Raw genomic sequence first — 112,298 nt, 5'->3', positions numbered from 1 at the left:
CGATCACTCGTACGCGGCGCTGCCCGGCGCTGCGGCCACGCTGTTCCGCCTGCTCAGCCTGGTACCCGGTCCCGATTTCAGCCTTCAGGCCGCCGCCGCGCTGCTCGGTGGCCAGCCGGCCGAGGCGGAGCCGGTGCTCGGGCACCTGCTCGCCGCGCATCTGGTCGAGCCGGTGGCCGATGGCCGGTACGCCATGCACGACCTGCTCCGGATCTACGCGGAGGAACGCGCACAGCCCGAGGAAACCGAGCCTGCGACCGCGCGGCTGCTGGACTGGTATCTCACGAACGCCGACGCCGCCTCGAGGTTCCTGAATCCGGTGGTCCCCAGACTTCTTTCCGGCTCGGAGTGCACGATCCCGGTCGGGTTCGGCTCCACCGCCGGCGCACTGTCCTGGCTGGACGCCGAGCGATCGAGCCTGGTCGCCGCCGTCCGCGACGCCGCGTCCCTGGGACACGGCCGGTGGGCCTGGCTGATCTGCGACCTGCTGCGCGGCTACTTCCACGCCCGCCGGAACCGCGTGGACTGGCTGGAGGTGTCGGCCGCGGCGCTGGCTGCCGCCGAAGCCGCCGGGGACGAGGCCGGCCAGGCCGTCGCCCTGCTCAACCTCGGCATGGCCCAGGCCAGCGTCAACCAGCCGGACCTGGCGATCGAACTGCTCGGCAAGGCGGTCGGCCTCGCGCGGTCCGGCTGGCCCGACGGCCTGACCACCATGCTCAACTCGCTGGGCATCGTCCACCGGAGCGCCGGCCAGCCCGTACTGGCCGCCGAGTGCTACACGGAGGCACTGGCCATCGCCCGTGCCCAGGGCAAACCCGGGCTGAACAGCCTCGCCAACCTGGCCACCATCTCGCTCGGCCTCGGCCGGCTGGAGCAGGCCAGGGAGCAGTACGTCGAGGTGATCGAGGGCTTCGCCGACCGGCCACAGGGCGCGCCGGCCCTGAACAACCTCGGCATCACGCTGCATCTGCTCGGCGAGTACGACGAATCCTTGTTCTATCTCTCGAAGGCCTTGGTCCTGTTCGGGCAGATCGGAAACCAGCACGACGAAACCGAGGCACGCGTCAACCTCGCCGCCCTGCACCGCGACGCCGGCCGGCTGGTGGAGGCGGCAGAACAGATCGGCCTGGCCCTGAAGGTCACCGAAGCGAGCGGCGACCGGATCCCGCTGGTCAACGCACTGAACGTGCTCGGCACGATCAGCCTCGCCCAGGGCAGCCCCGGCAAGGCGCAGGCCCAGCACGGGCGGGCGCTGGAACATGCCGAGGCCGCCGCGTACCCGTTCGGCGCCATGCTGGCCAGGATCGGCCTCGCCGACGCCGGAGCACCGGATGCGATCGAGCACGCCGGACGTGCCCTGGCCATCGCCCGGGACAGCAGCTACCGGCTGAACGAAGGCATGGCCCTCACGGCCCTGGCCGCCGCACAGCAACGCCAGGGCCAGGACCCGTCCGAGGCCGCCCAGCAGGCATTGGCCATCCATATGGAGACCGGCTACCAACTGTGGGCGGCCCGGACAAGGGCCATACTCTCGTCTTCTGTCAGCCGGCACTAATCGTCGGCGGGTACCTTCCGCCAGCTGCCTGGGACAGGCAGCTGGCCCGGTTCGTGGCAGGGTCGCACGGCTGCCAGGCCTCACACCGGCCGGACATGGCGAAGAGCACCTGTGTGGACAGGCTCATCGTGTTCCCATGCGGGTCCACGACGCGGCGGAAAGGAAGGCGGGTGCCCGTCATGTCGACGGGCACCCGCTCGGAGGGGCTATTCGCGGCCGGTGTTCCTGAGGTTCAGAACCGCCGTCGCGTCCAGTGCCGCGTGGTAGATCCGGACGTCGTCGATCTGGCCGGTGAACCCGGCCGTCGGGCTGCCCTGCCACTTGCCCTTGCCGATCACGATCGGCCCCTGGACCGGCCACGGCGCCGTGAACGTGTTGCTCCCGGCCAGCACGCCGTTGATGTAGAGCTTCTGCGTTCCGGTGGCCGCGTCGTACGTGCCTACCAGGTGGGTCCATGTGTTCAGCTGCGGGGCCGTTCCGGTGACGGAGTGCCAGGAGGCTGGGCTGTCCGCGTCGCTGCCGGCCCGCTCGAACTGCCAGGCGTTACAGCCCTTGCAGTAGCTCAGGTTGAAGCCCATGAGCCGGCTGCCTTCCTGGCCGGCCACGACCGCCGAGTAGCTGGTGTGGTTCAGGTACGCCCACGCGGACACCGTGAACGACTTGGTGGCGTTGACCACCGGGCCGGTTGTCGTCGCCGCGCCGCTGGCTCCGGTGAAGGTGGCCGTGCCGCCAGCCGTCGTGACGCTGCCGGTGATTTTCGCGTTCGCGCCACCGGTCGTGTCGAAGAGCGCCTCGCCGCCCTCGTCGTTCATCTGCCAGGTGGCCACCGCGTCCGAGCCCGCCGGGTACACCGTCCGGAGCAGGAACTGGGTCTCCTTCTTGCCGGAGCACGGCCACTGGGAGACGCCTGCTCCGCTGTCCGGGCTGCCACCGGCCACCGCCATGCACTTGCCGGTCGTCAGCGGCCGGATCTCGTAGACCGGCTCCGTTCCGGGGTCCGGCACCCGGACGATCGTGAACATCGTCGCCGTGCTGCCACTGCAGTGCCAGTGGCCGAAGATGGTGCCGTCGGCCGTGCCCCAGTTCTGGAGGTCGAGGCAGCCGGCGGCGTGCACACCCGAGATGCTGAACTCGGTCGCGCCGATCCTGACCAGCTTGTACTGGCCGTTCTGGAGCGCCGTCCCGCACGCCTGCTGCTGGACCTGCGGCCCGATCGGGCCGGGCGGGGTCGTGACACACAGCTCGGAGTGCTGGGCGACGAGCTGCTGCGGGAGAGCCGTGTCGAACGGCGCGCCCCACGCCTGGAGCTCGTCCCCGGTCAGCACCCGGTTGTACGCCTCGACACCGTCGATGCTGCCGGCCCAGTAGGCGCTGGCCACACCGGTCCACCTGCCCCGGCCGATCACGAGGCTGCCCCTGGGCGTCCAGGTACCGGCGAAGGGGATCTCGTTCTGGAAAACGCCGTTCACGTACAGCTTGATCTTCCCGGCTGGCGCGTCGTAGACGCCGGCCAGGTGGGTCCACGTGTTGAGCTGCGCTGGCTCCGCCGAGTACACCGTCGTCATGGCGGCGCTGTCGTTGTCGGCGGCCGACCGGCTGAACACCCACTTGCCGGTGTCCTTGTCGAACTGGAGGTTCAGGCCGGCCCGGCGGCTGCCGTCCTGGGACACGGCGACGCGCCACCAGTCCTTGTTCGTGAGCTTGACCCAGGCCCCGACGGTGAAGCTGCTGTTCAGGTCGATGACCGGGCCGGGAGCGTGTGCCGCGTCGTTGCTGCCGTCGAAGACAGCCGTGCCGTTACTCAGGGTCGTGCCGTCCGTGAGGGTCAGGTTCTCGGCCCGGCCGGAGCTGTCGGCGGCGCTGTTCATCTGCCAGCTGCCGGCCAGCCCGCCGACCGGAGCAGGGATCCGCCGGATGTCGAAGCGGGTGTCGGTCTGGCCAGCACAGGTGTACTGGATGAGCGGTGTGCCGTCCGTCTGGCCGGCCCAGCTGACCGAGATGCACTTCTTGGAGTGCATCACCTTGATCTCGACCTGCGGCTGGCTGAACCCCGCCACGTAGCCGAACGTGAAGACCTGCGGCACGTTGATCTGGGACCCGCACGGGTACTGCGAGATCTTCGCCGAGTCGGCCATCTGGCCGAACTCCTGGTCCATGCACAGCGTCCCGACAGCGTGCCCGGGCTTGATCGCGTACGTGCCGCCGCCCACCGGCAGGATCTGCACCGTGTGCTCCGGGATCGAAGCCGAGCAGGACTGCTGCGTGAACTGGGTCGCGGTGGCCGTCGTGCCGCCGCCGATACCGACACACTTCCCCGAGTGCGCGGCGACCAGCTGGTACCGCGCCGCCGGGTCGGTGAAGCTCAGCGACGGCGTGGACCGGTTACCCAGCGCACCATCCCACTTCATCGCCGGAGCGGAGAACCCGCTGCCGGTGGAGCCGAGCACCCAGAGCTGGTGGTGGTACCCGGTGGCGCTGCCGGCCACCGCGGACACGTCGACAAGCAGGCCGACGTCGGCCTTGCCGTCGCCGTCGAAGTCACCGGCCTGCGCGGTCGAAGCCCCGCACCAGTTCTGGGCCGCCGACTTCCACGGCTCCACCGGGCTGGCGAACCCGGTGCCGTCAACCTTGGCGTAGGACACCCTGAGCGCGGTCTGGCAGTTCGGGTGGTTGTACGCGACGGCGAAGTCGATCTTCTTGTCGGCGTTGAAGTCGCCGAAGGCCGCCTTGGTGTTGCCCCAGCACCAGGTTCGGGCCTGGGCGGGGATCGAGCCGCTGTGCCAGCTGATCGCCGGCGCCTGGAACGCCACGCCGGTGGAGGTCCAGACGTGCAGCGCCGAGTTGCAGTTACCGGCGTCCGACAGTCCGATCAGGTCGGCCTTGCGGTCCCCGTCCACGTCGCCAGCCCCGGTCTGGAGGCCTGCGAAGTTGAGCGTCGCGCTGGTGCCCCACAACACCGGGGCCGCGAAGTGCGGTGATCCCAGGGCTCCGTCGGCGGCGAGAACATGGATCTCCCAGTCCTGTGCCGACTTGCGCAGCAGGATGGCCAGGTCGTCACGAAGGGTGAGATCGCCGTCGAAGTTGCCCGCCACGAGCTGCACGCTGGGCAGGGTCCAGTCGGTCTTCGACCAGACCTCGATCTCGGAGGTCCCGGTGTCCGTGGACCGCAGGAGGTTCAGCGCGATGCCGGTCCCCTTGGTCACGAGCTGCGCCACGTCGGACTTGCCGTCCTGGTCGAAGTCGCCGCGCGCCATCAGCTTGCCGCCGCTGGCACCGGTGGAGTTCTCGAGGACAGCCGAGGCGACGGTCTGCCCGGCGGTACTGGAGAACTGCCAGATGGCCGACTTGCCGCCGCCGATGTCACCGATCGTGGTGAGGTCGGCGATGCCGTCGCCGGTCGCGTCGCCCCGTGTGGTCAGCCCGTTGCCAGGGTTGGCCTTGAACTTGTACACGGCCGACGAGTTGTTGCCAGCCGTGTCGTAGGTCTCCACCCGCAGGTAGTTGAACCGGCCCCCATCCGCGGAGACCGGCACGACGGGCAGCACCGCGCGCCCGTCCGGCGCCGCCGTCACCCGGTTGTCGGCGGAGGCCGGTGCCGCCCCGGCTGCCACGGAGTACTTGTAGTAGGCGATGTCGGTGTCACCGTTCGGCGCGACGTGCACGGCGGCCGGGGCGCCGACCTTGGCCGTCACCGTCCCCATAGGAATGTCCGTCGTGAGCTTCAGCTCGGTGGAGGTCACGTTCGGGGGCTTGGGGGCCGACGTGTTGACCGTGAACTCGCACCACTGCGTGTAGCCGCCGGCGGTCGTGCCGTCGTGGCCCTGGACCCGCCAGGAGTAGGTCTTGCCGTCCTGCAGGACACCGGAAGGGATCGTCCACTGGTGCTCGGAGCCCGCCGCCAGGTACCTGCCGTCGTTCACGGACTGGATCAGGTTGCCGTTCGTGTAGTACAGCTCGAACGTCGCCGAGGAGTTGTCGGCGTTGTCCCGGACCCGGGCCTTGAGCCGGACCTCCGGGATCGGGCTGGACGAGCTGCCGCCGAGCATGGGCCGGCCGCTGCCGGTCAGGCAGGGCGTCTCGGGCACGCTGCTCGGCTCGTAGGCGACCGGAGCGCGGTTGAAGTTCACCGACAGGACCGGGTTGGCGTGGAACTTCTTCCACCGGTCGGTGGCCCACTCGTTGGCCCCGCTGGCGTCGGCCGCGCTGAGCGCGAGCGTGTAGGACGACCAGTTCTCGTTGGCCACAGCCTGCATGTCGCCGCGCACGTCGAAGGCCATCGGCATGTCCGGCTGCGGGCACGCGTCCTTGTTCGCGTTGCCCGACTTGGCCTGCAGGAACACGTCGAGCGGAATGCCCCAGTTGCTGCGCGGCGTGCTCGTGATGCCCCGCGCCCGCCAGAGGCTGACCGGGGTCGCGGTGCAGGAGGCCGAATGGGACAGGCTCGCGTTGAACGTGGCCGACAGGATGTTGCTGCCAGCGACCGCGCCGATCGGGAACTCGAAGTAGGACCGCAGCAGGTTCCCGTGGGTGTAGTCCCGGCCGACCCAGGCCCGGCCATCGCTGTTGTCCCAGTTGTTGTGGTTGGCGTATGCCCAGCGGGACGGCCCGGTGCTGTGCCACTCCGGGTCGAGGTAGATCGGGAAGGCCCGCTTGCCGTCCTTCAGCCAGTTCGCGTCCGGGGCGAGGACGAGCTGTCCCTGCTCCATCCGCATGGCCACGCCGCTGCGCGCAGAGCGCTCGCCCGGCGCGGCGGCGCTGGCTGGCTCGGCGTGCGCGGCAGCAGCCGGCCTGCGCTTCCCCGGCTCGGCTTCGCCAGCGGAGTCCCACATCGATGCCGTACCCGACGTGGCGAGCACCTTGCCGTCCGCGCCCGTCGCCGACAGCCTGCCCTCGGAGCCCTGCTGGATGGTGACGCCCGGCCCGCCCATGAGCCCGAACCTCAGCCCGGCCAGCTTCGGGCTGGCGGCGGCCTGGACGTTCTTCACCACGAGGACGTGGCTGAACCCGGTCAGGGTGGCACGCAGCGCGAGGTCCACGCCCGGCATGACCTCGGGGTACGTGGCGGTGTCACCGGACAGTGAAGGTACCGGCAGCGCTTCCGGCCAGGTCAGCTCGACGCGCTTGCCCTGCGTGGTCAGCACGACAGCCGGCCCGGTACCCCCGGCGGAGAACACGACACCGGCGGGGCTGACAGCCGGGGCGATCCGGCCGCCAGTGGCCTGGAGCTTGGTGTCCACCGCCGCCCAGCGCCCGTCCGGCAGCTTGGCCCGGACCGGGCGGGCGTGCATGGAGGCTGTGAAGGTGCCGTTGGGCAGCGCGAAGACCTGGCTGGTCTCCGAACGCTGGTCCAGCACCTCTACCTGGCCGCCACACGCCCTGGCCAGGCTCGCAGCCGCGGCCGGAGTGCTGACGCCGTCCCCGCACGGCGGCTTGTCCTGAGCTGACGCGGGGAGTGCCATCGCCGGAAGGGAGACCACCCCCAGCGCGACAGCGAGTATGCGCGGTAACAGCGCACCACGGCGGGGTGCGTGCACAGCAGAAGACATCGGTCGCCTCTCCATCGAGCCCGCTGGCGGCCGGATCGGCCGCAGCGCCGAGGCATCGTCAGGCAGGCCGCTTGCCCATTTCTTGCCCTCCTTTCCCTCGCTGGAGTAAGGCCGTCTCAAGCGCCGCCACGGTGGCTGTGCCCTGGTCTCGCGCGCGGTGGCGTGACGTCGCCGGGTTCGCCTGGCAGGTTGAGCGGCCCGGTGGGGAACTTGCCCGCGACCGTGCCGGGAACCCAGCCGGGTGGCAGGCCGAAGGAGCTGCTGTCGACCGGCTGCCGGAGCAGGGCCGGGGTGACCGGCACGAGCTTCGGTACCGGTTCGCCGAGGACGCGGATCGCCTCGTCGAGCCGGCCCTTCACCCGGCCGAGCTGCTCGTCGAGCGCGGACCTCAGCTTCCCGATCGCGGTGATCACCCGACACGGCTCACTGCCGGCATCAGCAACGACCACAATGGACTGAGGAGTCGTGGTCGAGCCGGCCGCGCGGGTGTGGCATGGTGGGCAGTCACTGTGGCGACGGGGGTGAGCATGATCCGGGAGACGCGTGGCCTGGTCGCGGTGTCGTGCTGACCCTCGCGTTCAGCGTGGCGCTGCTCAATTATGGGACCGCCCGCGCGATCGGCTGGATTCCGTAGGCCGGGGCACCTTCGCCCGCTGCGGGCGTCGCGCAGCGTGACCTCCAGCGTGGCCACACGCGCGAAGATTGATAACGGAAAGTATTGATTGCGGCGGCTGTGAGCGGACCGTAAAGTTCCCCGCTGCTACACACTCCATTGAGGATCCGGGGAGGGATCTTGGTGCTGACGCGCCGTGGCTTTGCCGTGCCCATTTTCGGGGCGGCTGTCTTTCTATCACTGTTACCGGGCGTACCCGTCCTGGCCGCGCCAGGGCCTGACGCGCCGTCACTCAGCGAGGCGATCGCACCGGTAACGCCGGTGGCCCCGAAGACGCTTCCGGCTGCCCCGATGCCCGCATGGCAGGCCCCAGCCGAGACTTGGCCAATCCCGGGCGGGTATGAGGCTGACGTTCCCGATGCCACCCAGACCACAGGGGCGGGCCTGATGGCCGCGCCTTCCGATGCGGGCGGCTGGTCGCGGGCTGGTACGTCGCCGTTCGCGGTCCGGGCGAAGAAAACATCCTCCACTCTGCCGGCAGCCGACCCCCGCTCCGCGAAGGAGGCTGCGGCGGCTGGACCCTCGAGGGTGAAGATCGTCGTCGCGGACCGGGCCGTGGCGAAGAAGGCCGGCATTCCGGGTGTGCTGTTCACAGTCAAGCGTGCCGACGGGATCGCCAAGCCGGGCTCGGTGGGCGTGGGCCTGGACTACGCGGGTTTCGCACAGGCTCTGGGCTCAGACTATGCGTCGCGGCTGCGGATCGTTGCCTTGCCGGGGTGTGCTCTCACGACGCCTGAGCGGCCGGAGTGCCAGACGCAGACCCCGCTGCCCGACTCGGCCAACACATGGGCCAGCAAGCGTGTTTCCAGCACACTGACCGCCTACGCAGACCAGAGTTTCTTGTCGTTCGCCGGCGCGCCGTCGGGTGCGTACGCGGCGACGACCGGGCCGGGTTCGTTCACAGCCACGCCGCTGACGATGGCTGGTGAGTGGGCTGCGGGCAGCCAGTCCGGAGACTTCTCCTACTCGGTCCCGATGGGCGTCCCGAAGTCGGCAGGCGGCCTCGATCCGAAGGTCGCCCTGTCGTACTCGGCCCAGTCCACAGACTCACGCACCCTCGCCACCTCCGGCCAGACAAGCTGGGCCGGCGAAGGGTGGGACCTCACAATGGGGTTCGTCGAGCGGCAGTTCACCTCATGCACCGGCATGCCGAACCCAGGTGACCTGTGCTATGCCTCCGACCACGTCACCATGAACCTCGGCGGCAAGTCCACGCAGCTCATCATCGATCAGAGCACCGGCCAGTTCAAGCCGGTCAACGACGATGGCTCGAAGGTCGAGCGCCTCAACGGTGCCGCCAACGGCGAAGGCGGCAACGGCGAGCACTGGAAGATCACCACGGTCGACGGCACGCAGTACTGGTTCGGGCTTGGTGGCCGTTGGGGTGTCGATACGGGGGATGTCACCAAGTCCGCGTGGATGACGCCGGTGTGGGCCACTGATCCGTCGCATCGCTGCTACAGCGCCACCTACGCCAATTCCCACTGCCGCCGCGCCTGGCGGTGGAACCTCGACTACGTCCTCGACGCACGCGGCAACTCGATGACGATGTTCTACGAGCGCGAGCAGAACTGGTACGGCGCCTACAACAACACCATCCCGTACCTGGTCGACCGCGACGGCTACCTGTCGCGGATCGAGTACGGCACCCGGCAGGGCACCGAGGGTGGTGGTGCTCCGTACCGGGTGCTGTTCGCCCCGGCCGAGCGGTGCTTCGAGACATCGTGTTCCGGGAACAGCGCGGGATGGCCCGACACCCCGTGGGACCTGTTCTGCTACTCCACGGGCTGCCCGAACACCCAGTCACCCACGTTCTGGACGTCGGTCCGGCTGGCATCGGTGACCTCCCAGTACTGGGACGTCGCCTCGGCCTCCTACCGGCAGGCCGATCAGTGGCGGCTCAAGCACTGGTTCCCCGACCCCGGCGACGGCACGGCACCGTCCCTGTGGCTCGGCTCGGTCGAGCACACCGGCGGCTACTCCGGCAACAGCCTCGACTCACCGGTCCTGTATTTCGACGGGCAGGCCAAGCCGAACCGGGTGGACTACAACACCTCAGCGGCTGTGCCGCCGATGAACAAGTACCGGCTGTTCCGCATCACCCCGTCCACCGGCTCGCAGACCATCGTCACCTACGACGCCAACGACACCTCTGGCGTCGGCTGCTCGGCGACGGTGCTGCCGACGTCGGCGGATCAGAATGACCGGCGGTGTTTCCCGCAGTACTTCACGCTTGATCCGAAGAACACCACGAATGGCACCGGCTGGGGCTGGTTCCACAAGTACGTCGTCGCCTCCGTCAAGGAAGTCGACCTGACAGGTGGTGGTCCCGACGAGTGGTGGACCTACAACTACAGCAACGCAGGATCCAGCTCCACCGCGTTGTGGCGGCACGATGAGAACCACACCCAGTTCGACTACAACAAGCGGTCGTGGAGCCGGTGGCAGGGCTACACCACCGTCCACACCTGGCACGGCTCGGCCAGCTCGGTCGAGTACTCCACGAAGCGGTACTTCCGCGGCATGCACGCAGACCGTCTCGGCAGCACCGATGGCGCGCGCAGTGTCAGCCTCACCGACTCGTGGGGCAACGTGCTCACGGACTCCGAGTGGCTCGCCGGTGTGGTCCGCGAGGAGTACGCCTACGACAACTCGGGTGCGACTCCGCAGGCGCGGACGCATGCGGTGTATGACACGACGGGGGTGAACACGTCGTGGCAGCCGTACTGGGGCGGGTACTCGGGTTATCAGGTACGCACCAGCGCCACCTATGCCGACACGTACATCGCCGCCACCGGCGGATGGCGTAAGACGATCACCCGTAACACGTATGACTCCTACAACCTGCTCACGAAGGTCGAGGACCTCGGCGACGACAACACCAGCACTGATGACACATGCACGACGACCAGCTATGCCCGTGACACTGCCCGGCATCTGATCAGCTACGTGTCGCAGGAGCTCACTACCACCTGCGCTGCCAGCCTGGCTGATGCTGATTACCTCAGTGGCACGCAGTTGCTCTACGACCATGCCACGAGCGTCGGCGCGGCACCGGTGAAGGGGCTGGTCACGCAGACCAACGCGCTGCACCGCCCAGCCGCCACGGTCGAGTGGTGGAAGATGGCGTCGACCACATACGACGCGTATGGCCGTGTGCTGACGGCTGCTGATGCACTGAACCGGACGTCCACCACCACCTACGGCCCGCAGGACGGGGTCCCGACGACCAGTGTCAAGGTGAGAAACCCCGCAGGTCACGAGACCACAACCACGGTCGACGCTCGGGCCGGTCTGCCGCAGGCCATCATCGATGCCAACGGCAAGAAGATCACGGTCCGCTATGACCCGCTGGGCCGGCTTACCCATGTGTGGACGGCCAGCCGCAACCCTGATGCCCAGCCCGCTAACACTTCCTACAGCTACAACATGCCTTCCTGCACCATCAGCGGCGGTACGTACAGCTGCAGCTCGGCGCCGTCGGTGACGACGACGAAGCTCGGCCCTAACGGCTTCATCCAGTCCTATGCCATCTACGACGGGCGGCTGCGGGCACGGCAGACGCAGACCGTCACCCAGGACGGCAAGACATCCATCACCGACCAGGCCTACGACGCGGCCGGGCGGGTGTGGCTGACCAACGCGTACAAGGCCGACATCACCCCTTCAGGCACCCTGTACGGCACCCCGGACGTCAATGTCCCGGTACAGCATGTGATCGCGTTCGACTCTCTCAGCCGGCCAGTCTCAGACACCCTGCGCAGCAGGGGCATCCAGATCGCGCAGACGCTGACCGCCCATGATGGTGACCGCATCACGATCACCCCTCCGGCTGGCGGTACCGCCACAACGACCATCACCGACGCCCGGGGCAGGACCACGACCCAGCGCCAGTACCTGGGTTCCCAGCCTTCCGGCGCGTTCCAGGACTCCACCTACGGGTATGACCGCCTTGGCCGGCAGACGTCGGTCAAGGACGCGGACGGCAATACCTGGACCAGCACGTACGACATGCTCGGCCGGGTCACGGCCAAGTCCGACCCCGACGCGGGCAGTTCCGCCACTGCCTACGACGCGGCCGGGCAGGTCCTCACCACGACGGACGCGCGGGGCGTGAAGGTCGCCTACGCCTATGACGTGCTGGGCCGCCGGACCGCGATGCACAAGGGCAGCCTCACCGGAACCAAACTCGCTTCCTGGACCTACGACACCCTCGCCAAGGGACAGCTCACGTCCTCGACCCGCTACGAGGGCACGGACGCCTGGACCGTGGCGGCCATCGGATTCGACAACGCCTACCGGCCACAAGGAACGTCCGTCACGGTGCCCGCATCCCAGGGAACACTCGCCGGTACCTACACCACCAGCGCCACCTACAACGTCGACGGCTCGCTGGCGGCACTCGCCCTGCCCGCTGCCGGTGGCCTCGCGGCAGAAACCATCACCCATGGCTACGACACCGCCGGGAACGCTGTCACGATGACGGGCCTGGACACCTACGTCTCGGCCACCGCCTACTACCACGACGGCGGTATCTACCAGCGCACCCTCGGAACGGGCACCAAACGCGTCAAGCTCACCACCGCCCGCGCCGAGTCCATCCAGCGGCTTGACCGGTCCATCCTGTCGGTCGAGCAGCCGGGCGGCGGGTTCAGCGAGGAGTACAACGAGAAATACTTCTACGACCCCGGAGGCAACGTCACAGGGATCGGCGAAACCCGCAACGCCAGCATCGTGGGCACGCAGTGCTTCGCCTACGACGGCCTGCGCCGCATGACCGAAGCGTGGACTACCGGCGCGGCCTTCTGCCAGGCAGTGCCGTCCCAGGGCATCATCGGCGGCACTGAGCCGTACTGGACGTCCTACACCTTCGACAAGGCCGGAAGCCGCAAAACCGAGACGAAACACAACTCCAGCGGTGACACCGTCCGCACTTACACCACCCCAGCCGCACTCGCCGCGAAACCTCACACCCTGACAAAGATCGACACCAAGACCGGGGCGGGTGCGGCGGCCACGACCGACCAGTTCACCTACGACGCAGCCGGCAACACCCTCACCCACAACGCCAAGACGTTCACCTGGAACGAATCCGGCAAGATCACCTCCATCAGCGATGGCAGGCTCATCATCGGCCTATGTCTACGACGCTGACGGCAACCGGATCATGCGCGCCGACTCCACCGGCCGCACGCTCTACCTCGGCAACACCGAACTGCACGCCGCCACCCTCACTTCCAGTGCCACCGCGACCCGCTACTACAGCGCCGGGGGAACCATCGCGGTCCGCACCACCACCGGCGGCCTGACCTGGATGGCATCCGACCACCACGGAACCGGGCAGGCAGCTATCGACGCCGCGACCCTCGCGGTCACCCGCAAGCGCACCGATCCCTACGGCAGCGTGCGCGGCACCATCCCGAACTGGCCTTCCCAGCGCGGATTCGTCGACGGCGTCAACGACCCCGACACTGGATATGTCCACATCGGAGCACGACAGTACAACCCGGCCACTGGGCGCTTCCTCTCACCAGACCCGGTGTTCGACGTCCGGGACCCCCAGTCCTGGCACGGCTATGCCTACGGCGGCAACGCCCCGGTCACCAGCTCCGACCCCTCCGGCCTCGTCCGCAACCCCGAAGGCGGCGGCTCCGGTGGTGGCTGGACACCCCCATACATGCCACCGGCCCCCACACCACCCGCGCCCCTGCCCATCTTCTACGGCGGCGGCACCGAGCTGACATTCGACCCGCCCACACCCGAAGAACCCGACACCACCTTCTACATCAACGGCGTCGGATTCGCCTTCGGCAAAACCCGCGTCTACCAGCTCGCCCGCCAGTTCGACGAGCACATCCAAGCCAACGGCCTCAACCTGGCCGAAATGGACCCGCTGCACATCCTGACCATCCTCTACCAGGTATGCATCACCGGCGACACAGGCTGCTCCCAGGAACTCGGCGCCAGCATGCGAGACGCACACGACGAACTCCGCAAACAGAAGACCGAAGGCAGCGGAAGCTGGTGGGACGTCGCCGCAGCCGCACTCGCCGGCGGCATCACCCCCTGCACCGGCACCAGCACCCGGTTCTGCGGAGCGAAACCCAAATCCGTGAAAACCATGAAACTCAAGAGCGGGCCATGCAGCCAGTCATGCGGCTGCCGTGACAGCTTCGCCCCCGACACGCTGATCCTCATGGCCGACGGCAGCGTCAAACCAATCGCCGCCATCGCTGTCGGCGACAAGGTCCTGGCCACCGACCCCGAAACCGGTGAGACCGCAGCCCGCGAAGTCACCCAGCTCCACCTCAACCTCGACAGCGACCTCACCGACCTCACCATCCACGGTGAGCACGGCAGCGAACCGCTCATCGCCACCACCCAGGAACACCCGTTCTGGAACGCGACCACCGGATCATGGACCGGCGCGGGAAGCCTCAAACCCGGAGACCGCCTGCTCACAGCCGGAAACGGTGAGGTCACGGTGACCCAGACCGCGAACTTCACCGGCGGGCGATGGATGCACAACCTCACAGTCAGCGAACTCCACACCTACTATGTGCTGGCAGGCAGTACGCCCGTCCTGGTACACAATGCCGGATGCGACGAGTGGGCCGCTAAGTTCGCCAGCAAGAATGGTGGCGAAATCCAGACTTTCCACGGCCCTGGTGGCCAGAACCTGCCCATGGGCCCCTATAGGCCCAAGGGGCCGGGGACGCCAGTACTTGACGAGCCGTGGTTTCATCACACTGTCGTAGTCAGAGGCGGGAAGGTCTATGATCAGTGGCATACTGAGGGGATCAAGATCAGCGACTACAAGAAACGTTTTGATTACTGGGAAGACATGGAGTTTGGATTCTGAACATGAGCGTGCCGCTTCGAGAATTCATACCCAAGCTCAAACGGCATCATGGGATATACGTTCCAACTAGGACCTACGATGGAACCTGTTCATTCCTCGTAGGGTACGACCTGGCTTCAGGGAAGCCCGTTTTAAAAGAGTTCCACACCTGGCTGCTGCTGAGGGGAAAGGGGCGGCCGGAACTTTACTGGCCATGGCTCGTCTTATGCGAGATTCATGACGACGGCGCACTGCCGAACGTCAAGCACATGACCGCCGAGCAAGACGAAGAGGCGGTAAGCCTGCTATTCCTCCTGATTGAGGAATTCTTCGAGTCCCGGGATAGCAGTAAGACCGATAAATAAATAGGCCTTCGGCCTTGGCGGATCAGCACGGTTCGCCAAGGGCGGAAGTCACGCCCGCAATGTGCCGGCGGCGCCCGATGCCCGCCCTGCTCAGGAGGATGGCGGCTAAGGACCCGCTGGACATCCTGCGCGGCCGAAGAGGAGGACCGGCATGTCAGCACCCGGCGGTTCCACATTGTGGACGCTCATCGATTCCATTCCTGATGATGCGCGCACCGACCAAGAGATGCCGGGTCTGCTTCTGCCCAAACTAGCGCGCTTGCCGATACCGCAGGTGGCTACGTTCCAGCGCCAGCTCCTTGACTGCATGGACAGGTTGCTGAACTGGAGGCTCTGGGAGGCGGCCGATGCCATCCATGGAGAATCCTGCTCAGGAGACGCTTTCACCGACTTCCGCCTTTGGATCGTGGCCCAAGGCAGTGAGGTATCCCGAGAAGCCCTGCGGGATCCCGATACGCTGGCTTCGGCAGGCGAGATTGAACGGATCATGCGCCTTCCCCACCCTTGGAGCGATGCGGACTACCCGCAGTGCGCCTCACTCGGGACCGTCGCGGCCGAGGCTTTCGAGGCGATCGCAGCGAAACTGGGGGCGCACACTACGCAGCCGCTTGATCGCCCGGCCGTACTGGAGGAGCAGCTCGCTATCTACCTGGAGGACTCCTATCCCGAGGACTACGGCGCCGATGTAGCCGTGCACACTCGGCTACCACGGATCAGCGCCCTGCGAGGCTGGTCGCTCTAGTTTGCATGTGACAAAAATGAAGGCCCCGCTTCGATGGATCCTCTACAGGATCAGCGGAGCGGGGGCGTCTCATATAGAGCTAACTACCCTGATGGCACTGGACCGGAGATCACCAGCCTCCGAACCAGCTCGCAGCCAACGGACCGCAGACCCTCAATGCCGACTTCGGCGGCTATCCTCACCGCTGAGCAACCCGAAGGACGCAGAGATGACCACCCTGAAAGCAGAAAGCTTGAAGGCCTGCGCGAACGCGCTGCGCACCATCGGCTTCACGAAGAAGCTGGGGATTTCCTCCAGCCTGGCAACAGCAAGGACGCCGGGGGCTGGCTCGGGCTGAACCTCGCAACGACGGACCTGCCAGCCGTCCTGCGGGTGAACCCCGTAGTGGGTGCCCGGCACGTCCCGCTGGAGACCGCCCTCACCGAGCTGGCGGGATGGGAGCCACCCGTCGCCAGCGTGGGGCGACCCCTGGGGCACCTGACGCCGTCCAATATGCGCCGCACGCGCCACCGCCGGCCGGGCGGCCGAGCTGACCGAGGCGAACGGGTTCCGGCAGCCGCACGCCCAAGCCCGCAGTCTGGCCGCGCGAGCCGAGTACGCGGCCGGCCGGTACCAGCTGGCAGCGGAGATCGCCCGGGAGGCTCTCGCCGGGCACAGGGCGCTGGGCAACCGGTACGAGGAAGCAGCCACCATCGAGCTTCTCGCCGGCTGTGCCGAGCGGCTGGGCGAGGACCCAGCCGGGCTATGGCTGGAAGCGCTGCGCGGCTACCGGGAACTCGGCCTCCCGGACGCCGCCCGGATCAGCCCCCGGGTCCACCAGCCGGACTGAGGCGGGCTGAGGCGGGCTGAGGCGGGCTGAGCCGAACATCGTGAGCTGAGCGGCGGCGAGAGTGAGTTCAGCCTTGTTGCCCACTCCGAGCTTGCCCCGGACCCGGGCGACGTACGTGTCGACAGTGGACGCCGAGACCAGCATCCGGGTGGCGATCTGCCGGTGCGTGAAGCCGCACGCGATGTACCGCAGCACGTTCCGTTCCTGGCGCGAGCGCCATCTGCGTGTCGGGCGGAGAGTAGCCGCCGCCCGCCAGCCGTTCTACGGCGGCGCGCAGATCGGCAGGGCTGAGGGTGTCCTTGGCGAGCAGACCGGCGGCGACGCCGGACACGTGGAGGTCACAGAGCACGACGTCGACCTGCTCGACAGGTACATCCTTCGGGTCGGCGACCGCGACGACCTCGCAGCCGGGTTCGAGCATGGCGCGCAGGCCGAAGCGGGCGACGGCCTGCCGGTCCACCAGGGCGACAGTGATCGTGGGCATGCATTCGTTGTAGCCGGCTGTGGCGGGCTCAGGCAGGCCGCGAAGCTGTTCCGGGAAAACGTGAGACAAGCTGCGCTGGTGCTGTCAGCTGGCGGGCTTGCGGTGCATCCGGTAGTGCAGGACCAGGAAGGGCAGACCGAAGATCCAGAACGCGTGCTCGGCCCGGAGCGCACCGTCTGAGACGAAGACGTCGAGCTGCTCGGCGAAACCGTGGACGGCCAGCGCGGTCAGCTGCCCACCCCGCTCGTCCACATAGGTCAGATAGTGCCCGGGCTGGTCGAGCTTGCTGCGGCTGGTGAGGACCAGCCCGCCGCCGGGGCGGGACCGTGGTTCCAGCGTGGCCGTGAAACTCGCCTGGGGCAACGGGAAACCCACGCTCACGTACCCACGGCCATCCCGCCGGTAGGTCGTGTAGATGCCAACGTAGATCGGCTCGTCGGTGTCAGTGAACGAACGGATCCACCCCCGGACGCTGATCGCACCATCGGGGCCGGAGATCGTGTCGATGCGGCTGCGGATCCCGCGCTGCGTCTCCTTCTGGTTCATGGGTACGTTCGCCTGCCCCAGCGGACGGGCCACCAGGCTGCGATAGAGCAGGTAGCCGGGGCGCACCCACATCCGCCACCTGGGCACGATGTCCAGCGTGAACCGCGTGGTGTGCTCGTAGAACTCCCGTACGAGCTGATCGGTGCCCGCAGGGTCGAACTGCGGCCCGGCCAGGTCGTCCAGCGAGGCGACGATGCCGACATCCGGCGCGCCGCCCTGATAGGAACCACCGGTCAGCTCGGCCAGGTCCCGCACATAGCCTGTCCCGACATAGCGCGTCCGCGCCGCCAGCGGAACGACGAACGGCAGCTGCGCGGCATCGACCCGCTCGGCGAGCAGGCTCACTCCAGCCTCACGGAACAGCAGGGCCGCCAGTACACGGAAAGCGACGATGACGCACGTGGCGGTGACGGCGGCGGGCACATCCGCCCACACCAGCGACAGCGTCCACCCCGTCAGGAGACCAACGACGGGTCCCAGGATCACCTTGTACGGCCGGATGCCGAGCAGGCCGGCGAGCCCTCCCATGACAAGACCGGCCACCACCGGCCCGGCACCGGTCACCGCGCCGAGAGCCCAGCCCAGAGGCGCAGCCAGCGCCCCGCTCATCACGACCCGCGACCACAGCGCCGGAATCTGGCCAGGCCGCTGCCGGGAACGCGCCACCACCTCAGACGCCGCGACCACCAAGGACACAGCCACGGCACCGGCCACCCTGACCGGCCAGCCCCACGGCGCGGTCAGGGCCAGGCCCGCGATCGCCCCGGTCAGGAGAGCCACAGCCACGGAGCCCGGCCGCTTCATCCGATGATCATCCACCGTCACCCGGCGACTCTAACCCCGCCCAGACCCCGCCCCAGCAAGCACGTGCCGCCACTCCCGCACCCATCAGCGCACAAAATCGTCCTTTGTACCCGCACCGGGGCCCCCGAGGCCCGCGACCTCCGAACGGCGCTGAACGCCTGGTTCAGCCAGCGGCGAGGAACGTGACCGCGTCCGGTACCACCACATCGGCCAGCGTGCCCCGTACGAAGTCGTAGTGGCCGACCTCCGCGCCGAGGGAGCGCCCCGACACGTCCGGCACCGTGGCCAGGTAGAACTTCGCGAACGCCTCCGGCGGCAGGATGTCGTCGGCGTCGCCCCACACCACGCGTACCGGAGCGCCGATCCGCGCCACGCTGTCCGGGTCGAGCATCGGCCCGCCGGAAGGCGCCATCAGGTACGCGGCGCGCACCCGCCGGTCCCGCACGTCGCGCCCGCACTCGGCGACGTAGCCGGCGAAGTCCTGCTCGTCGATGATCGCGCGCAGGTCGGCGTCCAGGTCCGGGTACTCCGGCGTCGGCGGCGCGTCCTCCGGGCTCGCGGCGAGGGCGGCGTACGCGGCCGCCGACATCCGCGCGCCGGCCAGCGCGACCGCCGTGTACCCGCCGAGCGAGAAGCCGGCCGCCATGATCCGCGCCGGGTCGGCCGCGTACCGGGCCAGCACCCCGTCGAGCGCGACGCTCATGTCCAGCGGCCGGTCCCACCAGCGGACGAAGCCACGCGGGTCGTACGGCTCACGCGCGGTGTTGCCGTGATGGTTGACGCCTGCGACCAGGTAACCGGCGGCGGCCAGCCCCTCGGCGAACCAGGCCAGGTCGGCGATCTCGCCGCCGGTACCGTGCGACAGCAGCACGACAGGGTGCGGCCCCGGCCCCGTCGGCACGAAGACGACGGTCTCGACCGGCCGGGGCGCGCCGGCTTCCCGCCAGTGCGGGCGGGACGGATCCACAAGGGACAACGTGATCATGGCCGTGAGCGTACCGGCGTCAGGCTGCGGCGCCGGGACAGGCGCAGGCCGGGCTGGCCGAGCAGGGCTCAGCCCGGCACCTGCAATGTGCCTGTGCGGGCCTTGATGGCGGCAAGCCGCGCGGACCATTCGCGTTCGGCGATGGCGAGGCCATGTTCCAGTGTCTCGAAGAGCACCGTACGGCTCACGGATACCGTCGCCCGCTCCGGCCGGTCCCCGGCAGATCCGTCTACGTCGCGGACCCGGCAGGCGAGGTGCACCCGCTCGCCGTCAGGGAACGCGAACGCCGTCACCTGGTCGGTGCACTCCCCCCATTCCAGGAATCTGCACCCTGCGAGTGCCGCCGCGAGGCCAGTGGTGGAGGTGCCGTCGTCACGCATCCAGCCCTCGGCCACCTGCAAGGACTCCCATGGCGTGGTGAACCCTGCCAGCGGCGCGACTGGCGTGCGGAACCGGCTGGCCTCGTCCGTAAGTCTCATCACCAGCAACGGCGGATAGAACGCGTTGTCCCACGTGTTCACGTGGAGCCCGCCGACGAACACGTCGGCGCACAGCAGATCCGGATCCCGCTCGATGTGGAACTCCAGGCCGAACCCAGCCCGCGACCCGACCAGCATCACTACCTCCCCGGCCTGCCGTGAACCGCTAGCCGAAGATCTGGGTGAACGCGGTCAGGCCCGGACCGGACAGTCCGGCCCTGGCCTCGGCGAGCAGCTGGTCTCCGCCCTCGGCGTGCACGGGCCAGCCGAGTTCCCTGGCCTCCGCCAGGTGCCTCCCGGCCAGCTCCGGGTCGACCGGCAGGCCGTCGCGTCCCGTCAGGTACGCGAGCCCGAGGCCGAAGTGCTCACTGCCCACGGCGAACTGATCGTCGTCGTACCGCAGCGAGGAGACCTCCAGCAGGTCGTCGATCAGCTCGTCGGCCGCGTCGTGGCCGAAGTCCCTGGCGACGTGCAGCCAGCGGTACGCCAGCAGGTCGCCGTTCCCGTCCGGGTCGCCGTCGGAGAGGCCGGCCAGCCCGTCGAGATCCCCCCGCCGGGCCATGTCCGCGTAGTCGGTCATGGTCGCGACGCTAGCTGGCGGGTGGCCGGGCAAGCAAGGGGCATCCGGCCACAGTGGACTGACACGCCGAGCGGGTCACAGCCGCGTTCGCCGCCCGCTGGCTCGCGGTCAGATGCTAGAGATCAGGGTCCAGGTCAGCCAGACGATCAGGGGAGCCACCGCCAGGCTGAGCACTGTCGTGATGACCAGTGTCACCAGGTCGTCCGGCACGAGGTACTTCTCCGGCCGGCCGGGTGGGTACACCACTTCCGTGCCGGAGCGCAGGACGGTGCCCCGTCTTGTCCGGGGCACCTCGGTCCTGCCGCCGTCCTCGAGCCGGAGTTCCACCCGGCCGCTGTCCAGCAGGCGTGCCGTCGCCTGTGCTCCGGTGAACCGCAGGTACCAGTGCTGGGCGCACCACCACAGGTAGAAGCCGACCGCGGCGATCAGCCCCGCCATGATCATGGCTCCCGACAGCTCGCGGGGCCCGCCCAGCATGAGGTTGGCTACTGGGGCCACACCGAGCAGAAACGGCGCCAGGCGTTTGAGTACGGACTTCACGCCCTTCAATGTAGGGCGGCGCGCCGGAGTCCGCCGCCCCTGACAGCGCCGGCCGGAGCCGCCGAGGTCCGTTATGGCCCCGTCCGGCTCAAACGCGAGGAGTGCTAACGCCGGAGCGCTTTCGGCGAGGAACTGCCCGGCGACGTGCGGCCCCCGGGCGCCCAGTGCCCGGCGCAGGCCGATCTCGGGTCACCCTCGTACCGGTGGTTCGAGAAGAGGGTCAGTCCCCTGGGGTCTGGTTCCAGAGCGAGGTGAGGGCGTCGGCAAGGGAGTAGCCGTTGTTGAACCCGTCGTTGTCGTGGTACGTGTACTCACTGTCGGCCCGATAGGCGTAGCCGCCCCGGTACTGGTCGTTCTGGTACAGGTGGACCCCGTCAGCCGACGTGGGTCCTGCCAGGGCCGCCACCCCGGCGACGGCCAGCGCCGCGACGGCGGTGGCCCGGGCGATTTTTCCACGAAGCATGGTTGACCTCCATGTTTGCCTGGGGCGGATGCCCAGTTCGTGGCCTCACCGTATGAGAGAACAGAGCCGCGACCGCCCACTGTGGACAGTCCCGGACAACCCCGCTGGACGCCGGCGGCGTGCCGAGTGCTGACGTGGCTGGGGTGCCGGCGCTCTGACGTGATGCCGAGTCGCCGGTGAGCCGCTCCGCCGCTGACCTGAATGTGACGGCTACGACACCTCGCCGCGACGGGAATCGGATCGCCGCGACCGGGGTTGGCGCGGGAAGAGAGCCGTTTCAGGAGGGGTTATGCGAGCGATTCAGGTTTCCGGGGTGGGTGGTCCCGAGGTACTGCGACTGGTCGATGTTGATCAACCGGTGGCGGGCCCGGGCCAGGCGGTCGTGGAGGTCGCCGCGTCCGGCGTCAACTTCCTCGACGTCTACCACCGCCAGGGCCGGTACGCCCTCCCGCTGCCCTTCACCCCGGGCACTGAGGGCACGGGCACCGTCGTCGAGATCGGACCAGGCGTCGCCGACGTCGCCGTGGGAGACCGGGTCGGCTGGGTGGAGGTACCCGGTACCTATGCCGAGCGGGCCGTCGTGGACGCCTCCCGGCTCGTGCCACTGCCCGACGGCGTCGGCTTCGAGGCCGCAGCCGCCGTGCTACTGCAGGGCATGACGGCGCACTACCTCGTCAAGGACGCCTACCCGGTCCAGCCGGGCGACACGGCGCTCGTGCACGCCGCCGCCGGCGGCATGGGGCTTGCGCTGACCCAGCTCATCACCCATCTCGGCGGCAGAGTGATCGGCACGACCTCGACACCGGAGAAGGCCGAGCTGGCGCGGCGTGCCGGGGCCGCCGAGGTGATCCTCTACTCCACAGTGGACGACCTCGCGGCGGAGGTGAAGCGGCTCAACGGCGGCCATGGCGTGCCTGTCGTCTTCGACGGCGTCGGCAGGGACACCTTCGATGCGAGCCTCGCCAGCCTGCGAACCCGCGGCCACCTGGTGCTCTTCGGCGCCGCGAGTGGTGCCGTGCCGCCCTTCGACCCCATCCGGCTCGCCCAGGGCGGTTCGCTCACCCTGAGCCGGCCGAGCCTCGGGCACTTCATCGCCGACCGGTCCGAGCTGCTCCGGCGCGCCACCGACGTGCTCGAATGGGTGCGCACCAAGGTCCTGGAGACCACCGTGACGGCCCGCTACCCGCTCGCCGAGGTCGCCCAGGCTCACCGCGACCTGGAGGCTCGGCGTACCACCGGGAAGCTACTCGTCATCCCGTAGGCCCGAGGTACGGGTACGCAGCGTCCAGGTCGTCATCAGGGCTGTGCCCGCGATCAGCGCGGCCAGCAGCAGATACCCCGGGACGATCCCGCTCCGGTCCGCGACCAGCCCCACCACCACCATCGACACCACGGCGTACCCCAGCCCGAAGGCGTTGGTCGCGCCGAAGACCGCGCCCGCGCGGGCAGGGTCGGCAGCGCGCATCAGCAGGGTACGCGCCGCGATCCGGGCCAGGCCGAAGGTCAGCGCGACCGCGGGCAGCAGGACCATCACCGCCGCGACGCCCAGCAAGGGCAGTCCGACGGTCAGCACGGCACAGCCTGCGTAGCCTGCCAGCGCGATGGCCAGCCCGCCGACCCGGGTGATCAGCCGTTTGAACAGCACGGCGGCGAAGAACATCCCGGCGCCGGCCGCGGCGTCGAGCAGGCCGAGGACGCCGGGCCCCTGCCGGTACACCTCGATCACCAGCACGACGAGCAGTGCGTTGCTCACCGTGATGATCATGTTTCCGAGGGCGTAGAGGACCCCGAGCCGGCGGAGCGGAGCCCGCACCAGGCCGCCGCCGGCCAGCGGGCCGTGCTCCTCGGCCGTGACCCGCTCCTCACCCATCGCCCACAGCAGCCCGGCCACTGCCACGAAGGTCGCCGCGTTGAAGAGCAGCACCGGGCTGACCCCGAGCCAGGCGACCAGGAAGCCACCGGCCGCCGTGGACAGCAGCAGGCCTGCCTGGGTGGCCATCTCGTAGTGCGCGTTGAAGCCGGCCAGCCGCTCCGGCACGACCCGCTCCTTGATCAGCGCGTTGCTGGCGGGCATGAACAGCGCCGTGACCGCCGCGAGAGCGAAATTCATCGTGTACGCTGCGACCGACGCCGGCCCCCCGGCCAGCAGCCAGGCCGGCAACGCCGCGGCCAGCACCGCACTGGCCACACTGCACCACAGGCACAGCCGGCGCCGGTCGAACCGGTCGGCCAGCCGCCCGAACACCAGCGACAGCAGCACCTGCGGCACGGCCACCGCGATGTACAGCCAGCCCACCGACAGCGTGGTCGGCGTCTCCCGCACCACCAGCAGCGCCGAGGCGGTCAGCTGGATGCCGTTACCCAGGCAGGTGACGAACTGCGCGCCGACCAGCAGCCCCTCCGCCCTGGCCGGCGGCGCGGCCACCAGCGTCTCAGCCATCGCAGATCATCGTGTACCCGTCGATCGCCGCGTACACCCGCCGGATCACCTCGGCGGTGTCCGGCCCGCGGAACCGGAACCGGCCGCCCGCGAACTCGTACGTGGTGCCCTGGTCCAGCACCGTGCCGACCGGCGGGATCACCTCCGCGTACGCCCCGCGCGGCCCGAGCTGGCTGGGCGCGGCGACGACCGTGCCACTGGCCGGCACGAGCAGCTGCCCGCTCACCTCGGAGCCCGGCGCGAACGGCTCCGCCGTCACCGGCAGCCCGCACTGGAGCGCGAACTCCCACTCCATCAGGTCCCGGCCGTGCACCTCCCGCCACACCAGCGGGATCTCCCCGCCGCCGGGCCGGCATCCGACCTCCATGAACGTGCACTGGTTCGCCTCGTCGACGAACAGCTCCAGGTGGAACACCCACGGCCCGCCGGCCATCGCCGGCAGCAGCGCGAGCATGAACTCCTCGACGGCGGCCAGCGTGGCCGGGTCGTCGATCTCCGCCGAGCCGACCGGCTCCCCGGCCGCGAAGGCCAGCGGGCCTGTGGTGACGGAGCCGGCCGTGTTGAGGTACCGCGACAGTTTCCAGGGGCCCAGTGCCGTGCCGTCCCACAGGCCGTCGACGTGGTGCACCGGGTGCGGCACGTACCGCTGGACCAGCAGCGGCTCGTCCGGCAGGTCGTCGACCGGCCCGTTGAGCCGCCGTACCCCGCTGCTCGCCACGCCGTGCAGCCGCTTCACGATCACCGGCCAGCCGGCCCGGGCGGCGAACGCCTCCACGTGGGCCGCCGAGCGGGCCAGGGTGAACTCCGGCACGGCCACGCCCGACCGCTGGGCGGCCAGCAGCATCTCGTGCTTGTCCAGGAAGGTGGTGTAGTCGCGCCGGCCCACCGTGCCGAACTCGGACCGCAGCCGGGCGGCCAGCGGCTGGCCCGTCTCGTGCAGCGCGACCACGGCGGACGGCGGCCCGTACCTGCCGATCGCCGGGCCGATCGCGGCTCGCACCTCCGCGTAGTCGGTGCGGTCGGCGACGATCACGACCTCGGCCGCCTGCTTCGGCACCCCGGTCACCAGGTCGGCGTGCGTGACGTAGGTGACCTGGTGCTCTTCGTGGTCGAGATAGGCGTCGTAGCGGGCGTAGTCGTCGTGCCAGCGGTTGATGACGAGGACGTGCATGTCAGCGGGTGACCCTCCCGGTCGTACCGGGCGGCACAGGTGCCGGATCGCCGAAGGTCAGGGGGCTGTGCTGCACGTCAGCTCCTGTGTCGTGTGTGGACATTGCCAGACCGTAGGGCAACGTATCGGCGGACTGTCGCCACTGTCAATGTATGGCTGTTTCCGCCCGCGCCACGTTCCTCTAGTCCAGGTCGAGCGGGTCCAGGCCGAAGCGCCACGACACCGTGTCGGCCTCCCTCAGCACGAGCGTGTGCAGATAGCAGGGCTCGTCGTCGTCCTCGTCGATCAGCAGCCAGGTCGACGGCGGGTGTCCCGCAGCCGCGAGAGCCTCGTCCGCCAGCCATCTCCCCTCAGCCGGCCCCGGCCCGAAGTACCCAGCCACGAGCGCGAAGTCCGGGCCCGGCTCCATCCGCCCGTGGAGCCAGGGAAAGTCCCCGCTCACCAGCACCAGCGACGCCACATGCCGATCGCCGACCAGCCACTTGCTCACGCTGTTCCCCACCGCCAGACCCTAACCGGACCGCCTGCCGCTATGGGGCTTCCAGTCAGGCAGCCGGTCGTCTGGGTGACCGTCCCGGCCCGCGGACCGCCGTCGCCGGCGACGGCCTCAGCGATGCCCCGGGTTCAGGCTTTGCGGACGACGCTCGACTTGAGCTGCATCGCGCCGAAACCGTCGATCTTGCAGTCGATGTCATGGCCGTCCACACCGTCGACCAGGCGGATGCCACGAACCTTCGTACCAGCCTTGATCCCGGCAGGGTTCCCCTTGACCTTGAGGTTCTTCACCACGATCACCGTGTCCCCGTCGGCGAGCACATTGCCGACCGAGTCCTTGACCACGCCGCTGGCCTCCGCCACCAGCTCACCAGCGGGCGCCCACTCGTGGCCGCACTCCGGGCAGACCAGCAGATCACCCATCTCGTACGTGAATTCACTGGAGCACTCTGGGCACGACGGCAGGTTCTGATCCACGACGCCGATCCTAATCCGGTGACCCAGGTCACATTCATCGAGGCTCGCGTTTGTGCTTAATTGAAGAAGTCTTCAATTAAGCACGTCAACGTCATCGACGATCGAGGTGACCGGCATGCCTGGCGTTACCGTGCCGCTGTATCAGGCGAAGGCCGAGTTCTTCAGGATGCTCGGCCACCCCGTCCGGATCCGGGTCCTGGAGCTGCTCGGTGAGGCACCCACCTCCGTCAAGGACCTGCTCTCCGACATCGGGATCGAAGCCTCCAGCCTGTCCCAGCAGCTGGCGGTGCTGCGCAGGGCGGGCATCGTCGTGTCGGCCCGCGACGGCGGACAGGTCGTCTACGCGCTCGCCGGCCCGGACGTGGCCGACCTGATGCGCGCGGCCCGCCGGATCCTCACGGAAATGCTCGCCGGGCAGGCTGAGCTGCGGGCTGCGCTGCTGGACGCGGACACCGCCGCGTGAGCCCGGCGGCCAGCCTGGCCCGGTTGCTGCCCGGGCGCGCCGACCTGGCCACAGTCCGGCGGAGCCCGGGGCGTGACCTCCTCGCTGGCCTGACGGTGGCGATCGTCGCCCTGCCGCTGGCTCTCGGCTTCGGCGTCGCCTCCGGGCTCGGCGCGGCGGCGGGCCTCGCCACCGCGATCGTCGCGGGTGCCGTCGCCGCCGTGTTCGGTGGTTCCGACCTCCAGGTGTCCGGGCCGACCGGCGCGATGACAGTCGTCCTGGTCCCGATCGCCGCCCGGTTCGGCGCGGATGGCGTCCTCACGGTCGGGCTTCTGGCTGGGCTGATCCTCCTCGGGCTCGCCGTCACCAGGGCCGGCCGCGTCGTGCGTTACGTGCCCGCACCGGTCGTCGAGGGCTTCACCGCGGGTATCGCTGCCGTGATCTTTCTCCAGCAGGTACCGGCGGCGCTCGGCGTGCCCGCGCCGGACGGGGAGAAGGTCGCCGTGGTCGCGTGGCGGGCCGCGCAGGAGTTCGCCCACCGGCCACACTGGGCAGCCCTCGCGCTGGCTGGCGGCGTGGCGGCGGCGATGCTCGCCGGTGCACGGTGGCGCCCGGCTGTCCCGTTCTCCCTGCTGGCGGTGGCTGCGGCGACCTTCGTGACGCATCTGGCCGCACTGGACGTCGCCCGGATCGGCGCCCTGCCCGCCACCCTGCCAGCTCCGTCGCTCGGCTTCCTGCACCCGGCGGCGATCCCGGCGCTGCTGACCTCGGCGGTGGCTGTGGCAGCCCTGGCCGCGCTGGAAAGCCTGCTGTCCGCGACCGTCGCCGACGGGATGCGGTCAGGTTCCCGCCACGATCCGGACAGGGAACTGCTCGGGCAGGGTCTGGCCAACCTGGCGGCACCGCTGTTCGGCGGAGTCCCCGCGACCGCAGCCATCGCCCGTACCGCAGTCAACGTCCGGGCCGGCGCGTCCTCCCGGCTGGCCGCCCTCAGCCACGCGGCGATCCTCGCCCTGATCATGCTGGCCGCCGCCCCGCTCGTCGGGCAGGTCCCGATCGCCGCGCTCGCCGGGGTCCTGCTGGCCACCGCGATCCGGATGGTCGAGGCCGGCGCGCTCCTCGCCATCGCGCGGGCCTCACGTGCCGAGGCTCTCGTCGCCGCGCTGACCGCCCTCGCCACCCTCGCTCTGGACCTGGTCGCGGCGGTGATCTGCGGCCTCCTGATCGCGGCGGGCGTGGCCATCCGCAAGATCGCCCAGGCGGCCAGGCTGGAGGAGGTACCGCTGGAAGCCGGCGACCACAGCGCCGCCGAGCGCGCGCTGCTCGCCGAGCACATCGTCGCCTACCGGATCGACGGCCCGCTGTTCTTCGCCGCCGCCCACCGGTTCCTCCTCGAACTCGCCGAGGTCGCCGACGTCCGCGTCGTCATCCTCCGGCTGTCCCGTATCACCACCGTGGACACGACCGGGGCCCTCGTGCTCAAGGACATCATCGACCGGCTCGAACACCGCGGCATCACCGTCTACGCCTCCGGTACCCGCCCCGAGCACGCGCGCACGCTCGCGGCCCTCGGTGTCCTCGACCGCCTGGAGGCCGCGGGCCGGGTGTTCCCCGCCGTCTCCGAAGCCATCGCAGCTGCCCGCGCCCACCTGCACAGCACCGGCACCCTCAGGCCAGCCTGACCCGGCTGCCGCTGACCCCGGCCTGGCCCGCCGGCCCATCACTCGAACGGCGGGCCAGGCCGGCTCCCTGGCCGGCGGCTAGGTACTCCGGGGCTCGCGCAGTCTCGCGGCCAGTACCACGATGTCGTCGTCCACGCGCTCGGCTGCCAGGCCGGACAGGACGGTGTCCAGCAGGTGCTCCAGTGGCTGGGCGGGGTCCAGGCTGAGGGCGGCCAGCCGGGCCACTGCCTCGTCGATGTCCTCGCCGCGCCGCTCCACCAGGCCGTCGGAGTACATCAGCAGGGCGGAGCCGGGCGGGAACGGCACCGTCGTGTCGCGGTACTCGCCGGCTCCGGCACCGAGGGGCGCACCCGGAGGGAGGTCGAGGACCCGGGCACCGCGCGGGGTGATGGCCAGGGGCGGCAGGTGGCCGGCGGAGGCCAGGGCCGCCGTACCCGTGGCCGGGTCGACCGCCGCGATGAGGCACGTGGCGAGCCGTTCCAGGCCGAGCGTCCGCGCCATCAGGTCGACGTGGGTGAGGATCGTGGCCGGGGACGGCTCCTGGACGGCGAGTGCCCTGGTCGCGGCCCGGTACTCCGACATGGTCGCGGCGGCGTCCAGGCCGTGGCCCATCGCGTCGCCGACGACGAGCAGCGTGATCCCACCGGGGAGCGCGATGGTGTCGTACCAGTCGCCGCCGACCTCGGCCCGCGTCCCGGACGGCAGATACCGGTTCGCGCACTCCACTGTGGCGTGCGGCGAGGTGGTGTTCGACAGCAGTGCCCGTTGCAGCAGGACCGAGGTGTCGCGCTGCTCGGTGTACTGCTGCGCGGCGCCGATGCTGGAGGCGGCCCGCCGGACCAGGTCGGCGATCAGCTTGACGTCCTCGCCGCCGAACGCGGCGCGCTCTCCGGAGCGGACCAGGACGGCGACCCCGATGACGTCACGGCCGGCGGTCAGCGGGACGTGGCAGGCCGAGTGCATGCCCAGTTCGAGGTAGTGGCTGACCCGGCCGGCCTGCGGGGCCAGCCTCCGCAGCTCGGTGACCGGCGTCAGGTTGGACACGATCGGGCGCTGCTCGCTGATGCAGCGGGCGACAGCCGAGGAGGGCTGGGCGCCGAACACGGCACCCGGGGCGCCGAAGAGCCGGCCGGCCTCGCTCAGCCCCGGTACCGTCGTCAGCGCCAGCCGCCTGATCCGGAGTGAGCCGTCCTGCGGCGGGTGCGGGCCGAGGTCGAGCACGTCCACGGCCGCCAGGTCCGCGAACCCTGGTACCAGCAGCCAGGTCAGTTCCTCGCAGGTCTTCTGCACGTCCAGCGTGGTACCGATCTCGGTGGCGGCCCGGTCCAGCAGCGCGAGGCGCGTGCGGGCCTGGGCCAGCGCGCGGCGGATCCGGCGGTCCTCGGTGATCTCCAGGATCATCGCGACCAGGCCGACGGGCCGGCCGGCGTCGTCGAGCCGGTGGTAGGCGTTGTGCCACCAGCGCAGGGCGCCCGACTCGTCCGAGGCCGTGGTGCCCTCGACAGTGATCGACCGGGGCACGCCGTCGCCGAGCACCGCGCGTAACGTCTCCTCGGCGTCCGAGACGTTGATGTCCGGCACGACCTCGGCGATGGTCCGCCCGATGTGGGCCTCTGCTGGGGCTCCGTTGATCGTGGCCAGCGCGGCGTTCACGTAGCGGTAGCGCAGGCCGGCGTCCAGGACGGCCACGCCGACGGACGAGTACTCCAGCGCCTCGCGCGTGTAGCGGTAGTCGGAGGCGAGCGCGTGCAGCTCCCCGGCGTCAAGATCAGCACCGGAGCGGCCCCGGAGCAGGCTGAGCATCCGCCGCGCCTCGGCGTCGCCGAGCATCACCAGGGGTGACGGCGCGTAGTCACGTCCAGCCATACCGCGATCTTTGCATGGAAAAAGGCAGTTCGCTGGCGCCCGCGAGGACAGGTCAGGCCGGGCGGCGGAAGCCCCGGGCAGCCCAGGCGATGGCTGTTCCGATGTAGAACGCCACCAGCGTCCACTTGGCCAGGGAGCACAGGGTGCCGATCGTGGCCAGGCCGTCGGTGATCGCGGCCCGGTCGGACAGGAACACCCGCTGGATCGAGTTCTCCAGGACGTCGAACAGCCCGGAGGCGACCGGCAGCGCCAGGATCCAGTCCCAGCGGGGCGTGACCCGGGCCCGGTTCGCCAGGAGTGCCAGCAGGCTCGTGGCGAACACCGCGTACCACAGCGGGTGCGCGCCGTCGATGAACAGGTGCGAGCGGTAGACGCCCAGCAGGCCCCGGGCCTCCAGGTCACCGAAGTGCCGGAGGTACTGGGAGGCGGTGAAGAACGTGCACTGCACCTCGAACACCCCTGGCGAACCCAGCGGGATCGTGAGCACCGCCAGCGCGGTCTGCGAGACCGCCCACACGATGCCGCTGACCCAGGCCAGCCACGGCACACCCACATTCGACCGGATCCGCGACAGGCTCAGGGCAGCAGACATAGCCGATACTGTCCCACCACCGGTATCCCGGAACCAGTGCCCGGGCCTCAGGCGGCGCGCAGGATCCGGGCGATCTCGCCGTAGCCCCGGCGTCCGGCGTGCTGGAGGGCCGTGACGCCGTTCCGGTCGCCGATCCCGGGGTCCGCGCCGGCGCCGATCAGGATCCGGGTGATCTCCTGGTAGCGGGGGCCGCCGTCGCCGAGGACGACGCATTCCAGGAGCGCCGTCCAGCCGGGCCGGTTGACGTGGTCGAGGTTGATACCGGTCTTGACGATCTCCCGCACGTACTCGACGTGCCCGCGCTCGCACGCCGGGATCACCGCCAGGCCGCCGAACCGGTTCTCCAGGGTCAGGTCGGGGCCGGCGGGCAGGAGCACACGCAGCATCGCGACGCTGCCCGACACTCCCGTCTCCAGGAACGGGCTGTCGTGCCGGTCGTCGAGCGCGTCCGGGTCGGCGCCAGCGGCGACCAGTACCCGTGCGACCTCGATGTGGTCGGCGACGACCGCGCCGAACAGCGCCGTCCGGCCACCTTCGCCACGCGTGTCGACGGGCTCACCGGCCGCCAGTGCCCGCCGGACCCCGGCGACGTCAGCGGCGCGTGCGGCGGACAGGAGGGCTGGAGCTGGCATGGCTGGACTCCCGGTGCTCGGGGACGGTGCGGGCCCGGCCGCGCGGGGCGGGGGCGGGGCCGCGCAGCCTGCCAGTGCCGCGCCGGCCAGAAGTACGAACGTCCTGCGCTTCATGCCCCAAGCCTGCACCCCGGGACGGCAAAGCGCCTGGTCAGCCTGGTTGAGGGCCGGATCAGCCACATGGTTGATGCCGTGGGCCGGCCGCCGTGTACCGCCCGCGGCCTGAAGTCGCCGGCAGCGCGGCTGGGCGGCGCAGGTTGAGACTGGGTTGAGACTCCGGGGCTCCGCTGCCGTGGGAGGGTCGGTTGCGCCGTGCTCATGTGGTAACAGAGCGTGGTGACTGCCCGTGCCCGCTCTCCGGAACGAAGGAGTACACATGCGATTCGTCCCCCGGCTGATGATGGTCGCCGCCGCCGCGGCTCTGACCACTCTCGGGATGATGCCGTCGGCCCAGGCCGCCAACCCCAGCAACGTTTTCACCGTCAACGACGGCTGGTCATACGAGTACGAGAAGTCCTGCCAGAGCACCGCCCCGTTCGCCTGTACCTCGAACGCGACGTCACTGTCCATCATGGTCAGCGGCGCGTACCCGGGCAAGAGCTACGCGATCACCCTGGGCTACCAGGTCGAGGCCGTCTCCGCCACGGCAGGCGTGGACTACGTCGCGTCCACCGGCACGGTCACCATCCCGGCCGGCAACTACCGGGGTTACCTGTCCGTGCCGCTCGTGAACGACGGGCTCGCCGAGGGCACCGAGACGTTCCGCATCCGGCTGACCAGTTCGAGTGCCGGCGGCAACATCAGCGACACGGGGCTCGGGTACATCTGGAACGAGGGCCAGATCCCGGCGGACTGCGCCCTGTCGAAGTCCGACCTGCGCACGACGACGATCTCGTGCAGTGGCCGGCCGGCCACGCAGCCCTGGCGGACCGTCGTGAACTGTGAGGACGTCGGCATGGGTTACCTCCAGGCGTACGGCGCGGCCATCACCGGCAACGGCACCTCGACGGCGGTGTGCAATGTGGACTCGTTCCTCAGTGTGTACTTCGACGACCTGACGCCGGAGCCCCCGATCTTCCCGTGAGTGCTGTGACACGGGTCAGGGGCCGTACCCATGCCGGGTACGGCCCCTGACCTCTTTCTCCGTCTCAGAACTGGGCGTGCGTCATCGTGTACCAGGTCGGCGCGAACACCAGCAGGATCATCACCGCCATCACGGCTGCCGACCCGAGCAGGCGCGGGGTGGTGAGCCTGCCGGGTGCGACGGGCCGCACGTTGCGCCGGCCAGCCGCGACGAGCGCCGCGATGCCGCCGAGGACGATGTTGGCCGGCACCAGCTCGTACTCGCCCCGCACCACGTGGAACACGGCCGCGAGCAGCATGGTCACCGCGAGGCCCAGGCCGGCCAGCGGCGTCAGCACGGGCCGGATCCTCGTCAGGGCCGGCAGGATCAGGCCGATACCGCCCAGCACCTCCGCCACCCCGATGAACACGATCAGGGGCTGCGGGACAGCGGCGTACCAGGCCACCGCCCGGGGCGCCGACTCGTAGAGCGCCCCGTCGGCCAGGAGTACCTTGCCGAAGCCGCTGCCGGCGAAGAAGCAGCCGCCCAGTACCTGGACCACCCACAGCGCGCCGTTCAGCGTGAACTTCGCGGAGAGGTTCGTGTTCGTGTTCGTGCTGGTGTTCGTGGTCATGTCGGGCACGCCTTCCTCGGGGACTGGCCGGATGGTTCCTCGCTCCGCCAGCTCTCGGCGGTGAGGTCATCCGACCATCGAGCGGGTGGCCCGCACATCGCCCGTGGGACACCGCGGGACACCCGTACCGTGCTTGACCTGCTGGAACGCCCGTCTGTTCCGCACCGCACCCGCGGTACACCATCAGGGTTTTTGATCTGTTACCCGCTCAGCCCGCGCGCCACAGCGCCGGGACGTTCGGGGCTTCTGAGCCCGGCAGGGACGTGTGGCCCTGGAGGCAGGTGTAGCGGGTGCCGCCGTAGGTCACGCTGACCGTGGCGACGGCTGCTGAGGTCAGGACACGTATGCGTGCCATCCGGGTTCCACCGGGCGTGATCAGGCACGCAGCAGGGCCAGGAGCAGCGCTGCCGACCAGCTGAAGTTCGGGGCGTTGAGCCGTTCCCCGGTCAGCGGCTGGTAGTTCTCGTGGATGGGCGCGTCGCCTGCCAGGCCGTCGGCGTTCGCCACCAGCCGGGCCGTCAGCGCGTCGGCGTCCGCCGCGTACCCCGCTGCGCGCAGGCCGGTGATCGCGAAGTACGCCTGGTCCAGCCAGACCGGCCCGCGCCAGTACGCCACCGGGTCGAAGGCCGGGTTGTCGGCTGACACGGTGGGCACCGGCACGCGGGTGCCGAACTTGGCCGGGTCGAGCAGCGCGGCCCGTACCGCCGCGGCCTGTTCCGCCGAGGCGAGGCCCGCCCACACCGGGATGACGCCCTCGACAGCCTTGCCGCGCTCGACGAGTGGCCGCTTGGTGACGGAGTCGATGTCGTAGAACCAGCCGGTCGCCGGGTCGTACATCTTCTCCCTGATCCGGGTGGCGATGGCCGCCGCCGGGTAGCTGTCCGTGAGCCGGAGGGCGCGGGCGATGCGGGTCAGGTAGTCCTTCTCCGCGAACAGGTACGCGTTGAGGTCCACCGACTCCTGGTTGATGGTGTGCCCGGCTGCGGTGTGCGACACGGTCGCCGCGTCGAACCTCGGGGCGTTGTCCATACCGGACTCCCACGCGGCCGCCTCGATGATGGCCTCGTCGGTGTCGTTGGCCGGGTCGATGGTCGCGCCGTACCCGCAGATGCCGTCGCCGTCGTGGTCGCGGGCGGCGTACCACCACTTGTGGTAGCTGACCAGGCGCGGGTAGATCCGGCGGAGGAAGTCCTTGTCGCCGGAAGCCGAGTACACCTGCCAGACCGCCCACGCGGCCAGCGGTGGCTTGGTGTTGCGCTCGTTCCAGTTGCCGCCGCCGTGAGCCGGGTCGTTGTAGAACACGCAGTCGGGGATCATGCCGTCGGGCCGCTGGAAGTCGAACATCGACTCGATGACGGACGTAGCCAGGGCTGGAGAGAAGGCGGCCACGCCGACGGCCGTCTTCCACGAGTCCCACGACCACAGGCCGCTGAACCAGACGAACGAGATGGACGGCGTGATCCCGTCCGACCGCAGCGCGCCGGCGGGCGAGCGCCAGTTCGTCACGAGGGTCACGATGGCCTTGGCAGCGAGGCGGCGGTGGCCAGGCGCGACACCGGCCAGGCCGGCGTGCAGGTACCCGGCCCAGCGCCGGCTGGCAGCCGTGGCCGCGTTGGACGGCTTGGCCAGGGCTGCCTCCACGACGGCGGCGTCGCGGTCAGCGGCGGTGAACGAGTACGTTTCCGTCCAGGTCAGCGGGCGCTCAGCCCCGGCGGGGATCGACAGCGGCGCAAGCGCCCGGGTGACGTACGAGTCCCCGGTCACGGTCGTCGACACCGGCACGGCGTGCCGGACCTCGAACCGGGTGGACGCCGTGGAGAAGAAGCGCCACGTCTCCCGTACCTCCGAGAAATTGACAGCGACCCCGGACGGCGTGGCGGCCAGGCTCGGCGCCGAGCGAATCGGCTCCGTGGTGTGCCTCAGCAGCCTGCCCGACCACGACACGCTGACCCGCCTGGTCCGCTGGCCGGTGTTGCGGACGCAGGCCTGGACCAGGGCCGTCCGGTTGGACGCGAAGCGCAGCTCCACGACGACCAGCAGCCCGTCGCCGGTCAGCTCCTGGCGCAGCACGCCCGGCTGGGACGACTGGGCGGACGGGGTGAGCGCGACCGGCGCGCCGTCTTCGGTCAGCCCGATCCTGGTGAACGCCTCGGACAGCCACCACGGATACTCCTCCGCGATGTAGAGCGGCCCGGAGAAGCCGTGACCGTCACCGAGGCCGTAGCCGTGCCACGCGCCGAGGTCGGCGAAGACGCTGATCGGGTTGTCGGACGGCGGACGGGCACCGGACGGCACGCCACGCAGGTCAAGCACGTCCGCGAACTCGCCGGCACCCGGCGTCTCCGGGCCGGCCGCCGCCGAGGCGGCCGGGGGCAGGCTCGCGGCCGCCACACCCGCCGCCGCGACGGACGCGGCCACGAAGGTTCTTCTACGCATCGACACTCCATAGTGGATGGCCCGGCCGTGAATCCACAGTAGACCGAGGCATGAGGGGAGGTCCATCATTGATGATGGATGAGGTGTGATGCAATACCCGCCAGTGATCGCCGTCACCGTCGCGGGAGCCGATGAGCCCCCGCCCGCTGTTACCGGCGTCACGGTCACCGCATGGGACGCCGGCACAATGCGACCGGTCAGCGGAGACGGGGCGGCCGAACGGCTGAATACGGCGCACGCCAGAGCCGATACCGTTGCACAACGTAATCATGAGGGCGCCAAGGACAAGCCGCCATCACAGGGGATAACTGCGGTTTGACGGAGGCTGGACGGTTGCGATGACCCGTGCCCTGCTGATTCTCTCGATTGCTATTCCGGCCTTTGTGCTGGTCAGCGTCATAGCAGCCATCGCGTACGGCTGGCTGCGGCCAGACAAGGTCCGGCAGCGCGAGGCCGCGCCCGCCGCGCCGCGCTTCGAGCCGGTCGAGCTGAGCAACACCGCAGTCCTGATCGCGTGCCGTAACGGCGAGGCGACCATCGCGGACGCGGTGGCCGCGGCGAAGGCCAACGGCGTCGAGGTGTACGTCGTCTCCGATGCCTCCACCGACGGCACAGCCGCCCGGGCGACCGCCGCCGGCGCGCACGTCCTGGCGCTCACCGAGAACGTGGGCAAGCCGGAGGCTCTCAAGATCGCGTACCAGCGGTTCGGGCTGAGCTGGCTCTACGACGCGGTGACCATCCTCGACGACGACGTGACCATCGAACCCGGGTTCGTCGCCGAAGCCCTCGCCCTCCTCGACGACGACGTCGCCATCGTCGTCGGCAAGAACGTCACCCTGTGGCCCGAGGCCCGCCGGTGGAACGTGTGGCTGGCCAAGCGCGCCTACAGCTATTGGAACTACCAGGTCATCGTCCGCAGGCTCCAGAGCGCGTTCAACGTCATGAACTGCATCTCCGGTTCCAACTCGATGTACCGGACCACGCTGCTGGACGAGGTGCTGCCGGTCGCGCCGCCCTACATCGTCGACGACACCTACTGGGTGCTCGAGACCCACCGGCGCGGCCTCGGCAAGGTCGTATACGCCCCGCGCGCCGTCGCCTGGCTGCAGGACCCGACGACGTTGCGCGACTGGTACAAGCAGAACCTGCGCTGGCTGTGGGGCACGTTCCAGGGCATCATCGGGCACCGGGTCGGCCGGCAGGCGAGCCGGTTCGACTTCGCGTACGTGCTGCTGATGTTCCACTGGCTGCTGTACGTCCTCAACGGCCCGCTCACCGTGTGGCTCGTGGCCAGCGCCGGCCTCGGTTTCGGCCGGGCGCTCGCGTGGCTGGCGGCCGGCCAGCTGATCTGGCTCTCGATCGCCGCCTGGCGGCTGCGGCTGCCACGGCTGGTGCTGTTCCTCCCGGCGATCGTCGTGCTCGACCTCCTCTACCGCGTGATCATGGTGCACGCGCTCGTGAAGGCCATCCGCCAGCCCACCGTGGAGCGGTGCGTGTGGACGTCGCCTCCGCGCCTGAGCCTCGAAGGGAGGTGAACACCATGTCCGCAGACCAGGACCTGCCCGTGACGGGCGCGTCGGCGGCTGTCACCGGCATGCTCGGCGGCGCCCTCGCCGCGCTCGGCGCGCTGCTCGTCGCGGCGGCACAGTGGGGCGCCCGCCTCCGTAACCGCACCGCGGCCTGACCGGCCCTGACGTGTTCCCGGCTGGGACTGCTGCCAGCCGGGAACACGGTACGCACACAGCCTCGCCACATCAGCTCTCTACGATCGGCGGATGTCTCGCGTACGCCTGCTGGCCGTCTGCTCCGCCGCCCTGTTCTTCGCCATCGCCCTCGTGATCAGGGCACTCGACGACGGCGCGCTGGAGCAGGTCTCGGGCACGGCGCTGTACGGGTCCATGATGTACGCGGCCGTCCTCTTCTTCCGGCCACGGATCAGCGGGCCGGTAGCCGGGATCGTGGCCACCGGCCTGTGCTGGGCGATCGAGTTGTCGCAGCTCACCGGCATCCCCGCGTACCTGTCGGCACGCAGCGTGCTCGCGCGGCTCGCCCTGGGCGTCCAGTTCGACCCGGTGGACCTCGCCTGGTACCCGGCCGGGATCGTGCCCCTGGCCGTCGCGCACACGATCGCCATCCGCAGGTCGGTCTGGCCGTCCCCGGGCTGATCGGGGTTCCGGCAGATTGCCGTTGCGGGGGCCGGCCTGCCGCCGTACGTTCTGCGGCATGAACGCCAAGCGCCCCATGATCGCCGTGATGACCGGTGCCGGGATCTCCACCGCCTCCGGTATCCCCGACTACCGTGGCCCGCAGGGCATCTGGCGGCAGGACCCGGCGGCCGAGCAGCTGGTCACCGTCGGCCCCTACCTGGCCGATCCAGACGTCCGGCGGCGCGCCTGGCAGATGCGGCTGCGCATCGGGGCTCACGCCGCGCTCCCCAACGCCGGGCACCTCGCGCTCGCCGAGCTGGAACGCGGCGGGCTGCCCATCCGCGTCCTCACCCAGAACGTCGACGGGCTCCACCAGCGCTCTGGCCTGCCGGCCCACAAGGTGCTCGAACTGCACGGCACCGCCGCGCGGGTCCGGTGCGCGGGCTGCGGGTCCGAAAGCGAGATGGCCGAGGCACTGGACCGTGTCACGGCGGGAGAGGACGATCCGGCGTGCCTCGCGTGCGGCGGCGTGCTGCGGCCGTGCACGGTGATGTTCGGCGAGACGCTCGACTCCACAGTGCTCGGCCAGGCCGAGACCATCGCCCAGGCCTGCGACCTGTTCGTCGCGATCGGCAGCAGTCTTCAGGTGTACCCGGCAGCGGCTCTCCCGCTCGTCGCCGTGCAGAGTGGTGCCCGGCTGATCGTCGTCAACGGCGAACCCACGCCGTACGACGAGCTCGCCGCCGAGGTGATCCGCGAGCCGATCCCGGAGGCGGTACCCGCGCTGGTCCGGCGCATCCTCGCCGGCGAGTGAGGTCGCGGGGCTGCGCCGGTTTGCGGGCGGGTAGCAGAATCCTGGCGTGAACCTCCATGACGATCAATTGCCGCAGCGGGTGGCCAGGCTGGAGTCCCTGGTCGCCGAGCAGCATCGGGTAAGGCGGCCAGCAGCCGCGCTGGCCGCCGGGATCACCGCGCTGTTCCTGTCCTGGGCGCTGCCCTGGCTCCGGGCGGACACACCCGTGTCGCGTACCGACATCTTCGCCAGCCCCGACCGCACCACCGCCACCGGCTGGGACCTGGTGGCGTGGGCGTTCAGCAGCCCTGCCGGTGCCCGGGGTACCGAGATCACCCTGCTGGCCGTGACCCCGCCGCTGCTGGCGCTCGCCGCGGCCGCGCTGTACTTCCTCATCCCGGTCAACGCGCTGCGCCTGTGGACACTGACACTGTCCATCATGGGCGCGCTGGCCCTGAGCCTGCTCATGCTCGGCTGGGACAACTCCCGGACCACGACGGCTTCCGGGCTGATCGCCGCGCTCGCGGGGTGCGCGGCGATCATCTGGGCCACCGTACGGCTGCGCCCGCCGGACTGACCGCCGGAGCGCGGCTCAGCCGGCCGCCACGGCCTCGGCAGGCGCTGGCCAGCCGAGGGCCGCGAGGTGGGTACGCAGGCTCGTGGCTTCGGGGACGCCGAGCTGCGTGTAGGTGCCGAGCGCCTGGGCCCAGTGGCTGCCAGCCTCCGCCTCGTACCCGAGGGCGTGGTGCGCGTGCCCGAGGCCCTCGTGTGCCTGGGCCTCGGTGTGGGCGTCGCCGCTCTCCCGGGCCAGGTCCAGCGCCTCGGCGTGGTGGGCGAGGGCCTGAGCTGGTTCGCCGGAGGCGCGGACGGCGGCACCGATGCCGTTGAGGGCCTGGGCCCGCATGGTCCGGTCCCCGAGTTCGAGGCTGAGGGCGTGGGCCTGGCGGTGGTGGCCGAGTGCCTGGCCGTAGTCGCCGAGTGCCTGGTAGACGTCGCCGAGGCCGGTCAGGGCGTGCAGCTCAGACGCGCGGTGGCCGATCTCGCGTTGCAGCTCGTAGCCCTGGCGGTAGTGGTCGATGGCTTCCGCGTGCCGGTTCAGCCGCAGGTAGACGAGGCCGAGGGAGACCAGGACGACGCCCTGGGCCCGCCGGTTCCCCGTCTCGCGGTCGATGACGAGCGCCTGCCGGTAGTGGCTGAGGGCCAGGTCGTGCTGGCCCAGCCGCTCGTAGACGATGCCGAGGTTGGTGCGGGCGCTGCTCGCGATGTGCCGGTTGCCGATCTCCTCGCTCACGGCGAGGGCACCCTCGTAGCAGGCGATGGCCTGCTGGTAGCTGCCCATCTTGTCGTTGATGGCGCCGAGGTTGGTGAGGTTGATGCCCTCGCCCAGCCGGTTGCCGACGTCGCGGTGGAGTGCCAGGCCCCGCTGGAGGTAGTCGAGGGCGAGGCCGAGATCGCCGCGCTGCCCGTGGATCATGCCGACGATGTCCAGGGCGCTGGCCTCCCCGGATCGGTCCCCGGCGTCGCGGTGCAGGTCGACGGCCTGCCGCGCACAGCCAAGCGCCTTGTCGTACCTGGCCAGCCGGAAGTACGCGAGCCCGAGGCAGCGCAGGATGTCGGCCTGGCCCCGCCGGTCGCCGCTGTCCGTGGTGGCGCGGAGGGCCGGCTGGTACAGCGCGATGGCGTCGCCGAAGTGTGCACGGGTGTCGAGGTACCGGCGCAGCGAGGTCGCCAGGTCGTAGCCGAACCGTGGCCAGCCGTCCGCAGCCGCGTGCTCGGCGGCCGCGATCAGGTTGGCCCGCTCGGCGCGCAGCCAGCCCTCGGCTTCCTCCTCGGTGCGGAAGGTGACCGTGGCCGGGTACGCGATGACGGGCGCACGGTAGATGCCAGGCGGGGCCGGCAGGTCCAGTGTGTCCGCCGCCGCGATCGCGGTCGACAGGTAGTGGTCGAGCAGCCGGGCGAGCGCCGTGCGGTACCCGGGGCCTCCGGCTGTGGCGAGTTCGCGGGCGTAGACGCGGAGCAGGTCGTGGAAGGTGTACCGCCCGGCGGTCCGCTGGATGATCAGGTGCGCGTCGAGCAGCCCGTCGAGCAGGTTCTCGACCTCACCGGCCGGCAGCCCGGTGAGGGCGGCAGCCGAGTCGATGTCGAAGTCCGTGCCGGGGTGCAGCCCGAGGAGCTGGAACGAGCGCTGCTGCTCGGCACCGAGCCCGGCGTGGGATAGGTTGAACGTCGCAGCCACGGCCCGGTCGTCGACCGACAGCTCCGACAGCCGGCGGTGCTCGTCCCGCAGGTGCTCCGCCAGGTACCGGATGGGCACCTGCGGGCGCCGGCTGATCCGCGCGGCGGCGATCCTGATCGCCAGCGGCAGGTACCCGCACAGCCGCAGCACCTCGTCCGTGGCCTCCGGCTCGGCGTGCACGCGCTCCCCCGCCACGCTCGCGAACAGCGCGTGCGCGTCTTCGGGCGGGAGCACGTCGAGGAACACGGAAGCCGCACCGTCCAGTGTGGACAGCCGCCGGCGGCTGGTCACCAGCACCATCGACCCCGGCGTACCGGGCAGCAGCGGCCGGACCTGCGTGGCGTGTGCCGCGTTGTCGAGCACGATCACCATCCGCCGCCCGGCGAGCTGGTGACGCCACAGCGCGGACCGCTCGTCGAGGTCGGCCGGGATCTGCTCGTCGGAGACGCCGAGGGCGCGCAGCAGCGTACCCAGCGCGGCTCCCGGCTCGACCGGCGAGCGGCCCGGGGTGAAGCCGTGCAGGTCGATGAACAGCTGCCCGTCGGGGAACCGCCCGGCGAGAGCGTGCGCGACGTGGACAGCCATCGTGGTCTTGCCGATCCCGGGCATCCCGTCGATCGCAAGGGTCGCCACCGTCGCCGAGGCCGCCCCCGCCAGGGCGATCAGGCGCGCCACCTCCTCCGACCGGCCGGTGAAGTCGGCTACGGCGTGCGGCAGGAGCTTGGGCCCGGGGCTCGTCAGTCCGGGTTCGGATTCCGGTTCCGGTGCTGGGGGCCTGAGGCCCAGTTCCGGGGCGTCGGTGAGGATCTGGCGTTCGAGGTCACGCAGCTCGGGGCTGGGCTCGATGCCGAGTTCCCCGACGAGGAGGGTGCGCAGGCGGCGGTAGGCGGCGATGGCGTCGGCGCGCCGGCCCGACCGGTACAGGGCGATCATGAGGGCTGACCACAGGCGCTCGCGCAGGGGGTGGGTCTCGACAGCGGCGGACAGCTCGGCAGCGAGCCGGTGATGGTGGCCGAGGGCGAGCTCGGCCTCGGCCAGCTCCTCCACGGCGGACACCCGCAGCTCCTCGAAGTGCCGGGCCGTCTGGTCCACGCAGGGCGTGCTCGGGACGTCGGCGAACGCCGCCCCGCGCCACAGGCCGAGCGCGTCGCGCAGGTATCCGGCGGCGGCGCCGGTGTCGCCGGCCGCCCGGGCGCTGCGGGCCCGGGCCAGGAGGGCGGTGAACTCCCCGGCGTCGGAGCCGGCGGAGGCCAGCAGGTACCCGCCGGCCTTCGTGTGCAGCATGCCCTCCGCACCGACGGCGCGGAGCTGCGCCCGGAGCCGGGAGGCCCTGACCTGGACGGCGTTGGCCGGCTGTGCGGGGGTACGCGATGGCCACAGGGCCTCGACGAGATGATCGGCCCCGATCGGCTGCCCGGAGTGCACGTGGAGCTCGCCGAGGAAGATCCGGTCCTTCTCCGAGACGAGCTCGATGGCGCCTGCCCCGTTGCTGACGGCCAGCGGGCCCAGGACCAGCAGCCGCACTCTGCACCCCTGTCGGTCGCGCCACTACCCGCGTCGAACCTACTTCGCGGGACCGCGTTCCGCACCCGGCGGACCAATCCGGTTGACGTGGGTCACACCCGCACCGCAGCCGCCGATACAGAGCGGATACAGGACTCATACAGCGGGCGAGCCTATGTTCACGGGTCCGGGGGACGGACCCCGGCCACGGGGGCCGGCGGTCTGGGGCTACCCCGCCGTGATCCGGTTCAGGAGCTCGCTCGCCTGCGGCTCGAACAGCCACTGGCTGGTGGCCCGGAACGACTCGGCGGCGGCGTGCGCGGCCTGGCGGGCTGGCCCGGCCTCGCCGGCCGCCAGGCGCGCCTCGCCCAGTGCCACGAGCGCCAGGCCCTCGCGGAGGCGGATGCCGCTGGTCTGGGACAGGCTCACCGCCCGCTCGGCATGCCGGAGGGCATGTCCGGCCTCACCCGCTGCGGCCTGCGCACGCGCCAGGCCGATCAGTGCCTCCAGGCGCCCCGAGGTGTACGCCCGTTCGCCGCCCAGCGTCAGCGCGCGCCGGTGCAGGTCCGCGGCGAGCGCTGGCTCTCCGGCCCGGAGGTGGACGGTGCCCAGCAGGTTCAGGGCATCCAGGACGGCTATCGGGTAGCCGATCTCCTCGGCGATGGCCAGCATCTCCCCCGCGCCCGAGACGGCCTCGTCCAGGCGCCCGGCGTGCAGGTGTGCCTCGGCGATGCCTTGCAGCGCGAGAGCCTCGCCACGCCGGCTGCCCAGTACACGATGAAGCTCGAAGGTCTGCCGGGCGAGATCCATCGCCGCTTCGATCCTGCCCTGGAACATCACGGCGTACGTCAGCCCGCCGGTCGCGCTGGCCTCCCGCTCCCGCGCGGCGAACTCCCTGGACAGCGCGATGGCCTCGGTGTACAGCTCCTCGGCCTCCGGCAGGTGACCCCGGGCGACCTGGAGCATCGCCAGCCCGATCAGCGCCTTGCCTAGTTTGTCCCGGGCGCCCTGCTCCCGCCACAGGCTCAGCGCGAACTGGCAGTGCCTGATCGCGCCGTCGATGTCGCCCTGCTGCATGCGGATGCCCGCGAGGTCGTTGTGGAAGTCGGGCATCGCCTCAGCCCAGCCTGCGGCCTCGGCCAGGGCGATCGCCGACTCCAGGTGCCTCGCGCTCGCCGGGAGGTCGAGCAGCCACTTGCAGGTGGCGCTGAGCCCGGCCTCCAGAATCGCCTCGGTCCGGACGTCACCCACCCGCCGGGCCGCCGCCAGGCCGATCTCAGCGGCCGAGAACGCGTCGGCTGTGTACCCCCGCAGCAGGACGTACCCCCGCAGCACCGCAGCCAGCCGGCAGGCGAGCTGGTCGTCAGCTGTGCCCATCAGCAGCGACCTCAGGTTGGCGTACTCGGCGTCGAACCAGGCCAGCGCGTCCTCCTGCCCCGTGAACGACACCGGGACGACCCCGGTGGCCTCCGCGCCCGCCGCCGGGCGGGTCGCGAGCGGGAAGCACCTGCTCAGCGCCGCGTCGGCGCTGAGCAGGTACCACGTGGCCAGCCGTCCCCCGGCCGCCCCGTCCCCGTCCTCGCCCGCACGTTCGCGGGCGTAGGCACGCAGCAGGTCGTGGAACGTGTACCGCCCCGGCTGGTGCTCGTCGATCAGGCACGCCCCGGCCAGCCGCCCGAGCAGCTCCCGGGCCTCGCTCTCCGGGCTGCCGGTCAGCACGGCGACGGCAGGCACGGTGAAGTCCGGCCCGGGTACGAGGCCCAGCAGGCGGAACGCGCGCCGGGCGTCGGGGGCGAGCTCCTGGTACGACAGGTCGATGGCCCCGCGCACGGTGGACTCGGGGTCACCGGCGATCGCCAGGCCGGCCAGCCGGAGTTCGCGCAGCTCGGCGAGGTGCTCGGCGATCCGGCGCCCGGTGTGGTCCGCGAGGCGGGCGGCGGTGACCCGCAGCGCGAGGGGCAGGAACGCGCAGTACCCGGCCAGCTCAGCGGCCGCGGCCGGCTCTGCCGCCACCCGGTGCTCGCCGGCCAGGGTGGACAGCAGGGTCAGTGACTCCGCGCTGTCCAGCACCCGCAGGTCGAGGCGCCTGGCGCCGTCCCGCGCGACCAGCCCGGTCAGCCGGTCGCGGCTGGTGATCAGCGCCAGGGAACCGGGCCCGGAGGGCAGCAGGGGCCGGACGTGCTCGACGGTGCGGGCGTTGTCGAGGACGACGAGCACTCGCCGGCCAGTGAGCAGGCTGCGGAACAGTGCTGCCGCCTCGTCGGCTTCGGCCGGCACCTCAGGGGGCGCCACACCGAGCGCCCGGAGGAACCTGGCCAGCACCTGTGCCGGGCGGACCAGCGGCGCGGTGGAGTAGCCGTGCAGGTTCACGTAGAGCTGGCCGTCGGGGAACAGGTCCCGGGCCCGGTGTGCCCAGCGGACGGCGAGGGTGGTCTTGCCCATCCCGCCCGACCCGGCGATCACGATCGGCCCGGGCCCGGACGCGAGGGCGTCCAGGGCTTCGAGCTGCTCGTCGCGGCCCGTGAAGTGCGGCACGTCCGCCGGCAGCTGCGACACCACCGGAGCCGCAGCGGGCGGAACGGGAGACGCCGGCGGCGTCAGGCTGACCGCGCCGCGCAGGATCGACCGGTGCAGCTCCGCCAGGTCGGGACGCGGGTCGAGTCCGGCCTGCTCGGCGAGCCGTTCCCTGGCCTGCTGGAAGATCTCCAGGCTGTCCTGGCGGCGGCCTGCCCGGTACAGGGCGAGCATGTGCAGCTCCACCAGGCGCTCGCGCAGCGGGTGCTCGATGGCCAGCGCCGCCAGCTCGCCGATCAGCTCGTCGTGCCGGCCGAGGGCCAGGTCAGCCTCGATCCGCCGTTCCAGGGCGAGCAGCCGCCGCTCGTCGAGCCGGGCCCGTTCGGCGGCCAGGATGCCGTCCTCGCCGAGCCCGCCGAGCGCCGGGCCACGCCACAGGCCGAGTGCCTCAGCCAGCAGCGGCCGTGCCTCCACAGGGCTCGCCCCCGCCGCCTGGTCCACCAGGCCGTCGAACCGCGCGGCGTCGAGATTCTCCGCGCTGACCCGGATGATGTACCCGGCGCCGGCGGACTCGATCGGCGGATCGCCCAGCGCCCGGCGGATCGTCGTCACGCTGTTGCTGACCTGCCTGCGCGCGGTCGCCGGCGGTTCGGTACCCCAGAGCACGGCCTCCAGCCGGGCCACCGGCACCGTCCGGTTGGCGTTGACCAGCAGCGCGGCCAGCACCTTGCGCTCGCGCTGCCGCCCGAAGGCGACCGGCTGCCCGGCCAGCCGCGCCTCGACCGGGCCCAGGATGTGGAAATGCATGCCCCGATTCCAGCCCACGCCGGTCAGGCCGTCAAACACCCGCCCGGGCAGCCAGGGTCAGGGGGAACCCTGAGCCGGTACGCCACCTGAGGGCCAGACCGGGGCTCCCGGAGACCCGACCGTGGTCGGATGCCACCCGCCACCGTCCTCTGTGTACTGGAGGCATGCGAAAAATCTCGATGCTGGCGGCGGCCGCGACGCTCGGTACCGTCGCCGTGCTCCCGGCCGCCGCGCCAGCCCTCGCCGCCGGGCCGGCCCCGGTCCGGGTCAGCCTGCCCAGCCCCACGGGCACCCACCGGACCGGGGTGACCGAGCTGCACCTCGTCGACCGGTCGCGGCCGGACCCCTGGCTGCCCGGCCAGCCGTACCGCGAGCTGATGGCCAGCGTCTTCTACCCGGCCCGCGACGCCGGGCACCACCCGGTCGCCCCGCAACTGCGCCCGCTGGCCGCCGCCGACTTCGACGCGACCATCGGCGCCGTACCGCCCGGAGCCGTCGACTGGGCCGGCACCCGCACCCACTCCCTGGCCGGGGCGCCCGCCGACCGGGCCGCTGGCGGGTACCCGGTCGTCCTCTACTCCCCCGGCTTCGGCGTGCCACGGACCTTCGGCACGGTGCTCGCCGAGGAACTGGCGAGCCGGGGCTACATCGTCGTGACGATGGACCACACCTACGAGGCCCCGCAGGTGGAGTTCCCCGGCGGGCGGGTCGAGAAGGGCCGCACGACCGGCGGGCCGGGCGAGATGGACACGGCGCTCGCCGCCCGGGTCGCCGATACCCGGTTCGTCCTGGACAGGCTCGCCGAGCTGGACAAGGGCCGCAATCCCGACGCCGGGAACCGCCGCCTGCCCGCCGGGCTGCGCGGCAGCCTGGACCTGTCCTCGGTGGCGATGTTCGGCCACTCCTTCGGCGGGGCGACCACCGCGGCGGCGATGCACGCCGACCGGCGGATCGACGCGGGTGCCGACCTCGACGGCAGCCTGTTCGGCCCGGTCGTGGAGGCGGGCCTGGACCGGCCGTTCCTGCTCGTGGGCGCGGACTACCCCGAGGGCAGGGACCCGTCGTGGCGGACGTTCAGGGAAAACCAGCGGGGCTGGGTACGCGAACTGACGTTCACAGGGGCCCAGCACTACACCTTCACCGACCTCCAGGCGATGATCCCGGCCTTCGCCGGCCGGATGACCATGCCGGCGGCGGAGTTCATCGGGACGATCGATCCGGCCAGGGCCCTGGCCGCCCAGCGGGCATACCTCGGTGCCTTCTTCCGGCAGCACCTGCTCGGCTGCCGCGAACCACTGCTCGACGGCCCGTCGCCGACCCACCCCGAGGTCGTCTTCGAGTAACTCCATAACGAACAGTCATCTATCCGCTCCCTGGTGTGCCGGAACTGCCTTGCGCACGCCAGGGAGCACGCCTAGCCTTTCGACGATTTCACAGTCATCGGGCGGGGGCGGCGATGTTGCGTGTGCATTTCACCGGGGATGATCTGGCTCGCATCAGGATCGCGCCATCCGCCGATCCACTGTGGGAGATCCTGCTGTCGGCCCACCTGCTCCAGAAATCGGACGGGGCTGTCGTGTTCGGACAGTGGCGCCAGGACAGCCGGGCCGCGCTGCGCGGCCTCGGAGCCCCAGGTTCGATCGGGCCGCTCCTGCGGCTGATGCCCCCGCTCGGGTACTCCCCGGACTTCCTCACCCCGGCCGCCGGGACGTCCGGCCTTGAGGCAGGCGTGGACCAGGTCCTCTCCACGCCCAGGGCGAAGATGGCCGCCGACCTGGACCGGCTGGCCGCGAAGCCGCCGCTGCGCGATCTGGGCCCCGGTTCGCTGCGCGCCCTGGGCTCGGCCTTCCGTGACTACCACCAGACCGTGCTCGCCCCGCACTGGGCGCAGATCACCGCCGCCGTGGCCACCGACCGGGCGCGCCGGGCCTCCGACATGCTCCACGGCGGCGTCGAGGCCCTCCTGCGTACCGTGATCCCCGGCGCGAGGTGGACCTCCCCGGTGTGGCACCTGCCGTTCTACGTCGACGACGACCTGTACCTCGACGGGCGGGGCCTGCTCCTCGTCCCGGCCTTCTTCTGCTGGCAGCAGCCGACCCGGCTGCTCGACCCGGCCCTGCCGCCCGTGCTGGCGTACCCGGTCGCGCCCGGCCCCGGCTGGATGTCCCCGCTCCAGCCGCCCGGCGGCGTGGCCACGCTCCTGGGGCACACCCGCACAGCCCTGCTGGACAGCCTCGCCAGCAACCCGGCGACCACCACGGGCATCGCCGACAGCCTCCACATCACGCCATCGACCGCCAGTCACCACTGCGCGGTACTCAGGGAGGCCGGGCTGCTCGTGACCCGCAGGCAGGGCAAGTCGGTGCAGCACAGCGCCACCGACCTGGGTCGCGCCCTGCTCAACCGCTCCTAGAGCTTGTAGTACTCCACGATGGGCAGGCGGGCCTCGCCGAACAGGGCCGGGCCGTCCTGCGGGACCTCCGGCCAGCTACCGGCGGGGTTGAGCTCGACGAGCTGCGCGGTGGACAGCGCGAACACGACCCGGCCCAGTCCTGACCGGACGATGCCGCCCGTGCACATCCCGCACGGCTGGCAGCTCGTGTACATCGTCGTTTCCGCGGCCGTCAGCTCGTCCAGCTCCCGGGCGGCCCAGCGGGCCAGCTTCAGCTCGGGGTGCGCGGTGATGTCGTTGTCGCGCCGGACGGTGTTGTGGGCCTCGATGAGGATGGTCCCGTCCGGGCCGGCCAGCAGGGAACCGTAGGGCGCGTCGCCCAGCGTCACGGCGTGCGCGGCGATCTCGATGGCCCGCCGCAGCAGCAGTTCGTCGGCAGCGGTGATCATGGGGTCCTCACTGGAGACTCTGGGCAGGCTGGCAGGTTCTGGTCCACGCGGAGATCCTAACGACCGGCCCGGCCGGGCTGCCTGGGGATGCGGATCTCCCATTCCGTACCCGATCCCGGCTGGGTTTCGAGGTGCGCGGTGCCGCCGAGGTCGGTGACCCGGCCGCGCATCGAGCGGGCCACGCCCATCCGGCCCTCGGCTTCGGCTGTGGCGAGGCGGCCGGCCGGGATGCCGGGGCCGTCGTCGCGGACACTGAGGGCGACCTCGGTGTCCAGGTCCTCCAGGAGGATCCACGAGCGGGCGGCCGGCCCGGCGTGGCGGGCGGTGTTCGCCAGGGCCTCACGGGCCACGGCCACCAGCTCGGAGGCGACGGCAGCGGGGAGCAGCACCGGGGCGGCCGGCACTGATACCTGTACTCCGGCGGTGGCCAGCACCTGCAGCTGGGCGCTCAGATCGGCCGTCCCGTCGGCGTACTCCGCCCCAGGTGGCGAGGCGGCGAGAAGCACACGCAGGGCGTTCTCCTGCTCGCCGGCCAGCCGGCCGAGTTCGGCGGCCTCGCCATCCAGCTCGGCTCCGAGCCGGCGCATCCGGGCCAGGACCTGGAGCGTGCCGTCGTGGATCGAGCGGGCCAGCCGCTCGCGTTCGGCGGTGGCCGCCTCCAGCTGGTGGGCGCGGCGGAGCCGGTCAGCCGAGCGGCGGGCGGTCGACGAGGCCAGGCCGACGAGGAAGCCCAGGCCGGTCAGGAGAACGGCGTCGCGGCTCATGTCCGCGTCCACGGCGCCACGGGTCACCATGTTGACCACCGACAGCACGAGCCCGGCGAGCAGGCCGCCCTGCCGTCCCGCGAGCACGCCCGCCGCGATGACCGGGCCGCAGGTCCACACCGTGGTGATGGTCGGGAAGCTGCTGTGCAGGCTGGTGCCGGTCAGGAGGAACACCGAGGAGTACTGGAGCACCGCCGTCACCACGACATCGGCGGCCACCACGCGCACCCGCCGGCCTCCGGGGCTCGCGAACCGCAGGCCGGTGTACACCGTCCACGCCGCCATGACGCCGAGCGCGGCCCATGCCCAGCGGGGGCGCTGGTACGCGTCCAGGTTCACGGCGACGACCGTGGCGGCGAACAGCAGCGCGACCAGCCGGAACAGGATCGCCGCCCGCCAGAACGGCTCGGCGGCGTCGCTGGAGCCCCGGCTGGGCTGTACTGCGTCCTCGTCTGGCACGGCGGAAGCATAGACGGCGGGCTGGCCGGGCCGGGGGCGGCTCGGGAGGTATCGCGGGCGACCCGGGACATATAGAGTCATCTCGATCACATGACTCCCTGGAGGACGAACGTGCCACGACCCTCTGCCGCCGTGCTCGCCGTGACCGCCGCCGTGCTGGCCAGCGCCGGGTTCGCCGGGCCTGCCCACGCCACGGCCAGCCGTCCGGCGAAGACGACCAACGGGCCCTGCGCCTACGCGGAGACGCCGGACCAGCCGGCCGCCCGCAAGTCCCACCTGCCGAAGGACCCGCACCGCACCCCGGCCGGTACGGACCGCGCGACGCTGCGGACGAACCACGGGGACATCACGCTCACCCTGGACGCGGACAAGGCTGGCTGTACGGTGCAGAGTTTCCTGCACCTGGTGCGGCACAAGTTCTACGACCAGACCTCCTGCCACCGGCTGACCGCGTACCGGACGCTCAAGGTCCTCCAGTGCGGCGACCCGGGCGGGACGGGCGAGGGCGGCCCCGGCTACCAGTACAAGGATGAACTGCCCACCGACCTCCCGCCGGTGCCCGGACGGCCTGGCGTGGTCTTCTATCCGCGCGGCACCCTGGCGATGGCCAACGCCGGGCCGGACACCAACGGCAGCCAGTTCTTCCTGGTGTACGCCGATTCCATGCTCCGGCCCAACTACACCGTCTTCGGCCAGGTCGACGCCGATGGCATGGCCGCGCTGGACGCGATCGCGGCTGGCGGCGTCCAGCCCACCCCGGAGAACCCGGCCCCGGCCGACGGCGCCCCGGCTCTCCCCGCGAACATCCTCGACGCCCGGCACTGACCCGATCGGGCCGGCACGTCAGCGTCCTGTGTGGATGGCCTGATGCGCCGGCCCGGCGTGGTTCAATCCTCGGTATGCGCAGTGTGCCACCGTCGCCGCTTGCTCCACCGCCCGCCGAGCTGCCCTGGGCAGAACGCGCCGAGGCCCTCGCAGCGGGTTTCGCCCGCCAAGCCGCCGAGCTGGACGAGTCGGCACAGCTGCCGGAGGACAACCTGCGGGCGCTGCACGAGGCCGGCTTCGACACGGCGTGGCTGCCGGAGGAGCACGGCGGGGCCGGCCTGTCGTGGGTCACGTTCGGTGCCGTGCTGACGGCGATCGCGCGGGCCTGCCCGTCCACGGCGACGATCTGGCTCATGCACCTGGGTGCCGCGTACGGGCTCGTGCACATGAGCGACGAGGACAACTCCCGGTTCTTCGCCGGTGAACTGGCGGCCGGCAAGCGCTTCGCGAACGCCCTTTCGGAACCGACCGGCGGGAATCTCTTCCTGATGCCCCTCCAGGTGGCCGAGCCGGCGGACGGCGGCTTCGTCCTCAGCGGAGCGAAGCGCTTCGTGTCCGGATGCGAGGCCGCCGACTACCTGCTCGTCAACGCGCTGGTCGACGGCGTGCCGGCCTTCTTCGGCATCACGCCGGACGACACGCTCAAGCTCGTGCCGATCTGGGACAGCATGGGCCTGCGCGCGACCCGCAGCCAGCTCCTCACCTTCGACGGCACGCTGCTCCCGGCCGGCCGCCGGTGCGTCAGGCTCACCGACGAGCCGAACCCGATCCCGGTCGGGCTGCCCTTCCTGTCCCTCGGCGTGGCTGAGGCCGCGCTGGAGGCCCTGCGCGCCCACGCGAGCGGCCGGGTCATCCCCACGACCGGCCAGCCCCTGGCGGACATGCAGTGGGTGCAGTTCGCCGCGGCGACCGAGCACGTGAAGCTCCGGGCAGCCACGCTGCTGGCCGGGCAGACCGCCTGGCTGGCCGACCAGCGCTCGCCACTGGCCAACCCGTCGTCGCTGGAGGCGAAGCTGCTCGCCAACGAGGTCGCCAAGGACGTCGCCGCCCTCGCGGTGCGGGTCGGCGGCGGCTCCGGATACCTGCGGACTTCCCCCATCCAGCGCCATTTCCGCGACGCCCAGGCGGGCGCGCTGATGGCCTACTCGTCCGAGGTCTGCCAGGCGGAGATCGGCAAGGCCCTGTTCGCCGAAGAAGCCAGGTGAGCGGAGTGAGCAGGGTTACGGTCGTTCTTGCATAATTTTGCATAGTTATGTTCGAATAGTTCCGAACGTGAATGCCCCTCCCAACCGCTAGTCTGCGGCTGTGACCCAGGATCAGCTCACCGCGCCCGCAGCCCTCGAGATGCTGCTGACCGGCAACAAGCGTTTCGTGGCGGGCAGTCCTGAGCACCCCAACCAGGACGCGGCCCGCCGCACCGAGATCGCACCGGCCCAGACACCCTTCGCGGTGCTGTTCGGCTGCTCCGACTCCCGCCTCGCCGCCGAGATCATCTTCGACCAGGGCCTCGGCGACCTGTTCGTCGTCCGGACCGCCGGGCACGTGCTCGGGCCGGAGGTGCTGGGCAGCATCGAGTACGGCGTGAGCATCCTCGGCTGCCCGCTGGTCATCGTCCTCGGGCACGACGCGTGCGGGGCCGTCGCCGCCACCAGGGCCGCCGTGGACGGCGGCCCGCCGGCCAGCGGGTACGTGCGGGACGTCATCGAGAAGGTCACGCCGAGCGTGCTGGCAGCCAAGGCCGCCGGGCTCAGCGAGGACTCCGACTTCATCTCCGAGCACATCCGGCACACCGTGAGCCTGCTGCTCGACCGGTCACGGACCCTCGCCGACGCCGTCGCCGTCCGCAAGACAGCCGTCGTCGGCCTCGCGTACCGGCTCGCCGACGGGACGGCCCAGGTCGTCACCTCGCACGGCGCCGTACCGCCGGCCGGGTTCATGCCGGGCAAGTAGCCGCCTCACGGCGCAGGCACCGGCGTCAGCTCGGCGGGCCTGAGCTGGGCGATCCGGTGCTCCCGGCGCCGCGCGGTGAGCAGGTAGGCCCCGGCTGCCGATACACCCAGCACGAGGCAGGCGATCCACAGCGCCTCGCCGTGCCCGTGCAGGAGGTACCCGGCCAGCAGCGGCGCGGCGAACCGCGACAGCTGGCTCGCCGCCGAGAAGATCCCGAAGTACCGGCCGCGCAGGTGACCCGGTGCCAGCCCGGCGACGCTCGCGTCGAGCACGGCGAAGTAGGCCATCTCGCCGAGTGTCCACACCGCGACGGTGACGGCGTAGAACCAGGCCACGTCCGCCAGTGCTGTCAGGCCGAAGCCGGCTCCGACGAGGAACACGCCGAGCGCGAGCACCTTCGAGTGGGCCCGGTCGCGGATCAGGCGGGGCAGGAAGAGCTGCCCGATCACGATCAGCAGGGTGTTGACGACGTAGATCCAGCCGTAGGCCGCCGCGTCCAGCCCGTCGGCCTGCACGGCGAGCGGCAGCCCGGCGTTGCTCTGCTTGAAGATCAGCTGGAAGACGAGGAACAGCACGACGAAGGTCAGGAAGACCCGGTCGGTGAGGACGTCGCGCAGTGTCCCCGGCGTGGCTGGCCCGGTGCCGGGCCCGGCGGGGTCCGGCCTGGGCTCCGGTACCAGGAAGAACATGATCGTGGCGAGCAGGGCGACGCCGGCCGCGTCGACCGCGAAGAGCAGGAAGTAGTCGGCCCGCATCGCGAGCGGGGCGAGCAGGGCCGCGACCGAGGTACCGATGTTGATCGACCAGTAGTTGATGCTGAACGCCCTGGTCCGGTCGGCCTCGGCGACCACGTCGGTGACGAGCGCGCTGCTCGCCGTGCCCGCGAACGCCATGCCGAGCCCGTTGAGCAGCATCATCGCGAGCACGACGGGCAGGTGCGGGCTCAGGCCGGTGCCGAGCAGGGACACCATGCAGATCAGGTAGCCGGTGATCGCGGTGCGGCGCCGTCCCCAGCGGTCGGCGAGCACGCCGCCGAGTGTGCTGCCGATGATGCTGCCGGCTCCGGCGACCGCGAGGACGACGCCGACCTGTGTGGCGGTGAAGCCCCGGGCACCGCGCAGGTAGAAGGTGAGGAAGATCAGCACGAACGAGGCGATGTTGCCGATCAGCGTGATGCTCCACAGGTACCAGAAAGTCCGGGGCAGCCCCCCGGTGGTCTCCCGCAGCCAGCGGGTCATGGTTTCCATGCCTGCGATCTTGTTTTCCAGTGGACCGGAAGTAAACTCCACTTCGATGAAGGAAAACTGGTCCACTTTCCGGGAGCTGCTGGTGCCGGCCGCCGGGCCCCGCGGCCTGGAGCGCGCGCTGCGGGAGGCCATCCGCGCCGGGCACCTCCCGGCGGGCCTGAGGCTCCCGTCCACCCGTGACCTCGCAGGGCAGCTCGGCGTCGCCCGGGGCACCGTCACCGCCGCCTACGACCAGCTCGCCGCCGAGGGGTACCTGGAGGCCAGGCGCGGCTCAGGCACCCGGGTCGCGCTCGCCGCCGTCACCCCCGCGGCAGCCGAGCCGCCGGCGGCCGGGCCGGTCCGCTGGGACCACGACCTGCGGACCGGGATGCCTGCCCTCGGCGCGTTCCCCAGGTCCGCGTGGATCTCGGCCTGCCGGACCGCCCTGAACGGCCTGTCAGACCACGACCTGGGCTACCCGGAGGCCGCCGGGCTGCTCTCGCTGCGCCAGGAGCTCTCCGGCTACCTGGCCCGGGTCCGCGCGATGGTCGTCCGGCCGGAGGATGTCGTGGTCACGCACGGCTCGGCGGAGGCGCTGGTGCTGCTGTGCCGCTCGCTGCGGGCGGCGGGCCACACCGAGATCGCCGTCGAGAATCCGAGTTACCCGGGCCAGCTGGAGCTGATCATCGAGCAGGGCCTCCGCCCGGTACCGGTCCCGGTCGACGACGAGGGGCTGCGGGTGGCCGGCCTGCTGGGTACGAGCTGCCGGGCCGTGGTCGTCACGTCGGCCCACCAGTACCCGCTGGGCGTGGCGCTCAGCCCCCGCCGCCGGCGCGAGCTGGTGCTGTGGGCCACCACAGTGGACGGTCTCGTCATCGAGGACGACTACGACGCCGAGCACCGGTACGACCGCCCGGCGCTGGCGGCTCTCCAGGCGCTCGCCCCCGGCCGGGTCGCGTACCTCGGCACGACCAGCAAGACCCTCGCCCCGGGGCTGCGGCTCGGCTGGCTGGTCCTGGCTGGTCAGCACCGTGCGACGGTCGTGGAGAGCAAGCGGCTGCACGACCGGGGCAACAGCGTCCTCGAGCAGGCCGGTTTCGCCGAGCTGCTCCGGTCGGGCGGCTACGACCGGCACCTGCGCAGCACGCGGCGGCTCTACCGGCAGCGCCGGGACGCCCTGCTGTCGGAGCTGGCGGCCCGCGTCCCGGCCTGGCAGCCGATCGGCATCGCGGCCGGCCTGCACGTGGTACTGCGGCTGCCGGCCGGCACGGACGACCGCGAGCTGGCCGGCAGGCTGACGGGCAGCGGAATCCTGCTGGCTCCGCTGTCGGCGTACGCGATGACGGCAGCGCCCTTTCCCGGCCTGGTGATCGGGTACGGGAATGTCAGCGCCGGCAGGCTGCGATCAGCGGCAGCGGCGATCGCTGAGGCGCTGAGCGCCTAGGAGGTTTTCCACTCCAGCCGGATCACGACGCTCGCCTCCCCGCTGGCCTCGGCGAGCACGCTGGTGAGCTTGCCGGACTTCATGCCGAACTTGAGGCCGAACTCGACGCCGAGGGTCGTGGGCTTGTCGGGCAGCGCCGCGCGGACCTCCTCGACGACCCACCGGCCGATCCGGCCGATCGCGGCCCGGGTCTCGTCCAGCTTGAGCCGGTCGAGGGCTCCGGCGTCGCCCCCGGCTCCGGCCAGCACCACCTCGGCTGCGATCACCTCGCCGTCGGGCAGTTCGATGTCCACGATCCGGCTGCGCTGCTGCATGGCTGGGTCCTCGTCTCCGGGGGCGGATCAGTCTGCGCCCGGCGAGTCCACAGCGGACACCGTCCGGCGCACGGCCGAGCCTAGCGCCGCCAGCCATCGCGTCAGAAGTACTCAGTGCGTGGCGCCAGCCATCTCCTGGCAGAGGGACGCGCACTGGCGGCAGGCCGTGGCGCAGCGGGCCATCTGCGGGTCGTTGCTGAACATCGCGCACAGGTCGGCGCACCGGTCACACACGTCGGCGCAGATGCCACAGAGCCGGACGCTGAACTCGGAGCGGCGCACCATGAAGTCCGCGCACATCCGGCACATGTCGGCGCAGTCTGTCAGCGCCCTGATCAGGGCCGCCTCGGCGTGCTGGCCGCCCTTGTCGAGGCAGTACGAGATGGTTTCCTCACATCGGCGGTGACACTCCAGCGCCGCGGCGACGTGCTTACTGATGTCGGTCGTTCCTGGTGTGCTCGGCATCGCGAGCCCCCTGCCGTTCACGGCCGGCCATCGGCGCAGGCCGGCCTGCTCACGCCGACCACGCTACGCCCGCACGCCCCGGCTGGCCGCGAAACAGCGCTCCCTGGCACCCGCCAGCGCGCCGAACCGGAATCGGGGGCACAAACCCCAGGTCAGGCCGCCCAGCGCGCGATGCCAGAGCGCAGCTCGGCCTTCACGGCCTCCGGCGCGAAGCTGGCGTCCACTGTGGTCACCGCGAGGGCCGCCAGCTCGGCATCGGAGGTCCCGAAGGTCTCCTGGATCATCGTGTACTCCGCGGCGAGCGCCCCCTCCCCGTCCGTGTTGACCGTGACGGCCAGCCCGGCCTCGACCAGCCTCGGCAGCGGGTGCTCGGCCAGCGAGCCCACGACGTGGAGCAGGACGTTCGACCTCGGGCACACCTCCAGCGGCACCCGCAGGTCACGTACCTCCGTGACCAGTTCCGGGTCGTCCAGGACGCGGACGCCGTGCCCGATCCGGGCGGCTAGCCCGGTACGGATCGCCTCCCGGATGTTGCCCGGCCCGCCGGTCTCCCCAGCGTGGTGCACGAGCCGCACGCCGGCCTCGTCCGCAGCCCTGATCACGCCGGCGAACGGCGCGAGCGGGTACGCCTCGTCGCCGGCCAGCCCGATCGCCACCACCTCCGGGTGCGCGAGGGCGAGTTCGAGGGTCCGGGCGAAGCGGCTGACCGGCCGGCGGCGCGAGTGGTCGAGGATCACGCGCGTGTCGATGCCGTACGCGCGCTGGCCCTCCGCCAGGCCTTCCAGCACGGCGGCCAGCGGCATGCCCGGCTCGCCGAGGCGTTCCTCGTGGGCGGCGGCCGTGAAGGTCACCTCCGCGTACCGGACGCCCTGCGCGGCCTCGTCGGCACAGAACTCCAGCGCCACCCGGCGGAAGTGCTCCGGCGTGCGCAGCGCGTCACGGATCAGGGCCCGCTGGGCGGCGAACTCGGCGAACGTCCCGTACGGCCCCTCGTCGATCTCCGTACCCGCCAGCTCCCGGACCGTCGAGCGCCGGACAGCGCTCTCCAGGTGGACGTGCAGGTGGGCCTTCGGAAGCTGAACAAGATCACGCACCGGGCCAGGGTACCCCTGGGCGGCGGGGCGGCGTTCGGGATCGTTCGGAATCGTCCTCAGTGGATCAGCGCTCTTGAGCTGGGACCGGCGGGCGCGGCACCATGACCGGAGTTCGAAACGAGTGGCCGCCGTCACAGTGCGGGGCTGCGCCTGAGACAGGAGTACGACATGAGTTCTTGGCGACGTTCGCTGGGCGCACTCGCGATGGCGACCGGCCTGACTGGTGCGATGCTCGCGGCGGCCACCCCGGCCCAGGCCGCCGGGCTGACCGCCGACATGTTCTGCGAGCCGATCCGCTACAGCCTGTTCTGCGAGGCCTGGCACTCCGGCGCCGTCGGCCCGGTGACCATCAAGTGGAGCTACAACGGGTACTACTTCCCGCAGCACGACAACAAGACATACGTGAGCTTCGGCTGCTCGGCCAACACCTCGCCCCGGGTGTCGATCGTGGTCACCGACTCGACGGGCGCGACCGTCACCGATTCCACCACCCGCCGCTGCACGGGCGGCGCACCCTGACCGGAGACGCGCCCCGGGCGTTCCAGTTCCTGGGATGCTCCTTTATGGACGGAGCCGCACCGGGTATTGAGAAGAGTGAGCACAAGCGGTGAACAGTGCCCCGGCGGTCCCGGCCGGGGCACTTCCCGTGGTGCGATCGGCACCGGGTGGGAGAATGGCGCGGTGAGCCACGAACCCCTCCCGGTGACCGGCGACGACGCCCTGACCTGGGACAGGCTGGCGAGCCTGCTGCCAGAGCCCGAGGCCAGGCAGGTCCGGGAATGCTGGGCCATCGGGGAACAGGAGGCTGGCCTGGGCCTTCTCGTCTCCGCCCTCCTCGAGCACGAGATCCCCGTCAGCGAGACCACGCGGGCGCAGATCGCCGTGACGGCGGAGACCTGGGGTGTACTGGAGGCACTCACGCCGAGCCTGGCCACCTGCCGCAGCGACGGCAGCCAGCCCAGCGTGCGGCTGGCCGAACTCGCGGAACTGCCTGGCGAGGACGAGGACGAGGACACCGGAGCCGAGACCAGGCCCGTCCTCGTACCGTGGATCGCCTGCACGAGATGCGGCCAGACGCTCGTGCGCGCCCACGCCCGGGAGCCGTGGGGCCTGTCCTACCTCGCCGACCATTACGCGATCGTGTCGCCGGACCAAGCCGCCACCGCCCGCGTGTTCCCGGCTGATGCCGCCGGCCCGGCCTTCGACAGCCTGCTCCGGGACTGTCCAGCGTCGTAACGGGCGAGAACCAGTCCGGCGAGGCTCGCTGCGGTGACCAGCGGCTCTGTGACCTCGTCGGCGCCAGCCCGGAGTAGCGCCTCATGGAAGGCTCCCGTCGCCAGCAGGTACGACGCGATGACGACGCGCCGGGCGCCGCCGGTACGGAGCGCGGCGACCGCCTGGCTGGCGTTCGTGGTGCTCGTGACGACCCGGCAGGGCAGGCGGGCGGTCAGGTCCGCCGCCACTCCGGCGAGGTCGGCCCGCGCCTCGGGTCTGCTCGATCCAGCCCAGCCGAGCACCACAGCGTCCTGCGCCTCGACGCCGGCCAGCCGCCGGGCCAGGACATCGGCCAGAGCAGGGTCCGGGCCCAGGCCCGCCGTCACTGGCAGGCCGTGCGGCATGTCGTTCCTGAGGTGGTACCCGGTGGAGAGCAGCAACGGGACAGCCACCGCCCCCGGCTCCGGCCTGAGCGTGGCCACCCGAGGTTCCTGGATGTCCACGTAGGCCAGGCTGACACCGAGCCCCGGCCGGAGCGCACGCACCCGCTCCGCCAGTGCCCCGATCTGTGCCCGCCCGCCCGGATGCCGCGTACCGTGTGCCACCGCGAGCAGCATCAGCCGTCCCGGAGCCGGTAGCCGCGCTTGACGATCGTCTGGACGTACCGGGCCGGGGCCAGCGCCGCGCGCAGCCGGGTCACGGCCATCTCGACGGCGTGCTCGTCGGCGCCCCGGGGCAGGGCCGCCAGCAGCTCGGCCCGGCTGTGTACCCGGCCGGGCTCCGCCGCGAGCGCGCGCAGCACGGCCATCGGGGCGGGTGGCAGCTGGCGGGGTTCGCCGTCGACCAGCACGGCGTGGCCCCGGATGTCCAGCGTGCCCACGCGCACGGCTCGAGCTGGCAGCTCGTCCTCGACGGTCTTCACGAGCGCGCCGAGCCGCGAGCGCCCGGGGATCGCCACGGGTACTCCTTCGGCGGCCAGCCGGGCGGCCGTCACCGGCCCGACGCACGCCGCGAGTACCCCGGCGCGGAAGGAGCAGAGGATCGCGGGTGCTTCCGGGCCGGCCAGGTCGAGCAGTGCCGTCACGGCGGCCGCGCTCGTGAACGTGACCGCGTCGACCTGCCCGGCTGTGATCTGCGCGGCGAGCCTGCGGAGCGGGGCCGGGTCTGGTGGCGGCACCCACCGGTACACCGGGATCTCGACCACGTCGGCGCCTGCCGCCCGCAGCGCGGCGACGAACTCGGCCTGCGGCTCGCCGTGCATCTGGAGGGCGATCCGGCGGCCGGTGACGCCGGCGGCGAGCAGCCGTTCCAGTACTTCCGCGCAGGACTCCGACTCGGCGTGCCAGGCCTCGGCGAAGCCAGCTGCCCGGATCGCGCCCCTCGACTTGGGGCCGCGCGCGACCAGCTCGGCGCGGCCGAGCACCGCACGCAGTTCCTCGCCGGCGCCCCAGCCCTCCGCGGCCTCCAGCCAGCCACGGAACCCGATGCCGGTCGTGGCCACCACTGTGTCCGGTGGCCGGGTCACACAGTCGCCGGTCGCGGCTGCCAGGCCCGCGTCGTCGGCCAGCGGCACGATGCTCAGGGCCGGTGCCGACACCACGCGTGCCCCACGGCGCTCGAACATCGCGGCCAGCTCGGCGCGCCGCCGCTCGGCGGTCACCGCCACCGTGAACCCGGCCAGCGGCCCGGTCACAAGGGCGGTCACGTGCTGACCCCGGTGATGATCACGCGCAGCGGCCCGGTCACAGGCCGACCTCGACGAGGCCGTCGCGCTCGCGGATCGGGTACACCGGGACGGCCAGCCGCTCGTCGTCCAGGCACCGGCCGGTCGCCAGGTCGTAGGCGTGCTTGTGCATCGGGGAGGCGACGACGGGCGTGCCGGCCCGGGTACCGAGGATGCCCCGGGACAGGACACACGCGCCGCTGGCCGGGTCGAGGTTGCCCACGGCGTACAGGGAAAGGCTGGGGGTCAGGAAGATCGCGATCTGGACCGGCCCGGCGAGCGCCGCCACTCCCCTGCCCGGCAGCAGGTCTTCCTTCGCGCAGATGACTGTCCAGCTCATCGGGGGCCTCCGGCGGGGACGGGCTGGCCACGTTCGACGGTGAACGCGATCGAGGGGTCCGGCTCGCGCGGTGCGTTGACGAAGGACACGAACCGGCTGAGCTTGGCCGGGTCGTCGAGGACCGCGCGCCACTCGTCGGCGTAGCTGGCGACGTGGCCTGCCATCGCGGCGTCGAGTTCCGCGCACAGGCCCAGCTCGTCGTCGACGATGACGGCGCGGAGGTGCTCCAGGCCGCCGTCGAGGGCTTCGAGCCAGGCCGAGGTGCGCTGGAGGCGGTCGGCGGTCCGGATGTAGTACATCAGAAATCTATCGATATATCGGACCAGGTCCGCTGTGGACAGATCCGTGAGGAACAGGTCAGCGTGCCGGGGCTGGAAGCCGCCGTTGCCGCCGAGGTAGAGATTCCAGCCGTTCTCGGTGGCGATCACGCCGAAGTCCTTGCCCCGGGCCTCGGCACACTCCCGGGCGCAGCCGGACACCGCCGACTTGATCTTGTGTGGCGAGCGCAGTCCCCTGTACCGCAGCTCCAGCTCCACGGCCAGCCCGACCGAGTCCTGCACGCCGTACCGGCACCACGTCGAGCCCACGCACGACTTCACCGTCCGCAGCGCCTTGCCGTACGCGTGCCCCGACTCGAAGCCCGCGTCCACGAGCCGCCGCCAGATCAGCGGCAGCTGCTCCACCCGGGCACCGAACAGGTCGATCCGCTGCCCGCCCGTGATCTTCGTGTACAGGCCGAAGTCGCGGGCCACCTCCCCGATCGTGATCAGCTTGTCCGGCGTGATCTCCCCGCCGGGGATGCGGGGCACGACCGAGTAGCTGCCGTCCTTCTGGAGGTTCGCGAGGAAGTGGTCGTTGGTGTCCTGGAGCGCGGCCTGCTCGCCGTCGAGGATGTGGCCGTTGCCGAGCGAGGCCAGGATCGAGGCCACGGCGGGCTTGCAGACATCACAGCCGCCACCGGTACCGTGCGCGGCGACCAGCGCGGAGAACGTCGTGATGCGCCTGACCCTGACCAGGTCGAAGAGCTCCTGCCGTGACTGGGTGAAGTGCTCGCACAGCGCCTTCGACGAGCTGCTCAGGAACGTCTTCAGCAGCGGCACGCACGACCCGCAGCCCGTACCGGCCTTCGTGCACGCCTTCAGCCCCGCCAGATCCGAGCAGCCCGCCGCGACGGCCTCGGCGACCGTGTCCTTCGTGACCGCGTGGCACGAGCAGACCTGCGCGGAACCAGGGATGTCCGCTGGCGTGGTCAGCAGCTCGGCGAGCTTGCCGGGCGGCGGGCCGCCGAGCGCCGCGCGCAGCGACGGGTACGCCGAGGCGTCACCGACGAGCACCCCGCCGAGCAGGGTCCGCGCGTCGTCGGACAGGACCAGCTTGGCGTAGACGGCGTGGGCCGGGTCGGAGTACACGACGTCGAGCGGGCCGCTCGTCACGCCGAAGCTGGCCACGTCCACACCGAGCAGCTTGAGCTTCGTCGCTGTGTCCACAGTGGCCGGTTTGGGGGTCGTCCCGTTGAGCTGGGCCGCGACGGCCTTGGCGAGGGCGTAGCCGGGAGCGATGAGGCCGTACGCGCGGCCGTCGATCGCCGCGCAGTCGCCGATGGCGTAGACGGCGGGGTCGGCGGTCCGGCCGAGGGCGTCCACGTGGATGCCGCCCCGGGCCGCGACGGCCAGGCCGGCCTGCCGGGCCAGCTCGTCACGCGGCCGGACCCCAGCCGCGAACACGACGACATCGACCTCTATCCCCGGGCCTTCCATGATCAGGGGACCCCTCACGTCGCTATCACGGCATGAGGGGTCCCACTCCCTCCTGATCGCGGTGACGGAGACTTCGGTGTGGACGGTGATGCCCAGGTCCTCGACGAGCCTGCGCAGGAGTGCTCCGCCGGCCGGGTCGAGCTGGGCCGGCATGAGGTGCGGGGCGTACTCGACGATCTGCGCCGTGAGCCCCAGGGACCGCAGCGCCTGGGCCGCTTCGAGGCCGAGCAGCCCGCCGCCGATCACGGCACCCGTGCGCTTGCCCGCCGCGTACGCCCGGAGCGCGTCGAGGTCGGCCAGCGTCCGGTACTCGAAGCAGCCGGGCAGGTCAGCCCCCGGCACCGGCGGCACGAACGGCCGGGCCCCGGTCGCCAGCACGAGCGCGTCGTACCCGTAGGCAGCCCCGTCATCCGTGTGCACCATCCGCAGATCGCGGTCGATGCCGGTGACCCGCGTACCGAGCACGAACTCCGCGTCGTTGCCCGCTGCCAGGCTCAGCTCGGCGGCCGTCGCCCCGTCGACGTACGCGGACAGCCGCACCCGGTCGTACGCCCGGCACGGCTCCGCGCCGAGCACAGTGACGGCCCAGCCAGGCAGCAGCTCGTCGAGCATGCGCTGGCCCACCATCCCGTTGCCGATCACGACCAGTCGTCGTGTCATGTCACACTCCTCGCCAGGCCCGCAACCGCGTCCACGCAGCTGCCGCAGCCCGTTGTGGCCCTCGTCGCCGCCGCGATCCCCGCCACGTCGCGGGCACCACAGCGGACGATCTCGCCTTTCGTCACCCCGTTGCACCGGCACACGACAGCGCTGTCGGGCATGAGCACCGGGGACTCGGCCGTCACGGCGCCCGAGGCCCGGCCGAGCAGCAGCGAGCGCCGGTCGGAGGGCACGGGCGCGCCACGGTCGTACAGCTGGATGACCTGGCCGGCCGAGGGGTTGTCGCCGATGAGGATCGCGCCGGCCAGCCGGTCGCGCTCGATCACGATCCGGGCGTACGTGCCGCGCGCCGGGTCGGTGAAGGTCAGCACCTCGTCGCCCTCGGCAACGCCCATCGCCGCCAGGTCGATCTGCCCAGCCTTGAGCCGGGTGACCGGCCGCGAGCCCTGGTAGGAGGCTGGCAGGCCGCTGAGCAGGCCGGCGATCACGTCAGCCTGCGCCCAGGCCGGGCCGAGCAGGCCGGCCGTGACGCCCCGGTGCTCGGCGCAGTCGCCGATCGCGAAGATGGCCGGGTCGGAGGTCCGGAGCGTGTCGTCGACGAGGACGCCCCGGCCGACGGCCAGCCCCGCGCGCTTCGCCAGCGTCGTCGACGGCTTCACGCCGCAGGCCATGACGACCAGGTCGGCCGGGACGGCCAGCCCGTCGGAGAGCAGCAGGCCCCACGGCGTACGGGCGGCGGTCTGGCCGAAGTGGACGGTGATGCCGAGGCGGGCCAGCGTCGCGGCCAGTACCTCGCCCCCCGGGCCGTCGAGCTGGCGTTCCATCAGGTGCGGCGCGCCGTGGACGATGCTGACCGCGAGCCCGCGTTCGGCCAGCCCCCGGGCCGCCTCGACGCCGAGCAGCCCGCCGCCGACCACGACAGCCGACTGGACACCTTCCGCGTCCTTCACGATGCGGCGGCAGTCGTCGAGCGTGCGGAAGACGGGTACGCCGCTGATCCCCTCGATCGGTGGCGTGATCGGCTCCGCGCCCGTGGCGAGGATGAGCGCGTCGTACGGCACGCCGTTGACCGTGCGCGCGGCCCGGTCGATCGAGGTGACCTCCACGCCGAGCCGGATGTCCACAGTGTCCGGCGGCTCGGGCAGCATGATCGTGCTCTCGGCCGCAGTGCCCGCCAGGAGGCCGGACAGCAGGATCCGGTTGTACGCGGCGTGCGGCTCGGCTCCGAACACGGTCACGTCGTGCCCGCGCCGGGCGAGTTCGCCGGCGAGCCGCGAGCCAGCCATCCCGTACCCGATGATGATCGTCCTCATGCGGCAGCCACCGAACCCTGCGCAGCCGACACGCGTACCGCGCAGATCTTGAACTCCGGCATCCGGGACACCGGGTCGAGCGCGTCGTTCGTCGCGCTGTTGGCCCGGGCCGCGCCTGGCCAGTGGAAGGGCATGAACACCGTGTCTGGCCGGATGTCCGGGCTGAGCCGGGCCTGCGCCACCGCGCTGCCCCGCCTGCTGGTCACCTCCACGAACTCCCCTTCCACGATGCCCAGGCGGGCTGCCAGGTCCGGATGCAGTTCGACGAAGCCCTCGCCGGGGGTGATGCGCCGCGTCTGTGCTCCGGACTGGTACTGGCCCAGCACCCGCCCGGTCGTCAGGTACAGCGGATAGTCCGCGCATGGTTCCTCAGCGGCCGGGCGGTGCTCGACGGCCGTGAAACGTGCCCGGCCGTCGGGCGTGCCGAACACACCCCCGCCGAACAGGCGTGGCGTTCCCGGGTGGTCCTCCGACGGGCACGGCCAGAAGATGCCGCCTTCGGCCTCGATCCGCTCGTAGGAGATCCCGCTGTAGTCGGCGACGCCGCCAGCACTGGCCCGGCGGAGTTCGGCGAAGACCTCTCGCGGGCTGGTACTGAATCCGGTGGTGTGCCCGAAGCGAGCCGCGAGTCCGGACAGGACGTCCAGGTCGGTCCGCACGCCCTCGGGCGGCTGGGTGAGAGCCCGGCGGCGGATGACGCGGCCCTCCAGATTCGTCATCGTGCCGTCCTCCTCGGCCCACTGCGCGGTGGGCAGCACGACATCGGCCAGGTCTGCCGTCTCGGAGAGCACGAGGTCGGCGACGGCGAGGAAGTCCAGCGAGCGGATCCGGCTCTCGACGTGCGCCGCGCGCGGTGCCGACACGACCGGATTCGACCCGAAGACCAGCAGCGCCTTCGTGCTGACGCCGAGCGAGTCCAGCAGCTCGTATGCCGAGGGGCCAGGGCCGGGCAGGCTGTCGGGGCTCACTCCCCACACCCCGGCGACATGCCGCCGGGCGTCCGGGTCGTCGATTTTCCGGTACCCGGGCAGCTGGTCGGCCTTCTGCCCGTGCTCACGCCCGCCCTGCCCGTTGCCCTGCCCGGTCACGCAGCCGTACCCGCCGCGCACCCCCGGCAGCCCCAGCGCGAGCGCGAGGTTGATCAGGGCCGTCACCGTGTCCGTGCCCTTCGCGTGCTGCTCGGCGCCCCGCGCGCTGAGGATGTAGCTCGTCTCCCCCTCCGCCAGCAGCCGCGCGGTCGCGAACAGGTCGGCGATCGGCACGCCGGTCAGCTGCTCGACGCGCGCCGGGTAGTACGCGGCCACGCTCGCCCGGACAGCTTCGAAGCCCGTCGTGTGCGCCTCGATGTACTCCGCGTCGGCCAGCCCCTCCGCGAGCACGATGTGCAGCAGCCCGTTCGCGAGCGCCAGATCGGTACCGGGCGTGGTCTGGAGGTGCAGCGCCGCCAGCTTCGCCGTTGCCGTGAGGCGCGGGTCGGCCACGATGAGGTTGCGCGGGGCGAGGTGCCGGAGCAGTGGCGGCATGGTCTCGGCGACGTTGCCGCCCATCAGCAGCACCGTGCCTGCCGTCGCCAGGTCGGTGAGCGGGAACGGCAGCCCCCGGTCGATCCCGAAGGCCCTGATCCCGGCAGCCGCCGCCGAGGACATGCAGAACCGTCCATTGTAGTCGATAGTGGACGTGCGGAGGGCCACCCGGGCGAACTTGCCCAGCATGTACGCCTTCTCGTTGGTCAGGCCGCCCCCGCCGAACAGGGCCACCGCGTCGCGGCCGTGCGTGGCCTGCGTACGCTCCACGGCAGCGGCGACCCGGTCCAGCGCCTCCTCCCATCCGGCCGGCCGCAGGTGCCCGTCCCGGTCCCTGACCAGCGGCGACCGGAGCCTGCCGGGATGGCCGAGCAGCTCCGGGGCCCGCCAGCCCTTCTGGCACAGCCCGCCCGGCCCGGCCTCGGCCCTGACGCCGGCCCCGTCGCGGTGCAGGGTCATGGCGCACTGGAGCGCGCAGTACGGGCAGTGGGTCGGGGCCATGCCAGCCAGCGTCGGGGTCGAAGGTTTCACGAGGGGTACCTCCTGTGTTTCGGGCTTGCTACACGCCGGCGTGCGCGAGGCTCGGCACGCGGGCCGTCCACACCGTGCGCAGGTAGAACCACCAGGTCGCGCCGGCGCAGATCGCGTAGCCGGCCAGGAACGCCCACAGCGCGGTGTCCAGCGACCCGGTCGCGGAGATGGAAGCCGCGAACCCGCGCGGGATCAGGAACCCGCCGAGCGCCCCGATCGCCGCCGCCAGGCCGATCACCGTCGCGGCCTGCTTGCGGGCCTCGGCCAGGGTCGGGGTCTGGGCGCGGAAGATCGCGGGGATCATCCGGTACGTCGAGCCGTTGCCGAGGCCGCTCGTGACGAACAGGAGCGCGAAGGACAGCGCGAAGAGGGCGAAGCTGTGGACGGCCAGCGCGCCGAGCACCCCGGCCACGCCCAGCCCCATGACGGCGAACGTCGCGAGGGTCACCCTGGCCCCGCCGGCCCTGTCCGCCAGCCAGCCGCCGGCCGGGCGGGCCAGCGAGCCGATCAGCGGGCCGATGGCTGCCCAGTACGCCCAGCTCACCTCGGGGAACTGCGACTTGATCAGCAGCGGGAGGGCCGAGGAGTAGCCGATGAAGGAGCCGAACGTGCCGATGTACAGGAAGGACATGATCCAGGTGTGCCGGTTGCGCAGGGCCGGGGTCTGCTCTGCGACGCTCGCCCGCGACACCGTCAGGTTGTCCATGAACAGCCACGCGCAGGCCGTCGCGGCCAGCACGGGCACGAGCCAGAGGAGCGGCGCGTTCGCGAGGTGCAGCGCCGCACCGGTGCCGATCACGGCGGGCACCGCGAACTGGGCCACGGCGACGCCGAGGTTCCCGCCCGCCGCGTTGATACCGAGTGCTGCACCCTTGTGTTTCTCTGGGTAGAAGTACGAGATATTCGCCATGCTCGACGCGAAATTGCCGCCGCCGAGACCGGCCGTCGCCGCCGCGACAAGGAAAAACTCATAAGGTGTACCGGGCGTCGACACGCAATACGCCATCAACCCGATCGGAATGAGCAGCAGCGCTGCCGAAACGGTCGTCCAGTTGCGCCCGCCGAACCGGGCGACAGCCATCGTGTACGGGATCCGCATGACGGAACCAACCAGATTCGGCACCGCGACCAGCCAGAACAGCTGGTCCACAGTGAACTGGAACCCGGCGGCCGGCAAGCTGACCGCCACGACGCTCCACAGCAACCAGAGCGAAAAGCCCAGGTGCTCCGCCAGTACAGAGTAAATAAGATTACGGCGGGCAATCCGGGCACCCGACTGCCGCCAGAATGCCTCATTCTCGGGATCCCAGTCCGTGATCCATCGCCGCGCCACCGTCTTCGTCATGCGCAAATATTGCCACCTGCGCGTTGCGAAGTTGTATCCACTCTGGAGTCCCGCCGGTTACGTTTCCCTCACCAGCATGAACAGCCAGTTGTGAGTCGTCTTTCCGGTCAGGTTCTCCCCGGGGCCCTCCGCGCGTGGCACTCCGCCGGCCGCCCCGTGACGGCCGGCGGTATGTCCACTATGGCCCGGCCATCCTCAGATGTGCTGGCCTGCCAGGTCCGCCCGGCGCGGGAGGGTCCGGCCGCTGCTGGCGATCTGCCCGGCGGGGCCGAGCTCGACGTAGGCCGGCATCCCCTGGAGCCCGAACGCTGTGGTCAGCTCGCTGCCGAAGTCGGTGACGACGACGCGGGCCACCGGCGACATCCGGCGGACGTACTCACCGAGCAGCTCGTCCTCGCCCTCCTCGCGGATGACGACCGCGAGCACCCGGTCCGGCCCGTACTCCCCCGCGCGCTCGGCGACCAGCGGCAGCAGGTCCTCACACGCCGGGCAGCCCGGCGACATGAACAGCACGAACGACCCCTCAGCCAGCGCGTCCCGGCTCACGACGGCCCCGGCGGTGTCCCGGGCGGAGAACGGGCCAGCGGCGCCGCCCGGCCCCATCACGACGGCCGGCGCGCCCGCCTCGCTCGCTCCGCCGGCCGGCCGCTGCTCGCGGAGCCTGCGGATGACGCCGAGGGTCAGCGCCAGGTTGAGCAGGCAGACGAGCGCGACCAGGACAGTGAACGCGGTCAGGAAGGTCATGAGTGTGGGTCCTTTCCGGAGGAGACGGGCACGGCACGGGGGAACTGGCGGACGACCACGCCGACGATCCGGTCGGTGTGGAAGTAGCCCCACGAACGGGAGTCGAGGCTCTCGTCCGGGTTGTCGCCGAGCAGCACGATCCGGCCCTCCGGTACCCGGGGCTCCGGCCGGTCGCGCAGCGCGCGCACCCGGGGTACGGGATCCCCGGGTGCGGCGGCCACCCGTTTGATCAGCAGACCCGGACGGCGGGCGTGATCCCAGCGGGTACCGGCGGGCGGCTCGGTCACCGCGAGCCGCCCCGCACTGGCCCCGGCTGGCCCGCAGCGGCGGACCAGTACCCGATCACCGGGGCGGACTGTGGGGGCCATGCTGAGCCCGTCGACGGTCACGACGACGTACCGGCGCCGGACGGCCACCACGGCTGCGAGGGCGAGGAGGAGGACGGCGGCAAGCGGCATCATCGCGGGGGAACCTCTCGTGACGGGGTGCCCGCCGCGGCTGGCGGGCACCCCGGGCCAGCTGGGGTCAGCAGGCGCCGCAGGTCCAGCGCTGCCGGTCGTTGCACGGGTCGACCTCGTAGAGCTTGTTGCGGCCGCCGGCACAGGCCCGCTTGTAGCAGGCCTCGTACTGCCAGCAGTTGATCGCCGAGGCCCGCTGGCGGGGCGCGACGAGGTGGAGGAGACGATCGGAGACCGTCCCGAGCAGCTGACGCATGGGTGTTCCTTCCGTACGGGTGGGGATGGGGCAGCGGGTCACGGGGATGGGTGACCCGCTGCGGCCCGCTTCCGATCAGCGGGCCACGGCCAGCGTCGGCCCGCGCGGCCGGCGAGGCAACGGATGCGGCTGTTCGGATCGTTCCGGAAGTGTTCGGAACAGCTGTTCATGCTGGTGGGAGGGTGTATTCACGGCTTGCCGGCCAGGCGGCAGTCATCGATGGACTTGACTTTATGGCCGGGATTCGACCAAGGTTGTCCACCGTGGACAGTGAAATCGGGGGGCTCGAGACAGCTGGCAGTCCTGCGGAGTTCGTGGCACTGCTCCGCGTCCTGCGGCAGCGCTCCGGTCTGACGTACCGGCAGATCACCGCGCGGAGCACGGCGGCGGGCGACCCGCTCGCCCCGTCGACACTCGCCGGGATGCTCAACCGCAGCAACCTGCCGGGCCGGGCGAAGGTCGTGACCCTGGTGACGATCTGCGGCGGGGAGGCATGCCTGCCCCGCTGGCTGGCCGCGTACGACCGGCTGGCGTCAGCCTCGGTCCAGCACAGCCTCCCAGGAGCCTCGACGGAGCCGGCGCCTGCCGGTGCGCCAGCGCGCGACCCGGGGCCCCGGGCGGGTACCCGGCTGAGAGCTGCCGCGCTGGCCTGCCTGTTCGTCCTGATCGGACTGGCTATCGGCAACAGCTCGCCGCCACCGGGCGGCCCCGTCGCCCGGCACACACCCGCGCCGGAGTCGAGCCGGAACACGGCAATCCGGCTCGCGGCCGGTACCGACGGCTCGATTGGGCTCGGACCGTCGCACTGCGCCTCGACCAACCCGTGGGGCGAGCTGTGCATCCGGGTCACCCGTACCGGTGCCACCGTCTTCCAGATCGAGGGCTCCATCGGCAACAGCACGCCGCACTGCAGCATGGCGCTGATGGTGAGCGGGACCGCGCCGAGCGGGACCTGGTACGGCGACGCCAAGCGCACCCCGTGCGGGGTCGCGTCCGGGAACGTATTCAGCCACACGTACGTGTGGAAACACGCCCAGGGGGTGGCCCTCAAGCCGGAGACGCGGCTGTGCGTGCAGGCCGGCATCTACACGGGCAACAGCCCCCAGCCCACGGACTGGCACCGCAACAAGGCCTGCGTGTGGCTGAGCGTCGACCCCCAGCCGACCGGCGAGACGGGCACGGCCCGGTAACCCCTGGGTACGCGGAACGGCCCGTACCACGAGGGCACGGGCCGTTCTGTCAGAACAGCGTTACAGGGTCGTGAGGACCTGCTCCGGGGCCTCGACGACCTCGGCGGCCGGCGGGGCCGTGACGGTGACCGGCTTGCCGAAGTCCGTGTAGGTCGACGCGATCTCGCCGAGCGTGCCGAGCGAGATGGACAGCTTCGTCAGCCTGCCCTCCTTGTCGGCGGTGGCGGTGAAGGCGGTCTTGGTGACGTCCTTGAGCTTGGCCTTGTCCAGCCCGGACGCGCCGTCCATCTTCGTCAGGTCCACCGTGCCGTAGAAGCTGGTGGCGCCCATCTGCTCGACGGTGGCCAGCGCCTCGGCGAGCTGGGTGGCGTTCGCCGGAGCGGTGAGCTTCTTGCGCGTCTCGCTGGTGGCCGGCAGCTTGTCCAGGTTGACGTGCATCCACTTCTCCCCGGCACCCGGGATGCCCTCGATGCGCATCCACAGGTCCGGGCCGACCATGAGCAGCTTCGTGGTGACCTTCTGGCCCTCGCCGCTGATGACGCTGGTCAGCGACACCTTCTTGTTGGCGGTGTCGTACTGGCCGGTCGACTTCATCGCGGTCCCGTCCGACAGCATCACGTCGGTGGAGAACGTCATCGGCAGGCCTTCGAGCTTCTTCATGCTCGCGAGGAACGCGTCCCGCGGCGAGGCCTGCGGGCTGCTGGACACGGCCGTCGGGCTGCCCTTCGGAGTGTCCTTGTCCTTGTCGCCGCCACAGGCTGCCAGCAGCGGCACTGCGAGGATCGCGGTGAGGGCGACGAGGGTGGTACGAATCTTCACTGCATTCCTCCCGTAAGCCGGGCAAGGCCTGGGAAGCCCGCCCTTCCGGCGTTCAGGACAGTAGCCAGTGGATCACGGGATCGTCCTCCGAAATCCGGGTCACAGTGGCAGACCTCACCATCAGGGACAGATCGGGTGAGTACCCGGCCGGCGTTCCGTGATCACTGAGCCCGCAGAACACTCCGCCAAGGACGTAGCCGTGGCGTTGACCAGGATCGATCCGGCCCCGACCGCGACGAAGACGAGCAGCGCTGTCGCCGCGCTGGGAGGCGTGGTGCATGAGCCGGAAACGCTGCTGGGTGCCAGGATTCGATCCTGGCACCCAGTACGCGTCTGATCGGGTCAGCCCTTGCGGCGGTACGAGCCGAGGAACTCCACCTTCCACGTCTCGCCGCCGTCTGCCGAGGTCTCCCACTGCTGGTGTACCTCGTCCGGGGTGACGGGACGCCACGTGATCCGGTGGTGCTGGACGGTGGAAGGGTCTTCCGGGTCGGCGGCGGAGCCGGTCATCACCATCACGCCGTCGCGCATCCCGCCGTCGAGCATCAGGGTCGCGCCGGACGTGTCCATCCAGGTCTGGTGCCAGCAATGCCGGTCGGGGTCCCAGGCGTTGAGGCTGGTGCCCAGGACCCCGGTCACGCCGGACCAGTGCTCGGCGATGGCCCGTCCGCCGATCACGGGTTCGACCCGGTTGGTGCCGGCCAGGGTGCCGTCGGAGAGCAGGTACACGTCCCAGTCGCCGATCCAGAAATCGAACTGGCGTACTTCGGCTGGCTCAGTCATGCCCGGCAGTCTAAGAGGTCCTAACTCCATGACTGGTGGTGCTATGGAGTTAGGACCTCTAAAGAGGAGTGATCCGCCGGGCCAGGCCCGCCCGGCGGCTCAGTCCTCGATCGCCTGGTACACCGTGGTCCAGAAGTCCTGGATCAGCCGGGCCGGGTGCGGGACGCTCGCGCCGACCTGGGTGAGCAGGATGCCGGTGATCCCGTTGACCGGGTCGGCATAGGTCGCGGTGCCCGATCCGCCGTCCCAGCCGAACTGCCCGATCGGCGCGTAGTCGCCACGGTAGGTGCGTACCGCCATGCCGAAGCCCCAGCCGCCGTGCTGGCCCTGCCCGAAGGAGATGTGGACGTTGTTCCTGGCCAGGGCGTCCCGGTCGGCCTGCTGCGCCGCGGTGAGCTGGTTGGTGGTCATCAGCTCGACGGCGGCGCGGGACAGGATCCGCTCGGTGCCGTGCATGCCGTTGTTCAGCAGCATCCGGAAGTACGCGTGGTAGTCGTCGGCTGTGGAGACGAGCCCGCCTCCGCCGCTCGTGAAGGCCGGCGGCTGGCTGTGCCGCCCGCCCTCGGCCGGGTCCCACACGTGGAACTCGCCGGTCTGCGGGTCCGGCGCGTACAGCGGTGGCAGCCGGTGGAGGTCACTGGCCTGTACGTGGAAGCCGGTGTCCGTCATGCCCAGCGGGCCGAAGAGGCGCTCGGCGAGGAAGCTCTCGAAGGACTGGCCGGTGACCCGGGCGACGAGGACACCGAGCAGGTCGTTGCTGATGTGGTACTGCCAGCGTTCGCCGGGCTGGTGCATCAGCGGGAGCGTGCCGAGGCGGCGCATCCACTCGTCCGGCTCCGGCATCGGGGCCGGCAGGTTGGGAGTGAGGCCCAGCTCGAAGACCGCGCCCATGATCGGCGTACCGAGGGCTGTCATGTCCATGCCGAGCCCGAACGTCGAGGTCAGCACGTCCCGGACGGTGATCGGCCGCCGGGCGGGCACGGTGTCGTCGAGCGGGCTGTCGATCCTGGCCAGTACCTGGCGGCCAGCCAGCTCCGGCAGCCACTCGTCCACGGTGTCGTCGAGACGCAGCCGGCACTCGTCGAGCAGGATCATCGCCGCCGCAGCCGTCACCGGCTTGGATGTCGAGGCCATCCGGAAGAGCGTGTCCCGGCGGATGGGCGCGCCCCCGTCATGGAGCATCGTGCCCATCACCTCGGTGTACGTCTCATCGCCCCGGCTCACCAGCGCGACGAGCCCGGGGATCTTCCCGGAATCGACGTGCCGCGCCAGCACGTCGCGCAGCTTCTTCAGCCCCGGCTCGGAGAAGCCGCCCTTGCCTTGCCCCATCGTGAATCTCCCCATGCGTACGGTGTCGGTCGCGGGGATCGGTCCCGGGTGCCCGGGTGATCCCGCAGGTACAGCGTCCGCTGTGGCCGGTCAGATGATCAACGACGACCTGGGCAACAACTGATTAGCCTCAGTAAAGGATCAGTCGCCGGCGGACATGTCCCCGGTCGCCGGCGTGCCCTCGGCGAGCCCGTAGCGCAGGTAGACGGTGCCTTTCGGGCTGGAGGCTGGAGGCTGGAGCAGGGTGATGTTCGTGGGTACCGTGCCGCCGTCGAACACCTTCTTGCCGGCGCCGAGCATGATCGGGTGCACCCAGAGGTCGATGCCGTCGAAGAGTTTCTCGCGCAGGAGGGTCTGCACCAGGTTCAGGCTGCCGACGACCTTGATGCGCTCGTGCCGGTCGCGGAGCTCGCGGACGCCGGCGGCCAGGTCGGGGCCGAGCTGCGCCGAGCCGGCCCACGAGAGGTCCGGCCGGCCACGGGAGGCCACGTACTTCGGGATGGTGTTGAAGAGCTCGCCGAACTCGCCGGCCTGCCGCGGCCAGTAGGCGGAGAAGATCTCGTGTGTCCGCCGGCCGAGCAGCAGCGCGTCGGTGCCCTCGTACGCCGCGGCGATCTGTGCCCCGGTGACCTCGTCGGCCAGTGGGGCCATCCAGCCGCCGTACGGGAACCCCAGCGGGTCCTCGCCGGGTCCGCCGGGCGCCTGCCCGACGAGGTCGAGGGTGGCGAACAGCTCGATGTCGATCCGGCCCATGTCCTGCTCCTGATGAGTTGGTGGTACCCGTCAGCAGGTAGACCTCGGGGCGGCGGGAAACTCATCGCTGCCGGGCACCCGGATCTCTCGCTCCCCGTCACTCCCCGTTCACGATAGATCACTTCGGGCCGGCGTCAGCCGAGTTCCGTGCCCGTGACCTCGCCCAGCGGGGCGTCGAACACGAAGGTCAGTTCCGCGGAGGCCGCGGCGATCGTGGCCAGCATGTCCGCGTGCGCCGGCGCGTCGCCTTCGAGATGGTCGAGGAACCGGCTCATCACCGACGGCCCGAAGCGCGTGCCCGGCTGGATGAGCCTGCGGTAGCCGGTGACGCCGGGTACCTTGCGGACCTGAGGGATGCCGCGCACGGCCAGGAGCGTGCCGCCGCCGGCCGGAGCCGGATGGTTGTACTGGAAGTACACCCGGCCGGGGCTGGCCGGCCGCGGGGACACGTGCTCCCCGAGCGCTGCCCGGCCGGCCAGCTCGACCAGGCTGATCCCGGCCGCCCGGGTGCTCAGCTCGTTGATCAGGCCGCCGAGCCTGCCGTTGACCTCGATCAGGCGCGGCCCGGCCGCCGTCAGCTTGATCTCGGTGTGGGTGACTCCGGTGGTGACACCGAGGGCGGCGAGCGCGCGGGTGGTCAGGCCGAGGATCTGCTCGGGTTCGCCGCTCGCGAGCACGGCAGGCCAGAACTGGGCGGTCTCACGGAAGGGTTCGAGCAGCGGGAGCTTGCCCGTGATCGCGACGTGGCAGACGCGGCCGTGGCTGACCACGCTCTCGACCGACACGTAGTCGCCGTACGGTGCCGCGTCGCGCCCGGCGAGCAGCTCTTCGAGCACGAGACCCGGCCCGGCAAGGCGCTCCGCCTGTTCGACAGAGCTGATTTTGTACGTGTCGGAGCTGCCCTCCCCTCGCGCCGGCTTGAGCACCGCAGGCAGCCCGGTGTGCTCGACGGCCGCTCGCCAGTCCGCCGGGTCGCGGAGAAGGTAGCTGCGCACCCTGTCCACTCCGGACCCGGCGAGCCGGGCGCGTTGCGCGGGCTTGCTCGTGAGCAGCCGTGCGGTCTCGGGGCTGTGGCCGGGCAGGCCCAGGCTGGCGGCCAGCTCGGCGGTGGGTACGACCTGGCGCTCGCTGAAGGTGAGGACGGCGCCGGGGCGCAGCGCCGGGACCTCGGCGAGCGGCACGACCCGGCCGAGTTCCCGCAGCAGCGGGAGCATCGCCGTGGCGTGCGGGGAGGCGGGGACGGCGTAGACCAGCTCGCCGAGACCGGCCAGGCCGGCCCGGATCTCGCGCGGGTCGGCCGCGCCCTCGTCGTACACGACGGCGAGCGTGGTCACCGTCGCCTCAGGTGGATCAGGCTCAGGGCTTCACGGCTGGGTGCCATCGCCCACGGCTGGGCTGAGCCGAGGAACGGCGAGTACACGGGGAGGTAGGCCCGGTCGGCGAGTGACACGGCGAAGTCGGCGGAGAGCTGGCCGAGCGGGGTGACGGCCCCGGTACCGTGCCACGGCAGCACTCCGGCCCCGCCCAGGTACGTGAAGCCGGCGCTGCCGGGCCTCGGGTTGGGCGTGAGCCGGACCCGGCCGGGGAACAGCGACGCGTCGTCGTACCCGAGATCGCGGTCCACCTGGAGCACGGCAAGGTACCGCGCGGTCTGCTCCCATGCCCCGCGCAGTACCTCCCGCCGGGCGGCGCGGACCTCGGCCGGCCCGCCTGTGACGTTGAGGATGTTCGCGTACAGCAGCTTCGACCACGTGAACCGGGTGTAGCCGGCTGGGGGCTCGACCTCCACCACGTACAGGATCGACCGGAACAGCGCGTCGAAGGCCGGCATCACCGTGCCGTCGCCCCGGCGGCCGGTCAGTTCGGCGCAGCGCCGGGTCGCCTCGGCGAGGGCCGCGACCGGGCCGGCTGTCACGTCGAGCCCGGCGAGCGCGCGGTTGATGGCTCGCAGGTGTTCCGCGAGGAGCGGCACGCGCCGGGCCCGGACATCAATGCCCAGCTTCCGCTCAGCCACATCCTCCACATCGGACATCTCGAAATAGTCGCGCCCGCCGACCAGCTCGTGGTACTCGGCGAGCTTCCCGTGGTAGGCCGACAGCAGCGCGGCCGGCCGCTCCTGGAAGTGGTTCCCGTCGGTGAGGACGGTGATGGCCAGCCCCGGCGGGTACACCTGGCGGGCGGCGCGCTGGAGTTCGCGGAGACGGGCCAGCGCGCCGGCCTCGGCGAGATCCGGCTGGAACCCGGCCGTCTTCAGGTCGTTGTAGTGCAGCTTCACCGGGAAGCCGAAGGTGACGACGGGGATGGGCTGCGCGCGGCGGGTCAGCGGGCGCAGGTCGCGCTCGGCGAGTGCCAGCGGATAGTTCGCCTTCGGACCCTTGCGGAACCGTTCGCGGGTGAGCACGTGGTGCAGCAGCGCGACCGGGTCGCCGCCGGGGTGGGTCCGCCAGGCGTTCTCCGCGACCCGGCCTGCTGCGGTGTCCGAGCGCTCCACCAGGGCCCGGATCAGGCCGGCCGACTCGGATTCCGTGAGGTGGATGGCGTGCCGGGCCGCTGCGGCCGAGTGGTCGGCCAGCTCAGCCATCGGCAACTCCGCAATGGACAGCGTGTCCGAGAGGGCGGTGCGGGCGGTGGCTGGGACTGTGCGCTCCGTCCTGGGTACAAAATCGAAGCTTGTGATCGTCGTGGCACCGTCGTCAGGGCCGGCGAGGGCCTCGTGCTCGACGGCGAAACCGGGAATGGCGGTCGCGACCGGCAGCACTCCGGGGAGTTCCTTGGCGATGGCCTGCCTGTTCTCGCACAGGTCGTCGAAGACCGCGACGATGTGGAGGTCGCCGAAGCTGGCGATGTTCCCGGCCTTGTGCTCGTGCACAGGTCGTGTGCGGTCGTCGGGCATCATCGCCATGCGCGGCTGGAGGATGCCAGCCCGGGCGAGAGCCGCCTCGGTGTGGGCGCGGAGCCGTTCGCGGCGGCCTGTGTTGAACACCAGCTCACCGCCAGCGTCGAACACCGCCCAGGCGAACTCGGCCAGCCCGGCCACCGGCTCGTCCGACCGCATCCGCTCCCACGGCTCGAAGAAGGCCGTGCAGAAATCCGCGTGGACGGCTTCCCAGTCGAGCAGCGGATAGGCGGCCCGCAGCGCTGCCGTGCTGGCCTGCCAGGCTGGCGGATGGTAGGTGGGCCATTCGCGCCAGCTCCCGGGATCGGTGAACTCGGCGATCCCGTGCCGCTCCCCAGTGGCCCGCAGGGCGCCGATCGTCCGCTCGCGGGGGGCCAGCGCACACAGATCCACATCGAGCATCACGGCCGGCCGCTTGAGCGCCGGGTCGGTGCGCCGCCTCCTGGCCTGTTCTGCCACACGATCCAGGACATCAGCCAGTACCGCGTGCTGCGCCACGCTGACCGAGTGCCCCCAGTGGCCGAAGATCCCGGCGATCTCTGGGCGGAGAAAACGCAGCTCGGCCTTGATCTCGGATTCGAACTCGGTGTCGGAGCCGGACTCGGGTTCGGCGGTGGGAGCCCACGTGGCCAGGTCGCGGAGCCAGCCCTGGACGGTGGCCGCGGTCGCCTCCGGCGCGGTCCCGGGTGGCAGGACCAGGCGGCCGTCAGCGGTGAAGCCGAGCTGGCCGAGGGGCGGCAGGGCGACGCCGTGCCGGTCCACGGCGATCCTGAGCACCTTCACCAGGATCCCCGCGTCACCCGGCGCCCCGGGCGGGCGGACGGCGGCGGCCGGGGCGTTCCCGGCGGGAGCACAGCAGTAGAGCGCGAGGACAGGATCGGCAGGGACCAGGTCAGCGAAGGAGACAGGCACGCTCAGTAATCTCCTCACTCGTCTTTCCGCGGAGAATGATCAAGCAGCTGATCGAATGTACACAGCCGGCCGCAGCGTGCACACAGGACTTGATCTTGCGCACATTTTCTTGATCTTGGCGTTCCACCAGCTATTTTGGCAAGGTCCACGCAGGACTTCCACGCCAGAGAGGAAGTGAGCATGCACGCCGGTTCCCTGACGGGGCTGTTCGCGGACGTCAGCCGCCGGCAGCCCGGAGCCCCGGCAATCGAGGCCGGAGACAGCACACTCAGTTACCGGCAGCTCGGCGAGGCAGCGAGCGCGCTGGCCGCCAGGCTCGCCGCGCTCGGCGTCCGGCGCGGCGACCTCGTCGGCCTCCAGACCGGCCGAACGGCGGACGCGGCGATCGGCGTCCTCGGCATCCTCATGGCCGGCGCGGCGTACGTCCCGCTCGACCCGGCGTACCCGGCCGCACGGCTGCGGATGATGGCCGCCGACGCCGGCCTCAGCGTGCTGGTCGGCGATCCGGCGCTGGCGGCCGGGTGCGGGTTCACAGCCGCCCAGGTGGTCCCGGCCTCTGGCCACGAGCCCGCACCCGGCTGGGCCGGCGTGCCGTCCGGCCCGGACGATCCGGCGTACGTCATCTACACCTCCGGCTCCACCGGCCAGCCGAAGGGCTGCGTCGTCTCGCACGGCAACGTCGTCGCGATGCTGGACGCGGCCCTGCCACTGTTCGATGTGGACGGTCGCGATCGGTGGTCGGTCTTCCACTCGATCAGCTTCGACTTCTCCGTGTGGGAACTGTGGGGCGCGCTGGCCACCGGGGCCACGGCCGTCTGGGTACCGGAAGCGGCCGCGCTGAGCGGCGAGGCGCTCACCGCGTTCCTCGCGGAGAAGCAGATCACGATCCTGAGCCAGGTGCCGTCGGTGTTCCGGTCGTTCGTCCTCGGGTACCAGCAGGCCGGCCGGCCTCCGCTCGCCGTCCGGTGCGTCGTGTTCGGCGGCGAGAGCGCCGACCTCGACGTGACCCGGGCCTTCGCCAGGCTGGTACCGGGCGTCCGGCTCGTCAACATGTACGGCATCACCGAGATCACGGTGCACGCGACGTTCGCCGAGCTGGGCGAGGACAGTACCGGCAACCCGATCGGCGAGCCGCTCCCCCACCTGACGATCAGCCTGCGCGACCCGGACGGCCAGCCGGTGGCCGGCGGCGAGCCCGGCGAGATGTGGATCGCCGGTACCGGGGTCGCCGCCGGATACCTGCGCCGTCCGGAGCTGACCGCCGAGCGTTTCGTCGCGGCTGACGGCCGCCGCTGGTACCGGTCGGGCGACCTGGCGCGGCGCGGGCCCGGCGGCTCCCTCGAATACCTCGGCCGGGCCGACCAGCAGGTCAAGCTGCGCGGCTTCCGGGTCGAGCTGGGCGAGATCGAAGCGGTGCTCCGGAGCCACGAAGCCGTACGCGACGCCGCCGTCACAGTGGTCACGACGCCGGCCGGAGCACAGTTCCTCGTCGCGTGCGCCGTACCTGCCGTCCCGGCGGACATCCGGGAGCACGCTGGGCGGTTCCTGCCCCGGCACATGGTGCCGCACCGGTACGTGGCGGTGCCTGCCCTGCCGCTCACCCCGTCCGGGAAACTCGACCGGGCCGCACTGCCGGGCCTGGCCTCCAGCACCTGAGGAGACACTGTGGACACCACTTCTGCCGAGAAGATCCTGGCCGGGATCTGGGAAGAGATCCTCGGCGTGACGGCGGGCCCCGACGACGACTTCTTCGACCTCGGCGGCTACTCGCTGCTCGTCGTCGACGTCGTCGACCGGGCACGCGCGGCCGGCCTGACCATCGCGGCCATCGACGTCTTCGACCATCCGACCATCGCCACCCTGGCCAAGGCGATCACCTCGGCCTCGTCCCAGGTACCGGCCCCCGGCCTGAGGCCCGACATGGTCGCGCACGTGTGGCGGACCAGCCTCAGCCCGCACGACCCGGCCGCGCCGGCCAACCTCGTCCCGCTCCTCGCGGACGGGACGGGTGAGCCGATGTTCGTGCTGCCACTCGGTACCGGTCACGTCCGGCTGGCCACAGCGCTCATGGACAAGGTCCGGGGCGGCCGGCCGGTCTACGGCTTCGAGTCCGTCGGGTACCGCGCGCCGGTCCGGCCCTTCCTGTCCGTGGCGGAGACCGCCGGGTGGTACCTCGCGCAGCTCCGCGAGCGGCAGCCGGAGGGCCCGTACCACCTCTCCGGGCTGTGCGGCGGGGCGGTCGTCGCGCTGGAGATGGCGCACCGGCTGCGGGACGCCGGGGCCGAGGTCGCCTCGCTCGTCCTGCTCGACCTGCCGGGCGGCATGCCGGAGCTCGACCCGGGCTGGGGGCTCACCGAGCACTTCCAGTACCTGCTCGGCGTGCTGAAGACCCGGTTCGGGCTCAACGACCCGGTCGCCGACCTGCCGGCCGTGCTGGCCGAGCTCAAGGAGCGCGTCTGGTTCGAGGAGACCGACGAGCTGGACGACTTCTACCGCCTCACGGTGCTGTGGGCGGCGGCCGCCTGCTCCCAGGACCACTACGAGCCGCGTACCTACGACGGGCCGGTCACTGTGGTCGTGCCGGCCGAGTACGACCAGGAGACCCGGGACTACTGGGGACGGTTCCTGCCCCGGGCCGACATCCGGATCACGCCGGAGATCACGATGGTCAGCATCCTGGCCGACCCGGTCACCGAGCAGGCGTTCAGGGACGCGCTGGGCTAGCCGCCAGCAGGCAGGCTCTCCAGTGCGCTCCGGAGCTTGGCCGAGGTCGCCGGGTCGCCGGTCTCGCTGACCGCCAGCGCCTCCGTCCACAGTGCACGGGCCGTGTCCACCTGGCCGAGGCGCTGGTGGACGTGCCCGAGGTCCAGCGTGAACCGGGAGGCCGCGTACGGGTCCCCGGCCGCGCGGAAGGCACTGATCGCGGACTCGAAGTGCCCGGCGGCCTCGTGGAGCTCGCCGGCCGCCGCATGGGTCCGGCCCAGTTCGGCCAGGGTGTACGCCTCACCTTCCCGGTAACCGCGTTTGCGGAGTACGTCGAGGTTGCGGTGATGGGTGCGCACGGCAGCCTCGTACTCGCCCTGCGCGACCTGGCAGCGTGCGATGTGGTGGAGGGCGAACGCGACGGCGTCCTCGCTGTTCTGTTCCTCCGCGATGCGCAGCGCCCGGTCGAGCAGCGGCAGCGCGACGTCGTACTGGCCCTGGGTGCTGCGGGCCATCGCCACGTTGGTCAGTGCCGCGCACGTGCCGTTGTGGTCCCCAGCTGCCTCGAAGAGTTCGAGTGCCTGCTGGTGAAGGCCAGCCGCCTGGTCGAACTCGTCGTTGTAGTACGCGAGCAGGCCGAGGCGGTTGAGGACGTACCCGGCGCGGTTACTCTCGCCCAGTTCCCTCGCGAGGGCCAGGGCCGCCGTGAGCTGGACCTCCGCCTCGGCTGGCCGCCGGCGCAGGCTCGCGAGCTGGCCGAGCTGTTCGCGGGCCGTCAGCTCGGCCAGCTGGTCGCCCGACCTGGTCGCGGTGGCGAGGACGCCCTGGCAGGCCTGGCCCCACAGTTCCCAGCTGCTCGTGGAGCGCAGGTGCCACTGGACGTGGTCGAGGATCCTCGCCAGGACAGCTGCCCGCCGGGGCTGGCCGGCTGCGGCCTGCGCGATGGTCGTGACGATGCCCTCGATCTGCGCGGTGAGCCACGCCCTGGCCTCGGCGGCGTCTGCGAACCGCTGGTCGCCGCAGCCCTCCCGCTCCGGCAGGTACCCGGGCCGGACCAGCCGGACCGCCGCCTCGCTGACGACGGCGTAGTGCTCCAGCAGCCGGCCCAGCGCGTCGTCCCGGCTGGCCGCTCCGTCCGCTGTGGCCCCCTCGTCCCGGGCGAAGAGGCGGAGCAGGTCGTGGTACCGGTATCTGCCCGGCCCCGGTGACCCGAGCAGGTGCACGTCCACCAGCCCCTCGGCGAGCCGTTCGGCTACTGGCTCCGGGAGGGCGAGCAGTGCCGCCGCGGCCGCCGACGTGATCTCGGAGGTGTCCGGCACGGAGAGCTGGCGGAACGCGCGGGCATGGTCCGGGGTCAGCGCCTGGTAGCTGAGCTGGAAAGTCGTCCGGATCTGGAGCTCGTCCACGTGCAGCTCGTCGAGGACACGCCGGGTGTCGGCCAGCCGGTCGCGCAGCTCGGCCACCGGCCAGCCCGGCCGGGCCGCGAGCCGCGACGCCGCGATCCGCACCGCCAGCGGCAGGTACCCGCAGCCCTCCACGATGTCCGCGACCGCGCCGGCCTCCCGGCTCACCCGCTCGGGCCCGGCGATGGCCCCGAACAGCTCGCGGGCCTCCTCCGGCCGGAGCACGTCGAGGTCGAGCCTGCGGCACCCGGCGAGGCCGGCCAGGCGGCGGCGGCTCGTGACGATCGTCGCGCAGCTGGTCACGCCGGGCAGCACGGCTTCGAGCTGCCCGGCGCCGCGCACGTCGTCGAACACGAGGAGCACGCGCCGCCCGGTCAGCAGGCTCCGGTACTGGGCGACCCGCTCGTCCAGGTCGTCGGGCAGGCTCGCGCTGCTGGCTCCCAGGTCCCGCAGCAGCCGTCCGGCGAGCAGTTCCGGCGGCACGGGCCGCGTGCCGTCGTGCATGGCGACGAACAGCTGCCCGTCCGGGAACAGGTGCCGTACCTCATGGGCCACGTGGACCGCGAGGGTGCTCTTGCCGACGCCGCCCGGCCCGGTGATCACGCAAACCGGCGGCGCGGCGGGCGCTGCCGCCGACAGCCATCCGGCGAGTGAGGCCACATCGGCGTGCCGGCCGGTGAAGTCGGCGATGTCGCGCGGCAGCTGGGCCGGCCCGGACGCGACCACCAGCATCGCCGGCGCCGGCGGCTGGGCTGCTGGACGGCCGGCCAGGATCTCGGCTTCGAGTGCCCGCAGCGCCGCCGACGGTTCGAGGCCGAGCTGGTCCGCCAGCACGCGGCGGGCTTCCTGGAAGACAGCGAGGGCTTCCGCGCGGCGGCCAGCCCCGTCCAGTGCCGTGATGAGCTGCCGCCACATCCCTTCGTGCAGGGGATGCTCACCGGTCAGCGACCGCAGTTCGGGGATCACCGCCTCGAACCGGCCCTGGGCGATGTCGGCGGTGACCCGGATTTCCAGTGTGGACAGTCTCGACTCCTCCAGCCGGGCGACCTCGCCGCCGAGGTCCAGCTCGATCCCGTCCAGCGCCGGCCCCCGCCACAGGGCCAGCGCCTGCGCCGCCAGCGCCGAGGCGGCCGGCGCGTCACCGTTGTCCAGCGCGGCCCTCGCCCTGGCCGACAGGCCGCCGAAGTCGTCCAGGTCCAGCTCCCCCGGCGCCACGATCATCGTGTACCCGGGAGCCCTCGTCAGCAGCCGGTCGCCCGCCCCGTGCGCCGCGAGGGTCTTGCGGAGCCGCATCACGTAGTTCTGCACGGTGACCCGGGCCGAGGCCGGGGCAGCGCCGGGCCACAGGAGATCGATGAGCTGGGCGGTGGACACGACCCGGTTGCGGTGGAGCAGCAGCGCGGCCAGCACGGCACGCTGCCGCCCCGCGGTGACAGGTATAGGGCTGTCACCTGATCGGACTTCCACAGCCCCGAGCAGGGAATACATGATCATTGATCGATTGTGCAGCACAACCGTCCACTCCGGACAGCACGGGCCGCTAACAAGACGCTAACGCGCGGCGAGCGGCCCATGGTGGGCTTCCATCGATCCCGGTGCTTACGGGGCTCCGGGCGGAAACAGTTGAGGAGGATCGGATGACCAAGCTGCTGGGCGCACTGAGCGACCGGGTACTCACGGCGTTCGTCCCGAAGAAGACAGCGGCTGGCGCCTGCCAGTACGACCAGGGCGTCAAGTTCTGCTACTGCCGGAACTACTTCGCATATTTCCAGACCTGGAAGCTCCTGGCCAGCTGCAGGACGGAGTACGGGCCCTGCCTGCGTAGCAACGCCACCTGCTAGTGATCCGCGGCGGCCATCCAGCGGGGTGGCCGCCACCCCCTCAGCCACCAAGGAGCGAAAATCCATGATGTACCTGGCAGCAGCAGTCGCCGTCGTCGGACTGGTCAGCGTGCTCAACCTGTTCCTCGCCTTCGGGGTGATCCGCCGGCTGCGCGAGCACACCGAGACCCTGACCCGGCTCTCCGGCGGGGGGACGGAGCCAGGCGAGGTCATGCTGGCGGCCGGGGAGCAGGTCGGCGAGTTCGAGGCCGTGACAGCCGACGGGACCCCGATCTCCACCGGAAGCCTCACCGGCCCGGTCCTGGCCGGGTTCTTCTCCCCCACCTGCCAGCCGTGCAAGGAACGGGTGCCGGAGTTCGCGGCGTACGCGAAGTCGTTCGCCGGGCCGGTGCTGGCCGTCGCGGTCGGCCGGGCCGACGAGGTCACGGAGCTGGCTGGCCAGCTGTCGGCCATCGCCAGCCACGTGGTGGTGCAGGAGTCCGACCGCGAGGGGATCGCGCTGGCCTTCGGCGTCCACGGCTTCCCGGCGCTGTGCGTGGTGGAGGACGGCCGGGTGGTGGCCTCCGGGTACCAGATGGAAGATCTTCCGGCTCTGACCTCGGCCTGACTCGGCCAGTAAAAGCGAAATATAATGACATAGTCATCGAGAAGTCCTCGCCAGCTTGCATGATCATGCATCATGACGCATACTTCAGGGCATGTCTAAGGTGCTCACTTCCCTGCCCGCTGGTGAACGTGTCGGGATCGCCTTCTCCGGCGGCCTCGACACCTCTGTCGCTGTCGCGTGGATGCGCGAGAGAGGCGCGGTGCCGTGCACCTACACGGCGGACATCGGGCAGTACGACGAGCCGGACATCAGCTCCATCCCCGGCCGGTCCCACGCCTACGGCGCCGAGATCGCCCGGCTGGTCGACTGCCGGGCAGCGCTCGTCGAGGAGGGGCTGGCGGCGCTGGCCTGCGGCGCGTTCCACGTCCGCTCCGGCGGCCGGGCGTACTTCAACACGACGCCACTCGGCCGCGCCGTCACCGGCACCCTGCTCGTCCGGGCGATGCTGGAGGACGGCGTGCAGATCTGGGGCGACGGGTCGACGTACAAGGGCAACGACATCGAGCGGTTCTACCGGTACGGGCTGCTCGCCAACCCCTCGCTGCGGATCTACAAGCCGTGGCTGGACGCCGACTTCGTCACCGAGCTGGGCGGGCGCACCGAGATGTCGGAGTGGCTGGCCACCCGCGACCTGCCGTACCGGCACAGCACAGAGAAGGCCTACTCCACCGACGCCAACATCTGGGGCGCCACCCACGAGGCGAAGTCCCTGGAGCACCTCGACGCCGGGATCGAGCTGGTCGAGCCGATCATGGGCGTGCGGTTCTGGGACCCGGCCGTGGAGATCCACCCCGAGGACGTGACCGTCACCTTCGAGCAGGGCCGGCCGGTCGCCATCAACGGCAAGCAGTTCGCCTCAGCCGTCGACCTGGTACTGGAGGCCAACGCGATCGGCGGCCGGCACGGGCTGGGCATGTGTGACCAGATCGAGAACCGGGTGATCGAGGCCAAGAGCCGTGGCATCTACGAGGCGCCCGGCATGGCCCTCCTGCACGCGGCCTACGAGCGGCTGGTCAACGCGATCCACAACGAGGACACCATCGCCGCGTACCACAACGAGGGCCGCCGGCTCGGCCGCCTGCTGTACGAGGGCCGGTGGCTCGACCCGCAGGCGCTCATGCTCCGCGAGTCCCTCCAGCGCTGGGTCGGCTCGGCCATCACGGGCGAAGTGACGCTCCGGCTGCGGCGCGGCGAGGACTACTCGATCCTCAACACCACCGGCCCGGCGTTCAGCTACCACCCCGACAAGCTGTCGATGGAGCGGACGGAGGACTCTGCCTTCGGCCCGCTCGACCGGATCGGCCAGCTCACCATGCGCAACCTCGACATCGCCGACTCCCGGGCGAAGCTGGAACAATACGCCAGGCTCGGCATGGTCGGCGGCCAGCCGCACCCGGCGCTGATCGGCGCGGCCGAGCCGGCCTCGACCGGGCTGATCGGGGCCATGGCGGAGGGCGGAGCCAAGGTCATCGCCTCACGCGGCAAGGCGGGCAACAGCGAGCTGCTGAACGCGGCGGCCATCGAGTCCGGTACCGACTGACGGGTTTCCGCACGCCATCACCGCACTGCCGGCAGTGGACAGTGCGGTGGTGGCGTGCGCGGGGTCTCTCAGCGTGCGGGCATGACGAGCTGGAGGTGAGACCTGCCCGGCTGGGCAGGCACCTGGGCCGTCCAGGCCAGCTGAAGGCCGGCGCTGGGCGTCGCGGTGAACACGGTGTCGGCTCCCAGCTCGTGCAGCAGCACGTAGGCACAGGCCTCCAGCGCGTGGGGCTCGGCGAGCGCGACCGGCGTCGCCCCGTCGGCGGTGAGGTCCCTGAGATGACCGAGGGTGCCCGGATCGGGCGGCGTGCCGACGAGCAGGCCCACCAGGCTCCGGCCCGGCAGCTCCTCCCGGAGCCGGTCCAGCAGCATCCGCGTCGCGGGCAGGATCCGGCCAGCGCCCTCCCCCGGCCCCGGTTCCCCGCACACCAGCACCGCCTCGTGCCGGCGCAGGAATCCGGCCAGGGTCCGGGCCTGAGCGGCGATCCCCCGCGGGTGAACCAGGTCGGCAGGGCTGATGCAGACGATCGCGAACACAGATCCCTCACTCCTCTAGCAGGGTCAGCGCGGGCAGGGACAGGGTGAAGACACTGCCGCCCGGCCCGCTCGCCGCCAGCTCCAGCGTGCCGCCGTGGGCGCGGGCGATGGCCCGGCTCAGGTACAGGCCGAGGCCGAGGCCGGTCGTCCGCCTGCCCAGCTGCTCGAACTTGCCGAACAGGCGGCTGCGGTTGTGCTCGGGGATGCCCTCGCCCCAGTCCGTCACGGTGATCTCCGCCGTGCCGGCCTCGTGGTTGCGCGCGAGGCTGATCCCGATCGGCGCGCCGGCCGGGCTGAACTTGGCGGCGTTGGACAGCAGGTTCGTGAGTACCTGCCGGATCCGCAGGCTGTCCACTCCGGCCAATAGCTGCCCGGGGGCGTTCACGGTGACCGGGTGGCCGCTCGTCAGCTCAGCCATCTCCGCCACGACGTCGCGGACGAGGTCGCTGAGGTCCAGCCGCTCCATGATGAGCTCCAGCTCGTCGGTCTCCAGACGTCCCGCCGCGACGAGCGTGTCCAGCAGCCGGTTGATGTGGCGCAGGTTGCGGACCATCGCGCTGAGCAGTTCCCTGGTCGCCGGGGACGGCAGCTGGTCGAGGTTCGCCGACAGCGCGAAGGCGATCCCCTCCACCGCCATCACCGGATTGCGCAGCTCGTGGGCGTAGTGGGTCACCAGGTCGCGCTGCGGGCCGGCCCAGTCATGGAGCACGCCGTTCGCGGCGGGCGGGCTGACGGCCACGGCCGTCCCGCCGGGCAGGCCGGGGAACAGGTCCTGGATCAGCGTGGGCAGCCGGCGCGTCGAACCGCCCTTCTCCAGGAAGGCCACGGCCCCGCCCCGCATGGCCTGCTGCGCCGCCTTTTCCCTGCCATAACCGGTGAGGACCACGACACGCGTACCGGAGCAGAGGCGCTGGATCTCGGCGAGCGCCTGGAGCCCGTCCATCACCGGCATGGCCAGGTCGAGGAGCACGAGATCCGGGCGCAGGTTCGCCGTCTGGAACACCGCCTCGGCCCCGTCGGCGGCCTCGGCGACCACGGCCACGCCGGGGATCGAGCCGATCACCGCGCGCAGAGCCAGCCGGATGTCCGCGCTGTCGTCGGCCACCAGTACCCGCACGGTGCTGGCCGCGACGCTGCCGCCCGGCACCGGGGGCTGCTGGGGCCGCAGCGCCGGGGCCGGAGTGTCACGGACCAGGTCGCCAGGCGCGATCTCGCCGCCGCCGAGCAGGTTCCGCATGATCTCGCGGGCCGCGCTGATCGTCCGGCTCAGCGCACGCTCGCTCTCGGAGACGTCGCCGCGTTCGAGCGCGTACGCCGCGGCGACCAGGTGCTGGAGCAGATTGTCGTTGATCTCCAGCGCCTGGCGCCGGCGAAGCTGGGCCTCCCGCAGCTCGGCGGCAGCCTTGCGGGCCTGCCGCTGCTCGGTCACGTCGCGGACGGCGGCGAGGACGAGCCGGGCGGCCTTGCCTTCCGGACCGGGCCGCAGCGGGCTCAGCGCGATCTCGACCGGGAACTCAGTGCCGTCGCGCCGCCGTGCCGACAGCTCCAGGCCAGCGCCCATCGGCCGCAGCTGGGGTGCCGCCAGGTACCCGTCGCACGACCGGGTGTGCGAGGCGCGGAACCGCTCGGGGACCAGCAGTTCCACCGGCTGCCCGACCAGCTCCACCTCGGAGTATCCGAACAGCTCGGTGGTCCGCTCGTTGGCCAGCACGATCACGCCGTCGGCGTCGATGCCGACCACGGCGTCGGGTACCGAGGCGAGCAGCATCTGGAAGCGCTCCTCGCTGTCCTTGAGCACGTCCTCGATCGGCTTGGTGGCCGTCACGTCCACGCACGTGCCGACGAGCTGCGCAGGACTTCCCTCGGCGTCGCCGACGACACCGCAGTGCTGGCGCACCCAGCGGATCGCGCCGTCCGGCCGGACCACCCGGTGGTCGAAGCGTAGTGGCTCGCCATCGTGGCGGACCAGGGCGATCGTCTTCTCGACAACGGCCTGGTCGGCAGGGTGCACGCGGCCGAGGAAGAAGGCCGGCTCCCCGCTGAGCAGCCCAGGCGGCAGGCCGTAGATCGCGCCGAGCTGGCGGCTCCACCGTACGTGGCTGCTGGCCAGTTCCCACGTCCAGGCGCCCAGCGGCTCGGTGCCGTGCGGGGCTGCGGAGTTCACATTGGCCTCATCATCCGGCCGGGTTGCCGTGCGGCCCGGCCGTGTTGCGTGACTCGCGGACAGCCGACCATAACGCGGCGCACCGCCGTAATTCCATGATCACTTGGCGTTACGGGCAAGAGGGCCCGAACGGCAGTTCAGACTCGCCCTAACGGCCGAATCCCATCCGCTGCCAGCAGCAGGCGGCTCCCTCTCCCGGGGGATGGCGCTCACCCGCGCCGGGGATGGCCCCGCAGCGTTCCGGCCCGAGCATGAACGGGTAGCGGCGGAACGCGGGAGGCAGTAATGACAACGGTGCAGTGGCGGAAGTGGCCATTGTGGGTGGCGACCGGATGGCTGGTCCTGGTGTCCCTTGTGCACACCTCGGCCACCTGGGCTGTCGTCGACCCGCTGCTCGCCAGCAATCTCGAACCGGAGCTCGCGAATCTCTACCGCGTCCTCTGGCACATCTGCACCATCGTGCTGTGGAGCGTCCCCCTCGCCATCGGCTGGGCTGCCGTGCGGGCCGAGCCGGTCGCTGCCCGCCCGATGCTGGTCCAGGCGTGGATGTTCTGCGCGGCGATCGCGATCGCGTTCCTCGCGGTGAACTGGGCGGCGTTCGGGCCGGCCGAGCTGTTCACGCTGCCGCAGTGGCTGTTGTTCCTGCCGCCGATGGCGCTGGTGCCGTTCGGGCTGCCCCAGGCTCGGTAACACCCGCACCGCCCCGGGGTGTGAGAATCCGATCATGACCCTGTGGCGGAACAGGCCCTTCCTCGTGTTCTGGCTCAGCCAGACCCTGTCCGTGGCCGGCAGCTCGATCACCGTCATCGCCGTGCCGCTGCTGATCCTGGAGGCCACCGGCTCCGTGGCGCAGATGGGCCTGCTGACCGGCCTGTCGATGGCCGGGTCCGTCCTCACCGGACTGGTCGCCGGGGCCGCGGCCGACCGGTTCGACCGGCGGTTCCTGATGGTCGCCTCCGACGTGGCGCAGGCCGTCCTCTACGGACTCATCCCGATCGCCTGGGCCTTCGGGCCGGCACTGTGGCTGCTGTATGTCGTCACTCCGGTCGCGGCCGGGTTCGGCATGCTGTTCCGGGTGAGTTACGTGACCGTCGTCCCGGCACTCGTCGGGCGGGACCAGGTCACCGAGGCCAACGGGCGGCTGAACACCACGGCGGCGGTGTTCACGGTGCTCGGGCCGGTGCTGGCCGCCGGGCTCGCTGCGTGGATCGGCCCCGCCAACGCGCTGGCCGTCGACGCCGCCACGTTCCTGGGGTCCGCTGGGCTGCTGATGCTGCTGCGCTTCAGGCCCGAGGCCAGGGAGGCGGAGGATGGCGGGCCGGTGCGGCGGTTCCTGGCCGGTGCGCGGTTCCTGTGGGATCAGCCGGTACTGCGCAGCCTCACCGTCGCACTGACCGGCACGCTGTTCGTGCTGCTCGGCGCGACCGACGTGCTCATCTACCGGGTCAAGGCCGAACTCGGGCACGGCGAGACGGCCGTCGGCACGGTGATGGCCGGTGGCGGGGCTGGCGCGGTACTCGGGGCCATGAGCGTCGGCTGGCTCCGCCGCAGGTTCGGCTTCGGCCCGTGCTGGCTCGCCGGTACCGGGCTGGCCGGGCTGGCCATCGCGGCGTTCGGCCTGCTGCCCTCGGTACCCGGGCTGGCCGTCGCGGCTGCCGTGAGCTCGTTCGGGATCGCGGTCGCCGGCACGGTGTCGATGTCGCTCCGGCAGCAGATCACCCCCGCTCACCTGCTCGGCCGGGTGACCTCGGCGTTCTGGACGCTCCACTACGCGCTGAGCCCGGCCGGGGCTGTCGTGCTCACCGCGATCGCGGCCGGGCACGGCGTCCGCACGGCCGCGCTGTTCGCCGGCGCCGTCGTGCTCGTGTGCGTACTGGGCGCGGGCTTCACGCCGGTCAGGCAACGCCGGCCCGAACTGGCGTTGGGCTAGACCCGGGCCGGCGTGAAGCACACAGGGTCCGGTCAGGCCACCGGAACCCCGAGGGTCAGGTAGGAACGCGCCCACGCACAGCACCAGTTCGGCTGACCCGGTGTGCTCGGCGGCCGGGCCCTCGGCGAAAGCCACCCGCCCGGCCAGGCCCCGGCCAGCGGCGGCGGCCCTGCCGCGTTCGATGTCGGGCCCGTGCGTGTCGACGCCGGTACCGCTAGCGCCCGGCACCCCATAAACACCGCCCGCGCTGGCGTACGAGCCGGTCAGATCCGGCGGCGGAGCGCGGCCATCGACAGTGGCACGAACACGACGAGAAGGCCGGCCGCCCACAGCAGGGTCTGGAGCACCGGGGTCGCCACCGGCCCGCCGACCAGCAGGCCCCGGGCCGCGTCGGACAGGATCGACACCGGGTTGACGCGCACGATCGCCTGGAGCCAGCCCGGCATGGTCTCGGTGTAGACGAACACGTTGCTGACGAAGGTCACCGGGAACAGCGCGGTGAAGCCGAACAGCTGCACCTGTTCCGGGTTCTTGGCCAGCACCCCGACCAGGACGGAGATCCAGGAGAAGGCGAGCGCGAACACCAGGATCAGCAGCACGGCACCGAGGGCCGCCAGCAGCGACGTCCTCACCCGGAACCCGAGCAGCATCCCCACCGCGAGCAGCAGCGCGATCGACCAGGCCTGCTTGACCAGGTCGGCGGTGATCCGCCCGGCCAGCGGGGCCCAGCGTGCCACGGGCAGCGACCTCAGCCGGTCGAAGACGCCCTTGGTCAGGTCCATGTTCAGCCCGAGCCCCACGTACATCGTCACGAACAGCATGTTCATCACGATGATCCCGGGCAGGGCGAAGGTCAGGTACTCGCCGGTCGAGCCGGAGATCGCGCCGCCGAACACGTACGTGAACAGCAGCACGAACATGATCGGCTGGAAGCTGAAGTCGCCGAACTCCCACGGGTTGTGCCGGATCTGCACCAGCGTCCGCCAGGCGAGGGTGAGGGTCTGCCGCAGCCCGGTCGCGAGGCTGGGCCGGGTGGCGAGCGGGGCGGGTGTGGCGAGTGGCTGTTCCGCTGTGGTCATGACGACCCGTTCCCTTCCTCCTCCGCCGGGTGACCCGTCAGGGACAGGAACACCTCGTTGAGGCTCGACCGGCGCAGCTCCAGCTCCGTGACCACCACGCCGGACTCGTCGAGCCTGCGCACCACGGCCGGCATGACGGCCGGGTCGGTGACGGGCACGCTGACCAGCTGGCCCTTCGTCTCCGGCGTCGCGCCGGCCAGCGTGCCGACCACGGACGTGACGATCGGCAGGTCAGCGGCGTCGGCCGGGCGGACGACGAGGGTCTGCGCCCCGGTCTTGGCCTTCAGCTCGTCCGGTGTGCCCGTGGCGATCACCTTGCCGTGGTCGATCACCACGATCTCGTCGGCGAGCTGGTCGGCCTCGTCGAGGTACTGCGTCGTCAGCAGTACCGTCGTCCCGCCGGACACGAGGGTCCTGATCAGGTCCCACAGCTCGGTCCGGCCGCGCGGGTCGAGCCCCGTGGTCGGCTCGTCGAGGTACAGGATGCTGGGCCGGCCGACCAGGCTCGCGGCGAGGTCGAGGCGGCGGCGCATCCCGCCCGAGTACGTCTTGGCCGCCCGGGCGGCGGCGTCGGCCAGGCCGAAGTCGGCGAGCAGCCCGGCGGCCCGTTCCTTGGCCGCCGCCCTGGGCATGCCGAGCAGCCTGGCGATCAGCACCAGGTTCTCCGTGCCGGTCAGGTTCTCGTCCACCGAGGCGAACTGGCCGGTCAGCCCGATGAGCTGCCGGACCTGGTGGGCGTCGCGGACGATGTCGTGCCCGTCGACGGACGCCCGCCCCTCGTCGGGCTGGAGCAGGGTCGCCAGGATCCGCACCACTGTCGTCTTGCCTGCCCCGTTCGGGCCGAGCAGCCCGAGCACGGTGCCGGCCTCGACTTCCAGGTCGACACCCGCCAGCGCGGTGGTCTCGCCGAACCGCTTCACGAGCCCTTCGGTCACGATCGCGTGAGCCATGATGTCCTCCGGTCGCAGCCGGTACCTTCCCATCCTGCGCGTCCCGTGCGGATCGTGGTGCGTGAATGCGAGCTGCCGGGCGGCGGCGAAGCGGGCATACGCCCCAGTACACCTGAAAACTGGCGGGGCAACTCCGGGAGGCGGCCTCTGCCTAAGATCGTCCGATGACCGCGCAGCCTCTCGACCGGATCGCCCTCATCTCCGACGTGCACGGCAACCTGACCGCCCTGGAGGCCGTCCTCGCCGACATCGGCGCGCGCGGGATCACCCGGATCTTCAACCTCGGCGACTACGTGGGCAAGGGCCCGCGCGGCCGGGAGGTGATCGAGCTGTGCCAGGAACGCTGCGAGATCAACATCCTCGGGAACTGGGACGACTTCCTGCCGGACCCCGACCGGGGCTTCCACGGCGAGGCACTGGAATGGTGGCTGGCCCAGATCACCGAGGAACAGGGCAAGTGGCTGCGGAGCCTGCCGTTCAGCCACGACTTCGTGATGAGCGGCCGGCAGATCCGGATCTTCCACGCCAGCTCGGCGACCGTCCACAAGCGAGTGCGCTTCGACCACGACGAGGCCGAGTTCCTGAACATGTTCGTGAACACGCCGGCCACCGGGGACGGGCCGCTGCCCACCGTCGTCGGCTACGGCGACACGCACGACGCATACTACGAGGTCGACCGCCAGCGCCGGACGCTGTTCAACACCGGCAGCGTCGGCAACAGCATGGACGACCCGACCCCGGTGTACGTGATCCTCGAAGGCGTCTACGGCTCGCCAGCCGAGGCGCCGTTCGGCATCCAGTTCGTCCGGGTGCCCTACGACGTGGAGGCCGAGCTGGCCGCCGCCGAGGCGATGGGGGCACCCAAGCTGGCCGAGTACGCCTCCGAGATCCGCGACGGCGTCTACCGCGGCGAGATGCACGAGCCGGGTGGCCCGTCTTATCACCGCCGGCCCCGGTAAGCCGGAACTGTCGGGGCCCCCTCGTAGAATTCGCGGATGCCTTCCACTCCGGCGCACACCGAGACCTCCTTCGACCTTGAGCAGGCCCTCGGCGTGCTGCGCAAGGTGTTCGGTTACGAGTCCTTCCGCGGCAGCCAGCAGGAGATCATCGAGCAGGTCACCAGCGGCGGCGACGCGCTCGTCCTGATGCCGACCGGTGGCGGCAAGTCGCTGTGCTACCAGATCCCGGCCCTGCTGCGCCCGGGTGTGGCCGTCGTCATCTCGCCGCTGATCGCCCTCATGCAGGACCAGGTCGACGCGCTCACCGCCCTCGGCGTCAGCGCGGCCTTCCTCAACTCGACGCAGGATCTCGACACCAGGCGCCGGGTCGAGACCGCGTTTCTCGAGGAGAAGATCGATCTGCTGTACCTGGCGCCGGAGAGCCTCCGCAGCGAGTACACCCTCCGGCTGCTCGAGCGGGCCAGGATCTCGCTGTTCGCGATCGACGAGGCGCACTGCGTCGCCCAGTGGGGCCACGACTTCCGGCCCGACTACCTGGCGCTGTCGATGCTGCACGAGCGCTGGCCGTCCGTGCCGAGGATCGCGCTCACGGCCACGGCCACCCAGGCCACGCAGGCCGAGATCGCCACCAGGCTCCAGCTGACGGAAGCCCGGCACTTCGTCTCCAGCTTCGACCGGCCCAACATCCAGTACCGGATCGTCGCCAAGGCCGAGCCGAAGAAGCAGCTGCTCGACCTGCTGCGCACCGAGCACGCCGGCGACGCCGGGGTGGTGTACTGCCTGTCGCGTGCCTCGGTGGAGAAGACAGCCGAGTTCCTCACGGAGCAGGGCATCCCGGCCCTGCCGTACCACGCCGGGCTCGACGCGGGGACGCGTGCGCGCAACCAGGCCCGGTTCCTCCGGGAGGACGGGCTGGTCATGGTGGCCACGATCGCGTTCGGCATGGGCATCGACAAGCCCGACGTGCGGTTCGTCGCCCACCTCGACCTGCCGAAGTCCGTCGAGGGCTACTACCAGGAGACCGGCCGGGCCGGCCGTGACGGGCAGCCGTCGACGGCGTGGCTGGCCTACGGGCTCCAGGACGTCGTCCAGCAGCGCAAGCTGATCGACTCCTCCGAGGGTGACCTCGCCCACCGGCGCAAGCTCGGCACGCACCTCGACGCGATGCTCGCGCTCTGCGAGACCGTGGAGTGCCGCCGCGCCCGCCTCCTGGCGTATTTCGGGCAGGAGCAGGCCGGCCAGTGCGGCAACTGCGACACCTGCCTGAGCCCGCCGGAGTCCTGGGACGGCACCGTCGCCGCGCAGAAGCTGCTGTCGACCGTGTGGCGGCTGGCCAACGAGCGCGGGCAGAAGTTCGGCGCCGGCCAGGCCATCGACATCCTGCTCGGCAAGGTCACGCCGAAGGTCACCCAGTTCCGCCACGAGGAGCTGAAGGTGTTCGGCATCGGCGGCGAGCTGCGCGACGTGGAGTGGCGGGGCGTGGTGCGGCAGCTGCTCGCGCAGGGCCTGCTGGCCGTCGAGGGCGAGTACGGCGCGCTGGTCCTGACCGAGTCGAGCGACGAGGTGCTGCGCGGCAGCCGCCCGGTGCCGATGCGCCGCGAGCCGGAGAAGGCAGCCAGGGCAGGCAAGGCAGCCAAGAGCCCGAAGGCCAAGGCTCCGGTCGACCTCGCCCCGGAGGACGTGCCGGTGTTCGAGGGGCTGCGGGCCTGGCGGGCCGTGATCGCCAAGGAGCAGGGCATCCCGGCGTACATCATCTTCCACGACTCGGTGCTGCGGCAGATCGCGGCCGACAAGCCCGCCGACCTGGCGGCGCTCGGCTCGATCTCCGGCGTGGGCGAGAACAAGCTCGCGAAGTACGGCGAGCAGATCCTCGACGTGCTCCGCGCGATCGGCGCGTGAGGGCCGCCGTAATCTTCACCGGAGGAAGTTTCACGAAACGGAGCACGGTAGATGAGCGAGCCCACGGGTCTGACGCAGCGGCAGACCGAGGACTACACGGAACTCTTCCGGCAGCACGACCGGAACAACAGCGGCTACATCACGTCGGACGAGCTGGGGGCTGTCCTGCGGAGCCTGGGCGAGAAGCCCTCGGCGTTCCAGGTCGGCGGCCTGATCTCCGACAGTGACCTCGACGGCGACGGGCGGATGGGCCTGAAGGAGTTCCTGTCGCTGCTCGGCCGCAAGGTGGTCCCGCAGCCCGGTGCCACGTCCCCGGAGGAGGAGCTGGCCGAGGCGTTCCGCGTGCACGACGCCGACGGCGATGGCTTCGTCACCAAGGACGAGATGACGACGCTGATGCAGACCCTGGGCGACGCGCCCACCGCCGAGGAGATCGACGCCGCCTACGCGAAGTCCGATGCGAACGGTGACGGCAAGCTCGATTTCGCGGAGTTCAAAGCGCTGTACGGCGCCCGCTGAGCACGAGGGGTGGCCCGCCTGCCGGGCCACCCGCCACACTCAGCCGTACCGGGACATTGATATGGATGGTTTGTTTACAGAATAATCGGGGCGGCCCCACCATCCACTTCGGACGGAGATCACCATGTTCCGGAAGATCGCCACGGTTGCCCTGACCAGCGGGCTGCTCGCCCTGTCCCCGGCCGGCCCGGCGCACGCCGCGACCGTCGACCTCACCTTCGGCCCGCTGTCCATCGGGGACTACTGCCGGGCGAAGGTCGCGACGTCCGCGTTCATCGGATTCCACGAGGGCAGCCTCCGCTGCTACACGTACGGGGCCGGCACGTCGCTCCAGTACGTGGGCACCGGGGACGCCTACCTGGCCTGCAAGTACCTGACCACCGACGTGGTGTCTGCCGCCCTGCGCGGGCCGTCCGGCAGCCTGGTCTGCCGGGTCATCCGGTGAGCTGGGTCAGGACTTCTCAGGCTTTGTTCGGCTGCCGCAGGGAGATCCGGTTGCCGTCCGGGTCCACAGCCTCGATGCGTACCCCGAACGGGTAGTCCACCGGCTCGGGATCCTCGAAGGTGACGCCGCGCTGGCGGAAGATCTCGACGTCCTTGCGCAGGTCGCCGGATTCGAGGATCAGCGGGCCGGGCGCGCCCTGCCGGTCAGCCCCGCCCGGCTGGCCCGCCGCCCCGGCGTGCGGCCACAGGAGGATCTGCGCCGGGTGCCCGGGGACGCCAACGGTGAGGAACCGCCCGCCGGGCCCCGGGAAGTCGATCCGCTTCTCCAGGCCGAGGCCCTCGGTGTAGAACCGCAGCGCGCGGTCCTGGTCGGTCACGTAGATCGTCACGTACATGATGTTGGTGAGCATCGCGTCCTCGATTCCTCCGGTGGGAAACTCTTCACAGCCATGACGGACGCCAGCCGGGGAATGTGACAGGACTCGGGTATCGGGTATCACTAGGTGATGACCAAGACGCAGTACTACACGGCGACCACACTCGACGGTTACATCGCCGGCCCCGGTGACTCGCTCGACTGGCTGTTCACGGTGGAGGGCGGGGCTGACGAGTTCGCGCCATACTTCGCGGACGTCGGCGCGTTCGCGATGGGCGCGAGCACGTACGAGTGGATTCTCCGCCACGATCGCCCGCACGAGGATCCGGAGAAGTGGACGGGCCCGTACGGTTCCGTGCCGTGCTGGGTCTTCACCCATCGCGAACTGCCGGTCATCCCCGGTGCCGACATCAGGTTCGTGCGGGGGGACGTGCGGCCGGTACACGCGGAGATGACCGAAGCCGCCGCAGGCCGCAACATCTGGATCGTCGGCGGTGGCGAGCTGGCCGGGACGTTCGCCGACCACGGCCTGCTCGACGAGCTGCTGCTGAGCGTCGCGCCCGTGTTCCTCACCGAGGGCGCCCCGCTGCTCCCCCGCCGGCTGCTGTCGGAGGACCTGCGGCTGACCGGCGTCCGGCAGGCCTCGCAGTTCGCGGTGCTCACCTACGAGCTGGTCCGTCAGGCCACCTCCTGAGGCCCTGTACCGTTCCGCCCATGCCAATGATCACTGTGGAGATGTACCCGGGCCGCACGCCCGAACAGAAGCAGGCCCTCGCGGCCAGGCTCACCGAGGCCTTCATGGAGACCTGCGGGTCGCCCGGCCAGTCGCCCGACGGGGTGTGGGTGGTGATCCGTGAGGTACCGAGGGAGAACTGGGCGATCGGCGGGAAGATGCACGCTTGACCTCGTGATCTAGAGTTCCGGGGTCAAACACGCTGAAGCGGTGCGGGGAGGCATCATGGGGAGCACAGCGGACGCCTCGGGGATCGGCAGGATGCTGGCCGATGTCACGGGGCTGCTGGCCCAGTTCCAGGCGGCGAGCCAGGCCGGTGGCGAGCCGGCCGAGGGGCGCGGCGAGGCGGCAGACGGCATGATCCACGCCACGGCGGCCGGCGGCCGGATCACCGATCTGACCTTCAACCCGCGAGTACTGCGCATGGACTCGGTCACACTGGCCGAGCAGACGCTCGCGGCGGTGAACGCGGCACTGGCCGACCTGGCAGCGCAGACCCCGGCCCCGGCCGGGCCCGCGGACTTCGGCAACCTCGGCGAGGAGCTGAAGTCCATCCAGGACGGAGCTGCGCGGCAGTTCGCGACGTTCGGCGACGCGCTCATCGCCGCCCAGGAGCAGATCGCCTCGCGGGGCGGCAAGTGAACCTCGCGGTCGCCCCCGAGGGCCTGGGCGGCTCCGGGCAGCAGCTCCAGCAGGTCGCGACCAGGTTCGGCGAGGCGCTCGGCGCCTTCCAGGCCCAGCTCCAGGCATTCGGCCAGCCGTGGGGTTCCGATGACATCGGCTCGCTGATCGGGGCGGCGCACGACGAGGTGTCTTCGTTCGCCTTCGAGTGCTACGGCGCGGCATTGGAGGAGATCTCCCAGGCCGGAGCTGACCTGTCGGCGATGGCCGCCAAGCACCAGAACAACGAGACGGAGATCGGCAAGCTGTTCAGCAAGCTCGCGGACGAGCTGGCGAAGGGCAACGCCCGATGAGCCTCACGCTGCCGGGTGAGCTGCGCTCGCTGCTGGAGATCCTCGGTTACTCCTGGCCAGAGGCCGACGAGATGAAGCTGTTCGAGATGGGCCAGTCGTGGATCGCGTTCGGCGGCACGATCGGCGGCATCGTCACTGAGGCGCACTCCGGGGCCGGCGAGGTCTGGGGCAAGCACCAGGGCGGCGACATCACGGCGTTCCAGAAGTGGTGGGAGGGCGAGGACAGCCCGGCCGGCAACCTGTCCGACGGGGCGAAGGCCGCGATCCTCACCGGTACCGGGCTGATCATCTGCGGCATGATCGTGCTCGCGCTCAAGATCATGGTGATCGTGCAGCTCGTCATCCTGGCCATCCAGATCGCCCAGGCGATCGCCACCGCGGCGGTCACCTTCGGGGCCTCCCTGCTGGAGATCCCGATCTTCCAGCAGCTCAGCCGGACCGTCGTGGGCAACCTGGTGCAGGAAGCCCTCTGGAAACTGATGGACTGAGGGGGTCTCGTGGCGCAGCAGCACGGCAAACGCAAGAGCACCGGCAAGCTTCTCCGCGCGGCCCTGCGGTATCTGAAGGAGCAGGACGGCCGGGTCGCCAAGCGCAACCGGCCGGACCGGATGAACCCGGAACGCCTCCGGCACATGATGGAGGGCGAGAACCGCAAGGGCTACCACTACCGACCGGGCGGCGAGGACTTCCCGGACCGGCGGATCACCCAGGTCATGCGGCGCGACCCGAACACCGGGGTGTACGAGGCCAAGGTCGAGTTCTACAAGGACCCGCCCGGCGTGTGGCAGCCGAAGGTCGGTCAGGGGCGCAGTACGTTCTTCCCCGACCACTGGACGCCGCAGCAGTGCGACGACGCGGTGACCAACGCCTTCACCAGTAACAACGTCGTCAAGAACGCCGACGGCAGCTGGACCAGCTCGGTCAACGGCGTCCCGATCATGGGCTACTACGATACGGCGACCGGTGCGCTCAAGCACGGCTTCCCGTACCTGTAAGGAGGTGCCAGATGAGCCAGATCAGTTTCCACACCGACCCGGGCGGCTTCCCGAGGTACCAGACGGACGACGAGCGGTTCATCGCGCTCGGCGTGTGGTTCTCGATGGAGCTGCGCAACTCGCCGTACCAGTGCCTCGACCTCCTCGCGCTCGTCGACGACGTGACCAGCGGCCGGGAGGAGTCCGGGCTCTGGGAGGGTGAGGCGTTCCTCGCCGAGGTCACGGCGGACGGGGTGAAGGCCACCAACACGATCCTGTCCGGCCAGTCGGGGGTGTACACGCTCGACGAGGTCCGGCGGGCAGCCGAGGACTACTGGCGGTTCGTGTCGGCCCAGCCGCACACCGCCACAGACCTCGCCGACTGGGAGCAGACCTGGTCGCGGTCACACCCGTACCGTGGACGGCTCTTCTAGGGGCCTGACCTGCCGATCCTTGCCGACCGGCAGGGATCGGCGGGGCCGCTGCTAGAGGACCTCGCACGTGCGGTCGGGGCGGCGCTGGTCACCGCCGACGAGGGCGACTTTCGCGGTGTCCGGGATGGACTGTCCCCGGTAGGTGGCCGCGAGGGTCGTGCAGGCGAGCTGGTCGAGGGCGAGAGCCGGCCAGTCGGCGACGGCCGCGCCGGGGAGCCTGACCTCCCACTGGCCGTTCCCGAGCCCGTGGACGCCGACGGCTCCGGTGACGCCGGCTGGTACGGCGGTGACGAGGCCACGGGCGCGTTCCGGCTCGGTCAGGCCTGCCAGCAGGGCTTCCACGGCGGCGACCCAGGTGTTGTCCTGCGAAGCGGTGCGCTGCACCGGGACCAGCGCGCCCTGCCGGAGCAGGTAGATGGTCACCGAGTGGCCTGCCTTCCGGGGCGCCTCACCGGCCGGGATCACGTCGCTGGGCCGCACGCCGCATCCGGAGAGCAGGGATGTCAGGGCCAGCAGGGCCGCCACGCGCCTCATCCGGTATCCCTCGGCAGCCACAGCGTGAACACCGCTCCCCCGTCCGGCGCGTTGGCCGCCTCGATCCGCCCGCCGTGCAGCTTAGCGTTCTCCTGCGCGATCGCCAGGCCCAGACCGCTGCCTTCCGACCGGGTCCGTGCCACGTCAGCCTTGTAGAACCGGTCAAAAACATGAGGCAGTACCTCGGGAGCGAGGCCTGGCCCCTGATCGGCGACCGAGAGGGAGAGCCAGCCGCCGGCCGCGCGGAGCTGGAGCCGGACGGGTGGCCCGCCGTGGGCCAGGGCGTTGCTCACCAGGTTCGCGACGATCACGCCGAGGCGGCGTGGGTCCACTGTGCACCGGATGCCGTCCGGCAGGTCGGTCTCGACAGCCTCCGTCCAGCCCCGGTCGCGCAGCGCGCCCCGGACGGCGGCTGCGGCGTCGACGTCGGCGGTGCTCAGCCCGGCCGTGCCGGAGTCGAAGCGCGAGACCTCGATCAGGTCGGTCACGAGCTGGTTGAGCCGCCGCGTCTCCTGGCTGACCAGCCGGGCTGCGGAGGCCGCGTCGCCGGTGAGGTGCTCGGCTTCCTCGTCGAGGACGTCGGTCACCGCCGTCATGGCGGCGAGCGGGGTACGCAGCTCGTGCGACACGTCCGCCACGAACCGGCGCGAGTCCGCCTCCATCCGGCGCAGCTCGCCGACGTGGTGCTCCAGCGCGTCGGCGGTCGCGTTGAACGTCCGGGTCAGGTCGGCCAGCTCGTCGGCGCCCCGGACGTCCAGCCTGGTACCGAGGTCGCCGGCTCCCCAGCGCCGCGCGGCGGCCCCCAGCTCGCGGACCGGCCGCAGTACCCGCCGGGCGATCAGGAACGCGAGCAGGACGGCCAGCACGAGGCCGGGGATCGCGGTCAGCCAGGCCGTGGTCGCGAGCCGGTTGATCGAGACCTGCTCGGCCGCGAGGCTGCGGACGGAGTAGACCCGCAGGCCCGACTGGTGTTCCTGGCCCCGGTCGCCGATGAGCACCGGCATGCCGATCACCAGGTACGGCTGCTTGAAGCGGACCTGACGCTGCCACACCACGCTCGTGCCGTCCCGCACGGCGGCCTTCAGCTCGGCTGGCAGGTCCTCGGGCCGCAGCCCAGAGTGCGAGGAGAACTGCCCGTCGTACTCGACCAGCACCGGATCCCCGCTGCCGGTGAGCACGCGGTCCAGCTCGTCGAGGCCTGCCTGGTCCGGCGGCAGTGTCACGCTGTCCGCGATGGACCGCACGCGCTGGACGAGCGACGTGACCGCCGGATCCTGGGCGTTGCGCAGGACGACGTTACGGGCCTGGATGTAGCTGGCCCCGGCCGTCGCCATCGTGCTGACCACGCCGACCAGGACGAACCCGAGCAGCAGGCGCGGCAGCAGCCCCGGCCTCATGCCCGCTCCGCGCCCGCCACCGGCCCGAACCTGTAGCCGAACCCGCGCACCGTCTGCACGTACACCGGATGCGACTGGTCGTCCTCGATCTTCACCCGGAGCCGCTGCACGCACGCGTCCACGAGCCGGGAGTCGCCGAGGTACCCGTGCTCCCACACGGCTTCGAGCAGCTGCTGGCGGCTGAGCACCCGGCCGGGCGAGCGGGTCAGCTCCAGCAGCAGGCGCAGCTCGGTCGGCGCGAGGCTCACCGGCTCGCCGTGCTTGGTGACGGTGAGCGCCGCCCGGTCGAGTACGAGATCGCCGTGGTGCTCCCGATCGGACCGGTCGCCGCCGATCCGCCGCAGCACGGCACGGATCCGGGCTTCCAGCACGCGGGGCTGGACCGGCTTCGTCACGTAGTCGTCGGCACCGGCCTCCAGGCCCGCGACCACGTCCATGTCGTCGTCACGGGCGGTGAGCATCACGATCGGCACGTTGCCAGCCGTCCTGATCCGGCGGCAGACCTCGAAGCCGTCGATGCCGGGCAGCATCAGGTCGAGGATCACGATGTCCGGCGGCTCGGCCCGGAACTGCTCCAGGCCCTCCTCGCCCGTGGCCGCCGTCCTGACCTGGTGTCCCTGGCGGCGCAGCGCGAGGTGGAGGCCCTCGGAGACGGCCGGGTCGTCCTCGACGAGCAGCACACGAGACATGCGCTCAACTATCGCACGCGGGGTCGGAGCCGCCCGTCACTCGCTGTTGTTACACGTTCATGACATTGCGGGGACGGTACGCGGGCATCGGAGCGTCACCGTTGGATCATGACTCCGGTGACAGGGACAGCGCTGCGCACTCAGTACCAGGTCAGCCCGCCGCGCGCGGCCAGCAGGCGCAGGCAGCTGCCGGCCGTGTGGTACCTGGCCGGCGCGGCCCTCTGCCTCGCCGGCCTGGCCGCCACGTACGTGTTCGCCGTGCTGACCCCGGCCGGGCAGACGCTGGACAGGGCGGACGTCGACGCGTTCGGCAGCCTGGAGAGCCACCCGTGGGCCCACCAGCTGCTGAGCCTCTACGATCCGTTCAACCTGGCCTTCGTGGCCGTCGTGGTGGTCGTGGCCGGGATCGTGTCCCGCCGCTGGCTGGCCGGGATCGCCGGAATCGGGCTGGTCCTCGTGACCGTCGCCACCGCCCGGCTGCTCAAGACCGTCCTGCCCCGCCCGGCCTTCGACATCCCCGGCTGGAACACCGAGCACAACAGCTTCCCCAGCGGGCACGTGACCGTGACAGCCGCGCTCCTCTTCGCGCTCATGCTCGCGCTGCCGTCCTTCCTCCGGCTCTGGGTACTCGTCCCCGGCGTGGTGGTCGTCACGCTCGCCATCCAGGCGACGGTCCTGGCCGGCTGGCACCGGTACAGCGACGGGATCGGGGCTGTGCTGCTCTCCGCGGCCTGCTACCTGCTGGTTCTCGCCGTGCCCTTCTTCCGGCGGCCAGCCAGGTAACACCCTCCACTGTGGTGTGTCCCAGGCCACAGCCACCGACCCGTCTCCCGATCTTGTCAGGGAACTGTGCGGGATGATGGCCGGGCACACCGACCAAGGGGGGACAATGACCGGGGATCATCCCGATCCGGACCAGCCCGGCGAGCTCGACGACCGGCTGGTCCCGCTGTATCGCTGGGTGATCCGCAACGGCGTCCTCGACCCTGAGCGCGCGGCAGCCGACCTCGGTACGACGGCTGGTCAGGTGGAGTTGTGGGCCGCGGAACTCACCCGGCTCGAACTGCTCCGGCCCTGCCCCGGCGACCGGGTGGCCCTGGTCGCGGTGAGCCCGGAGGCGGCGGCGGCCACCCTGCTCACTCCCGTCGAGACAGAGCTGCGGCAGCGGCTGGCCCACGCCGAGCGGCTGCGCGCCCAGCTCACGGCCCTCGGCCCCGCCTACGCCGACGAGCACCGCCGCCGCTCGCGCCCCGGGCACCTGCACGACCTCGGCGCCCTGGTCACCACCGAGTCGCTGGAGACGGTGACCGACCTGATCGGGTACTGGAACGCGCGGTGCCAGACCGAGGTCCTCACCTCCCAGCCCCGGGCCGGCCGGCTCACCGACCCGCCGGAGCGGGTGCTGGAGGAGAACCTCGAAGTACTCGCGCGGGGCGTCGCCCAGCGCACCCTCTACCAGCACGCCGCGCGGGCCAACACAGCCCTCCAGCGCTACGTCCACCGGGTCACGGCGGCTGGCGCCCAGGTCAGGACGCTGCCCGAGGTGTTCGGCAAGATGATCGCCTTCGACCGGCAGATCGCGTTCCTGCCCCGTCCCGGCTCCCCCACGGCCGGGGCGATCGTGATCCGCGAGCCGTCCCTCGTGGCGTACCTGTGCCACACGTTCGACACTGCCTGGTCGATGGCCGACCCGTACCTGCCGGCCCACCGGGGCAACCGGATGCCGGACGACACCAAGGAGGCCATCACGCGGATGCTGGCCGACGGGATGAAGGACGAGCAGATCGCCCGGCGGCTGGGCATGTCCATCCGGACCTGCCGCAAGCACATCGCGGAGCTGATGGAGCGGCTCGGCGCGACGAGCCGCTTCCAGTTCGGCTACCTGAGCAGGCCGCCGGGCTGATCAGAGTGCCCGGTTCACGGGCCCCAGTGGGTGTCCAGGCAGCCCAGCTGGCCGGGCTGCGGCGTCGGGCAGGTCCGCGTCGGGCTCGGGCTCGGGGCCGGGTCACCGGCACTCACCCCGGCCCCCGGCCTGGGCCGGCCCCCGTCCTCCTCGTGGCCGCCTGCGGTCCCGGCCAGGCCCCCGATGGCGATGAGCAGGCCCAGTAGCGCCACTGCCAGCTGTTTCATCGTCGCGATCCCCCCACCAGCCGCGGGCCACCCGCCCGCGTAGCTGCCCCAGCCTGCCCGGCGGCCCGTCAGGCCGTCCAACCAGGAAAGGGTGCAGCATCCTGCACCGCAGGAACTCCCCTGTTGTACCGGCCGGGCCATGGGCGGAAGTACCTGCGCCGCAGTTTGCTGCACCCTTCGCGGAGTTGGCAGCCGCCACGGTGCCTGGACAAGCTGGAGGCGTTCCGGGGCCTCGGACACCGCGTACCGCAAGAAGCACACACCATCGTCTGCATTCGGGAGACATCGTGATCGTGAAGAAACTCGCCGCCGTGGCCGCCCTGGCCGCCAGCGTCGGAGCGGCCGGCCTGATCGGCCCCGGTACCGCCAGCGCTGACGTCAGCGCCACGAACTACGTCGCCACCATCTCCGGCGGCAGCGGCGCGTGGCAGTTCAAGGTCCGCCTGACCCAGAAGGACGACATCGCGGCGGCGAAGGCCTCGCTGGCCGGCACGACCTCGCAGCACATCAACGGCAAGATCGTCCGGACCGGCGGGACCCCGGACTACTACAACTCCCCGTACACCTGGTTCCTGGACCCGAACGACGTGCAGTTCGTCGACATGTCGATGGAGGTGTGCGACGGCTCGCCGTCCGACGTGGAGTACGGCATCCTGACCAGCGACCGGTTCTGCCCGTGGACGGGCCGCGTGACCGCGCTGGAGCAGGTCGCGATCTAGCCTCCGCCTTCTCCTCTGCGGCCCGTGCCGCCCGCCACCGGTGTTCACCCCCTTTCACCGGCCCGGCGGGTGGCACGGGTCTTTTCCGGTACCGGCCTAATTCCGTTGTGGGGCCAGTAGACCGGGTCGTAGCGTCTGCGCATGGTCTTGTGACGAACCTTCCCAGCAGTGACGCCGGTCCCGTGTGACACCGACCGGCGTCTCCGCGTCCATCCCACTTCCAGAGAAGGCTCGTCCATGTCCATGCATTCACTTCGGTTCCGGTGGTCGCCGGAGTCCGGGTACTCCGAGGAGATCCGCGCGGTCACCGCCATGATCCCGGAGCTCCGCACCCCCGGGAACGCCCCCGACCGGCGCCGGCGCTTCACCGACGCCGGCTGGCGGGGTCGCCGCCGGCACTGGCGTACCGGGATGTCCGGTTCGCGGTCCTGGACACACCCGTGGCAGGTACCCAACGGCCGGGCGACACTGCGGCCGGCTCCGGGGCAGAACCGGCGCAAGTAGCCGGGGTCCAGGTCAGTAACCCGTAAGAAGAGCACGTGGGTGGGGCTGGGCGGCCGATACTGGAGGCATGGCTGCCCAGCCGCACCACCTGGCAGCGCTCAGCTCGGCCTTCCGAGGCGAGCTGATCGGGCCGGACCATCCCGCCTACGCGGAACAGCGGCGCGTCTGGAACGGCTCGATCGACCGGCACCCGGCTCTCATCGCCCGCTGCGCCGGGGTGGCCGACGTGCTCGACGCGCTCACGTTCGCCGAGGACTTCGTGCTTCCCGTCGCCGTCCGCAGCGGCGGCCACAGCTTCCCCGGCCTGTCGGTCTGCGACAACGGCATCGTGATCGACCTGTCACTGATGCGCGGCGTCCGGGTCGATCCGGCCCGCCGGACGGTACGCGTGCAGGCCGGCGCCCGGCTCGGTGACCTCGACCGGGAGACGCAGGCCTTCGGGCTCGCCGTACCAGCAGGCATCGTCACGCACACCGGCCTGGCCGGGCTGACGCTCGGCGGGGGCATCGGCTGGCTGATGCGCAAGCACGGCCTGACGATCGACCAGCTGATCTCCGTCGACCTGGTGACGGCGGCCGGTGAGCTCGTCACGGCCAGCGCCGAGGAGAACCCGGACCTGTTCTGGGGCGTACGCGGGGCCGGCGGCAACTTCGGGATCGTCACCGAGTTCGAGTTCCGGTTGCAGCCGGTGGGCCCCGAGGTGCTGGCCGGGCCGATCGTGTGGCCGATGGAGGCCTCGCCGGACCTGCTCCGCTTCTACCGCGACTGGATCACGCAGGTACCCGACGAGCTGACCACTGTGGTCATTCACCGCCGCGTGCCGCCCACGGCCGTGTACCCGCCCGAGCTGCACGGCAGGCACGCCGTCATGGTCGTGAGCTGTTACGCGGGGCCGGTCGAGGACGGCGAGGAAGTGGTCAAGCCGTTGCGGGCGTTCGGCAAGCCGCTGCTCGACCTGTGCGGGCCGAAGCCGTTCGTCCAGCTCCAGTCGATGTTCGACGCGTCGTTCCCCGAGGGCTGGTGGTACTACTTCCGCTCGTGTGACGTGGCGGAACTCAGTGACGAGGTCATCGACATCACGGCAGAGCACGCGCTGCGGATGAAGTCACCGCTGACCGCGTTCCCCATCTTCCACCTGGGCGGGGCTGTCAGCCGGGTCAGCGACGGGGACACCGCGTTCAACGGGCGGACAGCCGGGCACACGTTCAACATCAACGCGACGACGGCGACGCAGGACGGCTTCGACGAGGAACGCGCCTGGTCCCGCGCGTTGTGGACGGCGCTGGAGCCCTACCACAGCAGCGTGTACGTGAACTTCCTGATGGACGAGGGGCAGGAGCGGGTGCGCGCGGCGTACGGGGCAGAGAAGTACGACCGGCTGCGCGCGCTGAAACGCCGGTGGGATCCGGAGAACGTCTTCCGTCTCAACCAGAACATCCCACCGGCGTGACAGGGCGCAGCTAGGGCGTTTCTTCTGGATCGTTGTGTTCGTTGGTTTGGTGTGGCGTTATCGGATGCTCAGTGGGCCCGGATCGAGCCGTTGTTGCCGGTCCGGGCTCCGCAGCGGGGCGGGCGGTGGCGTGATCACCGCCTTGTCATAGATGCGATCGCGTGGAAGTTCCAGACCGGGGCGCCGTGGATGTGTCTTCCTGCGGAGTTCGGTTCGTGGAAATCGACGTACACGCGGCTGCGCCGGTGGGCGATCGATGGCACGTGGGATCGGGTGTTCACCGCCCTGCTGGCCCGGGCCGACGCCGACGAGGACCTCGACTGGGTCGTGTCGGTGGACTCCACGATCGTGCGAGCACATCAGCACGCGGCCGGGGCCCGTAAAAAGGGGTCCTCGCAGGCGAGCCGACCGACCATGCCCTCGGACGGTCCCGAGGCGGGCTGAGCACGAAGATCCACCTGGCCGCGGACGGATCCTGTCGTCCACTGTGTTTCGTACTCACCGCCGGGCAGGCCAATGACGCCCCGGCCTTCGAGACTGTCATGGCCGCGATCCGGGTACCCCGCCCGACCGGACGTCCACGGGTGCGACCCACCGTCGTCATGGCCGACAAGGCCTACTCGTCCCGAGCGATCCGCCGGCATCTACGACGCCGAGGAATCCGGGCGGTCATCCCACAGCCGTCAGACCAGATCGCCCACCGCAAACGCCGCGGCCGATCAGGCGGCCGACCACCGGACTTCGACCGCGACGCCTACAAGCACCGCAACACCGTCGAACGCTGCATCAACCGCCTCAAACAATGGCGCGGCCTCGCCACCCGCCACGACAAGACCGCCACCATCTACCGAGCCGGACTCCTCATCGCAGGCATCTTCCTCTGCTCAGCCCACTGATCCAGAAGAAACGCCCTAGTCGAATACCGGCCATGGCTTCCGTCATGCCCTGGCCGGTCCGCAGATCCGCCGTCACCCAACCGCATCGATCATCTGCGCTGGCCGGCCGGGCTCTGCGACTCATCACCCGTACTTCCCGATCAGCGTCGAGCAGTTTGCGGACCACTATCCGGCCGAGCGTACCGGTGCCACCGGTCACCAAAATCTGTTCGTCCATCGTTTCCTCCTGGAAGTCGCCAGCTCAGCCGATTCCTGATGCCCTCGGCTGATTGTGCAGCGGCCTCGGCGATCAACGCGTCCATCAGTGCCTGAACACTCCGGCTCTCTGCTCAGACGCGGAATCGGGAGTCGACTGTGGGCTACGGCCCGTACGGCTCGGGAACATCGCGCCCGCCGCTACCTGTGCGGAACCGCATATCATCCGCGGTTAGTACCTTGCTGTCTGTCTCAGCGAGCTGACTTGCCTGACTCCTTGACAGCCTGCAGACGGCTGGAGAAGTTCACGCTGACCCGAGCACCGGTCGGTGTGGTCTGCTTGGGTACGCAATGTCTCCAGTCGCGCTGGCAGCGTCCGCCCATTACCACCAGATCGCCGCTGGCCGGGCTCAGAGCGATGCTCCGGCCGCCCTGGCGGGGCTTGAGAAGGAATCTGCGGGTCGCGCCGAGGCTGAGCACCGGCACAAGCGCGTCGGTGGACCTGAGAGAGGATGGACCTGATGAGGACGGCACTCCGATGAAGATGGCCAGATGGCTGTTCGGTGACAGCGCACTGGCGGCTGTCTTGGCCATCGCCGGAGTCGGCGGCACCGTGTTGGCCGGGAAGTCTTCCCGCGCCCAGGTTCCGATGGACAGCCGCGGCCTCGTCCTGTTCGTGATGTCCGCGCTGGCGTTGGCCGCGCGCCGTCGCCATCCGCTGACCGTTCTCGTGGTGGTGACGGCCTGCACCTCGGCCTACCTCATCCTCGGCTACGCCTACGGACCCATCCTGCTCATCTTCATGCTCGCGATCTACAGCGTCGCCCGGCACGCACCCTGGGCGAAGGCTCTGCCTGCCGCGTTGGCGGCGTTGGCTCTGATGCTCATCCACCTGGCGGTCCCCGGCACGTCGCTCGGGCTGCTGGGCGTGGTACCGGTAGCGGCGTGGGTGGTCGTCCCGTTCGCTCTCGGTTTCACACTCAAGCTGCACCACGAGTCCGCGGTCCGGGTTCGCGCCGAGGCGATCCGCCAGAGCGTCGACGACGAGCGGTTCCGGGTGGCCCAGGAGGTCCACGACATCGTCGGCCATGGGCTCACCGCCATCAAGATGCAGGCCGACGTCGCCTTGCATGTCCTGGCGAAGAATCCCGGCCAGGCCGAAGTCGCGTTGGAGGCCATCAGCCGCACCAGCAGCCAGGCCCTCGCCGAACTCCGTGCCACCCTCACCGTCGTCCGCCGACCTGATGCTGACGCGGAACTCGCCCCGGTTCCGGGCCTGGCGCGTCTGGAGGACCTGCGGCAGCGGATGGCCGAAGCCGGCGTGTACGTGCGGTTGGAGACGTCGGGCTCAGCCAGGGCAGTGCCCGTGGCGGTCGACCTGACCGGCTACCGGATCGTCCAGGAATCATTGACGAACGTGCTGCGGCACAGTGCTTCAGGGCGGGCCCTCGTCACCATCGACTACGAAACCGGTCATGTCCTGATCGTCGTGTCGAATCCGGTAGCGGCCTGGCCGCCAAGTCCCGGAAGCGGATCTGGCATCCCCGGCATGCGCGACCGCGTCCAAGCCCTCAGCGGGGAATTCGCCGCCGGGCTCACCTCCGACCACCGGTTCGAAGTCCGTGCCCGTCTCCCGACCGGAGCTCAGCCATGATCACGATCGTTGTCGTCGACGACCAGGACCTCGTCCGCCTCGGCCTGCGGACTCTGATCGACAGCGAGGACGACCTGGACTGCGTCGGTGAAGCCGCCGACGGCCTGGCCGCCGTCACCGTCACGCAGCGAACCCGACCCGACGTGGTCTTGATGGACATCCGAATGCCCGGCATAGACGGTATCGAGGCCACCCGCCGGATCACCGCCGACCCCGCCCTGGCCAACACGAAGATCATTGTGTTGACGACGTTCGAGCACGACCAGTACGTCTTCGACGCTCTCCGCCACGGCGCCAGCGGCTTCCTGTTGAAGGACACCAAACCCGCAGAGCTTCTGCTCGCGATCCGCTCCGTCGTCCAGGGCGGGGCGTTGATGTCGCCGTCGGTGACCCGCAAGGTCATCCGCGAGTTCGTGACGGCCTCACCCCGCCCACTCAGACCCCACCCCGACCTGGACACCCTCACCGGCCGGGAACGAGAGATCGTCGTCCTGGCTGCCGAAGGCCTGAGTAACGACGAGATCGCCGAACGGCTTGTGATCAGTCCGGCTACCGCCCGTACCCATGTCAGCCGGGCCATGCTCAAACTCGGCGCCCGCGACCGCGCGCAGCTTGTCGTCTTCGCCTACCAATCGGGCCTTGCCGACTGATCCGGGTGCAGCGCGATGAACGTTCCAGCATCTGAACGGCGACCGTCGGCGATGTTGTCGGTGCTGGTCGTCCTGGTCGCAGCTCGGTGCGGGGCACCGGCCTCGGCGCCCCTCTTGAGCCTGATGACCGCTTCATCGAACGAATCGGATCGCATGCGCATGCAAGTGAGCCGCTGGTACGAGAGGGCGCGCTCTGGGCGATCAGCTGCACGGAATGGGCGGTATTCAGGAGAATTCTGCGCGAAGTGGCTGAGAGTGACCCGGAAGGATCTCTCCGCTACATGGCCGATCGAATCCTTGACAGTTTCACAACACTCGGACTGGAGTGACCGTGAGTCGACCGCTGCGCAGATTTGCGTACGTCCGAGGCCTCTTCTGAGCTGACGCCGCACCCGGCCGTAGCGCGAATCATCGAGCCATGACGAAAGAGCGCACGGACGAAACGGGTCGGCGCCGCAGATGGGTCGTCGCGACCTGCATCGCGCTGGTCCTGGCGGCGGTCGGCGACGCCGGTCCGGAAATCATCGAATCCCACAGCCTGGTGGCCGGCTATGACGGGCCGGGACCTCTGATCTACCTCGGCTTCATCGCAGTCGTCGCGACGGTGCGGTGGTGGCGTTTCGCGCCGCTGCTGGCAGTGGCGATGTCTGCCTTCTTCCTCTTCGGAGGGTTCGCTGACGCGGACTTCGCCAGCCGGCTCGTCACCCCGACAGGGGTCGAGTTCGTCGCGGCCTGGCTCCAGATGCTCAGTTTCGCGGCGGCGATCGTCTGCGGGACGGCCTCCGTGCGCTGGCGACGAGCCGGAACCGCTGTCAACTCGTAGTAGCCGCAGCCCAACACGTAGCAACAGTACTGAGGAGACAATGATGATAAGCACACTCGCGGCGCGATTCTCATCGACGCCGAAGAGCACGAAACTGTCGGTGTCGGGGCTGGCGGTCGGCATCGCGGGGCTGATCATTCAATGGATCGCCGATCCGGAGAAGTTCGGTGGGTTCCCGCCGGGGATCCTCTTCATCGCGGGATGCGCCGCCCTAGTGGTGGTGGCGTCCGGCCGTTGGTGGGCACCGGCCTTCTCGATGCTGATTTCGCTGTGGATCGTTCTCGGCGGGTGGGCGGCCGGCCAACTTCTCCCCAACTTCCGCTCCGGGGATGCGGGAACCGTCACCGGCAATGTGGTGATGGTGCTCGGGCTGGCGCTCGCCGCAGTCACTGCGGTCGTCGCGATGCTCGCCGGCTGGCGGGCCCGAAAGCACGCGGCGACAAAGTAACTCGAACTCACATAGATCACGGCGCTGAGCGAGCAGGAGGGCTGGAGTATGGGCAAGCCAGCGGCATGGCTGCTGTTCATCGTCGCGATCGTTTTCGGTCTGGTGCTCACGTACCCGTACCTGGGCCTCGATTCCGGCAACAGTCGCATCGATGTGCGCAACAATCTGCAGTACTGCGTACTGGTGGCGCACATCTTCACCGCCACAGTGGCGCTCGTGCTCGGCCCGCTGCAGTTCATGCCCAAGGTACGGGCGCACAAGCGGATCCACCGAACGCTCGGCCGGGCCTATCTCCTCGCCGGAGTACTGCCGTCGGCGGTGTCCGCGATCCCGGTCGCGGCGTGGTCCGGACGCCTCCTCACGCAGGTCGGACTGACCACCGCGGCCGTCCTGTGGTTGATCACCGGTGGCCTCGCGTACCGGGCGGCCCGACGGCGCGACTTCATTGGGCACCGGGCCTGGATGATGCGCAACTACGCGCTGACGTTCCTCGCCATCACGGCGCGCATCCTCGTTCCGGTGCTTCTTCTGGTCCAAATCCCCTTCGGTGGAGCCCACGCGGGATCGATCGGAGAACGTGCTCCCTCGATGATCCCGATCGGTCAGACGTTCGGCTGGATCATCAACCTGATCGTGGTTGAGATCCTCATCAGACGCGCCGCGCGCCGCATACCGTGGCGACGGCCTGAGCATCAAGCAGGCACGACACCACGGGCTTAGCCTCGGTCTTTGATGAGGTGTTGTGATCTTGGGCCGTTTCACGGTGTGTAGATGCGGCGAAGTGCCTGTCCTGTAAGGGAAACTGGGCTTGTCTAGGGCGCAGTTGATCTCTTCCAGGAAAGGCACTTCGTAG

Annotated in this window: 111 protein-coding genes (1 of these 111 only partly in view); 55 read left to right on the top strand and 56 right to left on the bottom strand. The window is 70.9% G+C overall.

The genetic code is table 11. From position 1 onward, the window contains the following. On the top strand, positions 1-1,555 hold the end of the coding sequence (locus A3G1_RS37720; protein WP_169437633.1) for an AfsR/SARP family transcriptional regulator. 1,562 nt of this gene lie to the left of the window's left edge; 1,555 of the gene's 3,117 nt are visible here — the last part of the coding sequence; its start codon lies off the left edge, out of view; the stop codon is at positions 1,553-1,555. Here A3G1_RS37720 and A3G1_RS40000 read toward each other — a convergent pair. The 3 genes from A3G1_RS40000 to A3G1_RS0131010 all read right to left on the bottom strand — a co-directional run bounded on the left by A3G1_RS40000 (position 1,542) and on the right by A3G1_RS0131010 (position 7,514). Further along, a complete protein-coding gene (locus A3G1_RS40000) occupies positions 1,542-1,736 on the bottom strand; it encodes a hypothetical protein (protein WP_157641525.1) in 195 nt (64 codons plus the stop codon). The genes A3G1_RS37720 and A3G1_RS40000 overlap by 14 nt on opposite strands. Before the next feature lie 25 nt (positions 1,737-1,761). Next, entirely contained in the window at positions 1,762-7,101 is a 5,340-nt protein-coding gene (locus A3G1_RS0131015) for a LamG-like jellyroll fold domain-containing protein (RefSeq protein ID WP_245563634.1), read from the bottom strand. A gap of 116 nt (positions 7,102-7,217) precedes the next feature. Then, positions 7,218-7,514 (bottom strand): hypothetical protein, encoded by a 297-nt coding sequence (locus A3G1_RS0131010; RefSeq protein WP_018353399.1) that lies wholly within the window; start codon positions 7,512-7,514, stop codon positions 7,218-7,220. Between the two features lie 647 nt (positions 7,515-8,161). On the opposite strand from A3G1_RS0131010, the gene A3G1_RS0131005 reads away from it, so the two are divergent. From A3G1_RS0131005 to A3G1_RS42210, 5 genes are all read left to right on the top strand, one after another. Next, positions 8,162-12,928 (top strand): RHS repeat domain-containing protein, encoded by a 4,767-nt coding sequence (locus tag A3G1_RS0131005; protein WP_245563633.1) that lies wholly within the window; start codon positions 8,162-8,164, stop codon positions 12,926-12,928. Positions 12,929-12,941: 13 nt separating this feature from the next. Then, entirely contained in the window at positions 12,942-14,636 is a 1,695-nt protein-coding gene (locus tag A3G1_RS39995; RefSeq protein WP_051110719.1) for a polymorphic toxin-type HINT domain-containing protein, read from the top strand. A gap of 2 nt (positions 14,637-14,638) precedes the next feature. Continuing rightward, a complete protein-coding gene (locus A3G1_RS41025; RefSeq protein ID WP_157641523.1) occupies positions 14,639-14,980 on the top strand; it encodes a hypothetical protein in 342 nt (113 codons plus the stop codon). Positions 14,981-15,131: 151 nt separating this feature from the next. Beyond that, a complete protein-coding gene (locus tag A3G1_RS39255) occupies positions 15,132-15,722 on the top strand; it encodes a DUF4240 domain-containing protein (protein ID WP_083937216.1) in 591 nt (196 codons plus the stop codon). Between the two features lie 208 nt (positions 15,723-15,930). Continuing rightward, positions 15,931-16,059, top strand: coding sequence for a hypothetical protein (locus A3G1_RS42210; RefSeq protein WP_281167862.1), 129 nt, complete (start codon positions 15,931-15,933; stop codon positions 16,057-16,059). A 405-nt stretch (positions 16,060-16,464) separates the two neighbouring features. Here the strand turns inward: A3G1_RS42210 and A3G1_RS39250 are convergent, their stop codons facing one another. Next, positions 16,465-16,746 carry a response regulator transcription factor gene (locus A3G1_RS39250; protein WP_018353394.1) on the bottom strand — a complete coding sequence of 94 codons (282 nt, stop codon included), beginning with the start codon at positions 16,744-16,746 and terminating at the stop codon, positions 16,465-16,467. Here A3G1_RS39250 and A3G1_RS41020 point away from each other — a divergent pair. Further along, positions 16,733-17,215, top strand: coding sequence for a hypothetical protein (locus tag A3G1_RS41020; protein WP_157641522.1), 483 nt, complete (start codon positions 16,733-16,735; stop codon positions 17,213-17,215). The genes A3G1_RS39250 and A3G1_RS41020 overlap by 14 nt on opposite strands. Here the strand turns inward: A3G1_RS41020 and A3G1_RS0130975 are convergent. The 6 genes from A3G1_RS0130975 to A3G1_RS0130950 all read right to left on the bottom strand — a co-directional run bounded on the left by A3G1_RS0130975 (position 17,120) and on the right by A3G1_RS0130950 (position 21,432). Next, complete coding sequence (locus A3G1_RS0130975) at positions 17,120-18,406, bottom strand: hypothetical protein (RefSeq protein WP_245563632.1); 1,287 nt, start codon at positions 18,404-18,406, stop codon at positions 17,120-17,122. The two genes, A3G1_RS41020 and A3G1_RS0130975, sit on opposite strands and share 96 nt — an antisense overlap. 142 nt (positions 18,407-18,548) lie before the next feature. Next, positions 18,549-19,370 carry an alpha/beta hydrolase family protein gene (locus A3G1_RS37695; RefSeq protein WP_157641521.1) on the bottom strand — a complete coding sequence of 274 codons (822 nt, stop codon included), beginning with the start codon at positions 19,368-19,370 and terminating at the stop codon, positions 18,549-18,551. Between the two features lie 68 nt (positions 19,371-19,438). Beyond that, on the bottom strand, positions 19,439-19,987 hold the full coding sequence (locus A3G1_RS0130965; protein WP_018353391.1) for a hypothetical protein: 549 nt from the start codon (positions 19,985-19,987) through the stop codon (positions 19,439-19,441). 28 nt (positions 19,988-20,015) lie between these two features. Then, positions 20,016-20,429, bottom strand: a complete 414-nt coding sequence (locus A3G1_RS0130960; RefSeq protein ID WP_018353390.1) for a hypothetical protein — start codon at positions 20,427-20,429, stop codon at positions 20,016-20,018. A 108-nt stretch (positions 20,430-20,537) separates the two neighbouring features. Beyond that, positions 20,538-20,969, bottom strand: a complete 432-nt coding sequence (locus A3G1_RS0130955; protein ID WP_018353389.1) for a hypothetical protein — start codon at positions 20,967-20,969, stop codon at positions 20,538-20,540. Positions 20,970-21,189: 220 nt separating this feature from the next. Beyond that, on the bottom strand, positions 21,190-21,432 hold the full coding sequence (locus A3G1_RS0130950; RefSeq protein WP_018353388.1) for a hypothetical protein: 243 nt from the start codon (positions 21,430-21,432) through the stop codon (positions 21,190-21,192). A 289-nt stretch (positions 21,433-21,721) separates the two neighbouring features. On the opposite strand from A3G1_RS0130950, the gene A3G1_RS0130945 reads away from it, so the two are divergent. After that, complete coding sequence (locus A3G1_RS0130945; RefSeq protein WP_026212691.1) at positions 21,722-22,693, top strand: quinone oxidoreductase family protein; 972 nt, start codon at positions 21,722-21,724, stop codon at positions 22,691-22,693. Here the strand turns inward: A3G1_RS0130945 and A3G1_RS37690 are convergent. From A3G1_RS37690 to A3G1_RS0130925, 4 genes are all read right to left on the bottom strand, one after another. Next, entirely contained in the window at positions 22,676-23,872 is a 1,197-nt protein-coding gene (locus A3G1_RS37690; RefSeq protein ID WP_018353386.1) for an MFS transporter, read from the bottom strand. The genes A3G1_RS0130945 and A3G1_RS37690 overlap by 18 nt on opposite strands. Next, positions 23,865-25,043, bottom strand: a complete 1,179-nt coding sequence (locus A3G1_RS37685) for an ATP-grasp domain-containing protein (protein ID WP_018353385.1) — start codon at positions 25,041-25,043, stop codon at positions 23,865-23,867. Before A3G1_RS37685 ends, A3G1_RS37690 begins: the two co-directional genes overlap by 8 nt. A gap of 181 nt (positions 25,044-25,224) precedes the next feature. After that, positions 25,225-25,545: a hypothetical protein gene (locus A3G1_RS0130930; RefSeq protein ID WP_018353384.1), complete on the bottom strand. Its 321-nt coding sequence runs from the start codon at positions 25,543-25,545 to the stop codon at positions 25,225-25,227. A 122-nt stretch (positions 25,546-25,667) separates the two neighbouring features. Next, positions 25,668-26,015, bottom strand: a complete 348-nt coding sequence (locus A3G1_RS0130925; RefSeq protein WP_018353383.1) for a zinc ribbon domain-containing protein YjdM — start codon at positions 26,013-26,015, stop codon at positions 25,668-25,670. A 115-nt stretch (positions 26,016-26,130) separates the two neighbouring features. On the opposite strand from A3G1_RS0130925, the gene A3G1_RS0130920 reads away from it, so the two are divergent. Together A3G1_RS0130920 and A3G1_RS0130915 are read left to right on the top strand one after the other, a co-directional pair. Then, on the top strand, positions 26,131-26,478 hold the full coding sequence (locus tag A3G1_RS0130920) for an ArsR/SmtB family transcription factor (protein ID WP_040480351.1): 348 nt from the start codon (positions 26,131-26,133) through the stop codon (positions 26,476-26,478). Continuing rightward, a complete protein-coding gene (locus A3G1_RS0130915) occupies positions 26,475-28,139 on the top strand; it encodes a SulP family inorganic anion transporter (protein ID WP_018353381.1) in 1,665 nt (554 codons plus the stop codon). Before A3G1_RS0130920 ends, A3G1_RS0130915 begins: the two co-directional genes overlap by 4 nt. A 78-nt stretch (positions 28,140-28,217) precedes the next feature. On the opposite strand, the gene A3G1_RS37680 is transcribed toward A3G1_RS0130915, so the two are convergent. From A3G1_RS37680 to A3G1_RS0130900, 3 genes are read right to left on the bottom strand one after another with little or no spacing between them, the layout of a single operon-like run. Continuing rightward, positions 28,218-30,005 (bottom strand): SpoIIE family protein phosphatase, encoded by a 1,788-nt coding sequence (locus A3G1_RS37680; RefSeq protein WP_169437631.1) that lies wholly within the window; start codon positions 30,003-30,005, stop codon positions 28,218-28,220. Between the two features lie 52 nt (positions 30,006-30,057). Continuing rightward, positions 30,058-30,597, bottom strand: a complete 540-nt coding sequence (locus A3G1_RS41260) for a hypothetical protein (RefSeq protein WP_018353379.1) — start codon at positions 30,595-30,597, stop codon at positions 30,058-30,060. 47 nt (positions 30,598-30,644) lie between these two features. Then, entirely contained in the window at positions 30,645-31,343 is a 699-nt protein-coding gene (locus A3G1_RS0130900; RefSeq protein WP_245563631.1) for an ankyrin repeat domain-containing protein, read from the bottom strand. A 262-nt stretch (positions 31,344-31,605) separates the two neighbouring features. Here A3G1_RS0130900 and A3G1_RS0130895 point away from each other — a divergent pair, with 262 nt between their 5' ends. Continuing rightward, positions 31,606-32,313 (top strand): Calx-beta domain-containing protein, encoded by a 708-nt coding sequence (locus A3G1_RS0130895; RefSeq protein ID WP_018353377.1) that lies wholly within the window; start codon positions 31,606-31,608, stop codon positions 32,311-32,313. Between the two features lie 64 nt (positions 32,314-32,377). Here the strand turns inward: A3G1_RS0130895 and A3G1_RS0130890 are convergent, their stop codons facing one another. The 3 genes from A3G1_RS0130890 to A3G1_RS0130880 form a co-directional block, all read right to left on the bottom strand. Continuing rightward, positions 32,378-32,926 carry a DoxX family protein gene (locus A3G1_RS0130890; RefSeq protein WP_018353376.1) on the bottom strand — a complete coding sequence of 183 codons (549 nt, stop codon included), beginning with the start codon at positions 32,924-32,926 and terminating at the stop codon, positions 32,378-32,380. A gap of 208 nt (positions 32,927-33,134) precedes the next feature. Then, positions 33,135-33,281 (bottom strand): carbohydrate-binding protein, encoded by a 147-nt coding sequence (locus A3G1_RS41015; RefSeq protein WP_018353375.1) that lies wholly within the window; start codon positions 33,279-33,281, stop codon positions 33,135-33,137. A 20-nt stretch (positions 33,282-33,301) separates the two neighbouring features. Further along, complete coding sequence (locus A3G1_RS0130880; RefSeq protein WP_026212690.1) at positions 33,302-35,362, bottom strand: MGH1-like glycoside hydrolase domain-containing protein; 2,061 nt, start codon at positions 35,360-35,362, stop codon at positions 33,302-33,304. A gap of 338 nt (positions 35,363-35,700) precedes the next feature. On the opposite strand from A3G1_RS0130880, the gene A3G1_RS0130875 reads away from it, so the two are divergent. From A3G1_RS0130875 to A3G1_RS0130855, 5 genes are all read left to right on the top strand, one after another. Further along, positions 35,701-36,897, top strand: coding sequence for a glycosyltransferase family 2 protein (locus tag A3G1_RS0130875; RefSeq protein WP_083937213.1), 1,197 nt, complete (start codon positions 35,701-35,703; stop codon positions 36,895-36,897). Between the two features lie 5 nt (positions 36,898-36,902). Continuing rightward, a complete protein-coding gene (locus tag A3G1_RS41255) occupies positions 36,903-37,046 on the top strand; it encodes a hypothetical protein (protein WP_169437630.1) in 144 nt (47 codons plus the stop codon). A gap of 91 nt (positions 37,047-37,137) precedes the next feature. Next, entirely contained in the window at positions 37,138-37,527 is a 390-nt protein-coding gene (locus A3G1_RS37675) for a ribosomal maturation YjgA family protein (RefSeq protein ID WP_018353371.1), read from the top strand. A gap of 58 nt (positions 37,528-37,585) precedes the next feature. Continuing rightward, on the top strand, positions 37,586-38,323 hold the full coding sequence (locus tag A3G1_RS0130860) for an SIR2 family NAD-dependent protein deacylase (protein ID WP_026212689.1): 738 nt from the start codon (positions 37,586-37,588) through the stop codon (positions 38,321-38,323). 46 nt (positions 38,324-38,369) lie between these two features. After that, positions 38,370-38,879 carry a hypothetical protein gene (locus A3G1_RS0130855; RefSeq protein WP_157641520.1) on the top strand — a complete coding sequence of 170 codons (510 nt, stop codon included), beginning with the start codon at positions 38,370-38,372 and terminating at the stop codon, positions 38,877-38,879. A 15-nt stretch (positions 38,880-38,894) separates the two neighbouring features. Here A3G1_RS0130855 and A3G1_RS37670 read toward each other — a convergent pair whose 3' ends face one another. Next, the gene (locus A3G1_RS37670; protein WP_018353368.1) at positions 38,895-42,062 is read right to left on the bottom strand and encodes an AfsR/SARP family transcriptional regulator; all 3,168 of its coding nucleotides are present in this window, start codon (positions 42,060-42,062) and stop codon (positions 38,895-38,897) included. A gap of 207 nt (positions 42,063-42,269) precedes the next feature. Then, positions 42,270-45,362, bottom strand: coding sequence for an AfsR/SARP family transcriptional regulator (locus A3G1_RS37665; protein WP_018353367.1), 3,093 nt, complete (start codon positions 45,360-45,362; stop codon positions 42,270-42,272). A 164-nt stretch (positions 45,363-45,526) separates the two neighbouring features. On the opposite strand from A3G1_RS37665, the gene A3G1_RS0130840 reads away from it, so the two are divergent. Together A3G1_RS0130840 and A3G1_RS0130835 are read left to right on the top strand one after the other, a co-directional pair. Beyond that, positions 45,527-46,705 (top strand): alpha/beta hydrolase family protein, encoded by a 1,179-nt coding sequence (locus A3G1_RS0130840; RefSeq protein WP_157641519.1) that lies wholly within the window; start codon positions 45,527-45,529, stop codon positions 46,703-46,705. A 113-nt stretch (positions 46,706-46,818) separates the two neighbouring features. After that, on the top strand, positions 46,819-47,775 hold the full coding sequence (locus A3G1_RS0130835) for an ArsR/SmtB family transcription factor (RefSeq protein ID WP_026212688.1): 957 nt from the start codon (positions 46,819-46,821) through the stop codon (positions 47,773-47,775). Here the strand turns inward: A3G1_RS0130835 and A3G1_RS0130830 are convergent. Together A3G1_RS0130830 and macS are read right to left on the bottom strand one after the other, a co-directional pair. Next, entirely contained in the window at positions 47,772-48,203 is a 432-nt protein-coding gene (locus tag A3G1_RS0130830) for a nucleoside deaminase (protein WP_018353364.1), read from the bottom strand. The two genes, A3G1_RS0130835 and A3G1_RS0130830, sit on opposite strands and share 4 nt — an antisense overlap. 56 nt (positions 48,204-48,259) lie before the next feature. Beyond that, positions 48,260-49,426, bottom strand: coding sequence for a MacS family sensor histidine kinase (gene macS / locus A3G1_RS0130825; protein WP_018353363.1), 1,167 nt, complete (start codon positions 49,424-49,426; stop codon positions 48,260-48,262). Positions 49,427-49,537: 111 nt separating this feature from the next. On the opposite strand from macS, the gene A3G1_RS0130820 reads away from it, so the two are divergent. The 3 genes from A3G1_RS0130820 (at position 49,538) to A3G1_RS0130810 (ending at position 52,201) form a co-directional block, all read left to right on the top strand. Continuing rightward, complete coding sequence (locus A3G1_RS0130820; protein WP_040480347.1) at positions 49,538-50,251, top strand: peptidylprolyl isomerase; 714 nt, start codon at positions 49,538-49,540, stop codon at positions 50,249-50,251. Positions 50,252-50,325: 74 nt separating this feature from the next. Continuing rightward, positions 50,326-51,456, top strand: a complete 1,131-nt coding sequence (locus tag A3G1_RS0130815) for an acyl-CoA dehydrogenase family protein (protein ID WP_018353361.1) — start codon at positions 50,326-50,328, stop codon at positions 51,454-51,456. 100 nt (positions 51,457-51,556) lie between these two features. Beyond that, positions 51,557-52,201 (top strand): carbonic anhydrase, encoded by a 645-nt coding sequence (locus A3G1_RS0130810; protein WP_018353360.1) that lies wholly within the window; start codon positions 51,557-51,559, stop codon positions 52,199-52,201. 5 nt (positions 52,202-52,206) lie between these two features. On the opposite strand, the gene A3G1_RS0130805 is transcribed toward A3G1_RS0130810, so the two are convergent. Next, positions 52,207-53,448 (bottom strand): MDR family MFS transporter, encoded by a 1,242-nt coding sequence (locus tag A3G1_RS0130805; RefSeq protein WP_026212687.1) that lies wholly within the window; start codon positions 53,446-53,448, stop codon positions 52,207-52,209. Between the two features lie 46 nt (positions 53,449-53,494). Here A3G1_RS0130805 and pdxR point away from each other — a divergent pair, with 46 nt between their 5' ends. Then, positions 53,495-54,871, top strand: coding sequence for a MocR-like pyridoxine biosynthesis transcription factor PdxR (pdxR, locus tag A3G1_RS0130800; protein WP_026212686.1), 1,377 nt, complete (start codon positions 53,495-53,497; stop codon positions 54,869-54,871). Here pdxR and A3G1_RS0130795 read toward each other — a convergent pair. The 3 genes from A3G1_RS0130795 to add all read right to left on the bottom strand — a co-directional run bounded on the left by A3G1_RS0130795 (position 54,868) and on the right by add (position 56,744). Next, positions 54,868-55,185 carry a CU044_2847 family protein gene (locus A3G1_RS0130795; protein ID WP_018353357.1) on the bottom strand — a complete coding sequence of 106 codons (318 nt, stop codon included), beginning with the start codon at positions 55,183-55,185 and terminating at the stop codon, positions 54,868-54,870. The two genes, pdxR and A3G1_RS0130795, sit on opposite strands and share 4 nt — an antisense overlap. Positions 55,186-55,296: 111 nt before the next feature. Beyond that, positions 55,297-55,650 carry a four-helix bundle copper-binding protein gene (locus A3G1_RS0130790; RefSeq protein WP_026212685.1) on the bottom strand — a complete coding sequence of 118 codons (354 nt, stop codon included), beginning with the start codon at positions 55,648-55,650 and terminating at the stop codon, positions 55,297-55,299. 152 nt (positions 55,651-55,802) lie between these two features. Next, positions 55,803-56,744: an adenosine deaminase gene (add, locus tag A3G1_RS0130785; protein ID WP_018353355.1), complete on the bottom strand. Its 942-nt coding sequence runs from the start codon at positions 56,742-56,744 to the stop codon at positions 55,803-55,805. Positions 56,745-56,912: 168 nt separating this feature from the next. On the opposite strand from add, the gene A3G1_RS0130780 reads away from it, so the two are divergent. Together A3G1_RS0130780 and A3G1_RS41010 are read left to right on the top strand one after the other, a co-directional pair. Then, complete coding sequence (locus A3G1_RS0130780) at positions 56,913-57,263, top strand: hypothetical protein (RefSeq protein WP_157641517.1); 351 nt, start codon at positions 56,913-56,915, stop codon at positions 57,261-57,263. 162 nt (positions 57,264-57,425) lie between these two features. Continuing rightward, positions 57,426-57,980 (top strand): hypothetical protein, encoded by a 555-nt coding sequence (locus A3G1_RS41010; RefSeq protein WP_018353353.1) that lies wholly within the window; start codon positions 57,426-57,428, stop codon positions 57,978-57,980. Here A3G1_RS41010 and A3G1_RS39990 read toward each other — a convergent pair. From A3G1_RS39990 to A3G1_RS0130725, 10 genes are all read right to left on the bottom strand, one after another. Further along, a complete protein-coding gene (locus A3G1_RS39990; RefSeq protein WP_083937211.1) occupies positions 57,875-58,576 on the bottom strand; it encodes a sirohydrochlorin chelatase in 702 nt (233 codons plus the stop codon). The two genes, A3G1_RS41010 and A3G1_RS39990, sit on opposite strands and share 106 nt — an antisense overlap. Beyond that, positions 58,576-59,652 carry a uroporphyrinogen-III synthase gene (locus tag A3G1_RS0130765; RefSeq protein WP_018353351.1) on the bottom strand — a complete coding sequence of 359 codons (1,077 nt, stop codon included), beginning with the start codon at positions 59,650-59,652 and terminating at the stop codon, positions 58,576-58,578. Before A3G1_RS0130765 ends, A3G1_RS39990 begins: the two co-directional genes overlap by 1 nt. Before the next feature lie 49 nt (positions 59,653-59,701). Then, positions 59,702-60,022: a nitrite reductase small subunit NirD gene (nirD, locus tag A3G1_RS0130760; protein ID WP_018353350.1), complete on the bottom strand. Its 321-nt coding sequence runs from the start codon at positions 60,020-60,022 to the stop codon at positions 59,702-59,704. Then, positions 60,019-62,439: a nitrite reductase large subunit NirB gene (gene nirB / locus A3G1_RS37660; protein WP_040480344.1), complete on the bottom strand. Its 2,421-nt coding sequence runs from the start codon at positions 62,437-62,439 to the stop codon at positions 60,019-60,021. The genes nirD and nirB overlap by 4 nt, the downstream gene beginning before the upstream one ends. After that, on the bottom strand, positions 62,436-63,752 hold the full coding sequence (locus tag A3G1_RS0130750) for an FAD-dependent oxidoreductase (RefSeq protein WP_018353348.1): 1,317 nt from the start codon (positions 63,750-63,752) through the stop codon (positions 62,436-62,438). The genes nirB and A3G1_RS0130750 overlap by 4 nt, the downstream gene beginning before the upstream one ends. Beyond that, positions 63,749-65,776 (bottom strand): molybdopterin oxidoreductase family protein, encoded by a 2,028-nt coding sequence (locus A3G1_RS0130745; protein ID WP_040480423.1) that lies wholly within the window; start codon positions 65,774-65,776, stop codon positions 63,749-63,751. The genes A3G1_RS0130750 and A3G1_RS0130745 overlap by 4 nt, the downstream gene beginning before the upstream one ends. A gap of 58 nt (positions 65,777-65,834) precedes the next feature. Further along, positions 65,835-67,151, bottom strand: coding sequence for a NarK family nitrate/nitrite MFS transporter (locus tag A3G1_RS0130740; RefSeq protein ID WP_026212684.1), 1,317 nt, complete (start codon positions 67,149-67,151; stop codon positions 65,835-65,837). Positions 67,152-67,346: 195 nt separating this feature from the next. Then, positions 67,347-67,895: a thioredoxin domain-containing protein gene (locus A3G1_RS0130735; protein ID WP_018353345.1), complete on the bottom strand. Its 549-nt coding sequence runs from the start codon at positions 67,893-67,895 to the stop codon at positions 67,347-67,349. After that, the gene (locus tag A3G1_RS0130730; RefSeq protein WP_018353344.1) at positions 67,892-68,356 is read right to left on the bottom strand and encodes a S26 family signal peptidase; all 465 of its coding nucleotides are present in this window, start codon (positions 68,354-68,356) and stop codon (positions 67,892-67,894) included. The genes A3G1_RS0130735 and A3G1_RS0130730 overlap by 4 nt, the downstream gene beginning before the upstream one ends. A gap of 64 nt (positions 68,357-68,420) precedes the next feature. Further along, positions 68,421-68,609 (bottom strand): hypothetical protein, encoded by a 189-nt coding sequence (locus tag A3G1_RS0130725; protein ID WP_018353343.1) that lies wholly within the window; start codon positions 68,607-68,609, stop codon positions 68,421-68,423. A gap of 263 nt (positions 68,610-68,872) precedes the next feature. Between A3G1_RS0130725 and A3G1_RS39245 the strand changes: the two genes are divergently transcribed. Next, on the top strand, positions 68,873-69,799 hold the full coding sequence (locus A3G1_RS39245) for a helix-turn-helix domain-containing protein (protein WP_051110717.1): 927 nt from the start codon (positions 68,873-68,875) through the stop codon (positions 69,797-69,799). A gap of 60 nt (positions 69,800-69,859) precedes the next feature. Here the strand turns inward: A3G1_RS39245 and A3G1_RS0130715 are convergent, their stop codons facing one another. Next, the gene (locus A3G1_RS0130715) at positions 69,860-70,618 is read right to left on the bottom strand and encodes a hypothetical protein (RefSeq protein ID WP_018353342.1); all 759 of its coding nucleotides are present in this window, start codon (positions 70,616-70,618) and stop codon (positions 69,860-69,862) included. A gap of 199 nt (positions 70,619-70,817) precedes the next feature. On the opposite strand from A3G1_RS0130715, the gene A3G1_RS41005 reads away from it, so the two are divergent. Beyond that, entirely contained in the window at positions 70,818-70,955 is a 138-nt protein-coding gene (locus A3G1_RS41005; RefSeq protein WP_157641516.1) for a hypothetical protein, read from the top strand. Positions 70,956-70,960: 5 nt separating this feature from the next. Here A3G1_RS41005 and A3G1_RS37650 read toward each other — a convergent pair whose 3' ends face one another. The 5 genes from A3G1_RS37650 to A3G1_RS37640 all read right to left on the bottom strand — a co-directional run bounded on the left by A3G1_RS37650 (position 70,961) and on the right by A3G1_RS37640 (position 77,291). Beyond that, entirely contained in the window at positions 70,961-71,401 is a 441-nt protein-coding gene (locus tag A3G1_RS37650; protein WP_018353341.1) for a DUF1579 domain-containing protein, read from the bottom strand. Positions 71,402-71,500: 99 nt separating this feature from the next. Further along, positions 71,501-72,730 (bottom strand): serine hydrolase domain-containing protein, encoded by a 1,230-nt coding sequence (locus A3G1_RS0130705; RefSeq protein ID WP_018353340.1) that lies wholly within the window; start codon positions 72,728-72,730, stop codon positions 71,501-71,503. 141 nt (positions 72,731-72,871) lie between these two features. Then, positions 72,872-73,483: a dihydrofolate reductase family protein gene (locus A3G1_RS0130695; protein ID WP_018353338.1), complete on the bottom strand. Its 612-nt coding sequence runs from the start codon at positions 73,481-73,483 to the stop codon at positions 72,872-72,874. Positions 73,484-73,617: 134 nt separating this feature from the next. After that, complete coding sequence (locus tag A3G1_RS37645) at positions 73,618-74,817, bottom strand: ATP-grasp domain-containing protein (protein ID WP_018353337.1); 1,200 nt, start codon at positions 74,815-74,817, stop codon at positions 73,618-73,620. Next, the gene (locus A3G1_RS37640; protein ID WP_018353336.1) at positions 74,814-77,291 is read right to left on the bottom strand and encodes an L-tyrosine/L-tryptophan isonitrile synthase family protein; all 2,478 of its coding nucleotides are present in this window, start codon (positions 77,289-77,291) and stop codon (positions 74,814-74,816) included. The genes A3G1_RS37645 and A3G1_RS37640 overlap by 4 nt, the downstream gene beginning before the upstream one ends. Before the next feature lie 180 nt (positions 77,292-77,471). Between A3G1_RS37640 and A3G1_RS0130680 the strand changes: the two genes are divergently transcribed. Further along, positions 77,472-78,947: an amino acid adenylation domain-containing protein gene (locus tag A3G1_RS0130680; RefSeq protein WP_018353335.1), complete on the top strand. Its 1,476-nt coding sequence runs from the start codon at positions 77,472-77,474 to the stop codon at positions 78,945-78,947. A 9-nt stretch (positions 78,948-78,956) separates the two neighbouring features. Continuing rightward, positions 78,957-80,015 (top strand): thioesterase domain-containing protein, encoded by a 1,059-nt coding sequence (locus tag A3G1_RS0130675; RefSeq protein ID WP_018353334.1) that lies wholly within the window; start codon positions 78,957-78,959, stop codon positions 80,013-80,015. On the opposite strand, the gene A3G1_RS37635 is transcribed toward A3G1_RS0130675, so the two are convergent. Further along, on the bottom strand, positions 80,012-82,891 hold the full coding sequence (locus A3G1_RS37635; protein WP_083937209.1) for an AfsR/SARP family transcriptional regulator: 2,880 nt from the start codon (positions 82,889-82,891) through the stop codon (positions 80,012-80,014). The genes A3G1_RS0130675 and A3G1_RS37635 overlap by 4 nt on opposite strands. Before the next feature lie 143 nt (positions 82,892-83,034). Here A3G1_RS37635 and A3G1_RS0130665 point away from each other — a divergent pair, with 143 nt between their 5' ends. The 3 genes from A3G1_RS0130665 (at position 83,035) to argG (ending at position 85,385) form a co-directional block, all read left to right on the top strand. Beyond that, entirely contained in the window at positions 83,035-83,238 is a 204-nt protein-coding gene (locus A3G1_RS0130665; RefSeq protein WP_018353332.1) for a hypothetical protein, read from the top strand. A 64-nt stretch (positions 83,239-83,302) separates the two neighbouring features. Further along, positions 83,303-83,845, top strand: a complete 543-nt coding sequence (locus tag A3G1_RS0130660) for a TlpA family protein disulfide reductase (RefSeq protein ID WP_018353331.1) — start codon at positions 83,303-83,305, stop codon at positions 83,843-83,845. Positions 83,846-83,936: 91 nt separating this feature from the next. Further along, positions 83,937-85,385 (top strand): argininosuccinate synthase, encoded by a 1,449-nt coding sequence (gene argG / locus A3G1_RS0130655; protein WP_018353330.1) that lies wholly within the window; start codon positions 83,937-83,939, stop codon positions 85,383-85,385. A 68-nt stretch (positions 85,386-85,453) separates the two neighbouring features. On the opposite strand, the gene A3G1_RS0130650 is transcribed toward argG, so the two are convergent. Then, on the bottom strand, positions 85,454-85,921 hold the full coding sequence (locus A3G1_RS0130650; RefSeq protein ID WP_018353329.1) for a hypothetical protein: 468 nt from the start codon (positions 85,919-85,921) through the stop codon (positions 85,454-85,456). 7 nt (positions 85,922-85,928) lie between these two features. Then, positions 85,929-88,085: a PAS domain S-box protein gene (locus A3G1_RS0130645; protein WP_018353328.1), complete on the bottom strand. Its 2,157-nt coding sequence runs from the start codon at positions 88,083-88,085 to the stop codon at positions 85,929-85,931. 285 nt (positions 88,086-88,370) lie between these two features. Here A3G1_RS0130645 and A3G1_RS0130640 point away from each other — a divergent pair, with 285 nt between their 5' ends. Further along, the gene (locus tag A3G1_RS0130640) at positions 88,371-88,775 is read left to right on the top strand and encodes a hypothetical protein (protein WP_157641515.1); all 405 of its coding nucleotides are present in this window, start codon (positions 88,371-88,373) and stop codon (positions 88,773-88,775) included. A gap of 34 nt (positions 88,776-88,809) precedes the next feature. After that, positions 88,810-90,015, top strand: coding sequence for an MFS transporter (locus A3G1_RS0130635; protein ID WP_018353326.1), 1,206 nt, complete (start codon positions 88,810-88,812; stop codon positions 90,013-90,015). Positions 90,016-90,278: 263 nt separating this feature from the next. Here A3G1_RS0130635 and A3G1_RS0130630 read toward each other — a convergent pair whose 3' ends face one another. Continuing rightward, complete coding sequence (locus A3G1_RS0130630; protein ID WP_018353325.1) at positions 90,279-91,094, bottom strand: ABC transporter permease; 816 nt, start codon at positions 91,092-91,094, stop codon at positions 90,279-90,281. Then, on the bottom strand, positions 91,091-92,044 hold the full coding sequence (locus A3G1_RS0130625) for a daunorubicin resistance protein DrrA family ABC transporter ATP-binding protein (RefSeq protein WP_018353324.1): 954 nt from the start codon (positions 92,042-92,044) through the stop codon (positions 91,091-91,093). Before A3G1_RS0130625 ends, A3G1_RS0130630 begins: the two co-directional genes overlap by 4 nt. 164 nt (positions 92,045-92,208) lie before the next feature. Between A3G1_RS0130625 and A3G1_RS0130620 the strand changes: the two genes are divergently transcribed. From A3G1_RS0130620 to A3G1_RS0130605, 4 genes are all read left to right on the top strand, one after another. Continuing rightward, complete coding sequence (locus tag A3G1_RS0130620) at positions 92,209-93,003, top strand: metallophosphoesterase family protein (RefSeq protein ID WP_018353323.1); 795 nt, start codon at positions 92,209-92,211, stop codon at positions 93,001-93,003. 36 nt (positions 93,004-93,039) lie between these two features. Further along, a complete protein-coding gene (gene recQ, locus A3G1_RS0130615) occupies positions 93,040-94,902 on the top strand; it encodes a DNA helicase RecQ (RefSeq protein ID WP_018353322.1) in 1,863 nt (620 codons plus the stop codon). Between the two features lie 51 nt (positions 94,903-94,953). Continuing rightward, entirely contained in the window at positions 94,954-95,421 is a 468-nt protein-coding gene (locus A3G1_RS39240; RefSeq protein WP_018353321.1) for an EF-hand domain-containing protein, read from the top strand. Positions 95,422-95,545: 124 nt separating this feature from the next. Further along, positions 95,546-95,866 (top strand): hypothetical protein, encoded by a 321-nt coding sequence (locus tag A3G1_RS0130605; protein WP_018353320.1) that lies wholly within the window; start codon positions 95,546-95,548, stop codon positions 95,864-95,866. Between the two features lie 16 nt (positions 95,867-95,882). Here the strand turns inward: A3G1_RS0130605 and A3G1_RS0130600 are convergent, their stop codons facing one another. Beyond that, positions 95,883-96,275, bottom strand: coding sequence for a VOC family protein (locus A3G1_RS0130600; protein WP_018353319.1), 393 nt, complete (start codon positions 96,273-96,275; stop codon positions 95,883-95,885). 96 nt (positions 96,276-96,371) lie between these two features. Here A3G1_RS0130600 and A3G1_RS0130595 point away from each other — a divergent pair, with 96 nt between their 5' ends. From A3G1_RS0130595 to A3G1_RS0130565, 7 genes are read left to right on the top strand one after another with little or no spacing between them, the layout of a single operon-like run. Then, entirely contained in the window at positions 96,372-96,935 is a 564-nt protein-coding gene (locus tag A3G1_RS0130595) for a dihydrofolate reductase family protein (RefSeq protein WP_018353318.1), read from the top strand. A 20-nt stretch (positions 96,936-96,955) separates the two neighbouring features. Further along, complete coding sequence (locus A3G1_RS0130590; RefSeq protein WP_026212681.1) at positions 96,956-97,144, top strand: tautomerase family protein; 189 nt, start codon at positions 96,956-96,958, stop codon at positions 97,142-97,144. Between the two features lie 55 nt (positions 97,145-97,199). After that, positions 97,200-97,616, top strand: a complete 417-nt coding sequence (locus A3G1_RS0130585; protein ID WP_018353316.1) for a YbaB/EbfC family nucleoid-associated protein — start codon at positions 97,200-97,202, stop codon at positions 97,614-97,616. Beyond that, positions 97,613-97,948, top strand: coding sequence for a hypothetical protein (locus A3G1_RS0130580; protein ID WP_018353315.1), 336 nt, complete (start codon positions 97,613-97,615; stop codon positions 97,946-97,948). The genes A3G1_RS0130585 and A3G1_RS0130580 overlap by 4 nt, the downstream gene beginning before the upstream one ends. Continuing rightward, complete coding sequence (locus tag A3G1_RS0130575) at positions 97,945-98,436, top strand: WXG100-like domain-containing protein (protein ID WP_018353314.1); 492 nt, start codon at positions 97,945-97,947, stop codon at positions 98,434-98,436. Before A3G1_RS0130580 ends, A3G1_RS0130575 begins: the two co-directional genes overlap by 4 nt. 9 nt (positions 98,437-98,445) lie before the next feature. Continuing rightward, positions 98,446-98,943 carry an EndoU domain-containing protein gene (locus A3G1_RS0130570; RefSeq protein WP_018353313.1) on the top strand — a complete coding sequence of 166 codons (498 nt, stop codon included), beginning with the start codon at positions 98,446-98,448 and terminating at the stop codon, positions 98,941-98,943. Between the two features lie 11 nt (positions 98,944-98,954). After that, the gene (locus A3G1_RS0130565; RefSeq protein WP_018353312.1) at positions 98,955-99,356 is read left to right on the top strand and encodes a hypothetical protein; all 402 of its coding nucleotides are present in this window, start codon (positions 98,955-98,957) and stop codon (positions 99,354-99,356) included. A gap of 51 nt (positions 99,357-99,407) precedes the next feature. Here A3G1_RS0130565 and A3G1_RS37630 read toward each other — a convergent pair whose 3' ends face one another. From A3G1_RS37630 to A3G1_RS0130550, 3 genes are read right to left on the bottom strand one after another with little or no spacing between them, the layout of a single operon-like run. Then, complete coding sequence (locus tag A3G1_RS37630) at positions 99,408-99,890, bottom strand: hypothetical protein (protein WP_040480339.1); 483 nt, start codon at positions 99,888-99,890, stop codon at positions 99,408-99,410. Beyond that, on the bottom strand, positions 99,887-101,287 hold the full coding sequence (locus tag A3G1_RS0130555) for a sensor histidine kinase (protein ID WP_018353310.1): 1,401 nt from the start codon (positions 101,285-101,287) through the stop codon (positions 99,887-99,889). The genes A3G1_RS37630 and A3G1_RS0130555 overlap by 4 nt, the downstream gene beginning before the upstream one ends. Continuing rightward, positions 101,284-101,976: a response regulator transcription factor gene (locus A3G1_RS0130550; RefSeq protein ID WP_051110716.1), complete on the bottom strand. Its 693-nt coding sequence runs from the start codon at positions 101,974-101,976 to the stop codon at positions 101,284-101,286. Before A3G1_RS0130550 ends, A3G1_RS0130555 begins: the two co-directional genes overlap by 4 nt. Before the next feature lie 108 nt (positions 101,977-102,084). Between A3G1_RS0130550 and A3G1_RS39235 the strand changes: the two genes are divergently transcribed. After that, a complete protein-coding gene (locus A3G1_RS39235; protein WP_018353308.1) occupies positions 102,085-102,759 on the top strand; it encodes a phosphatase PAP2 family protein in 675 nt (224 codons plus the stop codon). 106 nt (positions 102,760-102,865) lie between these two features. Further along, on the top strand, positions 102,866-103,879 hold the full coding sequence (locus A3G1_RS0130540; protein ID WP_018353307.1) for a helix-turn-helix transcriptional regulator: 1,014 nt from the start codon (positions 102,866-102,868) through the stop codon (positions 103,877-103,879). A 14-nt stretch (positions 103,880-103,893) separates the two neighbouring features. On the opposite strand, the gene A3G1_RS0130535 is transcribed toward A3G1_RS0130540, so the two are convergent. Continuing rightward, positions 103,894-104,106: a hypothetical protein gene (locus A3G1_RS0130535; RefSeq protein WP_157641514.1), complete on the bottom strand. Its 213-nt coding sequence runs from the start codon at positions 104,104-104,106 to the stop codon at positions 103,894-103,896. 287 nt (positions 104,107-104,393) lie between these two features. Here A3G1_RS0130535 and A3G1_RS37620 point away from each other — a divergent pair, with 287 nt between their 5' ends. From A3G1_RS37620 to A3G1_RS39985, 4 genes are all read left to right on the top strand, one after another. Further along, positions 104,394-104,825, top strand: coding sequence for a BP74-related protein (locus A3G1_RS37620; RefSeq protein ID WP_018353305.1), 432 nt, complete (start codon positions 104,394-104,396; stop codon positions 104,823-104,825). Between the two features lie 243 nt (positions 104,826-105,068). Continuing rightward, positions 105,069-105,329, top strand: coding sequence for a hypothetical protein (locus A3G1_RS0130525; protein ID WP_157641513.1), 261 nt, complete (start codon positions 105,069-105,071; stop codon positions 105,327-105,329). A gap of 67 nt (positions 105,330-105,396) precedes the next feature. Beyond that, positions 105,397-106,779 carry an FAD-binding oxidoreductase gene (locus A3G1_RS0130520; protein WP_018353303.1) on the top strand — a complete coding sequence of 461 codons (1,383 nt, stop codon included), beginning with the start codon at positions 105,397-105,399 and terminating at the stop codon, positions 106,777-106,779. Positions 106,780-106,830: 51 nt separating this feature from the next. Beyond that, positions 106,831-107,675, top strand: a protein-coding gene (locus A3G1_RS39985; protein ID WP_425411417.1) for an IS5 family transposase whose coding sequence is annotated in 2 segments (ribosomal slippage) — positions 106,831-107,164 and positions 107,164-107,675 — 846 coding nt in all. Because the reading frame shifts where the segments join, the coding sequence is not laid out codon by codon here. Here A3G1_RS39985 and A3G1_RS41000 read toward each other — a convergent pair. Both A3G1_RS41000 and A3G1_RS42365 read right to left on the bottom strand, forming a co-directional pair. Beyond that, positions 107,641-107,892, bottom strand: a complete 252-nt coding sequence (locus tag A3G1_RS41000; RefSeq protein ID WP_157641511.1) for an SDR family oxidoreductase — start codon at positions 107,890-107,892, stop codon at positions 107,641-107,643. The genes A3G1_RS39985 and A3G1_RS41000 overlap by 35 nt on opposite strands. 230 nt (positions 107,893-108,122) lie before the next feature. Then, positions 108,123-108,464 carry an alpha-ketoglutarate-dependent dioxygenase AlkB gene (locus A3G1_RS42365; protein WP_425411416.1) on the bottom strand — a complete coding sequence of 114 codons (342 nt, stop codon included), beginning with the start codon at positions 108,462-108,464 and terminating at the stop codon, positions 108,123-108,125. On the opposite strand from A3G1_RS42365, the gene A3G1_RS0130505 reads away from it, so the two are divergent. The 5 genes from A3G1_RS0130505 to A3G1_RS0130485 all read left to right on the top strand — a co-directional run bounded on the left by A3G1_RS0130505 (position 108,415) and on the right by A3G1_RS0130485 (position 112,165). After that, positions 108,415-109,524 carry a sensor histidine kinase gene (locus A3G1_RS0130505; protein ID WP_245563630.1) on the top strand — a complete coding sequence of 370 codons (1,110 nt, stop codon included), beginning with the start codon at positions 108,415-108,417 and terminating at the stop codon, positions 109,522-109,524. The genes A3G1_RS42365 and A3G1_RS0130505 overlap by 50 nt on opposite strands. Next, positions 109,521-110,174 (top strand): response regulator, encoded by a 654-nt coding sequence (locus A3G1_RS0130500; RefSeq protein WP_018353299.1) that lies wholly within the window; start codon positions 109,521-109,523, stop codon positions 110,172-110,174. The genes A3G1_RS0130505 and A3G1_RS0130500 overlap by 4 nt, the downstream gene beginning before the upstream one ends. Positions 110,175-110,592: 418 nt before the next feature. After that, positions 110,593-110,997, top strand: coding sequence for a hypothetical protein (locus tag A3G1_RS0130495; RefSeq protein WP_018353298.1), 405 nt, complete (start codon positions 110,593-110,595; stop codon positions 110,995-110,997). Between the two features lie 43 nt (positions 110,998-111,040). Continuing rightward, positions 111,041-111,445 carry a hypothetical protein gene (locus tag A3G1_RS0130490; protein ID WP_169437628.1) on the top strand — a complete coding sequence of 135 codons (405 nt, stop codon included), beginning with the start codon at positions 111,041-111,043 and terminating at the stop codon, positions 111,443-111,445. 48 nt (positions 111,446-111,493) lie between these two features. Beyond that, positions 111,494-112,165, top strand: coding sequence for a DUF2306 domain-containing protein (locus A3G1_RS0130485; RefSeq protein WP_018353296.1), 672 nt, complete (start codon positions 111,494-111,496; stop codon positions 112,163-112,165). Positions 112,166-112,298: the final 133 nt, after the last annotated feature.

It is taken from the genome of Longispora albida DSM 44784 (assembly GCF_000379825.1).
Taxonomy (GTDB): domain Bacteria; phylum Actinomycetota; class Actinomycetes; order Mycobacteriales; family Micromonosporaceae; genus Longispora; species Longispora albida.
The sequence above is the reverse complement of the archived record's forward strand: the minus strand, read 5'-3'. Positions and strand labels throughout refer to the sequence as shown.

Coding starts and splice junctions, on each gene's coding strand:
- A3G1_RS40000 (WP_157641525.1), bottom strand. CDS start 1,736: ATGACGGGCACCCGCCTTCCTTTCCGCCGCGTCGTGGACCCGCATGGG.
- A3G1_RS0131015 (WP_245563634.1), bottom strand. CDS start 7,101: ATGTCTTCTGCTGTGCACGCACCCCGCCGTGGTGCGCTGTTACCGCGC.
- A3G1_RS0131005 (WP_245563633.1), top strand. CDS start 8,162: ATGGCCGCGCCTTCCGATGCGGGCGGCTGGTCGCGGGCTGGTACGTCG.
- A3G1_RS39995 (WP_051110719.1), top strand. CDS start 12,942: ATGCGCGCCGACTCCACCGGCCGCACGCTCTACCTCGGCAACACCGAA.
- A3G1_RS41025 (WP_157641523.1), top strand. CDS start 14,639: ATGAGCGTGCCGCTTCGAGAATTCATACCCAAGCTCAAACGGCATCAT.
- A3G1_RS39255 (WP_083937216.1), top strand. CDS start 15,132: ATGTCAGCACCCGGCGGTTCCACATTGTGGACGCTCATCGATTCCATT.
- A3G1_RS42210 (WP_281167862.1), top strand. CDS start 15,931: ATGACCACCCTGAAAGCAGAAAGCTTGAAGGCCTGCGCGAACGCGCTG.
- A3G1_RS41020 (WP_157641522.1), top strand. CDS start 16,733: ATGTACCGCAGCACGTTCCGTTCCTGGCGCGAGCGCCATCTGCGTGTC.
- A3G1_RS37695 (WP_157641521.1), bottom strand. CDS start 19,370: ATGATCACGTTGTCCCTTGTGGATCCGTCCCGCCCGCACTGGCGGGAA.
- A3G1_RS0130965 (WP_018353391.1), bottom strand. CDS start 19,987: ATGCTGGTCGGGTCGCGGGCTGGGTTCGGCCTGGAGTTCCACATCGAG.
- A3G1_RS0130960 (WP_018353390.1), bottom strand. CDS start 20,429: ATGACCGACTACGCGGACATGGCCCGGCGGGGGGATCTCGACGGGCTG.
- A3G1_RS0130950 (WP_018353388.1), bottom strand. CDS start 21,432: ATGCTTCGTGGAAAAATCGCCCGGGCCACCGCCGTCGCGGCGCTGGCC.
- A3G1_RS0130945 (WP_026212691.1), top strand. CDS start 21,722: ATGCGAGCGATTCAGGTTTCCGGGGTGGGTGGTCCCGAGGTACTGCGA.
- A3G1_RS37690 (WP_018353386.1), bottom strand. CDS start 23,872: ATGGCTGAGACGCTGGTGGCCGCGCCGCCGGCCAGGGCGGAGGGGCTG.
- A3G1_RS37685 (WP_018353385.1), bottom strand. CDS start 25,043: ATGCACGTCCTCGTCATCAACCGCTGGCACGACGACTACGCCCGCTAC.
- A3G1_RS0130920 (WP_040480351.1), top strand. CDS start 26,131: ATGCCTGGCGTTACCGTGCCGCTGTATCAGGCGAAGGCCGAGTTCTTC.
- A3G1_RS37680 (WP_169437631.1), bottom strand. CDS start 30,005: ATGGCTGGACGTGACTACGCGCCGTCACCCCTGGTGATGCTCGGCGAC.
- A3G1_RS41260 (WP_018353379.1), bottom strand. CDS start 30,597: ATGTCTGCTGCCCTGAGCCTGTCGCGGATCCGGTCGAATGTGGGTGTG.
- A3G1_RS0130900 (WP_245563631.1), bottom strand. CDS start 31,343: ATGAAGCGCAGGACGTTCGTACTTCTGGCCGGCGCGGCACTGGCAGGC.
- A3G1_RS0130895 (WP_018353377.1), top strand. CDS start 31,606: ATGCGATTCGTCCCCCGGCTGATGATGGTCGCCGCCGCCGCGGCTCTG.
- A3G1_RS0130890 (WP_018353376.1), bottom strand. CDS start 32,926: ATGACCACGAACACCAGCACGAACACGAACACGAACCTCTCCGCGAAG.
- A3G1_RS41015 (WP_018353375.1), bottom strand. CDS start 33,281: ATGGCACGCATACGTGTCCTGACCTCAGCAGCCGTCGCCACGGTCAGC.
- A3G1_RS0130880 (WP_026212690.1), bottom strand. CDS start 35,362: ATGCGTAGAAGAACCTTCGTGGCCGCGTCCGTCGCGGCGGCGGGTGTG.
- A3G1_RS0130875 (WP_083937213.1), top strand. CDS start 35,701: ATGACCCGTGCCCTGCTGATTCTCTCGATTGCTATTCCGGCCTTTGTG.
- A3G1_RS41255 (WP_169437630.1), top strand. CDS start 36,903: ATGTCCGCAGACCAGGACCTGCCCGTGACGGGCGCGTCGGCGGCTGTC.
- A3G1_RS37675 (WP_018353371.1), top strand. CDS start 37,138: ATGTCTCGCGTACGCCTGCTGGCCGTCTGCTCCGCCGCCCTGTTCTTC.
- A3G1_RS0130860 (WP_026212689.1), top strand. CDS start 37,586: ATGAACGCCAAGCGCCCCATGATCGCCGTGATGACCGGTGCCGGGATC.
- A3G1_RS37665 (WP_018353367.1), bottom strand. CDS start 45,362: ATGCATTTCCACATCCTGGGCCCGGTCGAGGCGCGGCTGGCCGGGCAG.
- A3G1_RS0130840 (WP_157641519.1), top strand. CDS start 45,527: ATGCGAAAAATCTCGATGCTGGCGGCGGCCGCGACGCTCGGTACCGTC.
- A3G1_RS0130835 (WP_026212688.1), top strand. CDS start 46,819: ATGTTGCGTGTGCATTTCACCGGGGATGATCTGGCTCGCATCAGGATC.
- A3G1_RS0130830 (WP_018353364.1), bottom strand. CDS start 48,203: ATGATCACCGCTGCCGACGAACTGCTGCTGCGGCGGGCCATCGAGATC.
- A3G1_RS0130815 (WP_018353361.1), top strand. CDS start 50,326: ATGCGCAGTGTGCCACCGTCGCCGCTTGCTCCACCGCCCGCCGAGCTG.
- A3G1_RS0130805 (WP_026212687.1), bottom strand. CDS start 53,448: ATGGAAACCATGACCCGCTGGCTGCGGGAGACCACCGGGGGGCTGCCC.
- pdxR (WP_026212686.1), top strand. CDS start 53,495: ATGAAGGAAAACTGGTCCACTTTCCGGGAGCTGCTGGTGCCGGCCGCC.
- A3G1_RS0130795 (WP_018353357.1), bottom strand. CDS start 55,185: ATGCAGCAGCGCAGCCGGATCGTGGACATCGAACTGCCCGACGGCGAG.
- A3G1_RS0130790 (WP_026212685.1), bottom strand. CDS start 55,650: ATGCCGAGCACACCAGGAACGACCGACATCAGTAAGCACGTCGCCGCG.
- A3G1_RS0130780 (WP_157641517.1), top strand. CDS start 56,913: ATGAGTTCTTGGCGACGTTCGCTGGGCGCACTCGCGATGGCGACCGGC.
- A3G1_RS39990 (WP_083937211.1), bottom strand. CDS start 58,576: ATGCTGCTCGCGGTGGCACACGGTACGCGGCATCCGGGCGGGCGGGCA.
- nirD (WP_018353350.1), bottom strand. CDS start 60,022: ATGAGCTGGACAGTCATCTGCGCGAAGGAAGACCTGCTGCCGGGCAGG.
- nirB (WP_040480344.1), bottom strand. CDS start 62,439: ATGACACGACGACTGGTCGTGATCGGCAACGGGATGGTGGGCCAGCGC.
- A3G1_RS0130750 (WP_018353348.1), bottom strand. CDS start 63,752: ATGAGGACGATCATCATCGGGTACGGGATGGCTGGCTCGCGGCTCGCC.
- A3G1_RS0130745 (WP_040480423.1), bottom strand. CDS start 65,776: ATGGCCCCGACCCACTGCCCGTACTGCGCGCTCCAGTGCGCCATGACC.
- A3G1_RS0130740 (WP_026212684.1), bottom strand. CDS start 67,151: ATGACGAAGACGGTGGCGCGGCGATGGATCACGGACTGGGATCCCGAG.
- A3G1_RS0130735 (WP_018353345.1), bottom strand. CDS start 67,895: ATGACCTTCCTGACCGCGTTCACTGTCCTGGTCGCGCTCGTCTGCCTG.
- A3G1_RS0130730 (WP_018353344.1), bottom strand. CDS start 68,356: ATGATGCCGCTTGCCGCCGTCCTCCTCCTCGCCCTCGCAGCCGTGGTG.
- A3G1_RS0130725 (WP_018353343.1), bottom strand. CDS start 68,609: ATGCGTCAGCTGCTCGGGACGGTCTCCGATCGTCTCCTCCACCTCGTC.
- A3G1_RS37650 (WP_018353341.1), bottom strand. CDS start 71,401: ATGACTGAGCCAGCCGAAGTACGCCAGTTCGATTTCTGGATCGGCGAC.
- A3G1_RS0130705 (WP_018353340.1), bottom strand. CDS start 72,730: ATGGGGCAAGGCAAGGGCGGCTTCTCCGAGCCGGGGCTGAAGAAGCTG.
- A3G1_RS0130695 (WP_018353338.1), bottom strand. CDS start 73,483: ATGGGCCGGATCGACATCGAGCTGTTCGCCACCCTCGACCTCGTCGGG.
- A3G1_RS0130680 (WP_018353335.1), top strand. CDS start 77,472: ATGCACGCCGGTTCCCTGACGGGGCTGTTCGCGGACGTCAGCCGCCGG.
- A3G1_RS37635 (WP_083937209.1), bottom strand. CDS start 82,891: ATGATCATGTATTCCCTGCTCGGGGCTGTGGAAGTCCGATCAGGTGAC.
- A3G1_RS0130665 (WP_018353332.1), top strand. CDS start 83,035: ATGACCAAGCTGCTGGGCGCACTGAGCGACCGGGTACTCACGGCGTTC.
- A3G1_RS0130660 (WP_018353331.1), top strand. CDS start 83,303: ATGATGTACCTGGCAGCAGCAGTCGCCGTCGTCGGACTGGTCAGCGTG.
- argG (WP_018353330.1), top strand. CDS start 83,937: ATGTCTAAGGTGCTCACTTCCCTGCCCGCTGGTGAACGTGTCGGGATC.
- A3G1_RS0130640 (WP_157641515.1), top strand. CDS start 88,371: ATGACAACGGTGCAGTGGCGGAAGTGGCCATTGTGGGTGGCGACCGGA.
- A3G1_RS0130635 (WP_018353326.1), top strand. CDS start 88,810: ATGACCCTGTGGCGGAACAGGCCCTTCCTCGTGTTCTGGCTCAGCCAG.
- A3G1_RS0130630 (WP_018353325.1), bottom strand. CDS start 91,094: ATGACCACAGCGGAACAGCCACTCGCCACACCCGCCCCGCTCGCCACC.
- A3G1_RS0130625 (WP_018353324.1), bottom strand. CDS start 92,044: ATGGCTCACGCGATCGTGACCGAAGGGCTCGTGAAGCGGTTCGGCGAG.
- A3G1_RS0130620 (WP_018353323.1), top strand. CDS start 92,209: ATGACCGCGCAGCCTCTCGACCGGATCGCCCTCATCTCCGACGTGCAC.
- recQ (WP_018353322.1), top strand. CDS start 93,040: ATGCCTTCCACTCCGGCGCACACCGAGACCTCCTTCGACCTTGAGCAG.
- A3G1_RS39240 (WP_018353321.1), top strand. CDS start 94,954: ATGAGCGAGCCCACGGGTCTGACGCAGCGGCAGACCGAGGACTACACG.
- A3G1_RS0130605 (WP_018353320.1), top strand. CDS start 95,546: ATGTTCCGGAAGATCGCCACGGTTGCCCTGACCAGCGGGCTGCTCGCC.
- A3G1_RS0130600 (WP_018353319.1), bottom strand. CDS start 96,275: ATGCTCACCAACATCATGTACGTGACGATCTACGTGACCGACCAGGAC.
- A3G1_RS0130595 (WP_018353318.1), top strand. CDS start 96,372: ATGACCAAGACGCAGTACTACACGGCGACCACACTCGACGGTTACATC.
- A3G1_RS0130590 (WP_026212681.1), top strand. CDS start 96,956: ATGCCAATGATCACTGTGGAGATGTACCCGGGCCGCACGCCCGAACAG.
- A3G1_RS0130585 (WP_018353316.1), top strand. CDS start 97,200: ATGGGGAGCACAGCGGACGCCTCGGGGATCGGCAGGATGCTGGCCGAT.
- A3G1_RS0130575 (WP_018353314.1), top strand. CDS start 97,945: ATGAGCCTCACGCTGCCGGGTGAGCTGCGCTCGCTGCTGGAGATCCTC.
- A3G1_RS0130565 (WP_018353312.1), top strand. CDS start 98,955: ATGAGCCAGATCAGTTTCCACACCGACCCGGGCGGCTTCCCGAGGTAC.
- A3G1_RS37630 (WP_040480339.1), bottom strand. CDS start 99,890: ATGAGGCGCGTGGCGGCCCTGCTGGCCCTGACATCCCTGCTCTCCGGA.
- A3G1_RS0130555 (WP_018353310.1), bottom strand. CDS start 101,287: ATGAGGCCGGGGCTGCTGCCGCGCCTGCTGCTCGGGTTCGTCCTGGTC.
- A3G1_RS0130550 (WP_051110716.1), bottom strand. CDS start 101,976: ATGTCTCGTGTGCTGCTCGTCGAGGACGACCCGGCCGTCTCCGAGGGC.
- A3G1_RS39235 (WP_018353308.1), top strand. CDS start 102,085: ATGACTCCGGTGACAGGGACAGCGCTGCGCACTCAGTACCAGGTCAGC.
- A3G1_RS0130540 (WP_018353307.1), top strand. CDS start 102,866: ATGACCGGGGATCATCCCGATCCGGACCAGCCCGGCGAGCTCGACGAC.
- A3G1_RS0130535 (WP_157641514.1), bottom strand. CDS start 104,106: ATGAAACAGCTGGCAGTGGCGCTACTGGGCCTGCTCATCGCCATCGGG.
- A3G1_RS0130525 (WP_157641513.1), top strand. CDS start 105,069: ATGCATTCACTTCGGTTCCGGTGGTCGCCGGAGTCCGGGTACTCCGAG.
- A3G1_RS0130520 (WP_018353303.1), top strand. CDS start 105,397: ATGGCTGCCCAGCCGCACCACCTGGCAGCGCTCAGCTCGGCCTTCCGA.
- A3G1_RS41000 (WP_157641511.1), bottom strand. CDS start 107,892: ATGGACGAACAGATTTTGGTGACCGGTGGCACCGGTACGCTCGGCCGG.
- A3G1_RS0130505 (WP_245563630.1), top strand. CDS start 108,415: ATGGCCAGATGGCTGTTCGGTGACAGCGCACTGGCGGCTGTCTTGGCC.
- A3G1_RS42365 (WP_425411416.1), bottom strand. CDS start 108,464: ATGGCCAAGACAGCCGCCAGTGCGCTGTCACCGAACAGCCATCTGGCC.
- A3G1_RS0130500 (WP_018353299.1), top strand. CDS start 109,521: ATGATCACGATCGTTGTCGTCGACGACCAGGACCTCGTCCGCCTCGGC.
- A3G1_RS0130495 (WP_018353298.1), top strand. CDS start 110,593: ATGACGAAAGAGCGCACGGACGAAACGGGTCGGCGCCGCAGATGGGTC.
- A3G1_RS0130490 (WP_169437628.1), top strand. CDS start 111,041: ATGATAAGCACACTCGCGGCGCGATTCTCATCGACGCCGAAGAGCACG.
- A3G1_RS0130485 (WP_018353296.1), top strand. CDS start 111,494: ATGGGCAAGCCAGCGGCATGGCTGCTGTTCATCGTCGCGATCGTTTTC.